A 115,343-nucleotide genomic window follows, 5' to 3' on the forward strand; every position below is an offset into this window, starting at 1 on the left:
CATATTCCCAAATATGCGGTCGCGAACAAAACTGTTATTCACTTCATAAGCCAGGAACCAGGGATTATTATAGTTACCCTTGCTGGTCGTTTTCTGTTGAATACCTTCCTGACCTGGTACCCAGTAATCGCGCAGTTCATTGATGTCGACGTGCGAACCGACTCCGTAAGCCCACTGCATCGGGTTAGTACCCCGCTCGCCGGCCGGCCGGTTGTTGGAATTGCTCCGGCTGAAGTCCAGATTAGTGCTCAGACTCAGTTTGTTATTGACACGTACCGTTGTATTGAGTGCCAACGTATTTTTAAACAGGTCTGAATTGGGGATAATACCCCGGCTGCTCATGTTGGAGTACGACAGCCGATACGTTACTTTCTCCGAATTGTTCGAAATCGATACGCCATTCGTGGTGGTAACGCCCGTACGGAAAAAGTCTTTTACGTTGTTCGGGTGCGAAACGAGTGGCGTTGGAACCGGCTTCCCATCAGCACCAATCGGGCTGTTCCACTGAATAGCTTTATAACCCTTATCCAGTTCAGGACCAATGCCACCAGCCGAACTTTCGTCGATTTGCAGAATGCCGCCCGGATAAGGGTTCGCATCGGGCGTGAAGGGAAGAATACCCGTCGCGAAGTTTTTCGTCATTTTTAGATAACGGTACGGCTGATCGAAAACCGTATTCGACGTAACGGAAACGGTCATTTTCTGCGAGCGTGAACCGCTTTTGGTCGTAATCAGCACGACGCCGTTACCCGCCCGTGAACCATACAGAGCGGCTGCGCTGGGGCCTTTCAGAATCGAAATATTTTCTACGTCCTCAGGATTAATGTCAGAAATGGCGTTTCCGTAGTCAACACGGTTGTCGCTACCGATCTGGCTGACGTTGTTGAGCGAGTTCGCTACGGGTACCCCATCGACCACAAACAAAGGCTGGTTATCGGTATTGAGCGATTTGGCGCCCCGGATGATCATACTAACCGATGAACCCGATGGCCCCGTTGAGCTAATCTGAACGCCTGGTACGCGACCCGCCAGCGAGTTCAGTACGTTCTCCTGCGCCACTCGGCTCAGGTCTTTGCCTTGTACTTCACCAACGGCATAACCCAGCGAACGGGCTTCCCGTTTGATACCGAGCGCCGTCACGACGACTTCGCCAAGCACTTCGTTATTTTCAACCAGTGCTACGTCGATAACTGATTGACTACCAACCGGTATTTCCTGCGTTTTGTGACCTATAAATGAGAAAACCAGCACCGCTTTCTCGTTATTGACAGTGATGGAATATTTCCCGGATTGATCCGTAACCGTTCCTAACTGCGTGCCTTTTATCAGGATGTTGGCGCCAGCGATTGGTTGGCTGTTTGTTGCCAACGTAACAGTTCCGGTGATGGTTTTGGCTGGTTTACCTTTGGCCAGCGCGGGTATAAAGCAGACACTTACCAGTAATGCGACGGTAAATAGGTGCCTTATGATCAACTTAATAGGAGAAATTAAGCTCATACGTGTTCAGCGATAAGTGGTTCAAAAAATCGTTCGAAAAGAATAGTGTAAAATGGATGATACGTACTGAATGAGTCGAATAAGCCGGGTTAGTGGTCAGAATGCTGGTATTATGCCCTCTTCGCGGTACATTCTTCATTATCCATTGAGCGGGTATCCGTCAATCCGTCCAATTCAGATTGGGGACTGTATTGATTTAGCAGTTCGTTAAAATGTGTTTCCAATGCATCTGAATAGGTCTGCAAACTGGTTTCGTTATGCAGCCCCGCTAAAAATTCGTCTAATTCTGCCCTCGACAGCTTATTATTAAGTAGCTGTTCGATTAGATAGCTGCTGCCATGATTCGACATTATCTCTCATCCGTTAACAGTTTTTCCATAGTACTGCCGAAAACTGCTAAAGGACTACTAGCGAATGCGTTAATTTTTTGTGAAGCGGAGAGAAAGGATAATGTAAAATGAAAGAGGTTAGCAGGAAGGTTTATTTCAAGCTGCGTTTTTTGTCATGCTGAGGTACGAATCGGACCGCCGAAGCGGCATCTTAAAGCATCCAAACCAGCGAGAAATGAAACATCAAGATGCCGCTTCGGCGGTCCGATTCGTACCTCAGCATGACAAAAAAGCTAGATAAGGGCAAAGTCGACTTTTTCGCGGAGGAGTTGCTTGGCTTTTACAAGCTGATTTTTAACGGTATTCTTGGAGATCCGTAGCATTTCCGCGATTTCCTGATAGGATTTGCCGTCTTCTACGTTCATGCGTAGAATCAGTTTACGCTTTTCCGAAAGCGAGCTGATGGCAACCTGAAGCAATTGAATGCGGGCTTCCTCATCGTCGGGATGCTCGTTGTTCATGACCTGCATTCGCTCTACGTAGCGTTGCTTCAGGAGTTGACTTTTTTCCAGCTGTTTCAGATGGTCGAACGCCAGATTACGGAGGCAGGTAAACAGATACGAATTGAAATTCAAGCTTGGATTGATGGTCGCTCTACGTTCCCATATCTTAATAAATACGTCGTGCACCATATTTTCGGCGTCTTCGGTATCTTTCAGCAGCGACGTACAGAACTTGAGCGCTGGCGTGCGGTAATGCCGATATAGTTTGGCAAAGGCAACCGGATCGCCTTGAATAACTTGATGAAGAACCGATTCGAGGGTATAGTTAACAGTCATATAAGGAAATGGTAAAGTCGTAGTACGATGGGTATAAGAGTAATCGGCAACGCCTGATTCAACCGTATTGTCAATTACTCATAATTCTTAAAATTGACTGGTTTGATGAAATTTTATTATTTATTCAAGCTGATTGTCCAAATAATAATTGGGAAACACACGCAAAAGGATTTATTGATCATTGTTAACAAATCCTTTATATTATCTTAATATAGCCTAAATAGCCAAATAAAATTTGGATTTCGCTAGCTTATTGAACAAATATAGACGACTTGATTTCAATTAAATTTCGCACTTTGCGTAAAATAACCTTCAATTTGCGCAATGAAGCGTTAGGACAATTTTGTTTGCTTTTTTGATATTAAAAACTTTAACCAGAATTCAGCTAAACATACCGGATGAACGGTAGTTGGTGACAAAACTGCCTTAGGATAAATAAATGAATTGTTACTAATGTGTAGATATATTTTACCTGAAAATGGCCTGAAATTTGACAGAAGTAGAGCAAAATCTCTGCCGTGGTGACAAGAAGATAGTACTTATTATGGCTTTTAAATAGAATTAATTTTAGAATTGATTAGCTGAAAGACTGTATTTGTAGTAACAAATTCTAAACTAATAACATAATAAGCCAAGCGCATTGTAATAAAAGAACGTGAAAAATGGGCAAAATCGGCTTACGCAAAAGATAGTTACTTAATTTGGTCAGTTCATGGTATTGAAACGCGTATTCATGTCATTATCGAATTAAAAAAGCCCTGCTGCCCGTACCCTGTCACGGATTTTGTGTCCTAATACGGCAAATGACCAGAACAGGTTATTCTGCTAACACCGAACAAAGGAGCACGGACATGAAGAAAAATATTTACGTACTACTGCTGTTGATTCTACCGGGGCTCTGTCTGGCTCAGAAAGGACGATTTGCGGTACAATTTAATGTGAAATCCTTGGATTGTAATACGGGGAAGGTTGTGATCCGCGTACAGGTGAAGGCCAACTCGGCGGATAGCACATTCCTGATGGGCGACGCTAACTACCGGTTCGATTATGACTCCCAGATTATTCGCAATCCCCAGATTGTTAGTCAGGAGACTTTCTCGAACCAGGCACCCGCCAGTGATAACCGATACAACCAGCAGAATCTGAACGGGAGCACAGTAGGGCCAACCATTGGAACCGTTTCGCTGAATACCGTGTATGGAGGTAGCGGAACCGGGGCTGGGCTAGTCGGTCCTAACTGGATTACGGTAAGCTGTATTCAGTTCGATATCATCAACACGCAGGCCGTTCCAAATAACTGCTTTGGGTTGCGGTGGCATACAGATACTACGTTCCCGGTTACCGGGATGAATGAGTACATTGCCAATACGCAGTCGCCAAACGGCTACACGCTGCAAAACGTAACATCAGCCAAGGTTTTCGGTAATATTCAGGTTTGTTTACCGCAGTACTGTGCGATACAGGCGGTTAACGATTACTACACAACTCCATTCAATACGCCTGTTTCGGGGAATGCCCTTACAAATGATCTGACGGCTCCTCTGGTTATGACCACTACGCCCGTCACCAACCCAAAACACGGTAGCATCGTTTTAAACGCGAACGGTACGTTCACCTACACACCTACCACGGGCTACACAGGTCGGGACAGTATTCAGTATCGGGTGTGCAAGCAGCTCAATCCTGATCTTTGCGCCAATGCCTGGATTTACATCACCGTTGGCGCTCCAGCTGGTACGGATCTGAGCCTGACCAAAACGGTTAGCAAATCACGGCCTTTCCTCAATGAAGTGATCTCGTATAGTCTTACGGTACAGAACTCGGGCGGTATTGCCGCTACGGGTGTAGAAGTGAAAGACTCATTGCCAGCGGGTGTGCAATACCAAAGTATGTCGGGGCCGGGTACTTATAATCCAGCAACAGGCATCTGGACTGTTGGTACCATTGCCGCCGGGGGAACTGCTACGTTGGTCATTACCGTAAAGGTGATTGCCGAAGGAACCTGGTTCAACGTTGCCGAGGTAAGCAAGGTGAATGAGCAGGATCCTGACTCGACTCCTGGCAACGGAGTCATGACGGAAGACGACATCAGTACTGCCTGTTTTTCGGTGCCAATTCGCATCTGTGCAGGAGACGTATATACAATAGCGTTACCAAATATTTATAGCGGTTTGCAATGGTATAAAGATGGCGTGGCCATACCCGGTGCAACCAGCAGTTCGTACATCGTAACGGGCATTGGTCAGTACACCTACACCGCTACCAACGGAAGTTGTCCACAGCAGGGTTGCTGCCCGGTCATCTTCATCGAAGGCGACTGCTGCAAACCGACCATCTGTGTACCGATTGTGATTACGCAAACACGGAGACGGTGATTCTTGTCCTGCTGGTTTTTTGTCATGCTGACGAAGGAAGCATCTTAAAGCATCATAACTCTCTAATAAAGAAACCTTAAGATCCTTCGTGCCCGCTCCGGCGGCCCGGTCAGGATGACAAAAAACGCAGCGGGCCAAAAGCATAGCACGACCAAACCAATATAACGAAAAAGTCAAAAAGAAGAAAATGATAACTGAACGCCATGCATAACTACGCCTTTTACGTCTACATCGTCACAAATCCAGAGAAGACCACACTCTATACTGGAATGACGAATGATTTAGCCAGACGTTTGAGCGAGCATTATGAAACGTGTGGGCAGTTAGAAACATTCACAGGTAAATATTACTGTTATCTGCTGGTTTACTGGGAGTTTCATCTATATGTACGTAATGCGATTCTGCGTGAGAAGGAAATTAAAGGATGGGTGAGAGAGAAGAAAGTAGCGCTGATCGAGTCCGTAAACCCCGAATGGCGCATCTTAAATGATGAGATTCAAGGGTGACTGATTTTTTTGTCATGCTGAGGCACGAATCGGACCGCCGAAGCGGCATCTTAAGGCTTCTGAATGAGCTAGTTAGGGTGCTTTAAGATGCCGCTTCGGTGGTCCGATTCGTGCCTCAGCATGACAAAGACGCTACGTAACAGAAGTGAGTGTGTGAATTAGGAAGCTTTAACCGGGCCGCCGGAACGGATCCTTCATACCTCAGGATGACAAAAACAAAGCCCAGCAGGGCAAAAACGGAACAATAGAGAGATTTTTTATTTATGGGATGCTAGCGATAACCGGGCTTTTTGAGCCCGGCGATCCTTTTCTTCTCATAAAAACAGGAATAAAGTATGGCGTTTTCACCAACATATCACGCTACGTATCGCCGATGGGTAATCTGGCTTTGGCTGGGACTGCCACTGGTGACCTGGGCGCAGCAACCGGCTGATAGTCTGGCGACTAAGCAGACGGGTGTGGGTGTGTTTGGACCGGCGATGGGTATTCTCGCTGATACGTTGGGCGTTTGGGGTGACGTAGTACTGGATAGCGCCAGCGTGACCGGCAACGGTGTTCTTTCGTTACGTGGACATAGCCCGAATGAGCCAGCGATGCCGCAACGTATTGTGGCACAACGTAGTGAGGTACAGCATCTGCATCTGGCTAGTTCCGGCAAAACGGTGCTGCTGGGCGACTTGCGAATCGGAAAAAGCCTGACGGTGGAACAGGGCGTTTTTGACGTATCGGCGGGGAAACTGGAACAGAGTGCTACGTGCCAAATCCGCCTGTTGCGGGGAGCGCGGTTAAGCAGTCAGCCCACCTGGACGGTACAAAATACAGACCCGAAAACGCGGCTGACGAATACAGAACAATTGGTTGGCCTGAATGCAGACGAGGCAATTAGCCTGTTCGGCTTCCTCGACGAGCCGCAACAAGGATTGAGTTATGAATTGACTGATTACCAATTAATTGAAGCAGAAAACCCTGCGCCACCACCGAAGGCCAGCGTCCTTTAGGGCAGTGTTTTGTCTTTTTTGTCATGCTGAGGAACGAATCGGACCGCCGAAGCGGCATCTTAAAGCATCCAAACTTGAGAGTGAAGACAACTCAAGATGCTTCGTACCTCAGCATGACAAAAATAGCATGACAAAAAAAGGTGCAACGTATATATCAAATTGATTAACAAGATTTTACAAGCATAATTATGAAACTGAACTCTATTTTTTACGCCCTCACCCTCGCGCTACTGACCTCAACGGCCTATGCGCAGGTGAAGATTGGCACCAACCCCGGCACCATCGGGGCAACCAGTAATTTGGAAGTGGAATCGTCTAATGGAACGAAGGTAGTAGTAGACAAAACAAATGGCAACTTAGGCGCTGGTGTTACTGACCCAACGCACTCAATTGATGGCGCTGGTACTGCCCGATTGCGTAATATACCAGTCGGCACAAATAATCAAATTTTAACGACAGACGCGAATGGAATTATTTTTAAACAAAATGCTCCAGCGGCTACATTGCCAGTTGTTTATGGCGTAACAACTGGCGCGGGTGTGAATTTATTGCCGGACGACATCTCACGCTATACAGGAACATACATCATCTTACCCGCAAATTCAAGATATGTGGTATCAGCCACTATGTTGATGACAGCTGGGGCGCAAATAACTGGCATCACGGGTGCATATATAAGAAGTTATTTTTCTGATTCTCCGACAGGTCTTGCCCTTACAGGCGACATAATTAACAATAATTCATTGATAAGCGGTAGTCTTTCAACAGGGCAATTTTACAGCTTGGTAACAGGTAGCGTCATCCTTCAAAACTCGACAAATATCCCTAAAGCCTACTACTATGTTGCCTATTTAGGTAATCCAAGTAGATCAGGTAGTGGTTCCGTTAACCTGCCACCCGCATTTACCATAGCATATTTTGGAGGAAATACTTGGGGTGAAAATCAACTATACGCTGTCCCAATCAACTAAATGAACACGTATTTATCATCGTATAGAACAGTCCTCTAAGTGTAAACTACCATTTGTCTGTTGGATCAAAAACTACTACTCTAGATAATATAGGCCAGTAGAATTATCCACAGCCTCCGCCCACCGGCAACCCGTTCTTTTTGGCGGGCCGTGGATAACCCGAAACAGGGATGGGGGAGGGGCATCCTGATTCCCGGCCCCCTACGATGAGAAGCCTGCGTCTCGCCAGGACGGTTTCCCGGTACGTTGGACGTAGTACGAATGAATGAATTGACTCACAAAGTTTTACGACAAAATAAGTATGAAACTAAACTCTATTTTTTACGCCCTCACCCTCGCGCTACTGACCTCGACGGCCTATGCGCAGGTGAAGATTGGTTCTAACCCCGGCACCATCGGGGCAACCAGTAATTTGGAAGTCGAAGCGGCTAACGGTAATAAAACCAGTGTGAATAAATCCACTGGTCAGGTGACTATTCAGGATGGGACACAAGGAGCTGCCAAAATTTTAACCTCTGACGCAAATGGTGGGGCTTCTTGGCAGACGTTGACTCAACAAAATATTCCGATAGTTGTTTTGATCGGCGCTCAATCAGGTGCATATACCGTAACACCACGAACTGTGATAGGTATAAATGGGTATGGTCAACCTAAGGATCGAATTCCCTTGACAATTCGCCCTGGATCGTATTCTGGATACGATGCTAGTACAAAACAATATACTATTCAGGAATCTGCTTATTACAGAGTTTATGCAGGTTCAAAATTCAAGGGAGCAAGCTCGACAGCCCCTTATTCTGGAACCAGTGTTAGACTATACTTATACCCATTTGGTGTCTTACAGCAATACGATGATATAAACGTTTTTACAGGACCGGTTCTGTCGGTCTTCTGGGAGGGGTTTTTAAACGCCGGGACGGTTCTAAGCGTTGCTGGATATGTTTTTGAAAGTCAAGTTTCAAATGGGAATAGCGCATTGCCCTTGGATAATGTAATTGCTACTGAGGCCTTTATGTCAGTAACTAAATTGTTCTAAATGAATGATTAGGTGCTAGTAATAGTGAAATATTACTCTTCAGGTTATGAACTACTTGAAGAGCCACCACAGGTTGCGCCCACCTGTAAACCGTTCTTTTTGGCGTATCTATTTCCCGTTTATCTAAGCGCACTCAGCTTATGAAACCACGATTCCAAGTCCATCACTCCGCCCCGGCGGATGCAGAACCCTATTCCCTTCGCATTTTCTGGCAAGGGTACTACGTGTCCACTTCACTCAACCTAAGCCAAATACGCTCGCTTTAAAATCACATCCATTTATGAAGAGAACTCTCTACTTAGCTACCCTGCTTTGGTGCTGGGCGCTACTGGTTCAGGCGCAAAGCCAGATTAATGGCACCGTACAGGTCCACCCCGGTGGTCATATGGGTGTTTTTAATAACCTGAACTTCAACACCGGCTACGTGATCACCCCCCGTAATTTACCGGGCGATAACATCTACTTTGCGGTGGGGGCGTCCCACACAGGCGCGTCGGATGCATCCCACGTCAACGGCTATGCCGAAGAAGCGGGTCATGCTACGTTTACGTTTCCGATTGGTAACGGAACCACGTATCGGTCGGCGGGTATTTCGTCGGCCAGTACCGCCGTCAACTACCGGGCGGCCTACTTTTCGGTCAATCCCAGTTCTGCTACGTTGCCCACGGGCGCACCGTTTTCTACGGCCGCGCGGGCTGCTGGCGTCAATGCCGTCAGTACGGTAGAGTATTGGGATATCGACGGGAGTAGCGCAGCGAGTATCACCCTGAGCTGGAATGCCGCCAGCAACCTTACTACGTTAACCGGCGGTAACCCAAACCTGCTCATTATTGTCGGCTGGAATGGTAGCCAGTGGGTAAACCTGGGACGGGCGGGCGGTGTTTCCGGTACGTTAACCAGCACCGGCACCATTACGGCTACCAACGTAACACCGGATACGTACACCGCCTATACATTCGGTAGTAGTGTCTGTCAATTGGCCGTAGCCGCCAGCGCCTTATCGAATACGATTTGTGCGGGCGGCTCCATTTCGCTCAGTACCTCCACAACCGGCGCAGTCGGTTCGTTGACGTATGCATGGACCGGGCCGGGCGGCTATTCCGCCAGCGGTAGCGCCGTAACGATCAGTAATGCCAGTGTATCGGCTTCCGGTACGTACACCGTCGTCGTAACCGACGCGGGCAATGGCTGTAGCGCCACCGCTACCACAAGCGCGGTAACCGTGAGTCCGCAACCCACCATCAGCAGCGTCAGTACGTCGAATCCAACATCCTGCGGCACGCCCACGGGTAGCTTGACACTGAACGGCTTAGCCCCATCAACCGCGTACCTCATTAGTTATAGCTACAACGGCGGAGCGGCTACCACGGCTTCGTTAACGAGTAATGCATCGGGTCAGGTTACCATAGGTAGTCTGGCGGCTGGTAGTTATACGAACATTACGGCCAATAATGGAAGCTGTACCAGTTCGGCCCAAACGGCCAGTTTGAGCGATCCGTCGGCTCCGGCTGCCCCATCCATCACGGCCAATCCAGCAACGTCGGTTATTTGTTTAGGTCAATCCATTACGTTGACGGCCAGCGGATCGGGTACGAGCTTTACCTTCTCGGGGCCAGGAACTATAACTCCATCGGGCTCCTCGGTAATCGTTACCCCAACCAGTGTAGGCAATGCGGTGTATACCGCCACCCAAACCACAGCGGGCTGTACATCGGCGGCTGCTACGTATGCCGTAACGGTCAATTCGCAACCCGTTATTGGCAGCGTAACGCCAACGAATCCATCGTCCTGCGGCACGAACTCAGGAAGCATCACGCTCAACGGCTTAACGCCATCCCTGCAATATACAATCAGTTACAGCCGAAATGGTGGTTCGCCGACCACCGGTACGTTCACGGCCAACGGATCTGGTCAGGTAATCATCAGCGGTTTGTTCGCTGGTACGTACTCAGCGATTACGGCCAGCCAGGGTGCCTGCGCGTCGGCACCATATTCGGCCAGCGTTACGTTGGCTGATCCTACGCCCGCTGCACTGACCGCATCACAAATAACGGGCTTTAGTCCAACCTCCTGCGGCAGCAGCACCGGACGTATCGAAATCACCGGATTGCCGGCCAACGCCAGCGGTATCGTTATCAATTACACCAAAAACGGCGTGGCTACCTCGGCCAACGTATCGACTGACGCCAGCGGGAAAGCCACGATTTCGAGCCTTACGGCAGGTAACTATTCCAATTTTACGTATCAAAGTGGCGGCTGCACGTCAGCGCCTTACACGGGTAACGTAGCACTGACCGATCCGGGTCTTACCCCCCTCACCAGCAGTAACATCAGCAGCCTGAATCCAACCACCTGCGGAGGCACGGATGGGTCGATCACGGTGTCGGGTCTGGCAGCGAATACAGCCATGACGCTGTCGTATCAACGTAACGGCGTCAACGGATCGGCCAACGTAACGACCAACGGATCGGGGCAGGCAGTGATTCCCGGCTTATCGGCTGGTAACTACACCGTTATTGCCTATACGATTGGCGCTTGTACATCGGCTCCTTACAATGGCGCCGTGTCCATCTCCGATCCTGGCCTTGCCCAGTTGACACCAGCGAACGTATCGGGTAAAGCGCCATCGTTCTGCGGAGGAGTCAACGGACGTATCGACATCACCGGATTGGCAGCTAACCAACTGATTACGGTTAACTATAAGAAAGATGGCGTGGCGCAACCCGCTGTCACGGCCATTTCGAACGGTGCGGGTCTGGTGACCATCGCTAATTTAGGACAGGGTGTTTACACGGACATTACGTACACCATCGGAACCTGTACGTCGGCGCCCTACACCGGAAGCATCAACATGATGCAACCTGAGCTGACCGCTCCTCAGTTTACGGGCATCAACCCGGCTATTTGCGGAGCCAGCAACGGACGTATTGAAATCACCGGCTTAGGCAGCAGCCAGTCGATCAACATCAACTATTCGTTCAACGGTACGCCCATCGTGGTAGCCGTAACGACCGATCCGACGGGGAAAGCCATCATTTCGGGTCTGGTTTCCGGCACCTACACCGCCTTCAGCTATTCGCAGGGCGCTTGTACGTCAACCTCCTACCCCGGCCCGATTGTCCTGAGCAATCCCGCCCCAACGATTCTGAATGCATCGAACGTACTGGGCATCAACCCAACACGTTGCGGACAGGCCGATGGTCGGATTGAAATTACAGGGTTAGCCGGTAACGTATCGACCACGATCAACTACCGCCGGAATAGCATCGTACAGGTAGCGAACGTAACAACGGATGCGTCGGGCAAAGCGGTTATCACGGGTTTGACAGCCGCTGTGTACTCTGATTTTACCTACACACAAGGCACCTGTACCTCAGCTCCTTACATCGGACCCGTTACGTTAACCGATCCAACCCCAACGGCGCTGACCGCTGCGAACGTAACACCGTTTAATCCAACCAGTTGCACCGCTACCGACGGACGTATTGAAATTACGGGTCTGGCCTCGAACGTAACGACCACGCTTTCCTACACCAAAGACGGCGTAGCGACAAGCACGACAGTCGTAACGGATGCCAGCGGAAAAGCAACGATCCCCAACTTAGGCGCAGGCAATTACTCGAATTTCAGCTATTCGCAGGGAACCTGTACGTCAGCGCCTTACACGGCTGTGTTGACGATTGGTGCCACGGGTTGCGGACGTATCAGTATGCGCGTATTCCTACAGGGCTCGCTGTTCAACAACGGCGGATCAATAGGTGCCAACAGCCTTCCCCTGATGCGGGATAATCTACGGTCGGGTGGGTATCTGCCCCTGAATGATCCATACCGGACTGCTACGTATACCTCGGCCTTTACCCACGTCAATAACGCTCAATTCCAAACGATTCCCGCGTCGATGACCACCACAACCGGCGACAAAGCCATTGTAGACTGGGTATTCATCGAACTACGTGATAAATCGAATCCGGCCATTGTAAGCTACACCCGTTCGGGTCTGGTGCTACGTGATGGAACGGTCATCGACACCGATGGTCAAAGCAGTCTGAATTTCACCGGCATTCCAGCCGATAATTTCTACGTAGCAGTTCGTCACCGGAATCACCTGGGCGTAATGACGGCACAAACCATCACCATCCCCAGCAGCAGCACGGTCGATTTCATTACGATGACCGATGCCCAACTTTGGAATACGACCGGCTACGACGGCGTTGAGCGGAGCACAATCACCGCCAGTGGTATCAGTGTTCGAGCGTTGTGGGCGGGTAATTCGGTACACAACAACAAGGTCAAATACATCGGTAACGGTACGGATTTGCCCGGCATTCTCTCGAATGTACTCAGCTATCCGGGCAGTGCCGGTGCCTACAACTTCAGCAATGCATTCGGGTATTTCATCGGGGATATCAACATGGATGGCCGGGCACTCTACATCGGTTCGGGTAACGACGGAGCCTTCATCCTGAGTAACGTACTGAACTATCCGCTGAACAGTACGAAAGTGTATAACTACGATCTATTCTTCCAACAAATCCCCTAGGTGCTCACCCAAATAAAAACGATCATGAAAAAAGGACTGTTTAATGTACTACAATTTCTGATGGCCCTTATAGGCTGGGGCGGGTACGAGGTCGTTGCGCAGAATCGAATTGACGTAACCATAAAGTACAACACGACCACGACGCTATACGAGGTGTATGGCCGACCAAACTTCACCGACCCCGCGTTTGGGGTTGGGGCTGGTACGCAGATTTCGATTGTCTTACCGGCCAGCGTCGCTGATAACGCCCTGACGGTTACGTCGGTGAACGGTGGTGCGTGGAGTGATGCCTCGCGTGTGTATGCCCCTGCCGCTGATCCATCCAATGATTTCCACGGAATCGCTACAGCAGGTAACTACGTCTCACTCGTGAGCGGTCAGGAAATTCTGTTTTTCACCTTCGGCGTAACGGGTGTCTGTTTGCCCGGTATTCGACTCTTCGAGAACCTGACAGATCCGTCGTCCAGCGCCCCCGGTTTTAGCGGTGGGGACTACAAAAACTACATCGGTGACGCGCTGAATTTTGGTGATGATGTATACCAAAGCAATTACTACGCCCCCGGCGGCCTGTGCGCGCTGCCGCCAACCATCGCCATCACGACCCCGCCAAACGGAACAACAACGACGAACACAACACCCGTGGTCAGTGGAACCGCTACTCCGCTATCCAGCGTAACGGCTGGCGAAGGTGGCAATATCCTCTGCACAACCACGGCTGATGCTAGCGGAAACTGGTCCTGCTCAGGTAACACCTTCCCAACGGGACCGCATACCGTAACCGCCGTCACCAGCAACGCAGCAGGCGTTTCGCCCACGGCTACAACCAACTTCACGGTAGTAACGGGAACCACATCCCTGACGGGTGGCCCCGGTAGCGTATTCAATGACCTGAATGGCAACTGCGTAGCGGATGCTGGCGAAACCTTAACGGGCTTGCCTGCTACGTTATTCGCCAAGGTGATTAATACGGCATCACCGACCGTAGCGCAACAGGCTGTGGCCGTAGCGCCGAATGGTAGCTTCGCCTTTACTGGATTGGCCAATGGAACATACACTGTCATCATTGACGACAATTCGCTAACGACTGACGTAACGCCCTTAGCGGGTTACCAGAATGCGTCTCGCGGTCCCTGGGTTGCCAATAATGGCGTAGTTACGGCCCCCACGCCGTCGCAGTTCTGCCTGCAATCCAATTGTCCACCGTTCACACTGCCAACGCTGTCAAAATAACCATCAGGCTATTGCTGGGTGGGCTTCTCAGGAACTCACTCCGCTATAGTTTGGTGAGGGTAACCCCTCATCAATTACTATAAACCACCCAAGTTATGACAAGGAAGTATTCTACTGTCTCCTCCCCCCTGCCTGCAAGCGGCCTGGTCAGATATGGGTTTACAACGGTACTGCAAACCATTTGCGTACTGGTTTACCTGTTTCTATCGGCGCATCAGACAGCATCGGCTCAATGTGATAGTCAAGATGGTACTATTACGGTAACGGCCTCTGGTGGTGCTATGAATGGGGCTAATCTGGTTTATGTACTCACTAATCCAGCAGGAACCATCCTGAACTATAGTGTAACCCCAACATTTACAAATGTAGCCCAGGGCAGTTATCAGGTATATGCCGTAGGTTATCAGGGTAGTTCTCTCCCTTTTTCGATAGGGCAGGGCATTAGCTCGATAACAACCGGCAATGCTTGTGTGCAATATTCGTCAACACCGGTAACGTATAATGTCTGTTCGTCAACGAATACCGCTTGCGATACCCAGAACGGAACGATTACATTAACGGCGTCGGGCGCATCGATGGGTACGGCTAATCTGACGTATCTGCTAACTACTGCAAGTGGCGATATTATAACAACCAGCAGTAATCCCACCTTTACTGGCGTTGCGCCGGGTACGTATTACATTTATGCATTGGGCTACACAACAGCTTCTCCGCCGTTCAGTGCTGGGCAGAATATCAGTGTTATTCCGACAAATGATGCCTGCGCCCGACTCACTCAGCCAGTAGGGGTCAAATCTTGCCCACCAACGCCACAGAATCCTCCATTGATCACGGGCAAGCCGCTGGTAACGAACGTGAACACACCGGGTAGCGTGTGTCTGCCGGTAAGTGATCCTGATGGCACTACGTCCTTTACAGTGGCTATCTGTGGTCAGCCTGCTAATGGAACGGTATCCGTACCGGCTACAGTGAATGGCAGTGAGGTATGCGTCAACTATACGCCCCCGGCTAACTTCACGGGCAACGCCGGAACCGCCTGCGTGATTGTGACCGATCCTACAGGTTTGACTAGTGTGGCCTACGTGCCGATCGTGGTCAACCCACTCAGCGGTACAACGGTTAATCCCCAACCACCTGTGGTGACGGTGGTGCCGATTACCACGCCGATCAACACGACGGCCACGGTGTGTCTTCCGGTCAGCAGCCCCAACGGGTACACCAGCTTCACGGCTACCATCTGTGGTCAGCCCGCTAACGGCACGGTTGTGGTAGTGGGCGGTGGTACGAACACAGTGTGCCTCAACTACACGCCCCCGACCAACTTCACGGGTAATGCGGGTGATGTGTGTGTAAAAGTAACCGATCCGGCCGGCTTGACCACCGTAGTGACGGTGCCGATTAAGGTAACGCCCAAGCCCGACCCGAGTGGCCCTAACCCGCCCGAGATCATTGGCGCCCCGATTGTGACCTATGTCAACCAGCCCGGCAGTGTGTGTCTGCCGGTGACTGACCCTGACGGTACGACAAACTTTACGGTGAGTATTTGCGGCCAACCGGTTAATGGTACAGTAACGGTTCCTCTTACGGTCAATGGCAATAGTCTGTGTGTAAATTACACCCCGCCGATGAACTTCACCGGCAATGCAGGTAACTTATGTCTGATTGTGACCGACCCGACGGGCCTAACGGCTCAGGCCTATGTGCCCATCACAGTACTGCCTGCCAATACGACATGTCCAACCATTACGAATGTAGCGGCTACTAATACCAATCCATCGACCTGCGGTGGTGCCGATGGCAGTATCGTAGTCTGTGGCGTAACGGCGGCTACCAGCTATACGATTAACTATAGCAAAAACGGGATAGTCCAAACCAGTTTCATCCAAGCCTCGAATGCGAGTGGCTGTTTATCACTAACCGGTTTAACAGCCGGTACGTATAGTGCTATTCAAGTAGTTAACGCTTCCTGTACGACGGGGTCAAATACGCTCGGCCCAATTAGCTTGTCAGACCCCGGCTCACCCGCTGCTCCCTCACTTACACTGACTGCGGCTTCGGTTACGATTTGCTCAGGGCAGTCCATCACATTGACAGCCGGCGGTGCGGTAGGTGCTACATTCACCTTCTCCGGCCCTGGTTTAGGAACTGTGAGTGGCAATAGCGTAGTGGCTACGCCGGGTAGTGTCGGTGCGGCTATATATTCCGTAAGCCAGAGTGTAGCGGGCTGTACTTCACCGGTAACCAGCGTGTCGATAGTTGTCAACTCACAGCCAGTTATCAGCAGCGTAACGCCAGCTAATCCAACCACTTGTGGTACGACAACGGGTAGCCTGACACTAAATGGCTTAACACCTTCAACTTCGTACACAATTAGTTACAGCTACAACGGTGGAGCACCTATCACAGCTGCGTTAACTAGCAACGCATCGGGCCAGGTTGCTATCAGTGGACTGGCGGCTGGAATTTATACGGGCATTACGGCCAGCAATGGAGGCTGCACCAGCTCAGCGCAAACCGCCAGTTTGAGCGATCCGTCGGCTCCGGCTGCTCCAACCATCACGGCCAATCCGTCGACGCCAGTTATCTGTTTAGGCCAATCCATTACGTTAACGGCTAGCGGGACAGGTACGAGCTTTACCTTCTTGGGGCCTGGAACTATAACCCCGTCTGGTACATCGGTAATCGTTACCCCAAGCAGTGTGGGCAATGCAGTGTATACCGCTACGCAATCAGCGTCGGGCTGTACCTCACCAGCGGCTAGCCTTACTGTTATAGTCAATGCACAACCGGCTATCAGCAGCGTAACAACGGTTAATCCAACGGCCTGCGGTACACCAACCGGTAGCCTGACATTGAACGGTTTAACGCCTTCAACTTCGTATACAGTTAGCTACAACTATAATGGTGGAGGGGCTATCACGGCTACGTTAACCAGCAATGCATCCGGTCAGATTACGATCAGTGGACTGGCTGCGGGTAGTTACATCAATATCACAGCCAGCAATGGAAGCTGTGTCAGTTCCGCGCAAACGGCTAGTCTGAGCGATCCATCGGCTCCGGCTGCGCCCACGCTGACCGCAAATCCGGCTTCATCGGCTATTTGTTTAGGTCAATCGGTTACGTTAACGGCTAGTGGTTCAGGTGGAACCTTCACCTTCTCAGGGCCAGGCCTTTCGTCAACGACGGGCTCACCTGTAACCGCTACGCCAACCAGTGTAGGCACTGCGATTTACACCGTGACGCAAACCGCGTCGGGCTGTACCTCACCAGCAGCTACGTATACTGTGGTGGTTAATGCCCAACCCGCCATTACCAGCGTTACACCCACCAATCCGACTTCGTGCTCGGGCACCAATGGTAGCTTGGCTCTGAATGGCTTGGCCTCGTCGACATCTTACACCATCAGCTACAGCTATAATGGCGGAGCTGCTGTAACCCAGACCGTGGTGACTAATGCCAGTGGTGTAGCTACTCTGACTGGTTTACAAGCTGGTGCTTATACGAATATTACGGCCAGTGCCAATGGTTGTAGCAGTGCCGCCCAAACGGCCACACTGTCGGACCCCGGTGCGCCATTAGCGCCAGTGCTTACCTTTAATCCAGCCTCAGGCAGTTTGTGCCTGGGTCAAAGCCTGACCCTGATAGCTAATGGAGCAACGGGTGCTACGTTTACGTTCTCCGGTCCAGGACTTGGTACACCAAATGGCAATAGTGTAGTGGCTACGCCGAATAGTGTTGGTACGGCAGTGTATACCGTAAGCCAGAACGTATCAGGTTGTACGTCATCAGCTGCGAGCCAAACGGTAATTGTTAATGTGCAACCCGCCATTACCAGCATTACTCCGACTAATCCGAGTTCGTGCGGTACACCAACCGGTAGCCTGACACTGAACGGCTTAACGCCTTCAACTTCGTACACAATTAGTTACAGCTACAACGGTGGAGCACCTATCACGGCTACGTTAACCAGCAACGCATCGGGCCAAGTTGCTATCAGTGGATTGGCGGCTGGAATTTATACGGGCATTACGGCCAGCAATGGAGGCTGTACCAGCTCAGCGCAAACCGCCAGTTTGAGCGATCCGTCGGCTCCGGCTGCTCCAACTATCACGGCCAATCCGTCGACGCCAGTTATCTGTTTAGGCCAATCCATTACGTTAACGGCTAGCGGGACAGGTACGAGCTTTACCTTCTTAGGGCCGGGTACGATAACGCCATCGGGTACCTCGGTAATTGTTACACCAGGCAGCGTCGGGAATGCCGTCTATACGGCTACGCAATCGGCGGCAGGTTGTACGTCACCAGCGGCTAGCCTTACTGTAACGGTTAATGCACAGCCCGCTATCAGCAGCGTAACGCCAACAAATCCGAGTTCATGTTCAGGCACGAATGGTAGCCTGGCCCTTAACGGCCTGACACCATCGGCCTCCTACACGATCAGCTACAGCTATAATGGGGGTGCTGCTATTACGCAAACACTGGTAGCTAATGCCAGTGGTGTAGTCACACTTACTGGTTTACAGGCAGGAGCCTACACGAATATCTCGGCTAGTGCCAATGGTTGTAGCAGTGCTGCCCAAACGGCTACGCTGTCAGACCCTGGTGCGCCTGCGACTCCAACGTTTACATTTAATCCAGCCTCAGGCAGTTTATGCCTGGGTCAAAGTCTGACGCTGACCGCTAGCGGAGCAACCGGCGCTACGTTTACCTTCTCCGGTCCTGGTTTAGGACCTGTGAGTGGAAATAGTGTGGTGGCTACGCCGGGTAATGTAGGTGCTGCTGTATACACCGTAAGCCAGAGTTTATCCGGTTGTACCTCATCGGCGGCTAGCCAGACGGTAGTTGTCAATGCGCAGCCTGTTATCAGCAGCGTAACGCCCTCGAACCCAGCGTCCTGCGGTACGCCAACGGGTAGCTTAACACTAGATGGCTTAACCCCTTCAACGTCCTATCTAATTAGTTACAGCTATAACGGTGGAGCAGCGACTACAGCGGCCTTAACCAGCAATGCATCGGGGCAGATTACCTTGAGCGGACTAGCTGCGGGCGCTTATACGGCCATTACGGCCAGCAATGGTGGTTGTGTTAGTTCGGCACAAACCGCCAGCTTAAGTGATCCATCGGCTCCGGCTGCGCCCACACTGACCGCAAACCCAGCTTCTTCCGCTATTTGCTTAGGTCAATCTGTTACGTTAACGGCGAACGGTGCATCGGGTGCTACGTTTACGTTCTCTGGTCCGGGACTGTCGTCTACCACTGGAACGAACGTAACGGCTACGCCCACTACTATCGGTACGGCAATTTACACCGTAACCCAGACTGCGGCAGGTTGTACATCACCGGCTGCTACGTATACCGTTATTGTTAATGCGCAACCAGGTATCAGCAGCGTAACGCCCACCAACCCGACTTCGTGCTCGGGCACAAATGGTATCCTGGCGCTGAACGGCCTGACTCCGTCGACCTCTTACACAATCAGCTACAGCTACAACGGTGGCGCAGCAATCACCCAAACAGTGGTGACCAACGCCAGTGGTGTAGCTAGCCTGACGGGTTTACGAGCAGGAGCGTATACGAACATCATTGCCAGTGTTAACGCTTGCAGCAGTGCCGCCCAAATAGCTACCCTGTCGGACCCTGGTTCGCCTGCAGCTCCTACGTTTACATTCAATCCGGCTTCGGGTAGCTTATGCTTAGGTCAAAGCCTGACCCTGACAGCCAGTGGTGCAGCGGGTGCTACGTTCACCTTCTCCGGATCTGGTTTAGGGGCTGTGAGTGGAAATAGTGTGGTGGCTACGCCGGGTAATGTAGGCGCTGCTGTATACACCGTAAGCCAGAGTTTATCCGGTTGTACCTCATCGGCGTCCAGCCAGACGGTGATCGTCAACGCCCAGCCTGTCGTCAGTAGCATTACGCCTACCGACCCGAGTTCTTGCGGAACGGCTACAGGAAGTTTACTGCTGAGCGGATTGTCGCCTTCGGCAACATATGTCGTTAGCTACAGCAAAAATGGAGGTTCGCCAATAACTGCTACGTTAACGTCGAATGGCTCAGGACAAATCACGATAAGTGGTTTAAGCGCTGGTAGTTATGCGGCTATTACAGTAGCGCAGGGAATCTGTATGTCTGCACCTTCTTCCGGTACGATCACCCTGACAGACCCAACGCCTTCGCCATTAACAGCTGCACAGGTAACAGGTATCAGTCCTACGTCCTGTGGAAGCCCAACCGGTCGAATTGACATTACAGGTTTACCGGCCAGCACGAGTGGTATTGTCATCGGTTACTCAAAGAATGGAACCCCGACATCGGCAACGGTGAGCACTGACGCCAGCGGTAGAGCCAGTATTATTAACCTGACATCAGGAACCTATACGGCATTCACCGTACAAATTGGGGCCTGTACGTCGGCACCGTATGCCGGGTCGGTTCAGCTAAGCGATCCAGGGCTTATCCCATTGACAGCGGCTAACATTGCCAATACAAATCCAACCAGTTGCGGTAGCAGTGATGCGCAGATCACGCTGTCGGGTCTGCCAGCCTCAACGACCATGACCATCACGTATCAGGTAAATGGAACGGCTGTATCGGCTAACGTAACCAGTAACGCATCGGGTCAGGTTGTTATCCCTAATTTAAAGGCGGGTAATTACAGCGTAATCGCCTATACGATTGGCGCTTGTACATCGGCTCCCTACAACGGAACGGTCGTTATCAATGACCCAGGCGTTACACCGCTGACCGCTGCCAATTTCACGGCCTTTAATCCAACGAGTTGCTCGGCAACCGACGGTCGTATTGAGATTACCGGTTTAGCCTCGAACATCTCAACGGTCATTACATATAAAAAGAACGGGGTTACTGTTAGTACTACTGTTACAAGCGACAACAGTGGAAAAGTAACGATTCCAGATATTGGAGCTGGCACCTATACGGATTTTAATTATGTACAAGGTGCCTGTACCTCAACTCCTTATACAGGATCCGTAATAGTTAACGGAGTTAACTGTAATCTGAATCCGCCATTAATTACAGGCAAGCCGTTAGTGACGAACGTCAACACACCAGGTAGTGTATGCTTACCGGTAAGTGATCCTGACGGTACGACGTCGTTTACAGTGGCTATTTGCAATCAACCTGCCAACGGAACGGCTAGCGTACCAGCTACGGTCAACGGCAGTGAGGTGTGTGTGAATTATACACCCCCAGCTAACTTCACCGGCAACGCCGGTACAGTCTGCGTGATTGTGACCGACCCAACAGGCCTGACTAGTGTGGCGTATGTGCCAGTGGTAGTCAACCCACTCAGTGGCACGGCCACTGACCCTAAACCACCGGTAGTGACGGTCGTTCCGATTACCACCCCTATTAACACCACAGCCACGGTATGTTTACCGGTGACTAGTCCTAATGGCTACACCAGCTTCACGGCTACCATTTGCGGTCAACCCGCCAACGGCACGGTGGTAGTGGTAGGGGGTGGTACTAGCACGGTGTGTCTGAACTATACCCCGCCGACCAACTTTACCGGCAACGCGGGTGATGTGTGTGTGAAGGTGACGGACCCAGCGGGGCTAACCACGGTAGTAACGGTGCCCATAGTGGTAACACCCAAGCCTACTACAGGTGGACCAAATCCGCCGGTGATCATTGGCGCCCCAATTGTAACCTATGTGAATCAGCCGGGTCGCGTATGTTTACCAGTCACTGATCCGGATGGGACTACAGCCTTTACTGCAGCCGCTTGTGGCTTACCCACCAATGGTAGTGTTATTTTCCTCGGTGCATTTGATGGTAACAGCCTGTGTATTGACTATACGCCACCAACTAACTTTAGTGGCTTTGCGGGTACATTGTGTGTGAAGGTGACGGACCCGACAGGTTTAACCAGTGTAGCTTACGTACCAATCACGGTCATTCCAGTCCCGGTGCCAATTCAGCACCCACCACTTGTAGTTGGTCAACCGCTAGTAACGAATATTAATACACCGGGCAGCGTGTGTCTGCCCGTGAGTGACACGGATGGTACTACGTCGTTCATAACTGCTATCTGCGGGCAACCGACGAATGGAACGGCTTCAGTGCCTGCGACGATCAATGGGGACCAGCTATGCGTGAATTACACGCCCCCGGCTTCCTTTACAGGTTATGCCGGAACCGTCTGCGTGATTGTAACTGACCCCACAGGTCTGACCTCAGTAGCGTACGTGCCGGTAGTTGTAAACCCAATTAGTGGTACGACGGTTATTGAACAGCCTCCTGTGGTAACAGTAGTGCCCATTACAACTCCTGTTAACACGACCGCAACGGTTTGCCTGCCGGTGAGTGATCCCAACGGCACTACGTCGTTCACAGCAGCCATTTGTGGTCAGCCGACAAATGGCACCGCCAGCGTACCAGCCAGCTTTACAGGTAATCTGTTATGCCTGAATTATACTCCACCGATGAACTTTACTGGGAATGCAGGCACTGTATGCGTAGTAGTTACCGACCCCACAGGCTTGACAACGACGGTGCAGGTGCCAGTGACGGTAATTCCCAAGCCAACGCCAGAGCCCGGAGTTCAACATCCTCCCGTGGTAATTGGCGCTCCAATTGTGACCAATGTAAACCAGCCAGGTAGTGTATGTATACCGGTTACGGACCCAGATGGTACAACTAACTTCACGGTGAGTATTTGTGGCCAGCCCGTTAGTGGTACAGTTACAGTTCCAATCACGGTGAACGGTAATAGCTTATGCATTAACTACACCCCACCGGCTAACTTTACGGGGAATGCGGGTACAGTGTGCTTAATTGTGACTGATCCAACGGGGCTAACTAGTGTAGCCTACGTACCAGTGACAGTGATTCCGGTTAACGTACCAATCCAGCATCCTCCTGTGGTAGTTGGTCAGCCTTTAGTGACTAATGTCAATACGCCCGGTAGTGTATGTCTGCCAGTAAGTGATCCGGATGGCACGACAGCCTTTACGGTAGCTATCTGTAGTCAACCTGCCTATGGTACAGCTTCAGTACCCGCGACGGTGAACGGCAATAGTCTGTGTGTGAATTATACGCCACCCACTTCCTTTACGGGTTACGCGGGAACGGTATGCGTAATTGTCACCGATCCAACGGGGCTAACCTCAGTAGCCTATGTACCAGTTGTGGTGAATCCGAAGAGTGGCACTACTACCACCGGTCAGCCACCCGTGGTAACAGTTGTACCGATTACGACGCCTATTAATACAACAGTTATAACCTGTCAGGCAGTGACGGACCCTAATGGTACTACATCATTCACTGCTGCTATCTGTGGTCAGCCTGCTAACGGAACTGCTGTAATAGTGAGTACGGGTACTAATAGTGTGTGCATCAAGTATACACCACCGACTAACTTCACAGGCAACGCGGGAAATGTGTGTGTGATTGTCACTGACCCAACGGGATTGACTACGGTAGTGACGGTGCCAGTGACGGTCATTCCAAAGCCGAATCCGGGTAATCCAAATCCGCCAGTGACCATTGGAGCGCCGTTAGTGACTAATCAGAACCAGCCGGGTAGTGTATGTATTCCAGTCACTGATCCTGATGGTACCACTAATTTCACGGTGAGCATCTGTGGTCAACCTGTCAATGGCACGGTTACAGTTCCTCTCACAGTGAACGGTAACAGCCTATGCATCAACTACACCCCACCGGCTAACTTTACGGGGAATGCGGGTAATGTATGCTTAATTGTGACCGACCCGACGGGGCTAACTAGTATAGCCTACGTACCAGTGACGGTAATTCCAGCCAGCCAGACAACGGGTCAACCGCCGGTTATAACAGGACAACCATTGGTGACCATTATTAATCAACCAGGTAGTGTGTGTTTACCAGTGAGTGATCCAGATGGTACTACGTCCTTTACAGTGGCCATCTGTGGTCAACCCACAAATGGAACGGCTAGTGTACCGGCGACGGTAAGTAATGGTAGCGTGTGCGTAAGTTATACACCACCGAATTCATTTACGGGTTATGCAGGTGACATCTGCGTAATAGTGACAGACCCGACTGGCCTGACCAGCACAGTACAGGTACCGGTAATCGTGAGCCCTGTGTGTAGCACGACAGCTTCACCGCAGCATCCGCCTGTTGTCGTCGTTGTACCGATCATTACACCTAAAAACACACCTACTACAGTATGCTTACCGGTGAGTGATCCCAACGGTACTACGTCGTTTACTGCGGCTATCTGTGGTCAGCCTGCTAATGGTACAGCTACGATTGTGAGTACGGGTACAGCGACGGTGTGTATCAAGTATACACCACCCGCTTCCTTTACAGGCTATGCAGGTACAATTTGTGTTGTGGTGACTGATCCCACAGGTCTGACTACCACCGTACAGGTACCGGTAGTAGTAACGCCAGCTTGTGGATGTACAAAGCCGCAACCACCAGTAATAACCAGTGCGCCGATTGTAACCAACGTCAACATGCCGGGTAGCGTATGCTTACCCGTCTCAGACCCTGACGGAACCACCAACTTCACGGTGACGATCTGCGGTCAGCCGACCAATGGTACGGTGACAGTACCTGCTACGTTGAACGGTAACAGTCTGTGCGTCAATTATACACCACCGACCAACTTCACGGGTAACGCAGGTACGTTCTGTGTGATTGTGACAGATCCAACTGGATTGACGGCTGTGGCATACGTACCGATAACGGTGATTCCGAATGTAGTACCGCAACATCCGCCGGTGATTGATCCAGGTTCGATAACGACGCCAATTAATACTACGGCGCAAATCTGTCTACCAGTGAGCGATCCTGACGGTACTACCAGTTATACGATTACGATTTGTGGACAGCCTGCCAATGGTACAGTTACCACGTCAAGTGCGATAGTTGGTAATCAGGTTTGCATTCTGTACACGCCCCCGACCAATTTTACGGGGAATGCGGGTAGTGTCTGTATCAAGATTACCGACCCAACAGGCTTGACGGCTAGTACACAGGTGCCTATAATGGTAACCCCTGTGCAAACTGCCTGCGTAACCCTGAATCTGAAAGTGCTCCTAGAAGGACCTTACAATTCATCGACTGGGCTGATGAATACGACGCTCAACCAGCGAGGACTGCTACCAGGGCAGACGCCAATAGGCAATTTCGCTGTAGCTACACCGCCGGGGCAACCGTACAATGTGGCTCCCTGGAACTACACGGGTACGGAAGTGCAGAATACGTATGCAGCAGATATCGTCGATTGGGTATTGGTATCACTGCGAACAGATTCGTTAACCACGCAATCAGTATTTAAGGCTGCCGGTCTCTTACATAATGATGGTAAGATTACGTTTGTGAAGCCCTGCTTTACGATACCGGCAGGCTCTTACTTCGCTGTAATTGAGCACCGCAACCATATGGGCGTCATGTCTTCACGGAAAGTAAACGTGACCAACAATAGCTTTACGTTCGACTTCACCCAGCAGGATTCGTATGTAATCACAGATCCACCATCGTTTGGTCAGATTTTGATTGATGGTAAATGGATGATGTATGGTGGTGATGGGAAGAAAGATATCTATACAGACAACTTCGATATCAACTTCTTCGATTCATCGCTCTGGAAAGAAGAGAGTGGCATCTTCGACCAGTACCGGTATGGTGACTTCAACATGGACGCTGATGTTAACTTTAGTGATAGCGTTCTGTGGAATAAAAATAACGGTCGTTACTCAAAAGTGCCTCATTGATTATAAGCCCACTCGGCAGTGCAGTCGACCGCCGAGTGGGCTTATTCTATTACAGTTTTATAATCCTTAAAGACAATGATTATGGTACGTTTTTGCCTACTAATCTTACTTGCTTTTGCTTTTGATAAGCATCAGGCGGTTGCGCAGAAAGGCGTATTTGATGTTCGCTTAGGCTTGAAAAAAGTAGACTGCGAGAGACAGAAAGTGCTTGTTGCCGTAGAAATCAAGGCACACGATGGTTCTTCCGAGTTTCTGATGGGCAACGCTAATTTTCGGTTTTTATACGATGCGCGTTTTCTGCAACATCCCGTACTCCTCGAACAGCATAATTTCAGTAGCTACAATGGAGCAGATCTAAATTACAGCCCTCAGTCATTGACAGGCTCTAGTGAACGCCTGGATAAAGGGATTATCTCCTTGAATATTATTCACAGCGGCACCGAACAGACAGGGTCTATGGTTGGCAGCAATGAGTGGACTATGGTGTCGACGATTCAGTTCGATATAGTTCATTCGGGCTTGTCGCAAAGTACCAACCTTGTCTGGAATGATGATAAAACATTCCCAGTGACAGGATTAAGTGAAGTTGTTGCAAAGAAAAATAGCTCAGCTATAGATAGCTACGTAGTGAAAGCGGGTGGGGTTTTTCAAAATCTGACCCTTAATCCATTTACGGAAATTTGTGGAGGTCTTGGTTTGGGCAATACAGACAATCTAATGATTCCGGAAGGTTTTTCGCCTAATGGCGATGGTATTAATGATGTTTTTGTTATCCACAACTTAGGTGCGCTGAAGGCTGACGTAACGATATTCAATATGAACGGACATATCGTTTATACCAACCCAAACTATCAGAATGATTGGGGAGGGCAGTCAGAGCAGGGTACAATACCCGACGGAACGTATTTCTATAGTATACGCTTTAGCGATGGCCGTTCTTTCCGACGATCAATGACGATTACACATTAAAAGCGATGGTGTCTCAGTTTATAAAAAAAAAGGTGTGGGCAGTTGCGTTGCTGGTAATTATGGGGATTACCAGTAGCCAGGTGCGGGCTCAACAGGACAAGATGTTCTCCCAGTACATGTTCAACATGCTGGCGTTGAATCCAGCGTATGCAGGGAGTCGTGATGTGTTGAGCATGTCAGCCTTGTATCGCAATCAGTGGACGGGCGTCCAGGGAGCTCCCCAGACGGCGACGTTCACGATGGACATGCCCCTGAATCAGGAGCGGATCGGCGTCGGACTGCAACTCTACGGAGATAAAGCTGGAGTTATTCAGGAAGCAGGTGCATTTGCTTCATATGCTTTTCGTATGAAGGTTGGAGCCAAGTCAACACTGGGCTTAGGTCTGCAAGCAGGCGCATCAAGCTATCAGGCAAATCTGGCGGATGTGAGAACTGCTCCCGACGGCTCCAGTTTGAACGACCCTGCTTTTGCCAGCAACATTTCGAAGGTGCTGCCCAACTTCGGTACAGGTATCTATCTGAGCAACGACCGGTCATACTTGAGCATCTCGGTGCCACGGCTGATAAAAAACAAGCTGAGTGAGTACAATTCGGGCGATTATCGGTCGGTGCAGCGTCGTCATGCATATCTAGCGGCTGGTTTTGTAGTAGGCTTGAGCCCAAGCATCAAGATGAAGCCTTCGATGTTATTGAAGTATTCCGAGGGGGCACCGTTTGGTTTCGATGGTAATATTAACTTCTGGTTTGCCGATCGCGTCGCTCTGGGGGCTTCGGTCCGACGCAATCAGTTTTCGACTTGGAGTAGAAACACAACCGATGCTATTGTTGGAATGCTCGAGGTGCAGTTAACGGATCAGTTCCGGTTCGGGTATTCGTACGACCGGACAATGAACAATTTTCAGAGTGTAGCACCGAGTTCGCACGAGATCATGATCCGTTACGAATTCGGTTTCGGTAAAAACCATGTCCTGACTCCGCGCTATTTTTAAAAAAGTTTGTCAAAGTAAGTTACTATTAGCCTCTATATCCGTCTAGAGATTTTCTGTTTATTAATCACTTTTGACGTTAGTTTACTAAAGAGTCAATTCAAAATTTCCTAATTCCCATCCGGTAAGCCAGGGCACTGGGCCTGTACTTACTTTCAGGGAAATGGTTTGTCATTCTCTAAAATGAATCGTTTTGATAATAGTTGGTATTACCAGTATGTGTTTTCATGGATTATTAAATTTTTACGTTTAATTCCAACTTATAGAGATCGCCTTTTTTTAAGCTGGGGTATTTGTTCACTCAGTTTAGTGGTCGGTATAACGCAGTTCCTCTTCTTTCTTGGATACGCATTAATTAATTGGTGCTCGTTTCGGCAACTTATTTTTTTACACTGGATGGGTGTAATGACAACTATTTGTTTGCTAACTACCTGGTTATGGGGAATCTGGTATTTTTGCAGACTCGCTATTCTCTATTGGATTAAAGATTGGTTACCCATTTGGATGAATGGCTCAATAATTAGTTGCGGGCTTATAGCAATCGGCGTTTTTAACCTATGCTGGAATAAAACAGTTATACTAGCGAGCGGCCAACTACCGCTTCATCAGTTTCATATTCTGCTACTTATCAGTTTCTGCTTTGGCGTTTTATTACCTACCCTTAACAATCAACGTGTTCCCAATATTTATTTTGCTTGATAATATGAAGAGATTAATTCCTCGTTAGCATGCAGCTTAGCGCATATGAGAATCCAGATGGGTTTTAACTCAATTGAGGAATTTATGAATCTTGATCATTATTACTAAAAAGCCTTAAAATGCCCTCCAGCTTAGAACGAAAAGATACCCCAATGGGGATTTTAAAATTATGAACCCAGAGTGCACTCCGGTCATAACTAGTGATTTTAGCTATATTGATAATAAATGATTTATGTACCCGTAGAAACATATGATTGGGCAATAAATTTGTTAGCATAGCTAATCGTTCGTTAACAACGGATGAATGATTATTTGAATAAACCTTCGAGTATATACCGTATGCTTCAATAAAGTCAATGTTTTGAAAATCAAATCTTTGTACTTTGCGCCCCATTTTTAGGAAAATATAATCCAGGCTAGAAAAACTTGTCGGAGAGGCTTGTATACCTAAAGCACGGTAGATAGCAATTAAAAGTCGCTCAAATGAAAAAGGCTTTAACAAGTAATCAGCAGCCTTTCCAATCTCATAGCTTTCCAATGCAAATTCAGGATATGCACTTGTAATAATAACGGGTGGCAGTTCGATACCCGATTTGAGCAGGAATAAACCTGACTGGGTGGATAGTTTTATGTCGAGTAAAATAAGGTCGACATGTTCAGTTGCCAGCAGTTCAATAGTTGTTTCAATAGTTGGACAAATACCAACTAATTGCAAAAAAGGCAGTTTCGCCAATTGCGCTCTAAGATCTAGCGCATCGGATTCCATGTCATCAACGATGATGTATTTTTGTATCTTCATTTTAAAGGAACTTGCTATTGATAAGGAACAGATTATGCGCCATGACTTATAGAAAATATTAAGTGTAGATTGTTCTGCTACAAACACATGCATTACTAGAAATATTAGCGTATATGCCAAAGGTCTTTCTACATGAGTCAACAGCAGGTTTCTTCATTATTCAATCAAAATATAATAGGATCGAAATACTACCTAGCTGTTAAAGTCTAGTTAGTAAAATAATTTATTAACATCTAGAGGCCAATACATCACTTTAATGGCTTCTTAACGAAAACGAATTTTAGATTAAGCCGAATTTCATTTCTTCTAATCTCAATACAAAATTTTAACCATTTTTTTAAATAAAACCAGAATCATAGCCAGGCTATCACTATTAAAATCGAAATTCATGTATCAGTGATATTACTTAATGTATTTAAAATCAATATTAGTGTGTTTTTGCGGGATTGACTGATGATGCCCTATCTAAAATAATGCTCTGTCAAATTTGGTGTGGTTGCATAAGCCAAGAATGGCGAAGAACCGTAATTAACAAATAAGATAAAATATATATATTATAAACTAATGAATCTAATTTGTAAACTTATTAGGTAACTCTATATTCACTATGTTTAATTCTTTATTGTATTTAATAAACTAGCAGTTTAAGTTAAGTTACTCTGCATGTATCTATATTAGGCAATATAATTGCTTTATTATGTTGTAGTTCTGCTTTCTCACTATCCAGCAGGCTCCTTATCGCATGAGCTTTTCTAATGAATTACCACGTTTAAATAACTGGCCTAGCCAATGGAGTAACAAACCTCAATTTCTTTATGAATTGGTTGCTCTGAATAGTCACGTTATTAAACCACATGTGCTACGTCAAAGCATCCGTAAGTCTATAAAAAGTCAAAATTCCCTCATCGACAGTAATTTGTCTGTCTTTTTCCGCCAAGGTCTGTGTGGTGGCACATGCGCCACGGCTATCCCTGAATTTTGTCAGTTTGCCAACCAGCCTGGCCGGTCGGTCATTCGATTGCAAATCGACGTATCACCAGCACTTTCTCTATCATCACATCAGTGGTATTTAATCATCCATTATTGCCTCTTCTGTTTTAACCTGTCAAATTCAGCAGCTATCGTACTGTTTCCTCCTGATGGTCTATCAGAATTGAATCTGTTTATGATTAGTCCGGTACATTACTCTTGGGAATTCGTTAAGGCTGAAGACCAGAAAGTTATCTATCAGATGATTTGCTTACAGATTGCCATGTGGTACGTTAAATCAAAAACCGGGTATAATTCGATGATAGTTAATGAGGAGAACGTATTACCTTTCAATGCAGAGTCGCCTGCTACGTTCATGACCTGGGCAATTTTCAAGCTACTGACAGTTCGGCGGGTTGAAACAATTCATCAGTTAGCCGAACATCTACAACTTAACTATCAAATTGAATCAGATTATCTACACAATGATTACTCATTCAATCGGTTGCGTTTTCGCCAGAATCACTCAGCATGGATACCTGTTGAGGAGCTTTTACTCCATGCATCTGACCTGAAAATTTGGCTGAATTTCAATCGGTTAACCCGAGGTAATAGTATCGCTAGTCGGATATTGGCTGGAATAGCTAACATGGGGTAATGCATTACAAACTGCTGATAATCTGCTCGGAAAAGCGTCTTTTAGAAGAAAAGCAGAAATTAATGTAGGAGTAAAGTTTTAACCGTGCTGGTTAGCGACAGATGGTAGATTGGGCAGGGGTGATTCTTCGGCGATTGCCAATCGAATCCGAACGAAAGTACCCTTACCTACACGGCTCTGGATCTGTAAATCACCATTTTGTCGCTCCAGCATTTCCCGGCAGATTCGAAGCCCAAGTCCTGTTCCTTTCTCGCCTTGCGTACCGGTACGTATCTCTGGTGCGGTGTTCAAAGCGATTAGCTGTTCTGCCGACATCCCTAACCCAGTATCTCGGATTTGTAATTCGACCCAGTTTTGCTCGATTAGACTTACCAGGCGAATGAAGCCTCCTGCCGGAGTAAACTTAATGGCGTTTACCACTACGTTCCGTACAACAGCCCGGATTTGATGCGGATCGGCCAGGGCCAGATGTGCTACGTTGACTTGGTTGATAACATTGAGTTGTTTCTGTTGGATAAGGTCGCTGGACTGGCTAATCACTTCGTCGGTAACATCGGACAAACGTACTGGTTGTAAAATAGATTGAAATCCCTTAAGCTGGATCATTGACCAGTCAAGAAGATTCGTTAACAGCGTCAGTACATTATCGACTTGCTTGTCCAAACGGTCCATAGCAGGAAATTGATCGACCTGTTGGTTGAGCGTCCTCATCTGACGAAGGCCGTTTTTTAGGCTGGCAACCGGACTACGCAAATCGTGGCTAATGAGTGAGAACAGCTTATCTTTAACTGAATTAGTCTCAGCCAATTGGCTGGCCGTTTGCTGGAGTAATGTTTTCTGTTGGGTCAGGAGGGCGTTACTACGTCTGGATTTTCGCAGCCCGTATACAATCAAGGCAATCACCACAATTAGCAAGCCAATAAAGAGACCTGCTACTAGTTGTGTTCGTCGGGCCAGGGCCAGTTGCTCCTGCTGACGAAGGGCATTGAGCCGGTCTATTTGCGCGTCTTTTTGTAGTAGCTTAATCGTATTTTCCTTGGTTTCAGCATCGAATTGAGCTTCCATCTGGGCTATTTTCTGAATAGTGGCCTCTGTGTATTTCTGCTCTTTCAATTGCTGCTCCTCCTGGTAATTTTGTAAAGCCTGTCTATATTGACCTTGGTCCTCTAAAATGGTACCCAAGCAATTGAGTGAAGCTATAATACGATCTTTGGCCTTACTTTTCCTTGCTAACAATAAGGCATATTGTGCTTCACGATGAGCTTCATGAGGTTTCTGCATTGCTAGATAGGTGAGAGCTAATCCCCGTTTAATGCTACTCATATGAGACAAACTTTTCAAGGATTTGGATTTGGCAAATGCCTGTTGAAACACCTCAATTGCTTTCTGATATTGACCTTGTGTTCGCAAGTTAATCCCTAGATATCCTAATGAGATGGCCACCGATATATCTGGAGTTGGTGCTTGATAAGCATAAAAGAGTGCTTTTCTAAATTGTTGTTCGGCTTCTTTTAGTTTACCTTCTTCTTGTAAAAATTCACCTATGTTTCCATAAGCTAACATCTTATCTTCTGCAGGCCACGAGCGTTTATCCAGAGCTACATATTTTTGCCAATACAGCTTCACCATCGATTTATTTTTCAACCCCTCAAACAGATTCACCATTAACGTATAATTTGCAGCCCGTGTTGGCCCATCTTCGTATTGTTGTAAATACCGTAGATTAGCTCCAATTTGATCCACTGCTTTCGAAAGATCGCCAGCATCTGTATAGATCGCGGCTAAGTAATATTGTAGTTCGGCGGTTCGTTTTGGGTCATGATTTTGCAGGGCATGTTCGACAGACTGCTGACTAAATTGAAGCCCTTTTTTGTATAGGCCCTTATCCCGATAATACCTGGATAGAAGGAAATATAGCTCACTGGCGTATGTGTGCGAAGGTGATTTCGTTAAGAGCTTTAACCCACGTTGCACATAGGGATAAAGACTATCAAATTGCGTTCTTTCGTAATACTGCTGAGCTATCGACAGACAACGTGATAGCCGGGTACTGTCCTGTGTGGCATTGGCTAACTGTTGTTTTAGTGTTTCGACTGTAAACGATCGTTCAGGCTGCGCGAGAAGTATTCCGGTTTGCAAAAGCAAAACCAACGCCAAAAAAATCCGACGCATGCATCGCATAGGTAAACGGAAGAACAAACTAGTAAAGGGTTAGGATTAGTATGGTTTGTCGAATAGGGTTTGAACGCAACCTTTTGGTATAAATGTATTACTAATTTATTGGTTACTCAAATAAATCTATTGGCATACTAGGACAAAAAATATTTATTTTCTTTATGAATAGTCAAATTTAACATTTTGGTTAGTTGTGTAATCTTGTAGAAATAACAGAGCGTGAATATCCGCCGAAAAGTAACATGCTAAATGAACGTAGCATGGCCACTTAAATCAAATTTATCTGTTTTCAAATAGCCCGATAATTGGCTTGTTACGTATAACAACTGACTACGTACCGTATTTCATCTGCTGCTCTTTATTGGTAAACATGCGTCAATCCTATCGTCAATACCTTGCTGTTGTGGCTGCCTGGCTGCTTTGCAGTGCCTGTCGCTGGGGCGATACGGGGACTGATGTTACGTTAGGCGCTAAAGCAACGTATCAGGATAAACCATTCGAACAGGAGTATCATGAACCTTATCCGATCATTGTTGACGGACAGGCGATTGAGGTACGTAGCGTTTCTGTTGATGATCAATTCAACGTATGGGCTGCTACGTCGGTAGGCATGTTCAGGAAAGGGGCCAATCAGCCGAACTGGGTAAACGTACTGCCCGAAAACGGTCCGGCTTTTTCGGTGACCGTCGATGCAAAGGCAGATGCTTGGTTTGCTACGTGGAATGGATTGTATCGTTATAAAAACGGCAAGCCCGAACGTATCGAAGGAGTGAAAGCTCCCATTTCGGTAGTTTGTCCAGCGAAGGAAGGAATCTACACATTAGGCCCCAAAGGCGTTTGGTTGGTTACCAATGAGGTTATTCAGGAAAAGACGTATAACCTGCCCCGTTCAATACGTAATGCCATTTCTGATAACACTGGTGGAATGTGGGTTGCTACGGATGCTGGCCTTTACCACGTAGCAAATGGACAAACGAAGGTCATTCAGAAAAATGATGAACTGCTGAGCGCGTCGGTGAAAGGGCTGGCGATTGATACGCGCCAGAACCTGTGGGCGGCTGGTCTTGGGGGGGTAACGCTGCTGAATCAAGACAAGAAAATCCAGACGTTCACACCTAAAAAAGGAATTCCATCTGTCTATGTCAATTGTGTTGAACGAGCTCCCGATGGAACGATGTGGGTCGGGACAGATGTAGGCGTAGTACGTTACCAGCCCAATGGGAGCCATTCGTTGCGCTTTACCCGTCGTTGGCTGCTGGACGACCGCGTGAACGACATTACGTTCGATGCGCAGGGGACGGCCTGGATTGCTACGGCCAAAGGCGTTAGTGCTATCCGAAAACGTAGCATGACTTTAGCGCAGAAGCAGGATTATTTCTACGACGTAATGATGAAGCGCCACATCCGCGACCCCTGGATTGCTGGTCAGTGCAAACTGAACGTACCAGGCGATACGACTACGTGGGCTCCCGACGATGACGATAACGATGGTGAGTATACGGGCAATTATCTGGCAATGGAAGCTTTCCGGTACGCGGCCACTAAAAGCCCTGATGCCAAAGCGAAGGCCAGAAAAGCGTTTCAGTTTTTAAAATTGCTTCAGGACGTAACGGGAACCGACGGTTTTTTTGCCCGCACGATTGTGCCCGCCGACTGGACCCGTGTTGATGATGCAAACCGAACATTTACACCCAGAGAACGGGCCGATGAGTTGGTAAAAGAACCCCGATTCAAGCCCGTAGAAGTTCGCTGGCGACTGTCGAAAGATGGAAAATGGCGCTGGAAAGGCGATACGAGCAGCGACGAGCTCTGCGGCCACATGATGGGCTATTATTTCTATTACGAGCTCGTTGCCGATGAAGCAGAGAAAGCCATAGTTCGTAAGCACGTAGCACGTATCGTCGATCACCTGATTGCGCATAATTTCACCTTGACCGACATTGATGGCACGCCTACACGCTGGGGAGTCTGGTCGCCGGATAAACTGAACCGCGATCCGGACTGGGCTCCCGACCGAAGCCAGAATTCAATGGAGTTGCTGGCGTTTTTAAAACTGGCGTATCACCTAACGGGGCAAGCGAAATATGAGCAGCAATATCGCCATCTGATTGATAAAGAGGGTTATCTGGACAATATGGCCAACATCAAAAATCAGAATCCGGCATGGTTTATCTACTTCGATGTCATGCTGGCGGCTTATCTGTATCCGATTCTGCTGCGCTGCGAAAAAGATCCGAAACTGCTGGCATTCTACGAAAATCATATCGATCAATGGCTGGAACAACGTAGCGGAGACAAAAATCCATTGATTAATTTTCTCTATTGTTATTCCCGAAATAAACAGGTTGAGTTGCCGGAATCAGTTGATTTTCTGGTTGATGCGCCACTCGATTTGGTGAACTGGACGGTCGATCATACCAAACGGGAAGATGTTCAGATCGTTCGAACGCCTGTACTCGATGAACTTCAAGTAAGTGAGCTACCACCCGCCAGCATCCGAACGGTGGTACGTTGGGACAAAAATCCCTGGGCTGCCGTAAACGGTACGCCCGATATAGAACGCGAACCTGTGTTCTGGCTGCTGCCTTACTGGATGGGTCGCTACCTGAAAATGATTCAATAACCGATTGAAAACAACCTCTTTTATGCGATTACCAATGTTATACAAAACGGTTTGTTTACTCACGTTGACATTTCTCTCAACTATTCCTGTCTGGGCGCAATCCGTTTATCAGGACAAACCGTTTGTCCAGGACTACAGTATCAAATACTACGTTAACAAACCTGATGCAAGTCTTACAGGACTAGCCTGCGACCGGAACGGCGTTATCCAGATGCTTTCAGACGATGGGTTACTACGTCCCTCCGGTGGGCAGTTTTTGGTGCCCGGTATGTTGCTCCCTGACCGAACGTATCGCCCAATCACGGATATGAAACTGGCGGCTGTTGGCGTATATGATCAGCAACTGGTATACCTCGATAACCGGGCAGTGTTGAGCAATGCCTGGGCTGGAAAGTTATTTACCCAACACCAACTACCACAAGCGAAACTGTTTGCGGGCGGAGCCGATTTTGCTTTTCTGGTTTCGGATGGAAAAGCGTTGCATCTGGTGAAAGGCGCCGACGTAGCATGGAAGGGCAATTTGGCTGACGATGAGGCTATTCAGGTTCGATATCAACCCACGAAAGATTTGTTCTGGATATTAGGCAAGAAGTCGTTGTACACACTTTCGGGCAAGGAACACAAACTGACGAAAGTTTTTGAGGGCCCCAATTTCACCTCGTTCGATCTGTCATCTAAAAGCCAGAAAATCATCATTGGTACGTCGGACGGCTATCTGGAAGTTGATCCACTGACGAAAAAACAGATTGGTGCCGTTCATCGAAAATTGCCTGTAACGGATATTACTGCCGTGGCCGAGGTAAACGGAAAATTATGGTTTGGATCGAAGGAAGGCGCTTTTTCGCTACGTCCCGATGGTAAATTTGATTATTACAACGGCGAACGCTGGCTACCCGGCAACCACGTAACGGCGATTATGGCTGGTCCCGAACGTAGCGTATTACTGCTGACTACGGCTGGTTTGACAAAACTTGAGTTCAAATCCATGACGTTGCACGACAAAGCGAAATTGTACGACGCGCAGGTACGTACCCGACACATCCGAAACGGCTTCAACGCATCGCTGGTAGGTATGGAAAAAGGGAACGTAGCGACGGGTTATATGGAAGATTCGGACAACGATGGTTTGTGGACATCGATGTATCTGGCGGGTGAGATTTTCCGGTATGCTGTTACGAAAGATAAAGAAGCCCTGCAAAACTGCCGCGAATCGCTGGATGCGATGGAACGATTATACACCGTAACACCCGTTCCGGGTTTTCCGGCGCGGTCGTTCGAGCGGGCGGGCTATATCGCGAAACTGCACGATACCGAACGCTGGCAACATTCACCGCAACCGAACTGGGACTGGAAATCAACTACGAGCAGCGACGAGGTTATCGGGCACATTTTTGCCTTTGGAGCGATGGCTGAACTGATTGATGATAAGGATATTAAGAGCCGGTCTATTACGTTGATTGATACGTTGATGAGCCACATCATCAGTCACGATTTGTATCTGATTGATTTCGACGGGAAGCCGACTCTGTGGGGCAAGTGGAATCCCGAATACGTAAATGCTTTCCCGATTAACGTGGGCGACCGCAAGCTGAATTCATCCAATATTACAGCGATGCTGCAAACGGCCTATCATTTCACGAAAAAGGAAAAGTATAAAAAGAAGGCGTTTGAGCTGCTACAAAAGCATGGCTATTACGAAAACCTGATGCGTTCCATGAAAATCATTGGTAAAGCGCCGGATAATGCCGATGAGCACAGCAAACATATGTCGGACGGCTGGAACCACTCCGACGACGAGATGTATTTTGTGGGGTATTGGGGACTATATCGTTATGCTTTCAATGATACGTTGAAGGCCAATTTCAAAAAGGCTATCATTGATCATTGGGAAGTCGAACGTCCCGAAAAAGATGGCGCCTGGAATATTTTTACTGCCTTAACTGGCACCAAATCGTTCGATTTAAACGAGGCTGTCTGGTACTTACAGGAGCATCCGCTCGATCTGGTCGACTGGGAAATCAAGAATAGCCATCGCAAAGACATCGAGCCACTACCCGAAAATTTCCGTCGGCAAACCACCAAAGAAGTGCTCCCACCCGACGAACGGCCAATCCAACGCCATAACGCCAATATGTTTGACCTGGACCGCGCTCGTGGCAACGGTACGTCGGAACACAGCGCGGGCGACATCTGGCTATTGCCCTACTGGATGGGCCGCTATCTGGGCGTAATTAGTGCGCCAGTGCGATAATAAAGAGCGAAAGAGTGAATGAGCGGCTGTAATCAACCGTCTAAAATTAATCTGATGAGCATTTTTGTCATTCTGACGCAGGAAGAATCTTAAAGTATCCAAACGTATTTGCTGGGGAACATTAAGGTCCTTCGTGCCTCAGGACGACAAAAAATCGCTAACTATATCTGAAAAATATGTCAGCCAACTTTACTAAGCCTAAAGCAAATTGGCTGTTTTACAGCGCGCTCTTTCTCTCTTTCACACTTTCGTTCTTTGCCTTCGCTCAATCGATTTACAAAGACGCTCCCTACTTACAGGATTATAGCGTCAAATATTATACGACCGATAGTACAATTCAGTTAAAAGCGGTTTGTACAGATCGGAATAACGTAACACAAATACTTTCCTCGAAAGGGTTACTACGTCCATCGGGCGGCCAGTTTCAATATCCCGGTACGTTGGCGGCCGACCGCTCTTACCGCCCAATTACCGACCGGAATCTGGTGGGGTTAGGGCTGGGTGCGCATCAATTTGTTTATCTGGATGACACTGCGATTCTGAGTAATGCCTGGGCTGGAAAACTGTTTAATCGTCATGATTTGCCAAGTGCCCGCCTGTTCTGTTCAGGTGCTGAGGGAACGGCACAACCGTCTACGTTTTTGGTTTCGGATGGGAAAATTCTGCATTTGTTGAAAAGTGATTACGTAGCATGGAAAGGCTCGCTGACTGAGGATTCAGTCAGCGATTTACGATACGAAGCAGCCAGGAATCGTTTCTGGATATTGGGCAAACACTCGCTGAGTTGGCTGGATGTAAAGACAGATAAGCTCCAGACAGTGTTTCAACAACCGGGTTTGACCTGTTTTACCATTGCTTTGAATATGATTTACCTCGGTACGCACGATGGGTATCAGGTTCTCGATGCTACGTCATATAAGCCAATTGGCGCAATTCAGCGAAAGCTCCCTTGCCCGGATATAACTACGATTTCCCACGTTCATGGCAACCTTTGGTTTGGCTCACCGATGGGTGCTTTTATGCTACGTCCCAACGGGAAGTTTAACTACTATTATGGCGAACGGTGGTTGCCGGGAAACACTGTGATTGCTATTGCTGAAGGGCCCGGGAAGACGGTTGACATTCTGACCAACACAGGTTTAGGCGAGCTCCATTTCGAGCCAATGACCTTGCAGCAGAAAGCCCTTATGTACGAGAAACAGGTTCGGCAGCGGCACATTCGGTACGGGTTTAATTGCGACGTAACGGTTATCCAAAACGGCGATTTGTCGACAGCGCAGATGGGCCAGCGTGATAGCGATAATTTGTGGACGTCGATGTATCTGGTTAGCCAGTTGTTTCGCTATAAAGTCACGGGCGATAAAGAAGCACTGGCTAACTGTATGGAGTCGTTTGAGGCCATGGAACGTCTGTTCAGCATTACCAACATGAACGGCTTTTTTGCTCGTGGCTTCGAACGACAGGGCTATCATAAATTTGAAGCCAAAGCCTGGGACGGCGGCCTGACCAACGGGTGGAATCACGCGAAAGATCCACAATGGGATTGGCGCGGAACAACCAGCAGTGATCAGACGGTAGGTCAAATGTTTTCGCTCACGCTACTGGCCGAACTGATGGATGGCGACGTGAAAAAGCGGGCTATTGAGCTGATCGACAGCTTGATGTCAAACATTATCCGAAACGATTGGTATTTGCTGGATGTCGATGGCAAACCGACGCTTTGGGCCAAGTGGAATCCTACCTACGTGAATTCGTTCGATAAGTCAGTCGGTGATCGGAAAATCAATTCGTCCAATATTATCGGATTTCTACAGGCTGCGTATCACTTTACGGGCAAGCCGATTTACAAGCAGAAAGCCTATGAATTGATGCAGAAACACGGCTATCTGGAAAATCTGATGCGGCCTATGAGCGAAATTGGAAAAGCGCCAAAAGGGTCTAGCGACTGGGCCAAAATGCTGTCGGAAGGTTGGAATCATTCGGACGATGAAATGTATTTTCTGGCGTATTGGCCACTCTATCGCTATGCGTTCACCCCTGAACTAAAAGCAAGTTATGGCAAAGCGATCAAAGATCATTGGCAGGCAGAACGTCCAGAGAAAGACGGGCTTTGGAATCTCTGCTACGCCATGACAGGTGCCAAAACCTTCGATCTGCCCGAAACCGTCTGGTATCTCAAAGAATTTCCGCTGGATATGATCGAGTGGCCAATAATGAATAGTCACCGGAAAGACATTGAATTCATTCCCGAAAATTTTCGTGGGCAAACTACTAAAGAAGTCCTTTCGCCCGACGAACGACCGGAGCTGAAGCACAATCGCAATCTCTTCAAGTTAGATCGACCGGGTAAAGTGATCAGCGAACTCAGTGCGGGCGATTCATTCCTGCTGCCGTACTGGATGGGACGCTTTTTGGGAGTAATTAGCGCACCGGTGGGTAAATAAGAATTGATAGCCATTTTTGTCATGCTGAGGCATGAAGCATCTTAAAGATTCATAACTCTCAAGTCAGGATGCTTTAAGATGCTTCATACCTCAGCATGACAAACCCCTCATTTTTAACCTAGTTTTCGAAAGTTTAAGTGGCTGTTTTGTAAAAAGTGCTGAACTTGCAGCCGTCCCATCTGAGCGGACGTTTTAGACGCAACAAGAACATGAAAGACCGTAGATATCCCATCGGGCCGTTTGTTACGCAGGATACGTATTCAGCAGATGAACTGGCTAACCTCATTATCATCATTGAAAATAGTCCTGCTACGTATCGTCAATTAGTTGAAAACCTGTCACCTGATGATTTAGTGAAGACGTATCGGGAAGGTAGCTGGACGGTTCAGCAACTCGTTCACCACGTAGCAGATATTCAGTTGCTGCACTTTTTGCGAATGAAAAAAGCGTTAACTGAGCCTGATTACGAAAACGTTACGTTAATAAATATGAATGGCTGGGTCGATACCGCCGATTCATTAGAAGCGCCAATCGCCGATTCATTGCTGATGTTTGAGTCGATCACCCGCCGTTACGTCTGGCTAGCTAAATCGCTGACGGAAGATCAGTTGGCCATTACGTATTACCATACCGTTCGGCAGCGTTCTTTTACACAAGCGCAGGCGCTGGCGATGTCGGCCTGGCACGTGCAACATCATCTGGCGCATATTAAGTTGGCGCTGGAAATTTTATAAAATTCTCCCACGTTTTTGTCATTCTGACGAAGGAAGAATCTTAACGTATCCTAGCTAATGCGTTTAGGTACGTTAAGATTCTTCCTTCGTCAGAATGACAAAACGCTCGTCTGATAACCATTTTCAAAAGCTTAAACAGCTTCATTTCTATAGCGACAGACTCCAGCCAGCGCGGTAGTCGCGCTTAACAAACTGGTTGGCCAGGTCGTAGTTCGTAATTTTCATGTTTGGCGCGTCGTAATACAACTTTTTCCGTCCGTTGTATTTGTCGACGCTACGTTTGGCCGATGGATTGTCGCGGAGCATCCAGCTACGTAGCGCCAGATTGCCAATCAGAATACTTTCGGTAAACGGAGCTGCATACTCGAATGGCGAACTGGTTTCGCCTTTGCCATAACCTGCAATACAGGCATTTACCCACTGGAGATAGTGATTTTCGTCGGGTACGCGCGGTATGGTTTGGGCAATGTTTAGGGTGTCATTTGCTTTTAGGGGAAGCAGACGCGGATTCGCTCCGTAGCAGTCGGCCATAAGTTTGCCTTTCGAGCCAATAAATAACACCCCACCATCCGAGTTGCCAAAGCTTTCGCCGGGAAGTAATTCTTCGGGCAGTTCGGGCAAAATGCCGCCATCGTACCAGCTTACTTTTATGTCGCCTTTACCGTCTTTACGTGGATAATTGAGGTGGATATTACTCGAGAAAGGCGTCCAGTCGGGATTATCGTCTTGCGGACGTAGCGTAAAGGCCCAGGTTCCAGCCAGACTACATTCTACTGAATTGGGATAATCAATCGGTAAAATGCGGAATACGGGGTCCATAATATGGCAGGCCATATCGCCCAGGGCACCGGTTCCATAAGGCCACCAGCCGCGCCAGTTCCAGGGCAGATAAGCTTCGTTATAAGGCACTTTTTTGGCCGGACCGAGCCATAAATCGAAATCAAGTTCTTTCGGAATGTCAAACGTTTTGTCAGTCGGAACAGCTTGGGGCCATACCGGGCGATTGGTCCAGGTTAGCACCTTATGTACTTCGCCAATAATGCCCGAATCGTAGATTTCTTTCATACGCCGAACCCCGTTGCCAGAGCCGCCCTGATTGCCCATCTGCGTAATGACCTTGTATTTTTTAGCGGCCTGACCCAGAATCCGGGCTTCGTAAATGTCGTGCGTAAGCGGCTTTTGGGTGTAAACGTGTTTGCCTAACTGCATGGCTGCCAACGTAGCAACCGCGTGCGTGTTATCGGGCGTCGAGATGGAACAGGCGTCGATATTTTTGTTTTCCTTGGAAAGCATTTCCCGAAAATCCTTGTAATACGTCGCCTTCGGGAATCGGGTACGCGAGTCAACAGCCTGCCGATCATCGACATCGCACAAGGCCACAATATTTACATTCGGACTGGCGGAAAACGACGCCAGATCACTTTTGCCTTTGCCGCCTGCACCAATGGCCGCAATATTGAGCTTATCGCTTGGCGCAACAAAACCTTTGCCCAATACGTGTCGGGGAACGATAAAAAAGGACGTAGCGGCCAGCGATGAGGTTTTCAGAAAGTCGCGACGGCTGTTTGGGGATGCATTTTTTTCTTGCATAATGCAGTTACGAGGTTAAAAGGGGTGAGAAAAGGGTGTTTTTAAAGAGATATTTTGTCATGCTGACGAAGGAAGCATCTTAAGGTTTCCTTACCTGTGAGTGATGATACGTTAAGATGTTTCCTTCGTCAGCATGACAAAAATGCTACGTTAGGAGGGCCAGTATTCGGCCATTTTTTTGCGGAGGAACGTTACGCTACGTTCCAGTTGGGCCATGCCATCTACGCCGTCTTCAATGCTGATCCAGCCATCGAAACCAACTCGTTTCAGTTCAGTGAAAATGGCGTCGTAGTCGTTCAGTCCTTTGCCGATTTCGCCATGACTGAGCCGTTTGGCGTACCCGGCCGCTCCACCTTCTTCCCGGCGCAAATCGTCGATGGTACCTTCGAGCAAATAACGGTCGCTAGCGTGCATCGTAACCACCCGGTGCGATACGCGATAGAGCAGTTCGAGCGGATCTTCGCCCGCCAGATACGTATTGCTGGGGTCGTAGTTCACACCAAAATTGGGATGGTCGATACGGTCGACTAACTGGCAGAATACGTCCATTTTCTGGGCAAATTCGGGATACGTCCAGAAGTCGTCTTTGTAATGATTTTCGAGGATGAGCGTAATGTTACGTTCCTGCGCATACGGCAAACAGGCTTCAATACATTCGGCGGCCAACGCTACGCCTTCATCAATCGAAAGCTCTGGCCGACGCTGCCCCGACAGCACGCGACAATAGGTCCCGCCAAGAACGTAGGTCATGTCGATCCAGCGTTTTTGTTTCTCAATTTCATTCGCACGAAAATCGGGATTGGGGTGCGTAAAATCGGGCGAGCAGCACATCATCGGAATAACCTTTCCACTGGATTCGACTTCCTGCCGAAATAGCGGCCAGTTAGCTTCGTCGGCCATTTCCAGAAAACCAGCGTACCATTCCAGACCGTTGATATCGAGTTGGCTGGCCAGGTCAATCCATTCCGAAACGCGCATGGTTCCATCTTTACATAACTGCTGCATAAATGCCTTCGGAAAGGCGGCTAGTTGGGGCATAGTTTAATGAGTGAAAGAGTGAATGAGTGAAAGAGCGATTGAGTGAGTGAATGAATGCGTCAGCCACTTTCACTCATTCACTCATTCACTCTTTTTAAAGCTTTGGTAAAAATCTGCCAATCACAGGAAACTGCTCTAGGTCAACGATTTGGCCGCTGATAGGGCCGCTTTCGTCGGCGAGCCAGTAGATGGCTGCGGCTGCAATCTCGTCGGGCAAAAGCATTCGGCCAGCGGGTGATAACGATGGTGGTAACGTAGTGTACCAATTGTCGGCGAAACCTTGCTCACGTTTGCGTTCGAGTTCGCGTTCGGTCAGTACCCAGCCGGGGTTGATCTGATTCACGCGTACGCCGATTTCCCGGTGCAACGTATCACCCAGATTACGGGTCATCGTCACCAACGCTCCTTTCGATACGCTGTAAGCCATCAAACCGTATTCGCCAGACCAGGCATTGACCGAGCCAATGTTGAGCGCACAACCCCGTTGGGCCTGTAGGTGCGGCAAAGCAGCTTTTAGTAGCGCAAACGGCGCTATCGTATTAACATCCAGTACCTTTCGAAATAAAGCCAAATCGGTGGTCTGAATCGTTGACGAAGCCACCAGTGCCGCATTGTTGACAATGGCATCCAGTTTGCCGAACGTAGCAATCGCCAGATCGACCAGATGCTGGGGGGCTTGTTCGTTGGTGATCTCTTCGATGTGCAACACCGACCGATCGGCACCTAAATCGGCAACGAGAGCTTCACCTAAATCGCGTTCAAGGCCGTGAATCACTACGTTGGCACCCTCGGCAACACAGCGTTTGGCAATGGCTTTCCCGATACCCGTACAACTTCCGGTCACGATCACCACTTTATTCTTAAGACGCATGGTTTACAGAGGTTTAAGGACACTTTTCACTACGTCGCCCCGGTGCATTTTTTCAAAAGCTTCGTGCCAGTCGGTAATCGACCAGACTCCACCAATGATGGGTTTTACGTCGAGTTGTCCACTGGCAAGCAAGGAGATAACCCGTTCCCAGATAGGCCAGTTATGGCTGAAACTACCCTGCAACGTAACGTTTTTCTGAACCAGCGGATCGAGCGAGAAATTGAGCGGCTGGGGTCCCCAACCTACTTTAGTAATGTGGCCATTGGGACGTACCAGTTGCATGGCAATTTTGAGCGTAATGCTGGTTCCGGCAGCATCGATCACACAATCGGCCCCCAATCCGTCGACTTTTTTGGCCCATTCCGTAGCGTCGCCAACAATGGCCGTACAACCATATTGTTCCGCGATGCTCAACCGATGGCGGTCGGCTTCCAGTCCAACAACTGCTACGTCGGCACCGCACAGTTTAGCTACTGCCGCACATAAAATGCCAATCGTTCCTGGTCCTAACACAATTACCCGGTCGCCGGGTTTTAGCCGCGAATTTTCAACAACCGCATTGAACGCTACGCAGCAGGGTTCGGTCAGGCAAGCTTGTTCAAACGCAAGTTGGTCGGGTACGTGGTGCAGGCAGCGGGCCGGTACGCGGACGTAGCGTGTCATGGCTCCATTAACACCATAGCCAAAGCCTTTGCGGGTCGGGTCAAGGTTGTAAAGGCCCCGGCGTGTCATGGGGTTTTGCGGGTCGATGACGGCAGCCGTTTCGCTCACCACTCTATCGCCTTCGCGCCACCCCGATACGCGGCTCCCGAGTTCAATAATGTGGCCGCCAAACTCATGCCCTAGCACAACGGGGTAGTTGACGGGCCAGCTATGATCGGCCGTCCATTGGTGGAGATCGCTGCCACAAACGCCGACATTGGCTACCTCCAGCAATACGTCGTCGTCACCGATTTTGGGTCGCTCAATTTCCCGAATTTCAACAGAGCCTTTTTCGGGAGCGTAATTAACAACCGCAGCAGATTTCATAAAAAGTTTGAAAAGAAAGGATTAGGAAAACGAGTTAAAAATGAGCGTTTTGTCATGCTGACGAAGGAAGCATCTTAAGGTTTCCGAAAGAGCAAGTAAGGATGCTTTAAGATGCTTCCTTCGTCAGCATGACAAAAACTTATTGGCCAACCACTACGTCACCATAAGCATGGATTTTTTCGCAGATCAGACGTAGCGATGCTTCCAGATTGCCATCGGCGGTTTTAAACGCGTCGGCGTCGATGGTTAGCGGAGCACCCAGCACAACCAGCGGAGCACCGTATTCGGGACAGCGAATGGCCTGTTCCAGACTAAGCCCGCCCACGGCCTGAACCGGCACACGAACCGCCTGTACTATGTCGCGGAGTTGATCGAGCGGGCTGGGCATCCGGTGACCCTGTGCGGCAATACCCCGCCGTTCGTCGTAGCCGATGTGGTGAATTACGTAGTCGCAACCCAAATCCTCAAGCCATTTGGCACCAGTTACCATGTCGGGGCAAACCATATTATCGCCCATCACTTTCACCCCAAAATCCTGACCAGCTTTCACGACGCATTTGATGGTTTCGGCGTGAGCGCGGGCCATCACCACTACGTGCGTAGCGCCGGCTTTGGCCATCATTTCGGCTTCCAGATAGCCGCCATCCATCGTTTTTAAATCGGCCACAATAGGTACACCCGGAAACGCTTCGCGAAGCTTTCGGACGCCATGAAGCCCCTCGGCCAGAATAAGTGGCGTTCCGGCTTCGAGCCAGTCGACACCAGCCCGCATGGCCAGCGCGGCTGTTTCCAGAGCCTCGTCAATATTGGTCAGGTCAAGCGAAATTTGAACAATCGGTTTCATCGAAAAAGATACGTAGTGGTCGTGTTAAGGATGAATAAACCATCGTGGGCGGCTGCATTTAGCGGAATAGGAAATCTGTTTTTTTGCCTATTCGCTTCTGGAATAATACTACTCGTAACGTAGCGTTTCAGGCTACTCGATTTGCATTAAATTTCGATGAGGGAGTAGCCTGAATGAACCATGCGAACGTAGTATGATTAGTGCCAATAGACTTCCTGATCCCTTGCTTTTCTGATGAGCAATTCGTCCAATTTAAGCCTGCTCCAAAAGCTCAAAAACGGCCAAAACGTTTACGGAACCTGCATGACATCGACTGGGCCAATGTGGCCGAAAGCGGTTAAGCAGATTGGCCTCGACTTCGTCTTTCTGGACACGGAGCATATTCCCCTGAATCGCACCGAACTGGCTCGTCTTTGCCAGCAATTCCGGGCTTATCATATTACCCCCATCGTGCGCATTCCGAGCCCTGACCCGTATCTGGCTTGTCAGGCGATTGACGGTGGAGCGATTGGTATAGTAGCTCCCTATCTCGAATCCGTCGAACAGATTCAGGCGTTGGTGGGCGCGACCAAATATCGCCCGCTGAAAGGTGAAAAATTAGCTAATTATCTGAATGGTAAGGAAACGCTGTCGCCGGAAATGGAGGCCTATATCAAAGCGTACAACGCCGATCACATCAGCATTGCCAACATCGAAAGTGTACCCGCACTGAATCAACTCGATGAATTATTGTCCGTTCCGGGGCTCGACGCCGTATTCATTGGCCCACACGACTTATCGGTAAGCTTAGGTCTGCCCGAACAATACGACCATCCTGATTTTGAAGCGGCTGTGCGAAGCATTATCCACCAGACGCGCCAGAAAGGATTAGCGATTGGTGTACATTTTTCGCTCGAACCCGAACGTCAAATCAAGTGGATACGGGAAGGCGCGAATATCGTGGTACATAGTTTCGACATTGCCCTATTCAGCCAGCGTCTGCGCTATGACCTAACGGTGATTAAAGACGCTATTGGTGATACGTACAATTCAGAATCCGATACGTCTCTAATCGTCTAAGGGATATGGTTGCTGTTAAAACCTTACAAGCTTCTATCTGGCGCAAACCGGCTATGCTGCTGAGCGGCCTTGCGCTGTCGATTGGATGGGGTATTCGTGGCAATTTCGGTCATGAATACGGAGCCGCTTTTTCTGGTTGCCTGTCCGCAATCGTCGTGGCACTCGTATCGGGACGTAGCGACTGGCGGCAACGGGTATTATACTTTGCGTTTTTTGGCGCAATCGGTTGGGGATTTGGCGGTTCGATGTCTTATATGCAGGTGATTGCCTACACACAGAGTGGGCATGGACTGTCGCAATGGTACGGCTACGTAGGGCTGTTTTACATGGGTTTTTTATGGGCGGCACTAGGCGGGGCTGGTACGTCGTTGGCGGCTGTAGCTGAACGAGAACGTTTGGTGCAGTTGTTTAAACCGATTCTTGTGCTGTTTGGGGCCTGGTTCATACAAGATTGGGTTGAGGACCCCATCGCCGAATGGTTGCAGTCGGGTCTTGCTTTCGATAATACATGGTCGCGGCACAAAAATCCACTGTACTGGCTCGATGCTGATTACATGGCCGCCTTATGGGCATTGCTGGCGATGGCGCTTTACGATTTGTATGACCGGGCTGAAAAAAACGGCTGGTTATTACCTGTTTTTGCTGCTGTAGGTGCCTTGGCAGGCTGGGGAATTCAGGCTCTTTTGAACGTAACAGGATTTGATACAAAACTCGCTTCCTGGCTGACGTATCCACTGGGCGACCCGACATACGTAAATCCTGAAACCGGTGCGTTGGCGTTCGATGCACACAATTTTCTCAACAACTGGCCGCAGTGGTTTGGTGATTATCCGCAGCATATTGGCTGGATAATTGGCTTATTATTGGGCGTTACGTGCTACTTTGTGCGATTTGGGAAATTTCGAGATGGAGCTTCGCTGATTGTCTACATGGCGGCTGGCTGGTTACTTTTTTTTCTTGCCATTCCCGTATTGGGTAGCGTCTTAGTTGCCGATTATGGCGGCCTTCGTATGACACCACCACGTAGCGACGACTGGGCGGGAATTACAGGCGTTTTTATCGGCGCTATAGTCTGGTTTCGACATAATAAATTGCTTCCGGTAGCCGTGGCTTCGGTCATCTGCGGCACCATTGGCGGACTCGGTTTTTCGGGAGTTCAGTGGATCAAACAGTTAATGATGGCACCCGGAAATCCGCGTCGATTGATTGGAAACGGCCTTTCTCCTGATAGTGCTGAATTCAAAACCATTACGTCCAACTGGGCCGATTGGCAACATCAGAACTGGCATAGCTTTCTGGAACAGACATACGGATTCATGAATGGCATCGCACTTATAGTGGCCCTGGGTTATCTGGCTACACGTATCCCGATTCACGACGAGCCGCGTGAATCGAAATCCATAACCGGTAAATGGACGTTAGGTGTTGCGGCTGTTTTTGTGTGGCTGGCTCTTCCGTACGTCAATCTGGTCAAAAATGTGGAAGACTGGAGTAAAGGCTTAAACCCCGACGTATGGACGCGCTCTGTAACGCCTGGCTCAACAGAAACCACAACTGCCCTGTGGGATGTTCCTTATGTGGGTAAACTACCCGGCGTTGATTTGCAATTAACGCCAACGGGCTGGTTCAACGTAACGTGGCTACTCGTTTTAGTGCTGTTCATTGTGTTGATACGTCGGCATTTCCGGGAATCGTTTTCCATCATCCCAACAACCTGGTTAGGGCGTGGGCAACTGATTTATCTGGTATTACTCTGGCTGATGGTGGTTGGGAATTTTGAACGCGCTCTGGTCGTATGGCATCCGAGTCGGCTGCTGACGGAATGGGTCATTACGGTCAACGCCATTTTATCCACGTTATTGGTGTTAGTTATTCCGCACGAACGCGAAACGGTTTCGGTTCAGTCGCCCGCATCATTTGCTCCGTTTTATCGACAAGTCTGGATTCGTGCTGTGGCTGCCGTTGCCATTTCAAGTGTATTTTTCGTGGTGACAAACCGACTTATCTACCACTATCCCGTGAATGAAAAAGCGAGTGCTATGATTCACACTCGTTTCGGTCCCGAAGCTGACTGGAAGGCCAAACCCAACCTGAAAAACGCACAGCATAAGTGAGCGTGTATAACGTAAAATGACGTGAACTATGAGATTTCTTTGACTAAAAAGCTGACGCACGGCCCTTCGACAAGCTCAGGGTGACCGCCACTTTGATGCTGTTTACTTAAATGATTCAACTGTCCTGTCACCCTGAGCTTGTCGAAGGGCCGTGCGTCAGTTAGTTTCAACTCAGTCTCTACCAACCAACGTATTATTGCTTCAGAATCTCATAGTTCGCGTTAAAATGGATAATAAGCAATGAAATTTTTTAAACGTAATCTATTCGTTGTGAAATTTTTTGCATTGTTCATTATTCATTTTACATTATACATTTATGGTTACAGTCAGCCTTCTTCCGATTCGATTGATTATTTCCGAAACCAGTTTGTAACACACCCCAAAATGGGCGTTTCGACGCATCGGGGAAATTCGAACGTAGCGCCCGAAAATACATTGGCAACGTATCGGGCAGTATTGCAGATGAAAGCCGATTATATAGAAATTGACGTTCGGACAACGAAAGATGGTAAGCTGATTATTTTGCACGATGGTACGTTGGATCGCACTACGAACGGTTCTGGCCCAGTAAGCGAACGGACGCTCGATGAACTCAAAAAATTATCAGCGGCAAAAGGGGCTGATGATACGTTCCAGACAGAACAAATTCCTACTTTAGACGAAGTTTGCCAACTGGTTGCCGACTGGAACGCGCATCATTCATCAAAAACAAACCTTTATGTCGATTGCAAGGCCGCTGCACCTGAACCTATGGTTGCTATTCTGACAAAATACGGTTTACTGAATGATGCTGTTTTTTATGGTTCAGACAACTATTTAGCCTCTTTGCGGAACGTAGCACCAACGGCCAAACTGATGCCTTCGCTACGTAACACCAGGGAAATGATGGCTAAAATTAATCAGCTTCATCCGTTCGCGTTTGACGTTAGCTGGGCATCGCTTACGGATACGTTAGCAACTCAAATTCATCAACAGGATATTCGCGTTTTTGTGGATTTATTGGGTAACGATGATACGTCGGAAAACTACGCCAAAGCAGCTCGTTTGGGCGTTGATGTTATTCAGACAGATCATCTGTTAAACGTGTATCGAACTTTCTCTACGAATACAACCAGATAAGTATAACTTTCTCATTATGAAACGCTTCCTCGTTACGTTGTTAGGATTGCAACTGGGAATTTCGGCCTGGGCGCAAACGCATAAAGACTACGTACCAACTGTTTATCCTGATCGCCTGATATTAGGCTGGCAGGACAATCCTGCTACGTCGCAATCAGTAAATTGGCGTACGGATTCAACAGTTACGAACGCCGTAGGTGCCATTGCCGAAGCCGATCCATCTCCCGATTTTGTCAGCAAAGCCACTGTCGTTCCAGCCACAACCGAACGTATCGTACTCGACGGAAAAACAAAACTTTACCATTTCGTCCATTTTAAAAATCTGAAACCCGCTACGAAATACACATATCGGGTAGGCGATGGTACGTACTGGAGCGAATGGTTTCAGTTTAAGACGGCGCAGAACGGAGCGGCACCATTTTCGTTTCTGTACTTTGGTGATGCCCAAAATGATATCCGTTCATTATGGTCGCGGGCGATACGTGGCGCCTATTCGACTTTGCCGACTGTAAATTTCATGATTCACGCGGGCGATTTAATTACTACGTCGAATGCCGATTGGCAGTGGGGTGAATGGTTTGAAGCAGGTGGCTGGATTAATGGTATGGTGCCCACTTTGGCGACTCCGGGAAATCATGAATATTTCAGGGATGAACAGGGGAAATCGCGGGTGTCGCGGCATTGGCGACCTTCGTTTGTTCTGCCCGAAAACGGTCCGAAAGGGCTGGAAGAAACAACGTATCAGTTTGACTATCAGGGAACGCGATTTATTTCCTTAAATTCACAAGGTGCCCTGCTCGATTCGGCGGTATTGAATGAACAAGCTAACTGGCTCACGCAGGTATTAAGTAACAATCCGAATCGCTGGACAGTGGTAACGCACCATCATCCAATTTACTCAACGAAACAGGGTCGCGACAATGACGAATGGCGCGCTAAAATGGAGCCGATTTACAAAAAATACAACGTGGATCTGGTGCTTCAGGGCCACGATCATACGTATGGCCGTGGGCTAAATATGCCACTTGGAAAGAGTCGTAAACATCCCGATGGACCAATTTACGTAGTGTCGGTAAGTGGTCCGAAAATGTATGATATTGGATTACAGAACTGGATGGATCGGGCAGCATCCAATACGCAACTTTATCAAATTATCTCGATTGACGGCGATAAACTGTCGTATCAGTCCTACACCGTAACGGGTGAAAAATATGATTCGTTTGAATTGACCAAGAACGGTAAAGGGCAGAACACACTGGTCGATCAATCGCCTGCGTTAGCCCCCGAACGGCTGGAATTACCGGCTGAGTATCAGAAACGATATAAACCTGAAGAGATGGAGCAGTACCGAAATCGATTCCAGGACTATAAAGCACGTAAGGGCATCAAATAAAGAATAATTCATTAGGTATGAAGTGTGATATAGGGTGTATCAACAATCAGCAAATTATATCACACATCACACATAAAAACTCATGCAGAATACTACCAATGCTACGTCGTCAGTTGAGCCGACCATTGCTCAACCCGCTCCTGTTAAACGCTTACTCTCCCTCGATACGTTACGTGGTTTCGACATGTTCTGGATTATGGGCGGTGAAGATATTTTTCATGCGTTGGCGAAAACAACAGGTTGGGCCTGGACCCTTGTTATCGCCGACCAATTCAACCACCCTGATTGGAATGGCTTTCGGGCATACGACCTGATTTTCCCTTTGTTTCTATTCATGGCGGGCGTATCAACGCCATTTTCGATTGGTAGCCGACTAGAGAAAAATGCGAACAAATCGGAAATTGCCCGGAAAATTATTACCCGTGGGCTTATTCTGGTTTTATTGGGAATAATTTACAACAACGGTCTGTTTGTGAAAGCACTTCAGGACACACGTTTCCCGAGCGTGTTGGGTCGGATTGGGTTGGCAGGTATGTTTGCGCAATTGATTTACCTCTACACTCAACCGCGCACGCAGTACATCTGGTTTGTGGGAATTCTGCTGGGTTACTGGGCGATCATGATGTTAGTTCCGGTGCCGGGTTGTGGGGAGGGTTTACTGACAATGGAATGCAATCCGGCCAGCTATATTGATACGTTGTTAGTACCCGGCCGCCTGTATAAAAAGATTCACGACCCTGAAGGTTTGTTCTCAACAATCCCTGCTATTTGTAACGCACTGATGGGCATTTTTGCGGGTACATTCCTGCGGACGCATGGTCGAAGTGGCAATCAGAAAGCCGTTCGATTGCTAGGCATTGGTGCCGGGTTTATCGTGCTGAGTTTGCTTTGGGATTTTGTTTTTCCTATCAATAAAAACCTGTGGACCAGCTCGTTTGTGCTGGTAACAGGCGGCCTGAGTTTGGTGCTTTTAGCTGTCTTCTACTGGATTGTTGACGTAAAGGATATAAAAGGCTGGACGTTTTTTTTCACCGTTATCGGTATGAATTCCATTCTGATTTATCTGGCGGGCGAATTCATTGATTTTGGTTACGCGGCCCGTTTCTTCTTTGAGGGGATTCTTAAATTGGCCTCATCTGAAGCTGTTCTGAAAGTAGGCATGGCCCTGGCACTCATTGCTGTAAAATGGGCTTTTCTGTACTTCATGTACAAAAAGAATTCCTTTCTGCGGGTATAACGTAACACGAAAACCAGCTATCGCTATTTTCCAGCCAGATAGCGATGGCGGTATTCGAGTGGTGTACACCCCTTTATTTGCTTGAATTGACGGGCGATGTTTTTGGTATCATTGAGGCCCAGATCCATCGCAATCTCAAAAACGGCCTGATCGGTCTCCAGCAGTTTCTTGGAAAACTTTTCAATGCGCAGGTTCTGGATGTATTTGTAAATCGGATAACCCACAACCTGCTGAAACCGCATTTCCAGCGATCGTCTGGACAATGGAACCTGCTTCACTACCTCGTCTACCTGTAAATTCTTATCGATATGCTGGTGAATGTATTTCAGTGACGACGCAATGTATTCATCATGCGTGGCGTAAATATCGGTCGATTGGCGGGTAATGACTTGTGTGGGTTCGACCACAATATCATAGAATTCGGTTATTTCCTTACGTATCAGTTTATCCAGCAGTTGCGCAGCGTCGTAGCCACCTTTTTCGGCATCCTGCATAATACTAGATAGGGGAGGGTCTGATAGTTCGCAGAGAGTCTCATCGTTATCGACACCTAACACGGCTACTTCTTCAGGGATTCGAATGCGTGAATGTCGGCAGGTTTCAGTGATGTGCTGCCCCATACGGTCGTCACAGGTTAGAATAGCAATGGGCTTCGGTAAGGACGACAGCCATTTACTCAGCGAGCTGGGTTTGTAGTGCCATAGGTCACTCGAACTATATTCTTCATGTTCGAAATAATGCACCTGGCAACCCGATTGTGCTACCCGCTCATCGAATCCTTCTGCCCGCTCCCGCGACCAAACAATGTGTTTGAATCCATAAAATGCGAAATGCCGGAAGCCCTTCCGTAGAAAATAATCGGCCGCCATCGCTCCCGTTGCCCGATGCGCACCCGTAATGTTTGGAATTTCCGTAAAACGCTCTTTGAAGTCCTGCGCAATCACGGGTATACCCGCCTGAACGATTTTCTCAACGCTGCTTTCGTTGTACAACTGCCCGATGATTCCGTCAGCCTCCCAATCGCGCGCCCAGTTCAGAATACCATCCACCCCCAGCGTTTCCCGGTGAAAAAGCGGCATCTGACAAAACACCCAGGGGCCATGTTCGCGGGCATATTTAGAAATCCCTTTCAACAGGCTACGGCTGTAATCCTCCGCAAAGTCGATAAGTAAAATGATTTTGTGCATAGGATTAAAGAGCGAAAGAGTGAAAGGGTTAATAGTTGGCTCCGCTCTTTCACTCTTTCGCTCCGGTTCGGCGTCCCGATTCACTCTTTAAATTAATTGTTGCATTCATTACTAACGGCTTGGCCCAGAGGCCTATACTGAAAATATAGCCTAATGTAATAAGCATAACCAGCATAGCCCAGCGTAAGCCAAACCATTCGGCCAGGCCTCCGATAATAAGCGGAACGATGGCGCCCCCGACAATACCAGTACACAAGATACCCGAAAAAGTGCCATGATGCTGCGGTATAGAATTAAGCGCCAGCGAAAAAACAATCGACCACATAACTGACGCAAAAAAACCGGTCGCAGGTAGTGCATAAAGTGCCCACTCTTTGGGGCCAAATAATCCCAGTAACAATAAACCAATGGCTCCTACAGTGAAGATCATCAGTACTTTACGACTATCGGCGAGTTTAAGGAGGACCAACCCTAGTACGCAGCCGATGGTCATCAGCCCCCAGAAATAGGCGACGGCCGTAGCACCTTCCGTAGCTGGATCGACGCCGTGATAAAGTTGCAGAAATTTCGAAATCCAGTTGGCAATACCTTGCTCAGTTCCTACGTAAGCAAAAATTCCCGCAAAAAACAGCAGCACCGTTTTGTTACGTAGCAGCTCGGAAAATACGCCCCCTACCTCAATCCGTTCGTCATCTTTCAGTGTTACGTTGGGGAATTTAATTATGGCTACTACTACAATCATCAGTAACGTAGTGAGTGCGAACACCCAATAGAGCGATACCCATTCGAAATGTACCGGTACTACGTTATTTAACCACTGAATCCAGAACGACGTATTGTTGGTATGAATATTTTGAACAAAATAGCTGTAAAGCAACGGACTAAAAAAGGAAGCCGCCCCCGAAAACAATTGTGCCAGTACTGAATTAAACGCGAAATGTTCTTCGCCCCCGGCGACACGTAGCAATGGATTGATTGCCACCTGCAACATCGCCATGCCAACGCCAATTGAAAACAGCGATGCCAGTGCCACCGAAAATTTCGGAATCAGCGCAAAAACCAGTGAGCCCAGAAATGCCAGAACGAACGCGCCGATCAGAACGGGCTTCTCCCGGTATGTTTCGACCAGAATACCGGATGGAATAGAAACACCATAGGCCACAAAAAACGCAAATGGTAGAAATCCTGCCAACCCGATACTCAGGTCAAAACTTTCGACTAAGTCTGGAATTATAGGTCCCAGAATATTAGTTAGAAACGAAATGACGAAGAAAATTAACAGAATCAGGATGACAATCAACGTGTTTTGTCGCATAGGGCTTCGGGCATGGGGCGGAGGCTTTTAGGTTTATTTGAGGGCTTCGTGAACAGCGTTTCCGACGGTGCCACTTGGCGGCAGAATGTGTAGTAAATTCGCGATGGTGGGAGCAATGTCCGCAATCGTAGTGTAACGTAGCGTTTCTCCTTTTGTAACCCCCCAGCCAAACAGCACAAACGGTACGTGCGTATCGTAGTGATAGGGCGAACCGTGATTAGTGCCGGTGCCGCCATTTTCGATCCAGCCGGGTTCAGGAATGAGCTGTATATCGCCACTACGTTTGGCGTGGGTCATATTTTTATACAGTTCAAGTATGTGCGAGTTCAGATTAGACGTACTCATACTTTTCAAATTTAGTACGTCGGCAATTCCCGGCATAGGCAGCAGGGCATCGCGAACAACGGTATGAACAGCATCGACCGTCAGCTTCTTTTTGGCCAGTACCGAACGATTCAAGTACAACTGCGCATTCTCGAAGGCTTCTACGTAATCGTCAGTACCAAAAGCATCTGTCAGAGCTTTGTTGATAGCATCATTCACCTTTTTGCCGCTCAGCAAGCCGGCTGGCAGATTATGCTGTTTCCAGAAGCCCGGTACGTCCATTACGCCGTGATCGGCAGTTAGAAAAACGGTATAATTTCCCTTGCCGGTCCAGCTATCCAGAAACGAAAACAGGTTGGCAAATTCCAGATCGAGACGTAGATAGATATCTTCTTCTTCGACGGAATTTGGGCCAAACGCGTGGCCAATTCGGTCGGGTGTTGAGAAGCTAATTGCCAGGAAATCAGCTGCCTCACCTTTCCCCAGATTCTCGCCTTTAATGGCCGCAATCGCCATATCTTTGGTCATGGTATTTCCGCCCGGCGACGACAGGACAGCACCAAACGCATCGCCCGCCTGTGCCATCAATTCATATGGAAACACGGGTTTGGCGGAGCCTGACAATTTAGCTTCATAGGGTTGGTCATCGGGCGTGCTTTCACTGTATTGATCAATAGGCAAGAGTGTTTTCCAGCCCTGTTTAGCGTATTCAGCAGGGAGTTTACGGGCGTTTAATTCAGAAACCCATTGCGGTAAATCAGGTCGGTAGTACGTACTGGTTACCCAGTTCCCGGTTTTTGAATCGTACCAATACGCGCCTGAAGCAGCATGGCCAGCCGGTAAAATAGAGCCCCGATCTTTGACCGCAATTCCAATGGTTTTTGACCGAAATTGAGTGGCGATACGTAGCTGATCGGTAACTGTACTGACCAGCAGATTTCGGGGAGACATTTTCCCTACGCCGGCGTTTGTACTGCCCACCGTTTTAACCGTACTATCTTCGACGCAGTACACGCCTTTGTGGGAAAATGGATCATACCATTCGTTGCCAATCATGCCGTTAATGGCTGGCAATGAGCCCGTGTACACAGCCGCGTGGCCAGCCGCCGTTACAGTATGGGCGTAATGATAATGATTGTTTCGACAGTTGAAACCTTCGTTCAACATTCGTTTAAAACCACCTTCACTGTATTTATTGTAAAATCGGTAGAGGTAATCGTAACGCATTTGATCGACAACAATACCGACCACTAATTTGGGTTGCGGTAACTTCGTCTTGCGGCCATCCTGCGCCTTAACCAGTAACGGTAGCGCAACGTAGAGAATAGGGAAAAGAAATTTCTTCATAACTAGTAACGATTGAGTCAGACCAACTGCCGAACTAACGCAGCGGCTCCTAATAAGGCAATATTTTCGTTTTCAGACTGAAAAATCTTCAATCGACGTAACGTTACAGGAAAAGCAAAATCAGACATACTTTCAAACATAGTCGATTTGAAAAGTGGGTACGCTTTTGCAATGGAACCGCCCAGAATAATTACCTCTGGGTCGTAGGTATACAACACCACTTTGACGGCGTTGCCGAAATGTTTTCCGAACTCCTTCCACAAACTAAGCGCTTTTTCATCGCCTTGAAGAGCCGCCTGATTGGCTTCTCTGGCTGTTGTTCCGTGGACAACTTCAAAGAAATCGCCAGCGGCATACGACTCGATATTTTTATCGAGGTAGGGCAACAGACCAATTTCGCCAGCACCGCAATTACTCCCGGTATATAATTGATTATCAGCGATAATTCCAGAGCCGAGCCCGGTTCCAATCGCCATTCCTACCGCCGACCGATACCCTTGCGCCATACCAAACTGATGCTCGCCGAGGATAAAACAGTTCACATCATTATTGACGAAAACCGGTATATCAAACTCTTTTTCCAGAATGTCTCGCAGCGCCACTTCTTCCCAGGAGGGAATATTTGCTACGTTATAGACTACGCCCTGCTCAATGTCGACCACCGACGGAACGCCGATACCAATACTGCTGACAGCCGGCTCGATGAACGGTCGAATCAAATCCATCAATTGCGTTAACGTCGCCGAAAGGGAATCTTTCTGTTCCAACACTTTGCTTCTTTGGTGAAGGATAACCCCGTTCCTGACCAGTCCTACCCGCACATTTGTTCCGCCTAAATCAACCCCGATAGTCATGTTGGAAAACTATGTTTGTACGTAATAACTTGATAACCTGTATGGTTATTAACTCTTATAGATTTACCACCGCCGACCGGCTCGACCGACCGGCAGCATCAAAACTTTTTAATTTTACTGTGCCGGAAACCTTCACGGGTTTTGCGTATACCGTTGATTGCGCAGTCGGTTCAGAACCGTCGGTGGTATAACGAATGGCAAGACCCGGTAATTCGACATTTGCCTTTAACAAGCCGTTTTCGATAATAGCGCCGGGCAAAGGTAACCGGTAATTGTATCCGCTATTGATACGTGCCAAACGCGGTAAATCTTTTTGCGCTAACGTATTGGCAAATACGTTCCAGCCTGTATCCATCGCTTTTTCGCGGGCTTCGCGGTTTTCGATGGTTTCCCACGAACGTTCGGGGGCCCAGGCACTTTCGGCAAAACCCAGCAATTTGGGCAAAATGTCGTACTCTGCCATTTCGCGACCTTTCACGGTTTCGCTCCAGAGCTGCGACTCGATTCCCCGGATATTTTTGCGTGCTTCCGGTTTCATACGTTCCAATCCTGTAAACGTAAGGGGTTTCCCCATAGCTGTCCGATACGTTGTCTTGAACATATCGTAGGGCGCAAAAGCCCAGTTATTCCGCGTATCGACGTAGCCAGCCCAATACAAACCCGGCTCCTGTGGGTCGTTGTTATAGGACATATCGAAGTAGAAATTCGATACGTTGCAGAGCACGACTGGATACCCCGCATTCACCAGTCGGTTGCCCAAATCAATATCGAACAGATTGTTCCAGACGTAAGGCACTACGTTCTTGCCCACAAATTCAGGATTCGGTACGTATTTTCCGTCGGCGGTTTTATTCAGGATGGCTTCCTCCCACGCATGGACTTCCAGATTCCGTTTGGCAAGTCGTTCGCGTAATTTTCGGAAGAAATACGTCTGTAAATTTTTCGGATCTTTTATGGTCGGATTCTCTTTCAGAATTTTCGCAGCCTCCGGTGATTTTGTCCAGACGCCTTCGGGCACTTCGTCGCCACCGGCGTGCATGACGTCCATCGGCAAACCAGCTTCTTTGTACATTTTGGTGATTTCGTCTACCACTTTTTCGTAGAAATGATACGTCGATTCACGCCCAACGCTCACTACGTTATCTTTATAACCCTGCGCCGACAGATAGACCGATTTATCGTCAGGATCGATGAGCCGATATTCATTGGCTTCCTGCTCTTTACCTTCCTTCATAAGCCGCTGATAACGAGCTTCCATTGCCTTGATAGCTGCCCGCGCATGGCCCGGTAAATTCAGTTCAGGAATAACCTTGATATGGCGCTCTTTGGCGTATTTCAGAATTTCGATGAAATCGGCTTTGGTATAAAAACCACTACCATGTTTACCTTCAGCGTACGCTTTCGGTCCCGAACCATAGGCAGGATGCAGTACAGGCGTGTCTTTCCCCGACGTATGTTCGCGTTGAGCACCTACCTGCGTTAGCTCGGGTAAACCATCGATTTCGAGCCGCCAGCCCTCGTCTTCAGTGGTGTAAAACAGGAAATGATTGATTTTGTAAAAAGCCAGCAAATCGAGGAGCCGCAAAATGGTTTCTTTCGTCTGGAAATTCCGGCTGACATCCAGATGCAATCCCCGGAAATGGAATCGGGGCGCATCCTCAATCTGCGTATAGGGTAACGTAACGTTTGACGATGGATTCAGATACGTAGCAGTCGGTATCAATGCCAGCAAACTCTGAATACCATAGAAAACACCAGCGGCATCGCTTCCTGTAATCGAAACGCCTTTGCCGTCGATGGTAAGCTGGTACGCTTCCTGACCTATGCCTTTTCCGTTAACTGAACCTGTTTTCAGGGAAATTCCCTTCGCTGCCGATGCTCCCGAAGCGACAGAAAAATCTTTACCTGTCAATGCTTTCAATTTTTGACTCAGCAGTTTAGCTTCGTTTTCAAGCCCTCTGTCTGCATAAATGGATAATGACGCATCGAACGCCAGCGTTCCGGGCAACGTAGTGATTTTAACGGGCGACGGAATGATTTTCTGCAATTGGCTGGCTGGTAACAACGTAGCATTCAGATTGTTGCGATACGTATTTTCGGGACTTGCCAGCGCATACATATCTCCGGGGCCACGTAGCATCTGCTCTTTACGCGTAAAAGGCTTAATAGTGTAGTCGGCGATTTCGGCCATTGATTCTTCCTTGCCCTGCGCATCATACATAACAACGTAGAGGCCCAACGGTGCGTCGGTAACTTTGGTAACGGCTTCGGTACCTTCGTATTTAACCTCGGTCGATGCGCCCGGTTTCAGGCTAAATCCTTTGTTAGGTACCAGTTTATACCAGTCGCCATTGATGTGCTGAACGGTAGCGGATTGTGGATTTTTGGCTGGAAGAATTGGTCGGGGCGACATATTGAAAAACAACGCCCAGTTGGTATCGGTCAATTCCCGGTCGCTGTTGTTTGTCAGGTTGAAACGCGCTTCGAACCCGTCTTTAACCGCGGTGAAATTGCTAACCAGCTCCCACGAAACAGCCAGTTGCTTTCCTGTTTCACTTCCTTCCTTCGCCGTACGCTGACAGCTCACACCAAGAATAAAAAGCAACGACAGAATAACGTAGAAGCCAGCACGCATAAATAGTCAGGTTAAGTAGCCTTAATAGTACGGAAATCAGTACTAAAGATACTATTGCCGGAACTGTGCTTTTTTCACTTTTTAATGACACAACAACCTACCCGACTCATTTCGTTAGATGCGCTACGTGGCTTTACTATTGCAGCCATGATTGTGGCGAATTTCCCGGGAAGTGAAGAATATGTGTATTTTACGTTACGTCATACCAAATGGAATGGTCTGTCTTTCACGGACTTAATTGCCCCGACGTTTCTGTTTATTGTTGGTGTGTCCATTGCGCTGGCGTATGCGAAGAAACTGACAGATGGCAGCCCCAAAGGTGAGCTGTACCGAAAAATCATAATTCGGTCGTTGAAGATTTTCGCGGTGGGTATGTTCCTGAACATGATGCCTGATTTCGATTTTTCGACCGTGCGCTGGACGGGAACACTGCACCGGATTGCCATTGTGTTTCTGGTCTGCGGTATTTTATTCCTGAACACAACCTGGAAACAGCAACTCTGGATTGGCATCATTACGTTGGTCGCCTACTGGTTAGCCATGACCCTAATTCCTACTCCCGATGTAGGCTACGTCATCCTGGAACCTGGTCAAAATCTGGCTGCCTGGCTCGACCGAAAGTTTTTGCCTGGCCGTATGTGGCAGGGCACCTGGGACCCCGAAGGTATTCTTAGTACGTTCCCATCCATCGTAACGACAATCACAGGAATGCTGGCTGGTCGTTTTATGCTTACTAAAACTACGCCTACTGAAAAAGTCTCGTATCTGATGACCGCCGGACTGTTTACGGCAGCTACGGGTTATTTCTGGGGGTTGACATTTCCCGTCAACGAAAATCTCTGGACCAGTTCATTTGTACTCGTTACGTCGGGCTTTGCGGCTATGTTATTGGGGGCTGTTTACTTCCTGGTCGATGTGCTGGGCCATACAAAGGGTACCAAGACCGGCATCATTTTCGGCGCTAATGCTATCACTGTATACGTACTGGCTGACATTTTTGCCTTGTTTTTTTATCGATTTAAGTTCGGTGCCCAATCGCTGAATGAACACGTAGTGGACGGCTTAATTTCGATTGGTGTACAACCTGAATTGGCGAGTTTGCTTTACGCGCTGTTTTTTATCGGCATCAATTTTATTCCGGCCTACCTCCTTTACCAGCGAAAGATTTTCATCAAACTATGATACGTTCCTGTATCCACTTTACAATCGGTTTCTTCCTGTTTCTGACCAACGTATTCGCTGCTTCAATCGACCTGTCGAAAGCACGTATCGTCACTACCGTAACAGATAAAAAAATCCTCGGCCGCACCGTTGAAATTCTCCAGCAGGAAGTTCAGAAACGTACTGGAATTCAGTTGCCTGTTGCTGCTAAATTTTCGAATGATAATCAACCTGTTATTGCACTAGCGCTGGAAAGTAACGTAGCGCAATTGCCTGCTACGTTCCGAACGGCAATTCAAACGCTACCCCAAACGAAGCAAGAAGGTTTTAAGCTGGTAACATTAATCCCAAATAACGTAGTACTAATCGTGGGGTACGATGCACGCGGGCTGCTGTATGGTGTTGGGAAACTGCTACGTAATCTGGAGATGCGGCCGGGCAAAATCAACGTATCGGAAAACCTGTCGATAGCCACTAGTCCACGTTATCCGATTCGCGGTCATCAGCTAGGCTATCGCCCTAAAACCAATGCTTATGATGCTTTTTCGGTAGCGCAATTCGACCAATATATTCGTGAATTGGCGCTGTTTGGCGCCAATAGCATCGAGATAATGCCGCCACGTACCGACGATGATTTCACGAGTCGGCACATGAAATTGCCCGCTATAAAGATGATTCACGAGCAATCGCGGATTTGCGCCGAATATGGGCTGGATGTCTGGATGTGGTATCCGAACATGGGCGAGAATTATACACACCCCGATTCCATTCAGAAAGAATTAGCGGAGCGCCATCAGATTTTTGCCGCCGTTCCGAAACTGGATGCGGTTTTTGTCCCCGGTGGCGACCCTGGCGAACTGGAACCTGACGTATTGTTTGCATGGCTGGAAAAAGAAGCGCAAGTCTTGCGTAAATATCATCCGAAGGCCAAAATCTGGGTTTCTCCGCAGGTATTTCGGCCTGCACAGCCGTGGTTTGATGCTTTCTATAAACACGTAAATCGCGGATACGACTGGTTCGGCGGGGTGGTTTTTGGGCCGTGGGTCAAGGTGCCCGTTGATGAACTTCGGAAACGTATCAATCCGAATATCCCCATTCGGCATTATCCCGATATTACGCACAATTACAGCTCGCAATATCCGGTACCGCATTGGGATCTGGCCTGGGCCATGACGCTCGGTCGGGAGAGTATCAACCCACGCCCGCACGATGAAAAAGCGATTCATAATGCGCTTGATGAATATGGTTCGGGTAGCATCAGCTATTCGGAAGGAACGAATGATGATGTCAATAAATTCGTCTGGAGCGATCAGGACTGGAACCCTGAAACGCCTGTTGTTGAGACGCTACGTGATTACGCCCGGTTATTTATTGGTCCTGATTACATCGAATCCCTAGCGCAGGGAATAGTAGCGTTAGAGCAAAATTGGCGAGGTAACCTGCTCACCAATGACGCTGTCGACCGGACGCTGATGCAGTGGCAGGCAATGGAAAAAACGGCTCCCCGTAACGTACTGCAAAATCCACGTTTTCAAATGGGGCAAATACGGGCGTATTATGATACGTACACCCGCCATCGACTCCAGTACGAAACCGATTTAGAGCGGCAAGCCCGTGAGCGACTGGAGTTTATTGGCCCTAATGGTTCATTAGCAGCTATCCGCGAAGCCAATACGATTCTGGAAAAAGCCTGGCAATCGCCCATCCTGCCAACGTATCGACAAACATGCTTTGCCTTAGCTGACTCACTCTTCAAAAGTATCGGCGCTCAATTGACCATCGAAAAACATGGAGCCATGTCGGGGCGGGGGAATTTTGTGGATAATATTGATATTCCACTTAACGACTCGCCCTGGCTGCAATCGCAACTGGCGCAGATTGAAAAAATAACGAATGAACAGGAACGGCAATTGAAAATTCGGGAGATGTTACACCGTACAGATCCTGGCCCCGGCGGATTTTACGACCATATTGGCTCACCAGAAAGTTGGCATCGTGTTGTTTCGGGTGAGCCTTGGGCGGAAGACCCCGGCAGTTTGCGTTCGCCCAGAACGGGATTTGGCGTGGGGTTGGTAGGTGTCGAATGGGTGGACGAAATCAAAGCAACGGGTTTCAAAGGTCAGATTACGCCCCGCGTCTGGATGAAACAGGCCAAAACGTTGTACGACCAGCCCCTAAAAATCGCCTATTCCGAACTTGATCCGACTGCTACGTATCGCCTTCGAATTGCTTACACCGGACGCTTCCGTTCGCGCATGAAACTCTCCACTGATGATGGGTCAACCATCCACGAATTTATCCAGACAGGCGAACAACCCATTTACGAATTCGACGTACCGAAAGCGGCTTCAGCCGACGGTTCCGTTACGTTCATCTGGACGTGCGGAGAAGGCGAACGCGGGTCGCAGGTAACCGAAATCTGGCTAATCCGGAAACCATAAAAAATCGCTCTGTAGCTGTTTCTAGCTACAGAGCGATTACAGTATCTACCTCGATTACTGATTGGTTTTCTTTATTTCTTCTACGAATTCTACAGATACGCCAACCAATCGGGCCATCTCTGCCGTAGAGAAATTAGTTTCCCGAAGGAGGGTTTTGGTAAACGTAGTATCTTTTTCTTTCGCCTTTTCCAGACCTTCTTTTAGGCCCTCTTTTCTGGCTCTGTCGAGCAAAAATTCTTCGATGCCCATTGGTTTGTTACTTTGTATTATGAAATCAATCTCTTGTTCAAATTTATCATTTGCTGCTGGTTTTCCAACCGAACATAGTAGCGCAGAAAAGTCAGCAAACGCCGAACTTTGCTCTTGGACAAATGGCTATTTAACAAACCTTTTGCTAAGCTTAACTTCAAATCTAGCAGCTCGTCCTTGTGTAGAGATTTGCTTTTCAGCGCCGTTTTTACTGTTAACACAACCAACGCAAAAGGGTTAGGATCTGCCAATAAATCAGCCTCGTTCTGATCACGAATTTTATAAGTGTTGTATTGGTAACGTAGCATCGTGCCGAGACACGCCTGCTCATACTTATCGGGATGATATCGTTTGTGGCCGTCCGTAAAAATAGCGAAAGCAGTAATGGGCTAGCGATACTTGTCGAATATGCGGTAATAGTACTGAAACATCCGTTCGGCAAAATGCGGGTCTTTATAACCCTGTACTTCAATATGAACCAGAATCCACTGCTCTATTGGTTTGCCAGCCTTTTGGGTAAAAACTTTTACCAGTTTATCGACGTAGCGGGGCTGGTACGTGTCCTGTTCGGGTGGGAACAACTGTTCAAGTTCTTTATCGAGGTATCCAAAGCCTTTGTCGAAATCAAACAGGTCGTCGGCGTTTGGGTAAAAGAATCGCAGAAAATCGTCGAATACATCTTCCAGAATGGCTTTCCACAACGTATCATCGCGTTTAATCAGTGCTGAAATACAGCTTTATAGTTTACTGTGCACGTTAGACGCCAAAAAGCCGGATTGGTTTCTATCTAGCCAAAACATAAGCTGAATAATCAAAATGGCTTTTCACATTACGTACTGTCTTTCGCTAACTTGGCCCTAACTATTTAGCCGATATTCCGATTGTCGATGAAACACACATACTGGCTCCTGATTCTTGGTTTTTTGATGAGTTACACTCTGCCCAATGACGTAGCACATACTGTTGAAGACCCCGCCTTTCCAAGTGAGTTAGTCAATTTTACGTCTTATAAAAACAACCCTGTTTTTAATGGAACAGGTACGGCTACCTGGGATGAGATGATTCGCGAGCGAGGCTACATTCTACATGAGGGTGATACGTATCATTTATGGTATACAGGCTATAAAAAAGGCAAAGGTGAGCCAATGAAACTAGGCTATGCTACGTCGACGGACGGACTGAACTGGACGCGCTACGTGGGAAACCCGATTCATACCGAAACCTGGGTCGAAGATATGTCGGTGATTAACGTTGATGGAATGTATTATATGTTCGCTGAGGGCAAGGGCGACATCGCTCATTTACTGACCTCAACAGACCGGATTCACTGGCAGGAACGTGGCCCGCTCGATATTCGCTACGTTAATGGCAAACCACTCAGCGAAGGACCTTTTGGTACGCCCGCTATCTGGAAAGAAAAAGATACATGGTACCTCTTTTACGAACGTAACGACGAAGCTGTCTGGCTGGCAACCTCGAAAGATTTGAAAACCTGGACGAACGTGCAGGATGAGCCGGTCCTGAAAAAAGGGCCTGATGAATATGACAGTCACGCCGTAGCAATGAACCAGATTATTCGCTACAAAGGTCACTACTATGCCTATTACCACGCTTCAGCCTTCAAAGATTGGCGCGAGTGGTCGACCAACGTAGCGGTGTCGGATGATTTGATTCACTGGAAAAAATACCCCGGAAATCCTATTGTTGGCAGCAATTGCTCCAGTAGCATCCTCGTCCCTGATGGTGATACGTATCGTTTATATACCATGCATCCGGCAGTAAATGTGTATTTGCCGAATAAATAAAAAAGTGCAAAAGAGACTATTTAGTTGGGACGTTTCAAAACGATAAGATATGAAACGTCCCAATAAGTATATTCCAAGTACAACCAAAGCAAAAATTAGCGAACTGGATCGCCAATTCGTTTACTACGTTTGGTTTGTATTAGCACGAAAGGAACACAAATCTCGGCTGGACAACCACAAGCTGTTGGAGTAAACAATACCGTTACGTCCGTGTAACACCCCGCCTGATTGTAGACGCGTACCGTATACGCTTGTGCCAACGTAACACTGGCGAGCGTAGAGACAATGATCCCGTTAGCTGGAATGGCTTGTGGTACTCCAGATAAAGAGCCGGTGAAGCTAGACCCCTGCGAATATTGATACGTATAATTGCTCTGAAAACCAGCCAAAACAATCTGTCCGTTGCTTTGTGCTGTGTTTCCCACACAGGTAGCCGGAATAGCCTGAGCCTGGTAGTGCGGAATCGAGTCCTCTTCAATAATAAATGGACAGCAGCTAAAGTCAGAACATTGACCATTTTGGTTGTCGACAACCAGCGAATAAGCTCCCACTGCCGTTACGTTAACTATATTACTCGTAGCGCCCGGAATGGGTTGGCCATCTTTAAACCACTGATAATGACTACGCCCGGTTGGCGCAGTCAGCTTAAACTCAAACACTTCATCGGCACAAATTCGAGCCGGGATAGAGGTACATACAGATACGGTATCGCCGGGAATGAAGGCAGCATTGTGTACTATCCCTGTACTATCAGCAACGCCCTGTAAGGTTAGCGACAGGCTTTGGCCTGCACCAATGGATGAGATAGTCCATGTACTCACCGGATTTCCTTTTGTAAACGTAGTGCCAATTGGCGACGTAGCTGAGTTAGCTACATAGGTGAGTCCTACGCTCATCGAATCCTTAACCACTACGTTGTTGGCCGACGTAGTACCCGTGTTGGTCAGAACGACAGTATACGAAATAATCTCGCCAAGCCGCGCTTTGGATTTGTCAACCATTTTGTGGAGTTCTAATGAAGCCGTAGTACAACTCATTGGTGCTGTGTAGGTGGTTGATGACGTACTGCACGAAGCTAAAGTAGCCGTCACCGTATGGCTGGCTCCGTCTGAAGAAAGTCCATTAAAATGAGCCGTATAAGTAGCCGAATTAACGGCGGACGTGGCGAAGGTGAGGCTTTCGCTCCCGTGGGTAACCGTCAAAATACCTGTAGTCGGGTTTTCAACCGTAACGACTGCGGTTGCTGAGTAAGTGTTTGTTGCCGAGGCACAAAGCCCGGCTGTGACGGATGCTGACAAGTTACAAGGTGTAGCTACATTACAACTGGCTTGAGCTAACGTAGTGCTGACAACGGTATAGCAAGAAGGACCATTATAGAGTACTACGTTGTATGCTGTACCGATACTGCTCGTCGGATTGCTCAGACCCGTAAATGATACGTATGAAGTGGAAACCGGCTGACTACCAGCCGCTGTATACGATGGAATGCCGCTTGTGACCAGAAAAACTTTGTCGGCATTCTGAATAGTACCAATTGTAATGCTGGCATTACTTTGGGCAGTGCCAGCATCACAGGTCGCTAACGTAGTACTGATAACACCAATTGTAGTGGGTGAGCACGTAAAACCTACATCGAGTGTATGATCGATACGTCCGTAAGCACCTGTTGTCAGGCTAATGACTGGTGCTGTAATCCCTGCTACGTTGTCGACCTGGGCATCTGAATCGTTTCGATCGTTAGCTGTCGCTGAAGCGCTATTGGACGTAGTAAGCAAATACTTCCCATTGTTGAGCGTAAGTACGCCGTCTGCAAATTGGCTACCTGTGCCAAACACAAGTTGATAAGGCGTATTGGGTAGCAAACCAGTCGTTGAAACTGTGCCGGTTACCGTGCTGCTGGTTGGCACATTATTGAAATAATATTCTCCATTTGTATTCGTAACGGTTGCCGTAACCAAAGTTCCGCTTCTATAAAGCGAAACGTGTACACCCGGCAAAACGGACTCACACGCTTCCTGAACACCGTCTTTGTTCTCATCCAGCCAGACGCGGTTACCAATTTCAAGCAGTTGTTGCTGATCGCATAGTAGTTCCAGATCACCCAAACCGGCTGCCTTACCAAATGTACCATCACGCGTCCCCGATGTTGGCGACGAATAAAGTGCGAAGGCGTTATTAACCGAGCCATTCGTATTATTCATGTGTCGAATCCCCCCTGAAAAAGGAATAAAGTTGTAGGGGGTATTAATGCCCGTTGGGTCCATAACCCCGGCAACTACCTCACCTGAACCGGGCCGCAAGGCTAATGTCCCTAAACCAATTTCTGCATGATACAGACCGTCTGAGCCAGCACCTGCTCCTGAGTCATCCACGTAAAACTCACCAAAACCCGGTCCCTGATTATTGCTGGGTCGACTACCAACGGAAGGTCCTGCTTTAGCCGCATTTTCTAAAACGAATACGCCTTGTCTAGAAAAAGCCCGTAGAATGTCGCCAGCGACGCGTCCACTATAATCACCACTTCCCGACGGACTATAATTTCGATGCCCCTGCTGTAAACCGGCCCGGTCGCTGAGCGCCAGGATCATGGAGCCGTCCGTGTCAAATTCGATATCTGTCAGGATCGGTTGTGGATGGATCAGGGTAATAGAAGCATTCGAGCCGCTGCTGAATGTTATGGATGTAATCTGACTTGCGAATGAATTAGTCCAGGGAAACCAGCCTGTTATGTTTGCATCTGCCCAATCCGCGTAGCCTTTGGGGTAGGTGAGGGGAAAGTCAAAAATGGGTTGTGTGTTGAACGTATTGGTCGTTGGGTCAAACGAAAATACGCCAGCTCGTAAATTTGATTTGGTACCCGATAACGCATCACAAACTGACCCAACATAGACCTTACCTTTTGAAAACTTGACAGCCCAGGAGCGTTGCGTACCTCCCACGCAGCCTAAACCCGGAATGGCATGAGGGCCGCTTTTGAGGCTTATATCACTGGTATTGAGTGTTATATTGTAAACGCTTAGATCAAGTGCATAGAGCGAATTGTTCTTAATATTCATCAAATAGAGCGTGTTACCATCACTGGACATACTCATACCGCCAATCCCAACGGTCCCGATCAAACTAAACGACTGTGGATCGGCTGAAGGCTGGGCTTTATCACCCACCAGTCCCCGCGCCGTGTTAGAAGGAACGCTACTTGCACCGACATCAATCCCAAAACTGCTCAGGTTAATGTAAGTAGGTATTGACGGACTGTTCTGGTTCGTCAGGTTGGTAATATAGATCGCATCCAATCCTCCCGGACCTAAACCCGCGTGACGTTTCAGGGTAGCCGCGCTAAAAAGTCGCTTCGTGATTTTATTGTAAGCCTGCGCCCATAACGTACCCGTCTGCGATGTGGCCATACTGAACGACCTTGCCGTACTTGTTCCATTTCCCGCTGAATTGTAAGGAATGCCAATCAATCCCTGGCTCGTTCCAGCAGTGCCTGCCACCAGGGGATTTCCACTTGTATATAAAGGTAAAACCAGAAGTGGGTTATCCTGACAATAATCTGTTGGATCACTGACGCCCAAGTTTACATTACAGCTACTTTGAGTAATAAATTGTACCGTTGTGCGGCTATCGATACCTTGCCGTGTAGAACTACCGGCATACATTTCAGGAATTGTTGAAAATTCAACACGTACCGGATACGTCAGAGATGCGCTCGTTGTCCAGACACCATACATATCGGTTGTTGCTGAAACCGGATTGCCGATGCATGGATAGATTGTTATCGTAATCCCAGCTACTCCATTGGTCTCGCCAGCGTCTTTGATGCCGTTCGCATTGTAATCATTATAAACCTGCCCGCCTAAACTTCCTGATGAACATACAGTTGCTAAACAGGATGCTGGCGTGGTATACGATCTTGTTGCTGAGCAAATTGCACTATTTGAGAACTGTGCAGTTACAGTGCCGGTTGCTCCTGTTGCATTTACTTCAAAGGCGATAACCTGGGGCGAAACAATTGTCTGTGATCCAGTTGGAGTCGATGTTCCGCCATTTCCGTACTTAACTGTAATTGCGCCAGGTGTAATCGTTCGGCTCTGCGCTCCTGTAGTTATAACGATATGCCTATTTGTAGGAGCGTTTTGCCAGGCGACTTCAACGCTAACCGTTGCTTTACTGACTCCACTCAGGGAGTAACAGCCTGATGTAGTGACTCTACTAATGGTAAGCGAGCATTGCGCTTTTGTTGAATCAATGGGAAAGATGAATACTACTAGTGTTATGAATAACTTGACTAATAATGCATATTTCTCGTGATGAGCTGTTCCTGAATAAAATGTTTTGACGCAAACAAGTTGAGTTGGTAAAGCGAATTTGTAAACAGAATCTTTACTCTTAGTACAAAATAAAGTGACCATAATCGTGAGATTTGTATGCTAAAAGAGTTACGTAATAGGCTCTTTTATGACAAAGCTCATGCCATCACTTCTGTATATTTATTTACTTAGTATTTTTTATCACAGAAACTGTATATAAATAGCAATTGAGTACACTGAATTGTCAGTTTCACTCAAAAGGATTCCTTTCGTTACAACATACATGCCAAGTGTATACTTATGAAGTATCAAAGTGGATAAAAGTTAAAATGAAAGTGCCAAACAGGGATTCCTGTACTATGGATTAATAATCATACACGTGCTCAATTTTGACCTGCTGCTCCTGGACGTAGCGGATGGTTTTATCCAGTCGGCCAACGGTAGTTACCAGGGCCACGCGCTTTAAGCCGGGTTTAGTGAGGATTGGTTGCGTGAAAACGACCTGAAAATCGGGCAAATTTGGTTGCCAGGATTCTGGCCCAAGTGTAGTAAGTAGCAGAGCCGAATTGTTACCAGCGATCTCTCGGAACGTAACGCCTTGCTGTACCAGCGCCGATGCAGCCGGATTGAACGCTTCGTAACGGGGGAGCAGCAGCAGCGCTGAACCGTCGGGGTATGTTTTTAGCGATTTAGACTTAGCGGGTAACGTAGCAGGAACTTTATCGACAATAACCGCGGTGGTGAGCAAAGCTTCGTCGTAAGCCGCTTTGGTGCCCAGTTTAATCAGGTATCCGTAACCTGCTTTTACCAGTAACTCCGTCAGTAACATGTATTTCCGTTCGCATTTTCGGAAAAAGTGCGGTCCCCAGAAAGATGTTTCACGAAACAGTCGGGGAATGCGGGAAGTGAAATCAAATTCATACCAGGGCAGCTCCCGAATAAAATCGACGTAGTCCTGTGTGAACTGCGCGTTGAATTTGTCTTCGTCAGTTACTACGTCGCCGTTTGGCGGATCTGTCAATCGACCGACTACGGTTTCGTAGAGGGCTTTCAGGGCATATTCGACGGTTGTGCTCACGCCAATCACCCAAATCATTATGTGGTAGCCCGTATTGAACGGAAACGCTTCTTTAATCTGGTCGTACATGATGCCGTAACTCTGCCAGATCTGCCGAACATGACTCATGTATGGGAACGTAGTGGTCGTGTGAATCTGGGCGTAGTCGGCAATTTCGGCGGGACTATGCACCAGAAACCATTCAGGATACGTCAGAAACGTCTGATCGGCGGGGCGAATGTGTTCCTTTGGCGTAACTGGATGTGGATTGCTCACGAGCCAGTCTTTGGGCACAACGCACCCTTTTCCGGCCGGGATGGTCAGGTTATTACGTTTGCCGCGAAAAAACAGGAAAACGGCCAGCACGACCATAATCACGGCCAGAATCGGAAGTCGGAGCATGCGTTACGAATGGTTAATAATTCCACTTTAAGTTGGCGATTCGGAACATAATCTGGCGCGTACCCTGCCCGGCAAATTCAACATCAACAACCATACTTCGGGACGATTTTAGTTGCTTGATAAGCGCCTTTTCCGAATCGAAAAAAATGACGTTAGCGCTACCATTCTCAGCCGCCGAAAATGAATAATTGACAGGCGGACGACCATCGAAACGGATGCGGGCATTTCCACCCTGAAAGCTGCGGTTAAACTGCCCTTTCGACACCTGAATATACACGTGCGTATCGCTTTCCCGTTTGCGCAGGGTCAACGTAGCAACCGAACCACCCGAGTAAGGAAACTCAAATTCAAGCAGTTTCGGCGACGTTATCGACGCTTTATAAACGGTACGTTTTTCTTTATCAACCCGGTTACTATACTGCCACGTATCACTTCCTGCTACGTTATTTTTGACATAAATCTGCGTTTCCGATACGTTACTGACGGGCTGGCTGGTGTTCGTATCCGACGTAACAGCAACTGGGTTTGTGATGGTTGATGTTGTCGGTTTCTTTTTATCAGCACAACCCAAAAAGGCAAGTACGTTTAACAGAAAAACCAAGTTCCTAAAACCCAACGTAGCATTGTTCGACTGACCATTCATCACTTTTTGGTGAACAGGGCCATCGTATTATCCGATGGATCGTTGGCCTGGAGCAGTCGTTTCCCGGCGTCGGTAAACCCTGCTTTTTCAATGATTTTACTCCACTCCTCAATCGGCTTGAAGTCTTTATAATCTTTCTGATCAGTTTCCCAGGTAATATTCAGCCCCAGATTAAAGACCGTATGAACCAGCGATATGAACGTAGCCATGTCAGGGGTTTTAACGTCGTGGTCGCGTAAGATAAACCAGCCGCCAGGACGTAGAATCCGGTGAATGGACGCCAGAAAATCCGGAAGTTTTTCGGGACGAGTATGGTGTAAACCAATAAGACATGTAACCAAATCGACACTAGCGTCAGGAATTTCACTAGGTCTAATCGGATCAAAATCATGCGATTCAATGAACGTACCGAATTTGGTCAACTGACCGCGCTCCATAATATCGGCCGGGCCGTAGGTGGGTGCTACGTCGTTGATAAGGTAAATAGGTCCGCTGACGGGTAGGTGATTCCGTAAATCGCTGATATATCGACCTGTAGAGCCAATTTCGACGTAGCCATTTACCTGCGCTCCGGTGGGCAATAGTTCCAGCATTTGCCGAGACATTTCCTTCTTCTGAACCTTAAGCGCAGGCAATGCATAGGTCAATTCTGACAAAAATGGCTTGATGCTGGAGAGCCTATCCTGGATTTTTTTATAGATGCGTTCGTCTGTGGTTTCGGTTTTGGTTACTTCGCCAATCAGATGATGAAACTTGTCTTCGGGGTATAAGTGAAACACAACCTGGAGGAAGCGGTAGAATGCATCGCGAGGCTTTGTGTTATCGAAAACGGCGTGAAATTCTGAAGTTGCCATGAGGTTGTAAAGGGTTTTAGGGTTGTTGTAGAGACAAGGCATGCCTTGTCTCTACAACTGATAATACGTATCCCAAAATACATTTCGGAACCGGAAATCCGGGTCTAGTTTTTTCTTGATTGCAAACAGTTTTTTCGCGTTCGGATAAGCCTGATGGAACTGTTCCGACGTAGCATGTGGCTGATAAGGAAGGTAATACGCTCCCCCCACCGACACAGCCGTATCAATCAGTTCGCGGGTCCATATAGCAACTTCGTTTTTGGCGACGTTGTTTGTCCGCTGCTTGTAATACACCACAAACGCAAAGACCTCCTCGCGGGCCCAGGCCAGATACGAACCCGCGTCGGGAAGGGCGTGACGTACCGATACGTTGATGACATTGACCCGATATCGATTGAAAATCTCGCTCATTTTTTGGGCAAATTCCTCGAAATGACGTACCGGAACAAAGTACTCCTGCAATACGTACGTGCGGGATGATCGCGAACGGGGTTCGAGTTCGGCTACGTCGTAACCAGCTTCATAATTGCGCCAGTGAACGGGTTTGGACATGTATAGAAGCGGATCGACAATGTGCTCGCGACGCCATCGACCAGACATGGTTTCGGTAAACGCCCACATAAAATACCGCTCCAGCGGATACGATTCCCGCAAAGGCATCAACCGGGTTTTTACAGTCGGTTTCTTCGTCGTTTTTACCCACGTAACAGCCCGCATGTTGGTGAAAGCGGGCGGATACATGTCGCCGTTGTGAAAAACGGCTTCGTTATTATCCCGGACAGAATCGAAGAAATATTGACGATAATCCGAATAAGTTAACTTTTGAAATTGCCGCTCAACGGCAATGTTATCTTCCAGATCCAGTTCGGCAGAAACGATAACGCCAAGCCCATTATACCCACCAATAGCCCCAAAAAAAATGTCTGGATTCTCCGTTCGACTCGCTTTCACCAGCGACCCATCGGCCAGCACCAACTCTATGGAACGTACTGAAAGAATCAGCGGTCCGTGACCCATGTATCGCCCGTGAACATTCACACTCAGTGACCCGCCCACGGTGAAGTTCGCGTAGGTCTGCATGATTTTGATACTCAGGTCATGTTGATCGACGTAGCGTTGGATGTCGCACCAGCGAATGCCCGTTTGCACCTGGATCGTTTTGGCTTCTTTCGAGAACTGAAGCACCTGATTCAGTCCACGCATATCGATATGCAAACTGTTCGGGCTGGCCGTTTGTCCGCCCATGCTGAACCGACCGCCACCGACTGAAATTGGTCCCGTAGTTGTTCGAATACGTTCCTGCAATTCCGCCACCGAAGTCGGACGAAATACATCGGTTACAACGACCGGATTCAGGTGTGTTACGTCGTTGATGATACGTTCCGACGTAGTACCGCCCGGAACCGGCTGCCCGTTGTCGTTCTTCAGATAATCGGCGGCTTCGTTGGGAACGGTGCCGAAGACGTTTTTTTCTTTATCGCCCCGCCGTAATCCAAGTCGATAAATTAACCAGATGGCTCCCACTATTGGAATCAAAACAACTGACAACCAGTAACCTGAGCGGTTAGTGTCGTGTAGTCGTTTAGTGGCCGTTGCTACCAGAGAACCAAGCAGAAGTGGATAGAGAACATACGTAGCACCTTCACCGAACCCATCATATAAAAGCGTGTGAATCACATAAAACGTACTCCAGATAAATACCGAAACGAGCCAGTACGTCGACCGGTTGATACGTCCACGGAGGGTAAACAGAAGATAAGAAAGGGGTAATTTATCTTTCAGACGCATAGGTCTGGCAAATATAGCCGGAAACCAATCAGTTGTCTGATTCACAAGGGAACACCTTACTGAAAGGCAATGCTGAAGTTGGTTAATCCTATTGGTATATGGAAAAACAATGTTGCCAACATCAACTGACTAAAATGCTGGTTTGTTGTGGGAAGACGCTGGGAATTGGGGAACGTAGTAACATTCAGCGCGGTTGACTGCGGTCCAGGACGCGCTTTAAACCACCGCCGATGAAACTTCCTACAAAGGATAGTATCATAGAGCCGTACAGGCTAAAAACTTCTACTTCACTGTCCGAATTATTGGTCGGGTGATCCAGAAAAAAGGTGTAAACAATCCAGATTGTAGCAGCCTGCACAATGGCTAGAAACCAGCCTCTACGCGGCTCCAGAACCCCAACTGCCGTGGCCAGCAACGTAGCAACCAGAAAAGGCAGGTGAGCGGCTATGGCAATCTTGATACAATAAAGAAGTAGCGCACAGCCAATTAGCGTTATTACTACGTTCAGGACAAGTCGACGGTCGAAAAAAGAAGCATTCATGGACTATAAAAAAAGAGTGAATAGTGGAAAATGCACAGCCTCAGCATTTTCCACTATTCACTCTACATTTTTTAGCCCTTACTGGTTCACGTAAACGCTGCCGCTGCTAGCCGATAACGTAACAGGAATGCCACCACCATTGAGTGTGCCTTTGATACGGTTTTTATCGGTGTCTCCACTAAAGTTGTTCAGTGGAATTTTGATGTGGTTTCCGCTCAGATTCAGCGTCAGCCCTTTATCGAGCGGCATTTTTACGTGGATACTACCCGCGCTGGTGCTCAGCCGAACGTATTGCCCGAGTTTCGACAATGATACGTCGACGCCACCGGCGCTGGTGCTGGCATCGATGCTGCCTGCTACGTCGGCCAGCCGAATCGAACCGCCCGATGTACCCGCTTTTACGTCGCCTTCGATGCCTTCGCCGTGTACACTACCGCCACTGGTCTGCGCATCGACGTTACCTTTCAAATCGTTCAGGCGAATGCTGCCTCCCGACGTATGCAGGCGCATAGCTCCCGATGACGATTTGGCTTCAATCGAGCCGCCCGATGTCTGGAGATCAAGCTGCCCCGATGGACCGGCCATACAACGGTCGAGGTGGATGCTACCGCCGGAGGTTTGTCCGTTTACGTCACCTTTGATATCGTTCATGTGCAGACTGCCACCGCTGGTGCGGAATTTCTGATTGCCTGTCAGCGATGCCAGATGGATGCTTCCACCCGATGTACGCAGGTCGGTTGTTACGTTGCGGGGGGTGTAGAATTTAAAACCAATGCTTAGTGATTTTTTCCAGTTGTCGTTGTTACTCCGACGTTTGGCGATGGCTACAATGGTGCTGCCTTCCTGGGTGATGGTGATGTCGTAATCCTTGAGCCGCTCTTCGATTTCTTCTTTGTCGAGTTTGTTGTTCCAGTTGTTGGCTCGCACATACATTTCGACTTTCGCGTTCATGTCGGTGCCGCCTTCGATGGTCAGGCTACCACCCGACGTTTCGGCCCGTACTGAGTTGATGTTGCCCGAGAATGTCTTGGTTTGGTACGGCGTATCACGGTCGTCGTTACCGTTGTTGGCTAGAGCAGTTAACGAGAGGGAGGCTACGCCAAGCAAAGTCAGAAAGAATTGGTTCCGTTTCATACAATGTTGTTTGATATATGGCTGAAAGATGCAATTCGCTTTTCGAAGGTTGCACGACTCTAAAGCGGTTTTCTTTCGACCGATGACTTTATGTGTTCATCAACCAATTGGCAAGTGATGTGCCACTTTAATTAAGTCGTTGATAAGCAAAAGTTTACAGTGCTTCGTGGGGATGTAGGTTGTCCGTCATCGGACACGTATTGTTCACTTGTGGACACGTATTGACGCGCTACGTTCATCGAATGGTAATCTCGACGCGCCGATTTTTACTACGTTCACCCTCGGTTGAATTGCCAGTAATTGGTTGCTTTCCGCCGAACCCTTCAGTTGTGATACGTTGCTCATTGACGCCCCTCCGAGTCAGGTAATTGGCCACTACGCGCGCCCGATTTTCCGACAGTGCTACGTTGAGCCGGGGATCACCGACGTTATCAGTATGGCCTGCTACGTGAATATGCCATTCCGGATTCGCGTTCATTGCCTGAACCACCTGGTTTAACTCATCAGCCGATTCGGGTAGTAATACGTAGCTACTCTGCTCAAACTGGACATTACGTAATATGACTGTCTGACCGGGTTTTAAGGCTAACGTAGCATCGACGGCTGGTTTGGGAGCGGGCGTAGGCACCGCTGTCGACGTATCACGAGTATTTGTTTTCCTGATATGGGCAGGCCTGACAACTGGCTTTTTCAGGTTAGTAATCAGTCGTTTCTGAGGAATCGTCTTTGGTGGTACAGACACTATGAACGTCGTTTTAGGGGTTGCAGGCTTTGGCGATGGGGGCGGAGTGGGTGTTTTCTGGATAAAATACTTTGCGGAAATGAGCTCTCCTGGCGTAGTAAACTTATCGAATAAAAGGCGTTTCGTATCAGGGCGTTGCCAGTAGAGTTGAATTTTCCCGCCCAGCATGTCGTTGAAATAATCCACACGTAAATCATAGGTACGTCCGCCTTCCAGCAGAATGCTACCCGTGTAATTTCCGGAGTCGTTCAACTGCCAGGATTCAACTACTTTTTGGTTCCCTATCCAAACCCGAATGCCATCATCGACACGGGTATAAAACTGATAACGACCTGTTACAGGTGCCAGCAGTTTGCCCGTCCACCGAACGGAATAATACGAGCGAGGAATTCCTCGACCGGGACTTTTAAACTCCCAGTCGAAGCTGATTTGCGGATCGATTCGCGAAAAGACCTTTCGTACAAAATTCATATCCGCGTAGTAATCACCTCTCAACCCCGGTTGCGCGAACGCGTGTCCAGGAGTCAGTCCAAATACCAGTATCCAGAATATAGCTAACCGTTTCATCGGTAACTTTTTATAATAAAGTTGACACGTAGCAAAGGTCGAAGCAAAGGTCGAATGTTTAGTGATATTCAGGCTTTAAGAAACGTTTTCTGTGCGATTGCTTTTCGCTGGATTGATCAAGGCTGCCTTGTGAGTTGTTACTACGTCGAATGATCCTACAAATTGATGTGACTCAAGAGTAGAAGATAATGATGTATAATTTAACGGCAGTGTTACTTAATCGTTATCTCAACCCGCCGATTTTTACTACGTTCCCCTTCCGTCGAATTGTCCGTAACGGGTTGCTTTCCCCCGAAACCCTCTGTTGTGATACGTTCCGCATTGATGCCATACCGGGTGAAATAATTGGCAACCACGCGCGCCCGATTTTCCGATAGTGCTACGTTCAGTCGAGGATCGCCGACGTTATCGGTATGGCCCGCTACATGAATATGCCACTGCGGATTGGCAGTCATGACCCGAACAACTTTGTTCAACTCATCGGCCGATTCGGGCAGCAGTACGTAGCTACTCTGCTCAAACTGAACATTACGTAATACAACTATCTGGCCGGGTTGCAATGCTGAAGGTGCTTCGGTAGGTGGTTTGGGGGCGGGTTTTGGCGCAGATGGTAACGTATCAACAGGAATTAGCGTCCTGTTTGTCACAGGTGTAATCACTGGTTTTTTTAGATTGAGAGCCAGTCTTTTTGATGGAATTGTTTTCGGTGGTATCGAAACTGTAGTAGTCGATTTGGGGGGTGCGGGTTTTGGCGGAAGGGGAGGAGCTGGCGTTTTTTGAGAGAAATACTTCGCTGTAATCAATTCGTCAGGATTACTGAATCGATCCCAAAAAGATCGTTTGGTATCTGGCCTTTGCCAGTACAGACGGATGTTGCCCCACTCGATATCGTTAAAATAATCTACTCGTAAATCGTAATAACGGCCTTCTTCCAGCGTGATACTTCCCGTATAATTCTTGTTACTGTTTAGGCGCCATGATTCAATTACTAGTTTGTTACCAATCCAAACGCGGATACCATCATTGACATGGGCATAAAAACGATACTCACCGCTCACGGGTGCCAGTAGTTTACCTGTCCATCGAACGGAGTATTCTGAACGGGGAATCCTTGGATCAGGACTGGTATATGCCCAGTCGAAACTAATCTGCGGGTCGATTCTGGATAAAACTTTTTGCTCGAAATTCACCCCCGTATAGTAGTCCCCCCGCAATCCAGACTGCGCCAATGTCTGGCCCGTCAACAGCCAGAATAAGACAATTGATATGGTGGTCAATTGATACATTTTGAGCTATTTATGAGTACTAAGAACGGAAAGTATTTGCTTGAAAAACAGCGTTTAAGATACTTTAACGTAACAGACAGTTGACATGAAAATTGCTTGTTACGTTGTCAGGCTTTTTATTCTGTGCGAATACTTTTTGCAGGGTCAGCCATTGCCGCCCGCAGGGATACCCGACCGACCGTCAACAACGTAATACCCGAAACTAATGCCAGCGTAAGCGCAAATACCCACCAGCCGAGATCAATGCGGTAGGCGTAACTTTGCAGCCAGCCATTCATCAGAAACCAGCCAACTGGAGCAGCGAGTACAAAGCCGATAACCAGAAGCCACGTAAACTCACGCCCGAAAAGCCAGATCAGTTGTTGAACACTGGCTCCCAGCACTTTCCGGACGCCGATTTCCTTCTGCCGGGTTTCGGCCATAAACAGCACCAGACCATATAAACCCAGACAGCCGATCAGGATGGCTACCAGCGAGAAAATCTGTGCCAGAGAAAGTAGAATCCGTTCCGTTACATAAAAATTGTCCAGTTGTTCGTCCACAAACGAAGCTTTGAAAACGTATTCCGGAAAGAGTTCATTCCAGGTCTGATCGATGGTAGACATTGTGGCCGTTACGTTGGTGGGGTCGATACGTAGCGCGGCCATATCGTTCTCTTTGTAATAATTCAACAGCACCAGCGGCTGAAGACCGATACGTAGTTCGCCCATATAAAAATCATGCACGACACCAACAACGGTTCGGTCGGCGCCCCAGATATTGAGTCGTTTGCCCAGCACGCTATTGGCAGACGGTACGCCTAATTGCTTCACCATCGTTTCGTTCACAATCACCTCATTATTCGTGGTGTCGTTGTTGCGGAAATTTCGTCCGGTAAGCAGTTTTATGTCAAACACCGACAGGTAATTCATGTCGCCCACCTTCACACGAGTCTGAAATTTCTCAGGCTGTGTGTGGGTGTCGAACGTAAACGGTAACGGCGGGCGATGGGGCGCAGCTGGTGGCTCAACCCCCAACGTAACATCTTCGACACCTGGTATTTGCCCTAATCTGGCACGTAGCGTTTGTTGTTTGATAGGACTATCAGTAGGAACGGGAATGGTAAGAATGGATTTTTTCTGGAATCCCAGATTTGCTACCTGCATATAACCAACCTGGGCCATCATGACAATAACGCCGATACAGAATAATTGCGTGATAAAGAACTGCGTAACCACCAGACTACGACGCACCCGCAAACCGCCTACCTGTTGCGTCGTCATCCGGCCATGCAGCGCCACTACCGGTTTGAAACGAGCCAGCACCAGCGACGGATATAGCCCCGCCAGTAAGATAACCCCGATAATCAGCCCCAAAAACCAAATCAGTGAACGTGGCAGGAAGAGGTCCAGGATTGATAAATCGGCGTTGAGCATGTGGAGGGCGTTGTTGAGCGCCGGTAAACCCAGTTGCGCCAGAAGCATGCCCAGCAGCACAGCCACGAGTGTCAGCAGGCTGGTTTCGGTCATGAACTGCCCAATCAATTGCCAGCGTGTACTGCCCACCGCTTTCCGAACGCCAACTTCCTTTGCCCGTTTTAAGGCATGAGCAGTTGCTACGTTGATGAAGTTGATGCAGGCACCGCCCACCAGAAACAACCCCACCGCGATGAGCACATAAAGAATCATGTAGGGTGACTCGCCCCCGTATTGTGGGTTATGGCTCAGGTCGCGGAGGGGCAATACGTGGAAATCAAGCGCTTTAGCTTCTTCAGTACGTAGGTATTTCTGGCGGATGGCGGGCAATACGTTCGTGAGCTGCGCGAGGGGCGTACCTTCGCGCAACGTAACGAAACAGACGGTTGTTACGTTGTCCCACGATTGCATGGCTTGCTGACCGTTAGTGCCTGATAATGTGGAAAGTGTACTATAGGAAATCAGACATTCGTAACGAAGCTTGGTATTTGACGGCGGATTTTTGATAATTCCCGTTACGGTCAGGTTAACCTGGTTATCGAAACGTAGCACGCGCCCAACTACCTGCGATGTACCAAAATACTTCTGAGCGTATCGTTCGGAAAGCACCACCGTATTGGGAGAGGACAAAGCTATTTTCGGATCGCCCGCTATCCACGTTACGTCGAATACGTCGAAAAACTGAGGTTCTGTGAAGCAGAGCGTGCGCGATTCTTCAAACTTTTTGCTCATACGGCCCTTCCCGTCGGGCACACCCACCACGCGTCGGAAAACATTCTCCAGCCGAACGGCGCTCTCCACAAATGGATAATTCCGACGTAGCACTTCGCCCAATGGCCGAGGGGTAGCATCGGTAGGTGTTACATTCTCGTGGCGAATATCCGTTACGATCCAGTAGGTACGTTTCGCTTTGGAATGGTACTGGTCGAAGCTGAACAAATAGCTGACCAGCAGAAAGATAACGATGCCACAAGCCAGCCCAACAGATAATCCGACAATACTGATAAGGTTAACCCGGCGATACCGCCAGAGATTACGTAGCGCAATTTTGAAGTAGTTCTGGAGCATGGTTTAGGATGAATCGATTTATATTGAGCAAATATATAATTATCTTTTATATAAAAGAATTGAATAGGATATTTCTTCCCTTGACATTTTGAAATGCTATTAGGGCCTGAAAAAGAAGAAGCTCCTGTATCAAAAATGACACAAGAGCTTCTGTTCCTTTCGTAATAGGTAGGGCTACTCCCAAGGCATTGAGCTTGAGTTTAGACAATAAGCCAGCCGCTGTAATGGTAAACCATTACAGCGGCTGGCTTTTCTGTGAAGGTAGCTTTAGCTTGCCATCCGCAATTGACGCTGTATGGCAAGATCTTCCTTCCTGACGAACGTAATGGGTACAAAATCATCGGTCGGTGAGCCGATGTAGTAGAGTGTCCAGTCCTGGTCGTAGCCAGCCAGCATCTGCCGGATGCACTCGACCCGGTCGAAGGTGGGCACTACGCAGTCGCTCCAATAGAACAACTCCACGCGGTAATGGAGGGCCTGTTTTTGCCCGTTGATGGTTACGTCGATTTCGATTTCCTGCTTACCAGGCATCGAAGAAATGGGAATGGCGATGTACGACATAGTTATAGGAAAAGGAAATTGTTAAAACTTATTTTTTGCATGGTACATAGGGCTTTGGGCATAGGGTAAAAAATTAGTTATGACCCTCTACCCCGAGCCCTTTGCTATTCTGACCGCAAACTATCGCTCGGATTCGCCAGCGCGGCTCGGTACGTTCGGAGGCCAATCGTGAGGCTACCGAGCACCAGCAAGACTGCGAAACAAAGGCCAAGCGTTTCAATACCGATGGATACATGATACGCGAAATGGACCAGAAACGCGTACCCTCCCAAATATCCGAGCGGCAAAGCAATGGCACCCGCAATGAGCAATAAACGCACAAAATCGCGGGACAGCAGCCAGATGATCTGACGCACTTCGGCGCCCATAACCTTCCTGATTCCCACTTCTTTGACACGGCTTTGCGTTGTATAAGTTACCATACCCAGTAAGCCCATATAGGCGATGGAAAACGCCAGGCCAATCAGCAATCCCATAAAATCGGTATCGGTGCTATGGGTATGGAGCTCTTCCAGAAAATTGTTATACCATTGCCCGGTAAAGGGTTCGTAAGGGCTAAGTCGTTTCCATACTCGTTGAATGTCAGTCAGTACGGCGGTTTCGGCACCGGCGGCAATACTAACAGTCACGTAGCGAAACTGACTCGGTACGCTACGTAGCATCAATGGCTTGATAGGTATGTGGAACGTAGTAAAGCGAAAATCTTTCACAACGCCTGCAATAGTTACTTCGGTGCTATCATTAAGCCACAACGATTGCCCAACGGCTTCCTGGGGGCTACCCAGACGGAACACTTTAACCGCTTCTTCGTTGATAACCACCAGCCGCCCAGACGTATCGGTAGAAGAAACCGGTAGGTTCTGACCCGCCAGCAGGGTCAGATTCATGGCAGGAATAAACTGATGATTGACCGAAGACATAAAAGAGAGCGAAGAATCCATTTTCGACCGGTTCCGTTTTACCCATCGTAGATTTCCTCCTTGCGAACCCAATAACTCAGAAGAAGTAGCTACCCGCTCAACGCCCGCCAATCGGTTCAGCTCATTGGTTAAACGTTGAACCGGTACGTCATTAGTGGGAATAGTAAGGATACGCTCCCGCCGGAAACCGTAATCGCCCGTAGCCATATAATCCATCTGACGAATCATGGTTAATAGGCTAATCATAGCCACGAGTGAAATGGTAAACTGCGCAACAATCAGTGACTTACGTAACGAAATACCACGTAACGTGCGCAAACCCGTCTGACTACGTAGCACCTGCGCTGGTTCGAAACCCGACAATATCCGGGCTGGAACAATGCCTGCTAATAAGCCAGCTATAATGCTGAACAGAATAAACGTGATCCAGATCGTCCAGTCCCATTTAACACCGCCAATGAGCCATTGCTGCACAAACGGCATCGGTTTGACGAGTTCCAGCATCACGACGGCCAGACCTAGGGCCAGTAATGAAAAGGTCACGGATTCGCCCATAAACTGGCCGATCAATTGCCAGCGTACTGCCCCACTTACTTTGCGAATACCTACTTCGCGGGCACGGCTCAGCGAACGCGCCAGTGTCAGGTTAATGTAGTTGAAAGCCGCCAGCAACAGCGTCACCAGCCCCACGCCGAACTCAGCCAAAAGTCCGGCAATTTGGGGTTCATACGTACCATACATCAGCTCTTCGCGACCGGGTGAAATATGGTTGAGAGGCTGCGTACGGAAGCTATAACCTTTTATCTTTTTGAAGTGTAAATCCTGCGTTGCTCGGCTTACGATTGCAGGTAGCGCTTTATCCAAAGCATCGACAGGCGTGCCTTCTTTCAGCAGTACGTAGGTATGACCGGGAAAATAGTTTTCCCAGGCCGCGTTGGCCGGCTGCGATTGAGAAGACTCCTTCAACGCAATCAGCATATCGAATACCAGGTGCGATTTCGTGACCTGCTTTGCTAAAACGCCCGTTACGGTCAGACTGCCTAATTCTGTGTGCTGTAAAAGCTTCCCGATGGGATTAGCGGTTCCGAAGAATTTTTCGGCGGTTTCGGGAGTTAGAACAACTGTATTTGGTTGCGTGGCGGGTAAACCTTTCGCCAGTTTGAAGCCGAAGATTCGGAAAAATCCCGGATCAACCGCGAACGACATTACGGTCAGTCGTTTGTGATTTCCCAAAAAATCCCCATACGTTCGAACAACGCGAGCGGTTTCATCAACAAAACCATACTGCTGTTTCAGTACGTTTCCGAGCGGCTGGGGCGTAGTGGCAAATGGTGATACGTTGTTTTCTAAACTGACTACGTCGGTCAGAATTCGATACGTTCGGTCGCGGTTGGGGTGGAACGTATCGTAATCGAAAGCCCCTTTGATATGGGCAAGCGCCAGCAGGCAGACGGTTAATCCCGATGCTAGCCCAAATACGTTGATCACTGAAAACAGCTTGTGCTTCCAAAGATTTCTTAGGGCGATATTGAGAAAATTACGTAGCATCGGGTTGCGGCACGGGGTTAGAAGGCATACGGATAAAACCCTGCTTATTATTCCTGATTTGTGTTGTATCTGGGCTACGCTCAAATATTATACCATTGCTTTTAACTACTTGATAATCAAAAAATTATAAAGAAAAAGTGAACGTAATACGTCCGGTTTCGGACGTATTACGTTCACTTGCGGACAAGCGAAAAAATAGGGCGTGAAGGTGGGGTGGAGCAAGGTGCAGGGAGCGTGGAGTAGGGATTCACTCTTCCCCGCAATCCCTGCCATCCACGCGACCCCACTCCCTGCCCGAATCTACCTGGGTAACAAGACAGCGCGTTCGTCGAGGGCTTTGGCGATTTGGTTGGTCATCGACGTAACACGTTGGGCCGTAGTGCGATCGCATTCATTGGTGAGCACGATGATACCCAGATTAAGTTCAGGATAATTGACGCATAAACTGCTGAAACCCGGAATGTTGCCGTCCTGCCAGATGACCCGGTTAGTACCCGATTGAATCATCTGCCAGTTTAGCCCGGCCGAATACGTAGCACCGTCGCTCCACGTTGGCTGGTGCGTCAACCGGACCGGTTTGCTCTGTTCTGCTACGTTCCAGTACACAAATTTTAGCATATCGTCAACGGTCGATTTCAGTGCACCCGCTGCCTGAAGTTCATCGGCATCCGAAGCTGTTACGTTGCCACAGACGTCGTAGCCCTTCGCCTGACGGGCTTGTTCGGCTGGCGTCAGTGAAATTTTGGTACTACTCATGTCCAGCGGTTGTGCAATCTTCTGACGGACAAGCTCTTCGAACGGCATACTGTATACCTTTTCCAGAATATACCCCAGCAACTGAGCACCCGTATTGGAATAGCGGAAACGATGCCCCGGTATGGTATCGAGTTTGACCTGATGCAGTTCGGCGTAAAAATCGCTACGTGGGTTTATCCGTTCCTGCTGCATGGAAATCGCCGAGGCCGACGTATTAGCGTTCGTTGCTACGTCCGGGTGACTAGGCAACAAAAACGGCAGTCCTGATCGGTGATTCAGCAGATGATATAGCCGGATGGGATGGCCTTCATACGCCAGATTCGGATAATTGCCATCGAGGTATTTCCGAACATCGTCGTCCAGATTCAGGCGTTTCTCCACAACTGCCTGAGCCAGTAGCGCACCCGTGAACGTCTTGGTGATCGACGCAATGGCATATAGCGTTTGGCTCGTTGGGAGTTGCGTCCGCCCTTTCTCGACCGTACCGTAATTGTAAACCTGCGTTTGCCCATTCTGGACAATTCCCAGCGAGAGCCCAACCGCCTGTGGTGTTCCCATGAACTGCTGAATGGCCTGATCGACAAGGGAATCAACCCGGTTTTTCAACGAATTATCGGAAGATATTTTTGGCGGCTGGGTTGTCAGCTCAGCCAAAGCATTTGGCTGAGCTGGTTCTACCAACGTAGTGACGAGTAGCAGGGCGAGTGTGAACCAGGCATTCATGGGTAATCAGTGGGTTTGGAAGGGTACAGAATCTGAACTTCGATTCGCCAGTTGGCTGGCTCACCACGTAGTACTGACTGCCAGATGCTATTTGTCTGCGCAGGGTTGCTTACTTCGCTTTCCGGACGTAGATATTGCCGTTCATGTTTTTCATCATGATCTCCCGGCCACCTCCGTTCACTTTGCCCTGTACCCATTCTTCGATAGCGACCCGGTACATACCGTTTTGATTGCTCTTGTTAACTTTCGAAGCCGTTTTATCGACGTCCAGATCGAAATCAGTGAACATATCGCCCCGGTCCGATTTGAGTTTCAGATTCATTTTGCTCGAAGCCGGAAACGTTACGTCGACATTACCGTTCAGGGTCGAGAATGCCATTGGCGCTTCGGCGTTTACACTTTTGAACGTAGCAAGCACGCCACCATTTACGGTGTTGGCAACCGCCGAACCCGATACGTTGGTCAGTTCAATTGAACCGTTTACGTTATTGACTTCCAGCTCACCCGATACGTTATCGACCGTAATCTGGCCGTGATTGACCGTGCTGATACGTAGCGAAAAATTCTGAGGCACTTTGATATTTAGGTCAATCGTTTGATTTATGGAGTTTGACTCAATCGTAATCGTGTTACTTTTCTCGCGGGCGCTCACATCGAACGGGTTACCTGGGCTGATACGTTTCATGCCATTGGATGGCCGATCGTCACTGTCATCGCGTCGACCCCGCCGTGAATTACCCGAAGCCGAAATATCGATGATCACATCTTTGCCTGTGTGTCCCGTTACGTGTATCGAGCCATTAACCAGACCAGCCCGTAACGTACCGGGTTTACCAGGATCGCTGAGCGGAACTACCAGTTGTTCCTTCACCTCGTTCTGGGCGAACAGTGAACCGGTAGAAATCAGGCTTATAATCAGAATTCCAATTGTCAATTTAATCGTTTTCATCAGGATTGTTTTTTAATGTAAATGCTGCCGTTTAGTGTTTCAAATTTGAAAGTCTTGCCGCCACTACCGATGCGAACGGCAGTGTTTTTGTTGAGTCTGTAGGTCATACCGCTGCCCGTTTTCTGTTCGGTTTTTGTCGGCTGCATGGGGAGTGCTTCCGCATTGGGAAAGTCGGTGTAAAATCCTCCGTGCATGCTTTTAAATTGTAGATCTGCCGATAGGTTAGCGGGGTACGTTACCCGAATATCCCCGTTGATGGTGTGATAATAGGAGTTTTCGGGTGGATTGGCGAGGTAAGTGATGTCGACGCCACCATTAACCGTATTGGCGTCTGTAGTGCCTTTCATGTTTGTCAGCGTAATGGCTCCGTTAACATTTCGCGCTTTCACATAGCCACTTACATCTTTCACGACAACTTCGCCCCGATTGACAGTCGACACCACCAGATTCATGTGATTAGGTACTTTTACCGTAAAATCGAGGTTGAAATCGTACTCAATATCGCGGTCGTTATTCCAGTCGTTACGTCGTTGCCGACGAGGACGTGAATCGAATGGCTGAGCGATGTAAACAGTTACGCTATCGCCTTTCTGGTCGAAGCCAAGTTGAAATTCCTTTTTGCCAATTTCCAGATCACCGTTGTTTTTAGCGGTAATGGATTTGTTAACTTCTACGATAATCTTATCGCCTGAATAGCCTTCGACTTTAACAAAGCCGTGGATATTGTAAAGAGCGAATACGTTGTTGGGGCCTTTCGAAACCGTAAATTCTTTACGGATATTCTCTTTGGCTTCCTGAGCATTTGCTGGCAATTGGGCACAAGAGATGGCCACCCCCGCCAGCGCGGAGATTAGTAACAGTCGCATAGGTGTATTGGGATTTACGTTTTAAAATCAGGATAAGTCCCGGATGGTCTGTTCGATTTTACCCTTGACCATGTGGTTTGTATTGTCATCGTGGAGCAATTGCCGAAGTGGTTTGATGGACCGTTTTTCCTGCAATTTTACCATCACATCAGCCAGCGCCGATTGTACCAGGGGCGAATCCTGACGGGTAATCGACTGAACCAACCCTTCCCGAACCGTCGGGTTATCAGCCAGTTTGGCCAGCGCTTCCAGCGTTACCAGCCGGACGTTCACATTTGCATCGTTGTTTAATGTTGTCAGCAGGGCATCAATTACTTTACTATCGACCTGGTTAATTTCTTCGGTATAACTCACCGCCCGAAGCCGCTCCGAAGCCGCCGGATTTTCCAGTAGCGAGAGCATCATCATCTGCCGCATTTCCTGTACCTGCGTCGATAACGTATCGATCTGCTGCTTGTACGCCACGTTAGGCCCAGTAGCGTGATTAAACCAGTAACCCGCAAGAATACCAACTCCCACCAGTGCTACGCTGTAAGCCAGTCGAACGGCCAGTTTCGGCGTAAAGAACTCCCGGAATTTTGTGAGCAGATTATCCAGGGCGCTCTCCGGTTTATCGGCAATTGTTTCTTTATACGTATCAAGCATCGTCTGGAACCGGATGCGGGCCATCGGACTCGGCTCGGGCGTGGGTAACTGACCCATCATTTGCCAAAGCTGCCGTACCGAATCGGCTTCTGCCTGACAGGCTGGGCACTGGGCAAGGTGCGCGTCCATAATAGCTCCTTCAGCATCGGGCAGCTGATTGCTGAGCCATTCGGTCAATTGCTCTTGCGTTTGTTCACAGTTTATAGGCAGTTTTCCCATTTTCAATAGTCAAGTAAATTTTTTTTAACTCATTCATGGCGCGATGCACCCGTACTTTTATGGCACCTTCGGTCGTGTTGAGTACTCGTGCAATTTCTTCGTACTTCAATTCCTGAAACCGGCTCAGTACCAGTACTTCGCGATTTTCTTCACTTAATCTGGCCATCGCCCGGTGAAGGGTCTCCAGTTCCTGTTTTTTCTGAAACTGTTCGTCGGCGGTGGTTCCTCCGCCAATTTTCTCTGCTACATCGGCCAAATCATAATGCTGGGACGAACGCTTGTTTTGCTTGCTGTGATCGACTATTACGTTACGTGCCAGGTGATACATCCAACTTCTGAATTCACCGTCCCCAGTAAACGTATGGCGGTATTTCAACATGCGGTAGAAAACCGTCTGCACCATGTCCTCGCTGGCTTCACGCTGCCCCGTCATGTGAAACAGGAAACCGAAAAGCGGCCGATTGTAACGCTCGAATAACAAACCCATCGTATCGATACGACCGGCTTTTACCTGCAGCATAAGCGCGTTGTCTGTCAGAGCGTTCAAGCGAGAAAGAACTGGTTTAATGGATTTTGGACTGGAAACTTCGGAAGTTAGGGAAGGTTACAGAAAAAAGTGAAAAATTTTTGGCATGGGGCAAAGCACATAGGGTGAAAGGGTAGAGCCGGTTTCACCCTATGTGCTTTGCCCCATGCCAAAAAACAAAAGCTGCCCCAAGTGAGCAGCTTTTGTCTGGTAGAAATTAACGTGTAAATCAACTAACTTAATCTATAATCTTTTCTGGGTTATTGATTGCCCAGCTTAATGCCAAAACTGCGTTCGGTTTCTTTGATGATGGCCTGCTTCTCGCGCTCGCTCTTGCCTGTTACGTTGGCCGTGCGCTCAATGATCAACTCTTCGCCGTCTTTCTCAAATGTATACTGCATCCAGAGACGACCGTTTTCTTTATCTTCCTGCACACGTACCGACGCTGGTGCTACGTCGCTCGGCGAAAAGGTGGGCGACGAATTTGCCTCTGTCGTGAATTCGTAGGAAAAATTGTTTTGCGCCGTTTTATCGGTGCAGGTGCTCTTCTTTTTCGAAATTTCAGGCTGAGGATCGTTGGAGGCAACCATTGTCTGGGCAGCGGTTGCCTGCTCCAGCGAATCAACGATGCGGTATTCCAGTGCTTTTACGGCGCTGGCCTCCATCTCCGCTACGTTGAACGACGCATTGAAATGAACTGAACGACCGACGTCTTCAATATCAACGCGGATACGTAACTGCCGACCATCGGTCGTTACGTGCTTGCTCGACGACCGTTGGGCTATTGCACCAAAGCTAACTGCGATTAGGAGGGCGGTAAATAGCGTTTTCATGAGCTGGCAGAGAGTTACTAAGTTAAGTAAGTAGAATTACTCTTATCTATCATCGTGCCAAGACTGCAACTGTTTGTATATCAGTATGTTTAGTATATATGAAGAAATGGAATGTCCGATTTCGGACAAATTCGGACAAATTTTGTACGCCAGTGGACAGAACTGAATATACACTTAGAAAATATTAGTTGGGTTAGGGCAGGTTTATACCGTAAAATCATAACTAACACGAAAATCGATTCGTAGTGAAAAATACTGGTATATTGTTAGTTAGTTGTATTTAATAATGACCAATCTATTTTGTTGTTTTTGTCAGAACCGCAAATTCGGTACATAATTGTTTAATGTAACCATAATATAATTAGTCGAATACTCTTTTTTGAAAGCAATACCTTTGTTCTAACTATTTTCTCACAAACTATTCTATTTCTATGCTCAGGTTCAATAACTCGAAAGGTATCTATGTTGCCTGTCTGGTAGCAAGTTTAGTAGTCGGTTGTAACTCTACAGACAATCTGACGCCCGCTGTCAATGATTTTTCAGCCAGAGGCTCGGCGAAACTTCAAGCCATCTCGCTAAACGAAGGATTTGAAGTCGGCTCGACCAGCCCCAAAACGGCGTATGACGTAGCACCGACAGGCTCATCGAGTGGCGACAACGTAACACTACAGACAAAATCCTGGAATTTGTACGATGCATTAATTGGTAACTTGAGTGGTGATAAGAAAGCCGGTTCGTGGTCAGCACGCATTCGGAATACGGGTAAAATTACCATGCTGTTCGATGTTACGTCGGGGGCTAGTACGGTGACGGTTAAACACGCTACGTATGGCACCGACGGTCCAAGCCAGTGGGGGCTGTGGTACTCAGGTAATGGTGGTGGTAGCTGGACGCAATCAGGATCGAACGTTACGTCGGGTTCTACGCTTCAGACACAGACCTTTACGCTGAACGTAACGGGTAATGTTCGAATTGAAATCCGGAAACTGACGGGTGGCTCTGATCGTGTCAACTTCGATGACATCGTCATCAACGACAACGGCGGCACCAATCCCCCAACCGGAAAATCATTCCTGTTCGATGCTACTAAGCGTGAGAATGCGGGTAGTGCTGACTGGCAAATCGATGCCGACGGAACGGAGAGTGTCCCCATTTATACTGGTGGAACTACAGTGGAAACGAAGGCGCAACGCGTTCCAACCCCTTCGTATACGGGTATTACGGCCAGTACGTCCGAAACGTATTGGAAAGGCGCTATTTCGGCCTGGGCTGTTGATCTGGTGAAGCGCGGCAATCTGGTCGAATCGCTGCCGAATGGTGCGTCCATTACGTATGGTAACGCATCGAACCCGCAGGATTTGAGTAATTATGCCGTCTACGTAGTGGTAGAGCCAAACCGTTTATTTACAGCAGCGGAGAAAACAGCCATCATGAATTTTGTGTCGAATGGAGGTGGACTGATGATGATTGCCGACCACACCGCACCATCGCTAACAGGTACCGATCCAAATGGTTACACACCCTCCGACCGCGATGGCGACGGCAACGATTCACCCCGCGTCTGGAATGATTTGATGTCGAACAATGGCATCAATAACAACAAGCCATTCGGTTTTGTAGTCGACTACATTGACATCGATGAGCAGCCAACTACGAAAGTTTATACGGGCGCTAATACGAATGCGCAGAAAGTGCTGGGCGGAATAGCTGGCACAGCGTCGAAACTGGCGTTCTATGCTGGCTGCACGGCTACGTTATATCCTGCCAATAATGCTAACGTACAGGGTTTGTTCTGGCGAATGAGCAGTTCGGTGGGCAGCACTACAGGCGTCATGGCACTATTATCGACCTACGGCAACGGACGTATCGTTTTTGTTGGCGACAGCTCTCCCGCCGACGACGGAACGGGCGACACCAACGATAACCTGTTCAACGGTTGGTCGGGCGATGCGCCATCGGGTTACACGTCGCACCCTGCCTTGCACATCAACGCATCGTTGTGGTTAGCGAAGATTCAATAGGATAGGGGTAAGGGCCTGGGGTTGTAGAGACAAGGCATGCCTTGTCTCTACAACTATTCCGAACGTAGCGACTTCACCGGATTCGTCAGTGCCGCTTTGATACTTTGGAAGCTGATTGTGAGCAAAGCAATACCAATTGCCAATAAACCCGCCAGTGCGAATAACCACCAGGGCATGTCGATTTTGTAGGCAAATCCGTTTAGCCAAAGATTCATACAGTAGTAGCCAACGGGAACAGCTAGCAACAGAGCGATAAGTACCAGTTTTAGAAAATCTTTCGATAAGAGTGTTGTCAGGCTCATGACCGATGCGCCCAGCACTTTCCGAATACCGATTTCCTTGATACGCATTTCGGCGGTGAACGTAGCAAGGCCGAACAAACCAAGGCACGAAATCAGAATAGCTATAACCGCAAACGCATTGAACAACGTAGCAGTTCGGGCTTCAGTTTTGTACAATCGGTCGAACGTCTCATCCAGAAACTTATAGTCCAGCGGTCGGCTTGGAATCATATCAGTCCAGATTGACTGAATCGCTTTTAATGCTTCCGCTTCTTTGCCTGGAACAATTTTTACATAAACCCCACTTCGCCAGCCTGGGTTGTTGAACAGGACCAGTGGGGTTATTGCTTCGTGAAGGCTTTTGAAATGAAAATCTTTAACAACTCCAATCAGAACGCCCTTCATACCCTGAAAATGAAACCGTTGACCAACAATGGGTTTGCGTAGATTAAACTTGCGGACAGCGGTTTCGTTGAGCACTACATTTTGCTCATCAGCTGTATTATCTGGTTCAAACCAGCGACCCTGCGCCATTTTCAGATTGAATACTTTCTGATACGTTGGCTCCACCGAAAGCTGGCCGACTGTAGGTTGAAAATCCGCCGGACGACCATCCCAATCAAGACTGCCGCTGTGCGAACTTTTGATTTCGACGATATTCTGGCTGGCAAGGGTTGCGTCGGCAATGCTGGATTGCTCCAAAAGTCTGCTTTTAAAAACCGCCGGATCGACCTTCGGCTTGGCATTCCACGGAATGGTGAGCGCCACAATATGGTCGCGATCATAACCGAGTTTAGTGGTCCGAATGAATCGAATCTGCTGGTAGACAACCAACGTAGCAATCAGGAAAATAATGGAAATCGTAAACTGAACCACCACCAGACTCTTCCGAAAAACGCTGTTACTCGAACCTAATATGTTGAGGCCACGTATCGCGCGAACGGGCTGAAACGACGACAGCAGCAACGCTGGATAAACGCCGGTAAGCACAACAGTGAGCAGGGCTGTTCCGCCTAGTACAAGCCAGATAGAGGGCGCTCCGAAACTAAGCGAAAACGTCTTGTTGGTCAGGTTGTTGAAAACTGGTAGAAACCCATAAACAAGAAGAAGCGCCACGCCCAATGCCACCAGACACATGAGGATCGATTCAAGCATAAACTGTCCAAAGAGCTGCGTGGAACCTGCGCCGATGATTTTTTTGACGCCAACTTCTTTGGCCCGGATACTGGCGCGGGCGGTTGTCAGATTCACGTAATTGATACAGGCCATCAGCAGAATCGCCAGCGCAAGTCCTAAGAAAATGTATACAGTCCGCCGGTCGCCTTGCTCAACGTTGCTGCCGTAGCGGTCAATCGTGTCAAAATGAATGTCGGCCAGTGCTTCCAGCTCCAGCGTTATACTCGTCTCGGGTTTTCCCGTTTTTTCGTCTTTTTTGTCCTGGCGGATTATTTTGGTAATCTTCTGTTCGGCCTTTTTAACATCGGCATCTGGACGTAATACTACGTATGTTTCGTAGTTATAATTGTTCCAGTTGTAATCGTTTTTATACGTCTCTGGTTTCGCCAGATGAGCGGCAAGGGGTACCAGACAATCGTACTGAAAACTGGAATTAACCGGATTGTCTTTCATCACCGCCCGTACTACGTAGTCTAGCGTATCGATACGTATCAATTGGCCAACTGCTCTGGCCGAACCAAATAGTTGAGACGCTTTCGATTCGGTCAGGGCGATACTTCGGATATTTCGGTTAAAATCAGTGAAACTCCCATCGACAACAGTATAATCGAATACCGAAAACCAGTTTTCATCGACACAAGCCGCTTTTTCTATCCGGGTTAGCTGATCACCGATCTTCACAGTTAGATCGGGATAAAAGGGTTTTGTGATCAATGTATGCTGTTCAATTTCAGGTACCTGTTGGAGATTTTTAGCTAATAGGAGAGGGGTTGTTGACCAGTGCCAGGTTTCTTCCTTATTGACCTGATTGTGCGTAATAATCAGCTTGGTACGTTCTGATTTCGCATGATACGTATCAAAACTCGACTCATTCTGTACCCACAGCAAAATAAAAACCGCAGCGGCCATGCCAACCGCCAGACCTGTTACGTTCAACAAACCGAAAACTTTGGTTTTTAAGAGATTACGAATAGCAAATCGAAGCATAGGGGAGGAGGTTTGAGGTAGAAATTAATTGTTTCTCCGCGCATCGCTGCGTAATAACCTAATCGGAACGTAGCGACTTCACTGGGTTCGCCAGCGCGGCTTTTACGCTTTGGAAACTTAACGTAGCGAACGCAATCAAAATGGCTAGTAAACCCGCCAGCACGAACATCCACCACTCCAATTTGACTCGATAAGCAAAATCCTGGAGCCAACGATCAGCCGCCCAATAAATCAACGGACTGGCAATCAGAATAGCCAGCAGGACCAGTTTGAGGAATTCGCGCGAAAGCAGAACAAGGATACTACTTACCGATGCGCCCAACACTTTGCGAACGCCGATTTCTTTCGTTCGACGTTGAGTGGAGAAGGCCACCAGCCCAAACAATCCCAGACAGGAAACCAGTACGGTTAAACCGGCAAAACCATTAAATACCGAGATCATCAAACGATCTTTCCGGTACTGTTCTGCAAACGAATCATCCAGAAATTTGTACTCAAATGGATAAGCCGGGTAGTGCCGTTGCCAGATTGATTTTACAACGTCGAGATTTGCCGGCTTGATACGTACCATCACGTTACTAATCGGGAACGTATTGTAAATCATGACCAGCGGCTCTACCGGATTGTGCAACGATTTGTAATTGAAGTTTTTAACCACGCCAACTACTTCGCCTTTGTGGCCAAATCCATCAATTGTCTGACCAAGCCCGTTTTTCCAGCCCGCCAGCTTCATGAAGGCTTCGTTGACCAAAAAGCCTCCTTTCTGGTCAGATTTCGTACGTGACGATACGTTCCGTCCGGCTTTCAAACGAATATTCAGCAAGGGCAGGAACGTATCGTCGATGAATATGTAATTACACATCACCTCCCGCTTTTTGCCATACGACTGAATATTTGTAGAAGCCATTGCTGTGGGGCCATTCGCTAAACCCGATCCCAACGTAACGGCTCCTACTTCACTACGTTGCCGCAGACTATTGGCCATTGCTGTGGCGCCAGCTCGCGCTACAGAATCATCGGGCAGATAAACGCTGAGCACCTGATCGCGGGTGAAGCCAATGTCGTAGGTTTGCATGTAATCCATCTGCCGGTGAATAACCAACACGCCGGCAATCATGGTAACGGCCAGTACAAATTGAAAAACGATGATTGATCTCCGAAACCAGGGCGCGTGTCCATAGCCGCTCAACGTACCTTTCAATACGGCCACAGGCTGATAACCTGATAGGACAAGTGCAGGATATAACCCGCCTAAAAACGTGACGATCAGCCAAAAACCAATGGCTAGCTGAAGCGATTCCAGCCAGGAAATCTGTAATTGAATAGTCAGTAATTGATTGAAAAACGGGATCGCTAACTGCGTTAACGTAACAGCAAAAAGCAGAGCTAAACCGCTTAACAAAAATGACTCGAACAGAAACTGGCGAACCAACTGACCACGTTTCGCACCGTTAGCTTTGCGGATACCCACTTCTTTCGCACGTTCGGTAGCTTTGGCTGTCAACAGATTGATGTAGTTGAGTAGTGCAATTGCCAGCACAAATGCGGCCAGAAAGGCAAATAAATAACTGTACTGCTTATTCCCTTTTGGTGTGTCCTCTATCATGCCCTGACTATAGTGAACGTCGCGCAATGGCTCTGCCGGAAAACGTATTGAATAGCCTTCAGCGCCCATTTTCTTGAGTTCAGGATTGACATATTTTGCAGCCAGGAAGTCTAGTTTTTTGGCGAAATCTGACAGATTGGGCTCATTCCGAAAAAGTACGAAAGTATACGCCGGAAAATCTTCGGCGAGCCACGCCTGACTTACTGGCGGTTTCTGGCTAAGCAATGCCCGAATCGGTAGATCTGAATTGCTCGGTGGATTCGCAATGACGCCCGTAATCTGATACGTCTCCTTGTTGATTTCTATGGATTTGCCCAGTATATCGGTTCTTCCAAAATATGAACTGGCAAATCGCTCAGTGACCACCGCACTGTTGGGATTAAGCAGTGCTTTTGCCGGGCTGCCCGATAGAAAATTGAAAGCGAACACCGAAAAAACGTCATTGTCGGCGTAGTATACATCGGGTTCACTTATCAACTTGGTTGGCGTCCGGACAGTTGCTGAGGTAATGCGAAAACGAACGGCTGTCTCCACTTCTGGATAATCCCGTTTCAGTACTTCGGCCAGCAACATCGGCGCAGAAGCAATCGACAACGGTGACTCCGGCGTTTTCATGTCGGTCGTTAGTCGGAAAATTCGGTCGGCTTTCGGATGAAACGTATCGTAGCTAAACTCGTGATTCACATATAGAACCATGATGAGACAAGCCGACAAGCCAATTGCCAATCCGCCAATGTTCAGCCCTGTGTAGAGCTTATTACGCCAAAGATTTCTGAATGCGATTTTGAGGTAGTTGAGTAGCATAGGGTTTAGGGCTAAGGGCATAGGGTTCGGACTAGCAGTTTTTTTACCCCACGCCCCCAACCCTATGCCCTATGCTATTTATTCAGAACGTAGTGACTTCACGGGATTCGCCAGCGCGGCTTTCAGGCTTTGGAAACTGACGGTGGCCAGCGCAATAATCATCGCCAATAGACCCGCCAGCGCGAAGACCCACCATGAAATGGGTTGCTTATACGCGAAATCATGCAACCATTGGCTCATGGCGTACCAGGCAATGGGCGTAGCGATGACAATGGCAATAACAACCAGTTTTAGGAAATCCTTAGACAGCAACGTAACGATGCTAATGACCGATGCGCCCAGCACTTTCCGGACACCAATTTCTTTGGTACGTTGTTCGGCGGCAAAAGCGGCCAGTCCAAACAGACCCAGACACGCAATCAGAACGGCCAGAATCGTGAATGTCAACAATACCTCGCCCTGCTTCTGTTCAGCTTTATACTGCTTCGAAAAGTTCTCATCCAGAAAATGGAAATCGAGTGTGCTGGCGGGGTCGAAGGTGCGGTAAACCGACTGGATATAGCCCATTGCTTCACTTGCTTTTTCTGGCTGAATTCGGACATAAACGTTGTCTTTTTCGGCAGGAAGGGGCATTTGCAGCACCAGTGGCTCGATTTTATGCTGAAGCGAATACGTATGAAAATCCTTAACAACGCCCACAACGCGAGCGTCGGCGGTATGTTTCTCGTTATCGATGTAGTACCGTACGCGTTTGCCAACGGGCTGCGTCCAGCCGAGTTGTTTCACCAGCGTTTCATTCACCAATACAGCACTTTGCAGGTCACTTTTGAACGATTCCGAGAAATTACGGCCACCCAACAACTTGATCTGCATGGTGTTAATAAAGTCGGAATCCACGGAGAATTTCTGAACGACCTGTGATGTGGCCGATATAGCTCCGTTTTGTTCAAAAAACATCCCGTTGCCGCCGATATTGTTATTGCCAATTGGGTTGCTGGCTCCCGAAGCTCCCTGAACAACCGGGTTTCGGAGCAGCGCTTCTTTCAGCGCATCGACCCGCTGCCGAACATCTTCGCTGTTGATGTGAAAGGTCAATACCTGTTCTTTATTGAACCCTAAGTCCTTGCTCATCACAAACCGCATCTGTCGGTACACAATGCCCGAGCAGGCAATCAGCGCAATCGTGGCTACAAACTGAAAAACCACAAGCCCCTGCTTAAACACAATACTCCCCGCCTGACTACCAAGCTGTCCCTGCAAAGCCGCCACGGGTCGGAAGCTGGATAATCGCAGGGCCGGATAAAGCCCACTCAGTACGCCAATAACCAGCGAGAACACCAGCACCGTGAGCAACGTAGTAGGCAAACCTCCCAGCGACAGCGATTTGTCGGCAATTTGATTGAAATACGGTAAAGCTACCTTAGCTAGCAGCGCACTGACGAAACCAGCCAGCAACGTCATCAACATCGATTCGGTCAGGAATTGTCCAACCAGTTGCCCCCGATGCGAACCAATAGCTTTTCGCACGCCCACTTCACGAGTACGTTTCAGCGCACGAGCGGTGTACAAATTCACGTAGTTGATGCAGGCAATAATGAGGATAAGAAGGGCAACTACCGCAAAAATGTACACGGTATTGGCATTGCCATTCGCGCTGAGTTCATAATCAAGGTGCGAGTGAAGGTGGATGGACGTAATGGGCTGAAACTCCATCCGATAATCGACACCCTCACCGATCTCCTTTTTTACGTACTTCTGGAAAAAGCCGGGCATTTTGGCCTCAAGCGTTTTGTAATTACTGCCTTCCGTCAGAAGCAGGTACGTATAAAGTTCGAAAGCCTGCCACCCGTTGGTGTAATTCTCCGGAAGGGAACGTAGCGCCCGAAACTGCAAATGCGAGTTGGTTGGTACGTCTTCGATAACGCCCGTAACGGTATTTGGAAAGTGATTACTGAGTTCAATAACCTTCCCAATCGCCTTACTCGCATCACCAAAAAGGGTTGCGGCCAGGCTTTTAGACACAACAATGCTTTGCGGTTTGCTCAGCGCTGTAGCTGGGTCACCATACAGAAAAGGGAAAGTAAATACATCAAATACAGACTTATCGGCGAAGTAAATGTCGTTCACCTCAATTTTCTTGTCCTGAAACGTTAAAACGTCACCTCCTTCGGGATTTAAGCGAACGGCTTTTTCGACTTCTGGATAGTCATTTTTCAGGGCCTGCGCATACGGTGCCGACGTAGGGGCGAGTTTCAGATTGCCACCCGGCCACTGCGCGTAGTGAACAACCCGGACAATACGGTCGGCGTTAGTGTGAAACCGGTCGTAGCTTACCTCATTCAGGACATAGAGCACCATCAGCCAGACAGCTGCCATGCCAATTCCTAAACCTACTACGTTCAATCCGCTGAATAGCTTGTTTTTCCAGAATGTCCGAACCGTGATTTTTATGTGATTGCTAAGCATGACGGGTAACTAGTTGAGGTTAAGAAAGGAGCGCCCGCGAAGGTACGTAACGCTTTCATTCTATAGATACCCAAATGCCATACCAAACCGCTAAATGATTGATTATTAAGGAAATTTAAGAATTATATGAAAGATTATGTCCGCAAACGGACGTAGCAGCCGACCATTTGCGGACAATTATTCTGAACCGCTCCGCCGGGCCGCCGGAGCGGTTCAAACTATTCACTACGTAATGATTTTACAGGATTCACTAACGCGGCTTTTACACTCTGATAAACCACTGTTGCCCAGCAAATAAACAGCGTGAGCAGGCAGGCTGCTATAAAAACCCAGACACCAATGTCAGTTTTGTAGGGGAAGTTTTGCAGCCACGTATACATCGAATACCAGGCAATTGGAATGGCGATAGGGAACGAGAATAGTACTAGTTTCGTGAAGTCTTTCGAAAGCAGCAGCACTACGCTACCAACCGATGCGCCCAGCACTTTGCGAACACCGATCTCTTTGATACGTTGCTCGGTTGTGAACGTAGCGAGACCAAAAAGTCCCAGACAGGCAATCAGAATGGTCATTCCCGAAAAGGCAGTGAAAATTCGACCACGGAGTTCGTCGGCCTTGTACGCCGATTCAAAATCCTGATCCAGAAAACGGTATTCAAAAAGCCGGTCGGGATAAGCATCGTGCCATTTCTGACCGATAAAGGCTACTGTTTTCTCGACGTTTTGGGGCAGGATTTTAATGTGTGTAACCGGAAGCGCCCGACCACATAGCATAATCAGTGGCTCAATAGGGCTATACAGCGATTGCTGATGGAAATCCTTCACAACACCGATAACCTGCGCCGTTGGTGGACCTTGTTCACCATTTTGCGGTAAGCTACCCAGAATTATTTTTTTGCCGAGTGGCTGTTTCCAACCCATCCGGGTTACAACTGCCTGATTGATAATGACCGAATTAAGTGTATCGGCTGGGATTTTCTCGGAGAAGTCACGGCCACTCACGAGTTTCATACCCATCGTTTTCAGGTAGTCGTAATCAACGCGCATAGGCCTGAATCCCATTTCTTTCAACCCGGTATTCGACTCGACCGTGAAAATGACCCGTCCGCCGATGTTGCTGGTAGGAGACGAGGCCGAAGCAACCTGACGAACGTTCGGATTAGCCAGTAGCTCATTTCTGAATGCGTTGTACGCAGCACGAGGTTGTCTGTCCTCATAATTTATTGTTAACACCTGCTCCTGATCATAGCCAAGGTCGTGATTACGCATGAAATTCAATTGCTTATACACAATCCAGGTGCAGATGAGCATCGTCAGCGAAATCGTAAACTGCGCAACGACCAACGCTTTCCGGAAGAAACTTCCGCCTTTCACGTTGAATGCGCCTTTAAGTACGGTAGCCGGTTCGAATGCCGATAAATAGAAGGCGGGATAACTGCCGCTGATGAAGCCTGTAAAGACAATTATAGCCAGCGCAATCAGCAGAAACTGAGGACGTAGTAACTCCCGAAATTCAATTTCTTTACCCGAAACGGTATTGAAAAAAGGCAGCAGCGCAACGACCAGAATCAAACTAGCAGCCAGCGCTATGACCGTCATCAACACAGATTCGGTCAGAAACTGCGCCATCAACCGACTACGTAGCGAACCCATTACTTTTCGAAGCCCAACTTCTTTCGCTCGTTTAGCTGATCGGGCAGTCGCCAGATTCATATAGTTGATGCTGGCAATTAGCAACATAAAAAAAGCCACCGCGCTAAACGTGTACACGTACCCAATATTGCCGTTCGATTCGCCTTCCATACTCGAGTAGAGATGGATACGTGTCAGCGGTTGTAATTCGTAGGTGACTTTAATGCCCATTCGCTTGAAAATGGGGCCGATGTATTTATCGTACACCTCCGGAAATTTGCTTTCGAGAACTTTCGTGTCGAAGTTTTCGGGCAAAACCAGATACGAGTAGAGGTAAAAACCGCCGAAGTTACCAGCCTGGCTACGTTCGTTTTGGCCGATGGACATTAGCCCGTTAAACGTGAGATGGGAATTCTTCGGGACGTCTTCCAGCACCGCCGTTACTTTATAGAACGTAGTATCATTGGTTTGCAGCGATTGCCCAACTGCGCTCTTTGAACCGAAGAATTTCTGTGCCGCTTTCTGCGTCAGTACTACGCTGCCGGGTTGTGCCAGTGCCGTTTTAGGATCGCCTTCGATAAATTTATAGCTGAACACATCGAACACGGTGGAGTCGGCGGCATAGATATCCTCTTCGTAAAACCGCTTTTCGCCCTGCCGAAACATCACCCGACCATACGGGAAAAGCCGAACATAATTTTTAACGAACGGATAATCTTTCTTTAACGTCGGAGCTATGGCAGGTTGCGTACTGCTCCAGCGATTCACTTTATCCGGCTCGGTGATGTGAGAAACGATTCGATAAATCTGGGAGCCATTTGCATGATAGCGATCGTAACTCAATTCATCCGTTACGTAGAGCAACAGAAGCAATCCACAGGTAACGCCGATTGTCAGCCCCAGAATGTTAATTAAACTGTAGAATTTGTCTTTGCGCAGATTTCGCCAGGCAATTTTTAGATAGTTAAGCAGCATATAGGTAGGGGTTTAGGGCATAGAGGTAAGGGCATAGGGTAACACATCGTCAGTTTACCCTATACCCTTACCTCTATTATCCGCTCTAAAACCGGCGCAAATGCCTTGCCAGAACGTAGCGGGGCTTTTCTGAGAATACCGAAGCCATTTTTGATAAATGTACCTCTGAGTAAATGTCCGATACTGGACAATCACTGTCCCCAGTCGGACGGCCATTTCAACGCAAAAATCCCGTAGTCTGACGGAATCCATCGAACTACGGGATTTACTACGTATCAAAACTAACGTATTTGTGCTGATACGATCCGTTTAATTTGGAATCATGCCGTGCGGGTCGATCACAAATTTCTTGGCGGCCCCCTTGTCAAAATCCTGATACCCTTTTGGAGCCTGATTCAAACTAATGACCTCTACGTTAACAGCTTTTGCAATCTGGATTTTGTCGTACAAAATGGCATTCATCAACTGCCGATGGTATTTCATTACCGGGCACTGACCCGTATAAAATGCATGAGATTTTGCCCAGCCCAAACCAATTCGGATGTTCAGACTTCCTTCCTTGGCTGCGTCGGTACGTGCGCCGGGATCGCCCGTTACGTATAAGCCTGGAATCCCGATAGCACCCCCGGCGCGGGTTATGCTCATGGCGGCATTCAGTACGGTAGCCGGATGCTCGGTGCCTGATTCAGAGCCATGTCCTCTGGCTTCAAAACCCACGCAGTCGACCGCCGAATCGACCTCGGGCGTACCGACGATGGCGGCAATCTGGTCGGCCAGTGGCGTGTCTTTTCGCAGATCAACCACCTCGCAGCCGAAGCTTTTCGCCTGCTCCAGCCGTTCAGGAATCATGTCGCCCACGATAACGACAGCCGCACCCAGCAAATGACAGGAAGCCGCGCTGGCCAGACCAACGGGGCCAGCCCCGGCGATGTACACAATAGATCCTGGTCCAACACCAGCCGAAACGGCACCATGATAACCCGTCGGGAAAATGTCGGAGAGGAGTGTCAGGTCGCGGATTTTGGCCATCGCCTGATCTTTATCCGGAAATTTCAGCAGGTTAAAATCAGCGTAAGGCACCATTACGTACTCGGCCTGTCCGCCAACCCAGCCACCCATATCTACGTACCCATAAGCTGCGCCGGGACGGGACGGATTGACATTTAGGCAAATACCCGTTTGTCCTACCTTGCAGTTCCGACAGCGTCCACAGGCAATGTTGAATGGCACTGATACCAAATCGCCAACCTTGATGAACTCAACGTCACGCCCGGCTTCAATAACCAGTCCCGTAATTTCGTGCCCTAATACCAGCCCGGCCGGAGCCGTTGTTCGGCCACGTACCATGTGCTGGTCGCTGCCGCAGATGTTCGTCGAAACGATTTGCAGAATAACCCCATGATGACACTGCCGGTCGCCCAGTGCCAGTTTAGGATACTCAATTGACTGTACTTCAACTACACCGGGTTCGATGTAGGCTACACCATGGTTTTGACACATAAGAATAGGGTTTAGAAGTTATTGAGAGTAAGGCCGTAACGTATCGAATTTACTTTGCTACGTTGCAGGGTAGGAGCGCGGAGCAGGGATGGCTGGCTAGCTCAGGGCGTCAACACCAGCTTGGGCAACGGTATGGTCGTTATCGACGGTACTGCCCGAAACGCCAATGGCTCCGATGATTTCGCCGGAATTATTTTTGATGGGAATGCCACCCGGAAATGTGATGAGCCCACCGTTGGAGTGCTCAATATTATAGAGTGGGCCTCCGGGTTGTGATAGTTTCCCGATTTCGCCCGTGGGCATGTCGAAATAGCGGGCGGTTCGGGCTTTTTTCTGGGAAATATCAAGCGAGCCCAGCCAGGCACCATCCATTCGGACAAAAGCGGTGAGGTTTGCGCCTGAATCAACTACAGCGATATTCATCAGCGTACCAATTTCTGTGGCTTTCGCTTTAGCGGCCTGTACGGCTTTCTCAGCCTGTTCGAGGGTGATAGACATAATGCAAATTGTTGAGTTGTAGAATTAAATAAATGAAGCTTCAGCGTATCGGCGGTAAACCCATCGATATGCTGAAGCTTGCCTTTGTTCTATACTACCAACAGATACTGCAATTGTTCAGAATTTAGTGCGGTATTCGACTGCACCAAATTCTGATTTTCCTCATGCCCTTTATCCTAAACCCTAATCTTGTAGGGGTTTTCGTTTTGTCGCGTAGCGACCTAACAACAAGTGCTGTTTGGTCGCTACGCGACGGAAGGTGAATCTTACAAGACTAGGGTAGGAGCTATTCACTACGTAGTGATTTTACGGGATTCATTAACGCGGCTTTGATACTTTGGAAACTCACTGTTACCAGGGCAATACCAACGGCCAGCAGGCCCGCCAGCACGAACATCCACCACTCTAGCTCAATTTTGTAGGCAAATCCCTGTAACCAGCCCCTGGTCGCGTACCAGGCGATGGGCGAAGCAATGACGATGGCAACCAACACCAGTTTCAGGAAATCGCCGGAAAGCAACGTAACGATGCTGCCGACCGACGCGCCCAGCACTTTTCGGATGCCAATTTCCTTGTTACGTTGCTCGGCGGTGAAGGCGGCCAGCCCGAACAGACCCAGACACGCAATGAAAATGGCTAAGCCCGCAAATACGTTGGTCAACGTACCAACAATACTTTCACTTTTATACAGAGCCTGAAAATCAGTATCGACGAACGAATACGTAAAGGGGTATTTTGGGTTGAACTTGCGATATAGAGCTTCAACACTAGCCAGCGCCTGCTTCGTCTGACCGGGTGCTGTTCGAATCAGAATGTTGTCGTAATTCCAGGTTTCGGCAAGTCGGATAATGAGCGGCCTGACTGCTACGTGTAACGAATTGAAATGGTAATCTTCGAGCACACCGACAATCTTTCCAGCTGTTCTGCCAAATGTGAGCGGTTGCCCAACGGGGTCTTTATAACCGATACGTTTCGCAGCGGCTTCGTTGATGAGGTAATTTGCCGAATCCATACCGAAACTCGGTGAAAAATCGCGTCCACGGAGGATCTTGATTTTCATGGTTTTCGTGAAATCGTACCCTACCCACGTATTGTTGAATTGAATGGCCGACGTCGGGTCTTTCCCAACCCAATGGACGCCATCGGTCGTATTGCCGTTCTCCAGCGGATTGGTCTGAATGTGTGTTACGTTCTGAATACCGGGCAGTTGAAGAAGCTCCTGTTTGAATGTGCGGTAGTTCTGAGCCAGCCCCCCTTCGCCGGAAATTTTAATCAGATTTTCGCGGTCATAACCCAGGTTTTTGTTTTGTATGTATTGAAGCTGGCGGTATACGACGATCGTACCAACAAGCAGTAGCATTGTCAGCACAAACTGAAATACGACCAGTCCACGTCGGAATACCTGTGTTCCTGCACTAAAACGTAGCGTTCCTTTCAGCACACGTATCGGGCTGAGCGACGACAGAAAAAGGGCCGGATAGCTACCTGCCAGCGCGCTGGTTAACACGAGTAGTCCCAGCAGTAGCATCCAGAAAAGCGGATTGTTTAGCGGCAGGATAAGTTGTTTTTCGGTCAGTAGATTAAAACTAGGCAGCAGCATATTGACTAGCACAAGTGCCAGACAGAGTGCCAGCAACGTAACGAGCAACGCTTCGCCCATAAACTGCCAGATAAGCGATGCACGATTTGCACCCACCACCTTACGCACTCCCACTTCGCGCGCCCGTCTGAATGAACGCGCGGTGGCCAGGTTCATGAAATTTATGCCTGCAATTAGCAGCAAAAACGCAGCTACTACGACAAACAAACGAACGTAGTCGATACGTCCCCCGTCGCGGTGACCATTGCTAAAATTGGAATACAGATACGCTTCGGTTTCGGGTTGCAGAAACAACTGAATGTTGAAATGGGCGTCGATGTCTTTGTTACGTCCCTTCAGAAATGTCAGGAGTTTCGCGTTGACTTTAGCGGGATCGGCATCGGGACGGAGTTGTAAGCGCGTGCCGGGTCCACCATTTTCCCATTGTTGAAGCCAGGGCTCACGTTCAAGATATAAAGGCCAGTTCAGCAGAAATTCGTATTTGTCGGGAGCGTTGGCAGGTAAGTTTTCAAATACCGCCGTTACCTGAAAATCAAGATAATTATCAAACCGAACCGACTTGCCAACGGCCTTTTGATACGTACCAAAAAGTGCATCGGCCAATCTTCGTGAGATAGCCAGGTTGTTGGGCGAACGTAGAGCAGTAGCACGCGTTCCGGCTAACAGCGGAGTGTCGTACATGGTTAACCAATCGGCTCCTACGTAATTCCCCGTTTGCTTCACTACGTTGTTGCCAACGCTAAACAGATGCTGTTCAGGTGATGAAAAACCCGCTGCATACACGACTTCTGGGATCTGTTTTTTGAGTTCCTCAGCCAGTACGCCCGGTGTGTCTTCATCGGTCACGATACGTCCATCCGCGATTTCATGCTCCATCACCCGATACAGATAAGGCGCGTTCGGGTACTGCGTCCCTATGGTCAACTCGTCCTGAATCCAAAGCAGAATCAGCAGGCTCGAAGCCAGTCCGAGGGCAAGCCCCAGTACATTGATGGCTGAGAACGTTTTGTTTTGAATGAAATTCCGCCAGGCGATTTTGAAGTGATTACGTAGCATAGGACTTTGGGGTTAAGAAAGGGTGGCACGTAGCAGGGATAGCAGTGGCAGGGATGGCAGGGAACGCGGAGCAACAATCCCTGCTCCCCGCCATCCCTGCTATTCAAAACGTAGTGACCTGTTGGAGAAACGACGTAGTGGCTTTGGTAAAGACGGCTTTATCCAGGGCTAAAATGGGGTTTGCCGGAATGCACTGGCGAATAATCCGAAGTCGCTTGTTAATATCGCGAAGTTCTTTCCGATACCGTTCATAACTGGTAGGGTCGCTTGATTTAAGCGATTGATCAGCCAGAAAATGCTGACTGATAGCGTCTCGTCGGGTGCACATCTGGTGATAGACTTGTTCGAGTGTTTTAGCGTTCATGGTCGTATTTGTGTTTAAGAGGTAAGGGAAAGAGCATGGAGTAGAGGGTTGGGGCAGGTTTTACCTTTGCCTAAAGCCCTATGCTCCATGCTAGTTACTTCGCCGGAATGCCGATTGATTTTTCAATATCTTCAATCATTGTCTCCCGTTCTTCCTGCGATTTATTCGGAGCGTCAATTGTGCGTTCATAAGTAACCTCGTCACCATCTTTCTTAAAGCGGTAGCGCAGGTACAATTTTCCAGATTCGGAATTGTACCGTACTACTTTTGTAAACGGTTTTTCTCCACCTGCTGTAACTGTCATTGCCTGATTATCAGAACTATTGATCGATACGGTCGAGCCGTCGCTACTGCTACTGATTGAAACTGACTCACTGTGTCGAGGGGCTCTGGGTGCGCGTGGCGCTCGGGGTGCTCTGGGCGCTCGTGGTGGCTCAGGCATACTTACGTTTAGCGAATCCAGAACCCGTTCAGTGAGCGCCGTTCGCTCTTCCTTTGTCAAATTCGTTACGTCAAATGTGCGGTCATAATCGACGTCCTTACCGTCGACAGTACCGTTTACCTGAATCGATAAGGAGTTGCCATCATGGCGTATACTACGGCTGACGGAGTTGTGATGCTGAGCAATGGCGAATGAACTGGTCAGTACGAGGGCACTAAGGAGGAGTGTTTTCATGTCTATAGTTATGTTTATTCTGACCGTAAGGACGTAACAGGATTGCGTAACGCTGCTTTGATGCTCTGAAAACTTACAGTAATGAGGCTAATTCCAATCACCAGCAATGCCGCCAGCACGAACAGACTCCAGGATAGGTCGATACGATACGTAAAACCTTCCAGCCATTTCGTAGTACCCCACCAGGCCAGGGGTGAAGCAATCAGTACGGCAATCAGAATAAGAACCAGGAAATCTTTGGAGAGCAACGTAACGATATTGCTCACCGACGCACCCAGTACTTTCCGCACACCGATTTCCTTGGTTCGGCGTTCGGCGGAGAACGTAACGAGGCCAAACAGCCCAAGGCAGCTAATCAGGACGGCGATACCCGTAGCCAGATTAATCAGCTTGCCGAGGTTTCGTTCATTTGAGTAGAGTTCGACTATCGCTTCGTCGAAAAACTTAGCTTCGAAAGGCTCGCCCGGATACGTAGTGGCCCAGAGTTTTTTGATTTGTGCCAGTGTCTGATCGAACGTAGCGGCTCCGCTACGTCTGAACCGTACATTAAACATATGGAGATTGCCTTTTTGGGACATCAGCGCCGTTGGCTGAATGGTATTGTGGAGCGAACGGTGGTTAAAATCACGAATGATACCAACAATAGGTTTTTTGCCCAGCAAATGACCAATCGCCCTGGCGGGTTGTTGAAAACCCATGTAGCGGGCAAGCGTTTCGTTGATTACGTATTCCCGGGTGGTGTCGTTCTCGATCAGATTACGTCCGGCCAGTAGTTTCAGGCCATACAACGCGACGAAATTGGTATCGACCTGTTTGCGATAGACATTGACTTCTGACTTGCCTTTTTTGCCCGTAAACTCCAACGTAGAGGTAGACCAACTGCCCGAAAGTGGCGTTTGATTTGCCATACTGACCCGTTCAACGCCCGATAGTTTGCGAATACGTTCGGCCAGCGTAAAACGAACGTCATTATGATCGCTGTTGAAAAAAGAACTCATTGGGGTAGAGAAGGTCACGATGGCTTCGCGCTGAAAACCCTGATCCGAATTAATCATGTACCGAATTTGCTGCCCTACCAGCAGCGCCCCGATAATAAACATCTGCGCTATCGTAAACTGCCCCACAATGAGCCCTTTCCGTAACGTAGCAATACCAGCTGCCTGCCCCGTCTGATTTCGTAACGTAGCAACGGGCGAAAGTCGGGCGAGTAACGTACCGGGATAAAAGCCAGCCAATAGCGCCGTGATGAACGACGTAGCGAGCAGAAACAAATACAGTGTTGGGTTAGTAAGATCGAGGGTTACGCCTTTCGGAACAATTTCGCCCAGGTAGGTTAAAGCGCCATTAGCCAGCAGGAGCGATGCACTGGCTGCTAAAATCGTGAGCAGTAAGGTTTCGCCTAAAAACTGTACTATCAATTGCTTCCGTTCGCTGCCCAGCGATTTACGTATGCCAATTTCCTTGGCCCGCCGGGTCGATTGAGCCGTGGCCAGATTGATGAAGTTGATACAGGCCAATAGTAGTAAAAAGCCACCGACCAGACCCAGTATTAATAAGGTTGGCCGATGCGCTACGTGCTGCCCACCCGCAAAATCAGCATTGAAATGAACGTCGCTGAGGGGTTGTAACAATAACCAGCGATCACCTGTTTTTTCGCCGGCAGGTACGTTTGCATCCGCCAGCTTAGTAATCTGATCGCCAAGCCGTTTCGGATCGGTGCCGGGAGCCAGTTTAAGCAGACACTGCGACGAAGAATTCGTGTTATTCCATTGATCGATTCCTAGATTATCCCGGCGTTTTTTACTGGTTGTTTGAGTCGCCAGCGATACAAAGGCTTGAAAATCGAAGTTGCTGGGTTCAGCAAGGTCACTTAGCAATCCCGAAACGGTCAGCATAAGGGTATCTTTATACTGCCTTCCAATCAGCCGACGGCCCACAATAGCTGGACTGGCTTCGCCAAAATACTTCCGGGCCTGTTTTTCAGTCAGGACAATTTGATCGGGTTTGGAGAGTGCGGTTTCAGGATTTCCGGCGATCCATTGCCGCGGTAAAATGTCGAAAAACGCCCCGTTTGTGCTGACAAACTCGTCCTTTTCATCTTTGGAAGCTCGAAACTGAATTGGTTCTTTACCCGGACACGGTATTTCAACGATTTGAAAGCTGCCACTGTGAAAAGGCGCAACCGTTTTTACACCCGTCAATTTTGCCCGTACGGCGTCTGGAATGGGAGCCGCCAAACCAGGGTTATGATAGAATTCATCCCCAAACTTAAATTTCGACACCAGCCGATAAACATGCTCACTATCCGGTACTCGCTTGTCGAAATGGAGTTCATACTGCACAATCAGGTAAATAACCAGACACGAAGCAATACCAACCGATAAACCTGTTACGTTAAGCAGCGTCGTCAGTCGATTCCGGCTGAGGCTGCGCAGAGCGATTTTGAGATAGTTACGTAGCATAGGGCAGAGGTTTTTTTATGTAGAGACAAGGCATGCCTTATCTCCTGACCGGATGGTTTTCATTGCCTTGGTTTATTGCTGACGCACAGGAGACAAGAGATGTCTTGTCTCTACATTATTCGGAACGTAACGATTTAACCGGATTCATCAACGCAGCTTTGATACTTTGGAAACTCACCGTAAGTAGGGCAATACTCAATACAGTTAGACCAACCAAACCGAAAATCCAGCCAGTAAGCTCTATTCGATATACAAACGTATCGAGCCAGAAACGAGCAGCATACCAGCCGATAGGCGCACCAATCACGAAAGCTAATGCAATCAGTTTTAGGAAATTGACAGATAGTGCTTGAGTAACCTCCAGTAAACTGGCGCCCAGTACTTTCCGAATGCCGATTTCCTTAATTCGCTGTTCGATGGTTAAGGAAACCAGACCGAATAAACCTAACCCGGCGATCAGAATGGCCAGCAACGTAGCATAGGTAATGAGCTGTTTCCAACGGGCGTCGTCGGCGTAATCCTCTAAACGGTCGTCTTCCATAAAATGATAGGAAAACGGTTGGTAGGGAATCAATCGTTTAAAGGTGCGCTCAATCGTTTGTAGCCCTGTTTGCGCCTGGCTGGGCGTTAGTTTGACGTATAACTGATTCATTTGCTCGGGCTTGCCAAGCTGAAACAAAACAGGCTCCGGTTTGTCGCGTAGCGAGCGGTACTGATAGTCGCGAACTACGCCAACTATGGTTAGATCAGAGCGAGTATTGTCATCCGTTTGCCGTTGAATGATCTGTCCGACAGCCGATCGATTCGCTGCCAGAAATTGCCTGGCAAACGTTTCATTGACCAGAATGTTGGATACACTATCTGTAGGATTAGCAGCACTTAGTCCTCTGCCCTCCAGAATAGGAATATTTACAAAGTTTAGATATTGGTCGTCAATCCACTCATTTCCTGATTTGACCGGTTTATTATGAACGTAATACGTACCGGCCCGATGCCCCCCCGACTTTCGGGCAACCGACTCAATACCGATTTGTTGCCGGAGCGTCTGCTTTACCAATTCGCCCTGTTGTTCACGGCCCCAGGGGACGTAGACTCGTACACGGTTGGCGCGTTCGTATCCCACATTTGCCGTTTGAATGTACTCGAATTGTTCATGCAGCACGACCGCTCCAATCATTAGAATGATAGCAATTGAGAACTGAAACACAAGCAGGCCCTTTCCTATTTGATTACTTCCGGCTAATCGAAGGCGACTGGATAGAACCTGCGTAGGGTTAAAACGAGATAGCACTCGTGCAGGATAAAAACCTGCCAGTAAGGTAACCAGTACGACTAAGCCAGTAAATAAACCAAGAGTTTGCGGATTAGTGAGATACGTTATTTCTAATATTTTATTGGTTAGAGATGAAAACTTAGGAAGTAGGAGATAGACCAATCCGATTGCTGGAATTAAAGCTAATAGTGTGAGTAGAAACGTTTCGCTCACAAACTGCCCGATGAGTTGCCAACGGGTGCTGCCCGTTACTTTACGAACACCGATCTCTTTCGTTCGACGTAACGACCGGGCCAGTGTCAGGTTAACAAAGTTTATACTGGCGAGCAACAGAATCAGCCCGGCAATACCACTCAGTATGTACGAGTACACTGACGATGAACCACGTTGCAGTCCATTGCCCATGTCGTAACGGGCATCAAGATGCATAGCCGTAAACGGTTGCAGATGATACGTCAGGGTAAATGAGTTATGTTCTTTACGAAGTTGAGAGAGTTGCTGGCTGGCATATTTTTCAAACACCGTTGCCAGTTTTCGTTCCGACCTAGCGAGATTGGCGTCGGGACGTAGTAGCAAAAATGTATTCAGAAATCCATCCGACCAGTCCTGCTCGTGCCAGTCTTTGCGGTCGGGTGGGAGCGAGGCTACAAAAGGACGTAGTACGTCGAATCGAATGCTTGAGTTGACGGGTGGCGTTTTAACAACACCAGTTATACGATACTTTTCGAAACTACCTCCTGCGTCGATAGTCAGAAGCTGATTTAATACGTCTGTTGTAGCAAAATAATTACGGGCCATCTCTTCGGTAATAACAACGCTCCTTGGATCGTTCAGGAGAGTATTAGGATTGCCAGCCAGTAACTCGAAACTAAACAGGCGTAAAAAGGAAGGATCGACATACATCACCTGCTTATACGCTACGTCTTCTTTCTGGCGAATCAGCATCTCATAACCTTGTACCCGGCAAAATTCAGTTACTTCTGGCAACTCAGCCGCAAAGGCTGGCCCCTGAGGAAGACCCGTTGCGCTTGTTAAGACCTCGTTGCCATCCGGAGTGATTGTGTTCAATACGACCCGATACAGTTGATCACGTCTCGTATGAAAGCGGTCATACGAAACCTCATCCTGCACAAAAAGCAGAATAAACATGACTGCGGCCAGGCCAGCACTCAGACCAACGATGTTGATCGTACTGATTGCGCGATTACGAATCAGGTTTCGCCAGGTGATTTTTAGATAGTTGGTTAGCATAAGCTTTTGTAGAGACAGGGCATGCCCTGTCTCATGACCGGATGGTTGTTGACCTTGATGGTATTAATGATACGTTATTATTGCTGACGCCAATTAGACAGGGCATGCCCTGTCTCTACAATTATTCAGAACGTAGTGACTTCACCGGATTCATCAACGCAGCTTTGATACTTTGGAAACTCACTGTCAGTAGGGCAATACCGACAGCTAACAGAGCCGCCAGAACAAACATCCACCATTGGATATCGATTTTATAGGCAAATTCCCGCAACCACCGGCTCATGACGTACCATGCAACCGGACTCGCCAGAACAATGGCGATGGCCACCAGCCGGAGAAAATCTTTGGAGAGCAACGTAACGATACTACCGACCGAGGCACCCAGTACCTTGCGAACGCCGATTTCTTTGGTACGTTGTTCGGCCGTGAACGTAGCAAGCCCAAACAAACCCAGACAGGCCACAAAAATCGTCAGCCCCGCAAATAGTCCCAGAATACGGCCAGTCTTTTGCTCGGCCAGATACGTATCGTTGAACCGTTTGTCGAGGAACGAATACATAAAGGGTGCATCCGTGGTAAGTTTTTTCCATTCTTTCTCCAGGGACGTCAGCAGACCAGACATATCTGTAGTTTTCGCCTTGATAATCACTGCTCCAGAGTTCTGACCGAGCGTCATCACCAGCGGAGAAATCGACTCGTGCAGCGACCGGAAATGGAAATCTTTCACAACGCCAATAACTTTGTATGTTTTCCTTGTTCCTTCATTCTCGGCATGACCAATGGGTTTGCCAATGGCATTATTCTGCCAACCAAGCGTTCGGGCGGCTGTTTCGTTGATTATCGCACTCGACGAATCGGTGCTATATTCTTTAGAAAAATTTCGTCCAAGCGCCATCTGCATCCCTAAAGTCGGGATGTAGTCGTAATCAACATTGTACCGAATTCCCTTCACAAACTGTGTCGGATTGCTTTCCGGATACATCATGTAATTGTTGTTATAGCTTGGCCCCGCTGGCAGATATCCCGACATACTGACGTTCACCACACGAGTATCCTGCATAATCTGGTTGCGGAAAACCTCTTCATTTTTGGCCAGTTGCCACGTATCGGGCAATACCAAAACCTGTTCTTTGGAATAGCCCAACTTCTTGTTTTGAATGTAATTCAACTGCTGATAAACAACGGTAGTCCCAACCATCAGGATGATGGAAATGAAAAACTGAACCACAACCAGACCACTACGTAGTCCGATACTTTTCCGATCGCCCGTAAATTTGGCGCCTTTCAATACGGCGATTGGCTTGAACGAAGACAGGAAAAAAGCGGGGTAACTTCCGGCCAGAATACCCACGAATACG

Annotated in this window: 72 protein-coding genes (2 of these 72 only partly in view); 24 read left to right on the top strand and 48 right to left on the bottom strand. The window is 48.4% G+C overall.

What is annotated here, in order from left to right:
- The 3 genes from IC229_RS00840 to IC229_RS00850 form a co-directional block, all read right to left on the bottom strand.
- Window positions 1-1,497: the start of a SusC/RagA family TonB-linked outer membrane protein gene (locus tag IC229_RS00840; RefSeq protein ID WP_223833792.1), read on the bottom strand. 1,905 nt of this gene lie to the left of the window's left edge; 1,497 of the gene's 3,402 nt are visible here — the first part of the coding sequence; its start codon is at window positions 1,495-1,497; its stop codon lies beyond the left edge, outside the window.
- On the bottom strand, window positions 1,475-1,636 hold the full coding sequence (locus IC229_RS00845; protein ID WP_190885023.1) for a hypothetical protein: 162 nt from the start codon (window positions 1,634-1,636) through the stop codon (window positions 1,475-1,477). Before IC229_RS00845 ends, IC229_RS00840 begins: the two co-directional genes overlap by 23 nt.
- 483 nt (window positions 1,637-2,119) lie before the next feature.
- On the bottom strand, window positions 2,120-2,665 hold the full coding sequence (locus tag IC229_RS00850; RefSeq protein ID WP_190885024.1) for an RNA polymerase sigma factor: 546 nt from the start codon (window positions 2,663-2,665) through the stop codon (window positions 2,120-2,122).
- Window positions 2,666-3,516: 851 nt separating this feature from the next.
- On the opposite strand from IC229_RS00850, the gene IC229_RS00855 reads away from it, so the two are divergent.
- The 10 genes from IC229_RS00855 to IC229_RS00900 all read left to right on the top strand — a co-directional run bounded on the left by IC229_RS00855 (window position 3,517) and on the right by IC229_RS00900 (window position 28,005).
- Window positions 3,517-5,040 (top strand): DUF11 domain-containing protein, encoded by a 1,524-nt coding sequence (locus IC229_RS00855; RefSeq protein ID WP_190885025.1) that lies wholly within the window; start codon window positions 3,517-3,519, stop codon window positions 5,038-5,040.
- 203 nt (window positions 5,041-5,243) lie between these two features.
- Window positions 5,244-5,546: a GIY-YIG nuclease family protein gene (locus IC229_RS00860; protein WP_190885026.1), complete on the top strand. Its 303-nt coding sequence runs from the start codon at window positions 5,244-5,246 to the stop codon at window positions 5,544-5,546.
- A 335-nt stretch (window positions 5,547-5,881) separates the two neighbouring features.
- Complete coding sequence (locus IC229_RS00865; RefSeq protein WP_190885027.1) at window positions 5,882-6,544, top strand: hypothetical protein; 663 nt, start codon at window positions 5,882-5,884, stop codon at window positions 6,542-6,544.
- 188 nt (window positions 6,545-6,732) lie between these two features.
- A complete protein-coding gene (locus tag IC229_RS00870; RefSeq protein WP_190885028.1) occupies window positions 6,733-7,515 on the top strand; it encodes a hypothetical protein in 783 nt (260 codons plus the stop codon).
- Between the two features lie 301 nt (window positions 7,516-7,816).
- Window positions 7,817-8,551, top strand: a complete 735-nt coding sequence (locus IC229_RS00875) for a hypothetical protein (protein ID WP_190885029.1) — start codon at window positions 7,817-7,819, stop codon at window positions 8,549-8,551.
- A gap of 280 nt (window positions 8,552-8,831) precedes the next feature.
- Window positions 8,832-13,091 (top strand): beta strand repeat-containing protein, encoded by a 4,260-nt coding sequence (locus IC229_RS00880; RefSeq protein WP_190885030.1) that lies wholly within the window; start codon window positions 8,832-8,834, stop codon window positions 13,089-13,091.
- A 24-nt stretch (window positions 13,092-13,115) separates the two neighbouring features.
- Window positions 13,116-14,321, top strand: coding sequence for a hypothetical protein (locus IC229_RS00885; protein WP_190885031.1), 1,206 nt, complete (start codon window positions 13,116-13,118; stop codon window positions 14,319-14,321).
- A gap of 95 nt (window positions 14,322-14,416) precedes the next feature.
- Window positions 14,417-26,047, top strand: coding sequence for an Ig-like domain-containing protein (locus IC229_RS00890; protein ID WP_190885032.1), 11,631 nt, complete (start codon window positions 14,417-14,419; stop codon window positions 26,045-26,047).
- Between the two features lie 81 nt (window positions 26,048-26,128).
- Window positions 26,129-27,016: a gliding motility-associated C-terminal domain-containing protein gene (locus IC229_RS00895; RefSeq protein ID WP_190885033.1), complete on the top strand. Its 888-nt coding sequence runs from the start codon at window positions 26,129-26,131 to the stop codon at window positions 27,014-27,016.
- A gap of 5 nt (window positions 27,017-27,021) precedes the next feature.
- Window positions 27,022-28,005, top strand: a complete 984-nt coding sequence (locus tag IC229_RS00900) for a PorP/SprF family type IX secretion system membrane protein (protein ID WP_190885034.1) — start codon at window positions 27,022-27,024, stop codon at window positions 28,003-28,005.
- A 778-nt stretch (window positions 28,006-28,783) separates the two neighbouring features.
- Here the strand turns inward: IC229_RS00900 and IC229_RS00905 are convergent.
- Window positions 28,784-29,500 carry a LytR/AlgR family response regulator transcription factor gene (locus IC229_RS00905; RefSeq protein WP_190885035.1) on the bottom strand — a complete coding sequence of 239 codons (717 nt, stop codon included), beginning with the start codon at window positions 29,498-29,500 and terminating at the stop codon, window positions 28,784-28,786.
- 916 nt (window positions 29,501-30,416) lie between these two features.
- Here IC229_RS00905 and IC229_RS00910 point away from each other — a divergent pair.
- A complete protein-coding gene (locus IC229_RS00910) occupies window positions 30,417-31,127 on the top strand; it encodes a hypothetical protein (protein ID WP_190885036.1) in 711 nt (236 codons plus the stop codon).
- 78 nt (window positions 31,128-31,205) lie between these two features.
- Here the strand turns inward: IC229_RS00910 and IC229_RS00915 are convergent, their stop codons facing one another.
- Window positions 31,206-33,299 (bottom strand): ATP-binding protein, encoded by a 2,094-nt coding sequence (locus IC229_RS00915; RefSeq protein WP_190885037.1) that lies wholly within the window; start codon window positions 33,297-33,299, stop codon window positions 31,206-31,208.
- Window positions 33,300-33,672: 373 nt separating this feature from the next.
- Between IC229_RS00915 and IC229_RS00920 the strand changes: the two genes are divergently transcribed.
- The 4 genes from IC229_RS00920 to IC229_RS00935 all read left to right on the top strand — a co-directional run bounded on the left by IC229_RS00920 (window position 33,673) and on the right by IC229_RS00935 (window position 41,354).
- The gene (locus tag IC229_RS00920; RefSeq protein ID WP_190885038.1) at window positions 33,673-35,925 is read left to right on the top strand and encodes a ligand-binding sensor domain-containing protein; all 2,253 of its coding nucleotides are present in this window, start codon (window positions 33,673-33,675) and stop codon (window positions 35,923-35,925) included.
- Between the two features lie 22 nt (window positions 35,926-35,947).
- Entirely contained in the window at window positions 35,948-38,176 is a 2,229-nt protein-coding gene (locus IC229_RS00925) for a hypothetical protein (RefSeq protein ID WP_190885039.1), read from the top strand.
- A gap of 176 nt (window positions 38,177-38,352) precedes the next feature.
- The gene (locus tag IC229_RS00930; protein ID WP_190885040.1) at window positions 38,353-40,620 is read left to right on the top strand and encodes a hypothetical protein; all 2,268 of its coding nucleotides are present in this window, start codon (window positions 38,353-38,355) and stop codon (window positions 40,618-40,620) included.
- Between the two features lie 209 nt (window positions 40,621-40,829).
- A complete protein-coding gene (locus IC229_RS00935; protein ID WP_190885041.1) occupies window positions 40,830-41,354 on the top strand; it encodes a DinB family protein in 525 nt (174 codons plus the stop codon).
- Between the two features lie 147 nt (window positions 41,355-41,501).
- On the opposite strand, the gene IC229_RS00940 is transcribed toward IC229_RS00935, so the two are convergent.
- The 5 genes from IC229_RS00940 to IC229_RS00960 all read right to left on the bottom strand — a co-directional run bounded on the left by IC229_RS00940 (window position 41,502) and on the right by IC229_RS00960 (window position 46,726).
- Window positions 41,502-42,944, bottom strand: a complete 1,443-nt coding sequence (locus IC229_RS00940; RefSeq protein ID WP_190885042.1) for a Gfo/Idh/MocA family protein — start codon at window positions 42,942-42,944, stop codon at window positions 41,502-41,504.
- Between the two features lie 150 nt (window positions 42,945-43,094).
- On the bottom strand, window positions 43,095-43,982 hold the full coding sequence (locus IC229_RS00945) for a sugar phosphate isomerase/epimerase family protein (protein WP_190885043.1): 888 nt from the start codon (window positions 43,980-43,982) through the stop codon (window positions 43,095-43,097).
- A 94-nt stretch (window positions 43,983-44,076) separates the two neighbouring features.
- Window positions 44,077-44,853, bottom strand: a complete 777-nt coding sequence (locus IC229_RS00950) for an SDR family NAD(P)-dependent oxidoreductase (protein WP_190885044.1) — start codon at window positions 44,851-44,853, stop codon at window positions 44,077-44,079.
- A gap of 3 nt (window positions 44,854-44,856) precedes the next feature.
- A complete protein-coding gene (locus IC229_RS00955; protein ID WP_190885045.1) occupies window positions 44,857-45,882 on the bottom strand; it encodes a zinc-binding dehydrogenase in 1,026 nt (341 codons plus the stop codon).
- Between the two features lie 139 nt (window positions 45,883-46,021).
- Window positions 46,022-46,726 carry an orotidine 5'-phosphate decarboxylase / HUMPS family protein gene (locus tag IC229_RS00960; protein ID WP_190885046.1) on the bottom strand — a complete coding sequence of 235 codons (705 nt, stop codon included), beginning with the start codon at window positions 46,724-46,726 and terminating at the stop codon, window positions 46,022-46,024.
- A gap of 234 nt (window positions 46,727-46,960) precedes the next feature.
- Here IC229_RS00960 and IC229_RS00965 point away from each other — a divergent pair, with 234 nt between their 5' ends.
- The 5 genes from IC229_RS00965 to IC229_RS00985 all read left to right on the top strand — a co-directional run bounded on the left by IC229_RS00965 (window position 46,961) and on the right by IC229_RS00985 (window position 53,648).
- Window positions 46,961-47,785 (top strand): HpcH/HpaI aldolase family protein, encoded by an 825-nt coding sequence (locus tag IC229_RS00965; RefSeq protein WP_190885047.1) that lies wholly within the window; start codon window positions 46,961-46,963, stop codon window positions 47,783-47,785.
- A gap of 5 nt (window positions 47,786-47,790) precedes the next feature.
- Window positions 47,791-49,899, top strand: coding sequence for a hypothetical protein (locus IC229_RS00970; RefSeq protein ID WP_190885048.1), 2,109 nt, complete (start codon window positions 47,791-47,793; stop codon window positions 49,897-49,899).
- 270 nt (window positions 49,900-50,169) lie between these two features.
- On the top strand, window positions 50,170-51,018 hold the full coding sequence (locus tag IC229_RS00975; protein ID WP_317171497.1) for a glycerophosphodiester phosphodiesterase family protein: 849 nt from the start codon (window positions 50,170-50,172) through the stop codon (window positions 51,016-51,018).
- Window positions 51,019-51,034: 16 nt separating this feature from the next.
- Complete coding sequence (locus IC229_RS00980) at window positions 51,035-52,411, top strand: purple acid phosphatase family protein (protein WP_190885050.1); 1,377 nt, start codon at window positions 51,035-51,037, stop codon at window positions 52,409-52,411.
- Between the two features lie 82 nt (window positions 52,412-52,493).
- Entirely contained in the window at window positions 52,494-53,648 is a 1,155-nt protein-coding gene (locus IC229_RS00985) for an acyltransferase family protein (RefSeq protein ID WP_190885051.1), read from the top strand.
- Window positions 53,649-53,671: 23 nt separating this feature from the next.
- Here IC229_RS00985 and IC229_RS00990 read toward each other — a convergent pair whose 3' ends face one another.
- Genes IC229_RS00990 through IC229_RS01010 form a run of 5 tightly spaced genes read right to left on the bottom strand, consistent with a single transcriptional unit; the run spans window position 53,672 to window position 61,310 of the window.
- On the bottom strand, window positions 53,672-54,835 hold the full coding sequence (locus IC229_RS00990) for an AraC family transcriptional regulator (RefSeq protein ID WP_190885052.1): 1,164 nt from the start codon (window positions 54,833-54,835) through the stop codon (window positions 53,672-53,674).
- A gap of 49 nt (window positions 54,836-54,884) precedes the next feature.
- Window positions 54,885-56,150: an MFS transporter gene (locus IC229_RS00995; protein ID WP_190885053.1), complete on the bottom strand. Its 1,266-nt coding sequence runs from the start codon at window positions 56,148-56,150 to the stop codon at window positions 54,885-54,887.
- 33 nt (window positions 56,151-56,183) lie between these two features.
- Complete coding sequence (gene pafA, locus IC229_RS01000; RefSeq protein ID WP_190885054.1) at window positions 56,184-57,821, bottom strand: alkaline phosphatase PafA; 1,638 nt, start codon at window positions 57,819-57,821, stop codon at window positions 56,184-56,186.
- A gap of 17 nt (window positions 57,822-57,838) precedes the next feature.
- Window positions 57,839-58,675: an ROK family protein gene (locus tag IC229_RS01005; RefSeq protein WP_190885055.1), complete on the bottom strand. Its 837-nt coding sequence runs from the start codon at window positions 58,673-58,675 to the stop codon at window positions 57,839-57,841.
- 55 nt (window positions 58,676-58,730) lie between these two features.
- Window positions 58,731-61,310: a family 20 glycosylhydrolase gene (locus IC229_RS01010; RefSeq protein ID WP_190885056.1), complete on the bottom strand. Its 2,580-nt coding sequence runs from the start codon at window positions 61,308-61,310 to the stop codon at window positions 58,731-58,733.
- Between the two features lie 84 nt (window positions 61,311-61,394).
- Between IC229_RS01010 and IC229_RS01015 the strand changes: the two genes are divergently transcribed.
- The gene (locus IC229_RS01015; protein WP_190885057.1) at window positions 61,395-62,492 is read left to right on the top strand and encodes an acyltransferase family protein; all 1,098 of its coding nucleotides are present in this window, start codon (window positions 61,395-61,397) and stop codon (window positions 62,490-62,492) included.
- The gene (locus tag IC229_RS01020; RefSeq protein WP_190885058.1) at window positions 62,489-64,912 is read left to right on the top strand and encodes a type 1 glutamine amidotransferase family protein; all 2,424 of its coding nucleotides are present in this window, start codon (window positions 62,489-62,491) and stop codon (window positions 64,910-64,912) included. The genes IC229_RS01015 and IC229_RS01020 overlap by 4 nt, the downstream gene beginning before the upstream one ends.
- Window positions 64,913-64,966: 54 nt before the next feature.
- On the opposite strand, the gene IC229_RS35225 is transcribed toward IC229_RS01020, so the two are convergent.
- The 3 genes from IC229_RS35225 to IC229_RS35235 form a co-directional block, all read right to left on the bottom strand.
- Complete coding sequence (locus IC229_RS35225) at window positions 64,967-65,161, bottom strand: hypothetical protein (RefSeq protein ID WP_223833793.1); 195 nt, start codon at window positions 65,159-65,161, stop codon at window positions 64,967-64,969.
- Between the two features lie 17 nt (window positions 65,162-65,178).
- Window positions 65,179-65,469, bottom strand: a complete 291-nt coding sequence (locus IC229_RS35230) for a hypothetical protein (protein WP_223833794.1) — start codon at window positions 65,467-65,469, stop codon at window positions 65,179-65,181.
- Window positions 65,470-65,550: 81 nt separating this feature from the next.
- Window positions 65,551-65,862, bottom strand: a complete 312-nt coding sequence (locus IC229_RS35235) for an RpnC/YadD family protein (protein ID WP_223833795.1) — start codon at window positions 65,860-65,862, stop codon at window positions 65,551-65,553.
- A 186-nt stretch (window positions 65,863-66,048) separates the two neighbouring features.
- Here IC229_RS35235 and IC229_RS01030 point away from each other — a divergent pair, with 186 nt between their 5' ends.
- Window positions 66,049-66,966 (top strand): glycoside hydrolase family protein, encoded by a 918-nt coding sequence (locus tag IC229_RS01030; RefSeq protein ID WP_190885059.1) that lies wholly within the window; start codon window positions 66,049-66,051, stop codon window positions 66,964-66,966.
- A 95-nt stretch (window positions 66,967-67,061) separates the two neighbouring features.
- Here IC229_RS01030 and IC229_RS01035 read toward each other — a convergent pair whose 3' ends face one another.
- From IC229_RS01035 to IC229_RS01115, 18 genes are all read right to left on the bottom strand, one after another.
- Window positions 67,062-71,378 carry an SdrD B-like domain-containing protein gene (locus tag IC229_RS01035; protein ID WP_190885060.1) on the bottom strand — a complete coding sequence of 1,439 codons (4,317 nt, stop codon included), beginning with the start codon at window positions 71,376-71,378 and terminating at the stop codon, window positions 67,062-67,064.
- Between the two features lie 262 nt (window positions 71,379-71,640).
- The gene (locus IC229_RS01040; protein ID WP_190885061.1) at window positions 71,641-72,735 is read right to left on the bottom strand and encodes a hypothetical protein; all 1,095 of its coding nucleotides are present in this window, start codon (window positions 72,733-72,735) and stop codon (window positions 71,641-71,643) included.
- 13 nt (window positions 72,736-72,748) lie between these two features.
- The gene (locus tag IC229_RS01045) at window positions 72,749-73,378 is read right to left on the bottom strand and encodes a hypothetical protein (RefSeq protein ID WP_190885062.1); all 630 of its coding nucleotides are present in this window, start codon (window positions 73,376-73,378) and stop codon (window positions 72,749-72,751) included.
- Complete coding sequence (locus tag IC229_RS35240; RefSeq protein ID WP_223833796.1) at window positions 73,378-74,232, bottom strand: class I SAM-dependent methyltransferase; 855 nt, start codon at window positions 74,230-74,232, stop codon at window positions 73,378-73,380. Before IC229_RS35240 ends, IC229_RS01045 begins: the two co-directional genes overlap by 1 nt.
- A gap of 51 nt (window positions 74,233-74,283) precedes the next feature.
- A complete protein-coding gene (locus IC229_RS01050) occupies window positions 74,284-76,065 on the bottom strand; it encodes an FAD-binding protein (RefSeq protein WP_317171498.1) in 1,782 nt (593 codons plus the stop codon).
- 139 nt (window positions 76,066-76,204) lie between these two features.
- Complete coding sequence (locus IC229_RS01055) at window positions 76,205-76,561, bottom strand: hypothetical protein (protein WP_190885063.1); 357 nt, start codon at window positions 76,559-76,561, stop codon at window positions 76,205-76,207.
- 78 nt (window positions 76,562-76,639) lie between these two features.
- A complete protein-coding gene (locus IC229_RS01060; RefSeq protein ID WP_190885064.1) occupies window positions 76,640-77,695 on the bottom strand; it encodes a DUF4097 family beta strand repeat-containing protein in 1,056 nt (351 codons plus the stop codon).
- A gap of 235 nt (window positions 77,696-77,930) precedes the next feature.
- On the bottom strand, window positions 77,931-79,004 hold the full coding sequence (locus tag IC229_RS01065) for a PA14 domain-containing protein (protein WP_190885065.1): 1,074 nt from the start codon (window positions 79,002-79,004) through the stop codon (window positions 77,931-77,933).
- Window positions 79,005-79,216: 212 nt separating this feature from the next.
- A complete protein-coding gene (locus IC229_RS01070) occupies window positions 79,217-80,290 on the bottom strand; it encodes a PA14 domain-containing protein (protein WP_190885066.1) in 1,074 nt (357 codons plus the stop codon).
- 116 nt (window positions 80,291-80,406) lie between these two features.
- On the bottom strand, window positions 80,407-82,812 hold the full coding sequence (locus IC229_RS01075; RefSeq protein WP_190885067.1) for an ABC transporter permease: 2,406 nt from the start codon (window positions 82,810-82,812) through the stop codon (window positions 80,407-80,409).
- Window positions 82,813-83,079: 267 nt separating this feature from the next.
- Window positions 83,080-83,373 carry a hypothetical protein gene (locus IC229_RS01080; RefSeq protein ID WP_190885068.1) on the bottom strand — a complete coding sequence of 98 codons (294 nt, stop codon included), beginning with the start codon at window positions 83,371-83,373 and terminating at the stop codon, window positions 83,080-83,082.
- A 104-nt stretch (window positions 83,374-83,477) separates the two neighbouring features.
- The gene (locus IC229_RS01085; protein WP_190885069.1) at window positions 83,478-85,841 is read right to left on the bottom strand and encodes an ABC transporter permease; all 2,364 of its coding nucleotides are present in this window, start codon (window positions 85,839-85,841) and stop codon (window positions 83,478-83,480) included.
- Window positions 85,842-86,141: 300 nt separating this feature from the next.
- Window positions 86,142-87,320, bottom strand: a complete 1,179-nt coding sequence (locus IC229_RS01090) for a serine hydrolase domain-containing protein (RefSeq protein ID WP_190885070.1) — start codon at window positions 87,318-87,320, stop codon at window positions 86,142-86,144.
- Window positions 87,321-87,429: 109 nt separating this feature from the next.
- Window positions 87,430-88,269, bottom strand: coding sequence for a DUF4097 family beta strand repeat-containing protein (locus IC229_RS01095; RefSeq protein ID WP_190885071.1), 840 nt, complete (start codon window positions 88,267-88,269; stop codon window positions 87,430-87,432).
- Window positions 88,269-89,135 (bottom strand): DUF4097 family beta strand repeat-containing protein, encoded by an 867-nt coding sequence (locus IC229_RS01100; protein WP_190885072.1) that lies wholly within the window; start codon window positions 89,133-89,135, stop codon window positions 88,269-88,271. The genes IC229_RS01095 and IC229_RS01100 overlap by 1 nt, the downstream gene beginning before the upstream one ends.
- 27 nt (window positions 89,136-89,162) lie before the next feature.
- Window positions 89,163-89,999, bottom strand: a complete 837-nt coding sequence (locus IC229_RS01105) for a HEAT repeat domain-containing protein (protein ID WP_190885073.1) — start codon at window positions 89,997-89,999, stop codon at window positions 89,163-89,165.
- Window positions 89,974-90,519, bottom strand: a complete 546-nt coding sequence (locus IC229_RS01110) for an RNA polymerase sigma factor (RefSeq protein WP_190885315.1) — start codon at window positions 90,517-90,519, stop codon at window positions 89,974-89,976. The genes IC229_RS01105 and IC229_RS01110 overlap by 26 nt, the downstream gene beginning before the upstream one ends.
- 266 nt (window positions 90,520-90,785) lie before the next feature.
- Window positions 90,786-91,358 (bottom strand): hypothetical protein, encoded by a 573-nt coding sequence (locus IC229_RS01115; RefSeq protein WP_190885074.1) that lies wholly within the window; start codon window positions 91,356-91,358, stop codon window positions 90,786-90,788.
- 431 nt (window positions 91,359-91,789) lie between these two features.
- On the opposite strand from IC229_RS01115, the gene IC229_RS01120 reads away from it, so the two are divergent.
- Window positions 91,790-93,379, top strand: coding sequence for a hydrolase (locus tag IC229_RS01120; protein WP_190885075.1), 1,590 nt, complete (start codon window positions 91,790-91,792; stop codon window positions 93,377-93,379).
- 53 nt (window positions 93,380-93,432) lie between these two features.
- Here the strand turns inward: IC229_RS01120 and IC229_RS01125 are convergent, their stop codons facing one another.
- The 12 genes from IC229_RS01125 to IC229_RS01180 form a co-directional block, all read right to left on the bottom strand.
- The gene (locus IC229_RS01125; RefSeq protein WP_190885076.1) at window positions 93,433-95,823 is read right to left on the bottom strand and encodes an ABC transporter permease; all 2,391 of its coding nucleotides are present in this window, start codon (window positions 95,821-95,823) and stop codon (window positions 93,433-93,435) included.
- Between the two features lie 58 nt (window positions 95,824-95,881).
- Window positions 95,882-98,233: an ABC transporter permease gene (locus IC229_RS01130; RefSeq protein ID WP_190885077.1), complete on the bottom strand. Its 2,352-nt coding sequence runs from the start codon at window positions 98,231-98,233 to the stop codon at window positions 95,882-95,884.
- Window positions 98,234-98,311: 78 nt separating this feature from the next.
- A complete protein-coding gene (locus tag IC229_RS01135; RefSeq protein WP_190885078.1) occupies window positions 98,312-100,699 on the bottom strand; it encodes an ABC transporter permease in 2,388 nt (795 codons plus the stop codon).
- Between the two features lie 218 nt (window positions 100,700-100,917).
- Window positions 100,918-103,305: an ABC transporter permease gene (locus tag IC229_RS01140; protein ID WP_190885079.1), complete on the bottom strand. Its 2,388-nt coding sequence runs from the start codon at window positions 103,303-103,305 to the stop codon at window positions 100,918-100,920.
- 309 nt (window positions 103,306-103,614) lie between these two features.
- Window positions 103,615-104,805, bottom strand: a complete 1,191-nt coding sequence (gene fdhA / locus IC229_RS01145; RefSeq protein ID WP_190885080.1) for a formaldehyde dehydrogenase, glutathione-independent — start codon at window positions 104,803-104,805, stop codon at window positions 103,615-103,617.
- A gap of 96 nt (window positions 104,806-104,901) precedes the next feature.
- A complete protein-coding gene (locus IC229_RS01150) occupies window positions 104,902-105,303 on the bottom strand; it encodes a GlcG/HbpS family heme-binding protein (RefSeq protein WP_190885081.1) in 402 nt (133 codons plus the stop codon).
- A gap of 286 nt (window positions 105,304-105,589) precedes the next feature.
- A complete protein-coding gene (locus tag IC229_RS01155) occupies window positions 105,590-107,959 on the bottom strand; it encodes an ABC transporter permease (protein ID WP_190885082.1) in 2,370 nt (789 codons plus the stop codon).
- A 103-nt stretch (window positions 107,960-108,062) separates the two neighbouring features.
- A complete protein-coding gene (locus IC229_RS01160; protein ID WP_190885083.1) occupies window positions 108,063-108,323 on the bottom strand; it encodes a hypothetical protein in 261 nt (86 codons plus the stop codon).
- Window positions 108,324-108,417: 94 nt separating this feature from the next.
- Window positions 108,418-108,999 (bottom strand): hypothetical protein, encoded by a 582-nt coding sequence (locus IC229_RS01165; protein ID WP_190885084.1) that lies wholly within the window; start codon window positions 108,997-108,999, stop codon window positions 108,418-108,420.
- Between the two features lie 14 nt (window positions 109,000-109,013).
- Window positions 109,014-111,461, bottom strand: coding sequence for an FtsX-like permease family protein (locus tag IC229_RS01170; protein ID WP_190885085.1), 2,448 nt, complete (start codon window positions 111,459-111,461; stop codon window positions 109,014-109,016).
- 115 nt (window positions 111,462-111,576) lie between these two features.
- Entirely contained in the window at window positions 111,577-113,985 is a 2,409-nt protein-coding gene (locus tag IC229_RS01175; RefSeq protein ID WP_190885086.1) for an ABC transporter permease, read from the bottom strand.
- Window positions 113,986-114,106: 121 nt separating this feature from the next.
- Window positions 114,107-115,343, bottom strand: partial view of an ABC transporter permease gene (locus IC229_RS01180; RefSeq protein WP_190885087.1) — the 3' portion only. Its footprint extends 1,187 nt past the window's final position; only the last 1,237 of its 2,424 coding nucleotides appear in the window; its start codon lies beyond the right edge, outside the window — the gene reads right to left on this strand; it ends in the stop codon at window positions 114,107-114,109.

It is taken from the genome of Spirosoma profusum, assembly GCF_014699005.1.
GTDB lineage: Bacteria > Bacteroidota > Bacteroidia > Cytophagales > Spirosomataceae > Spirosoma > Spirosoma profusum.

Bases quoted from the DNA above. Each gene is read 5' to 3' on its own strand.
- IC229_RS00895 (WP_190885033.1), top strand. From the start codon at position 26,129: ATGGTACGTTTTTGCCTACTAATCTTACTTGCTTTTGCTTTTGATAAG.
- IC229_RS01035 (WP_190885060.1), bottom strand. From the start codon at position 71,378: ATGGTCACTTTATTTTGTACTAAGAGTAAAGATTCTGTTTACAAATTC.
- IC229_RS01140 (WP_190885079.1), bottom strand. From the start codon at position 103,305: ATGCTGCTTAACTATCTAAAAATTGCCTGGCGAAATCTGCGCAAAGAC.
- IC229_RS00940 (WP_190885042.1), bottom strand. From the start codon at position 42,944: ATGCAAGAAAAAAATGCATCCCCAAACAGCCGTCGCGACTTTCTGAAA.
- IC229_RS01020 (WP_190885058.1), top strand. From the start codon at position 62,489: ATGATACGTTCCTGTATCCACTTTACAATCGGTTTCTTCCTGTTTCTG.
- IC229_RS01120 (WP_190885075.1), top strand. From the start codon at position 91,790: ATGCTCAGGTTCAATAACTCGAAAGGTATCTATGTTGCCTGTCTGGTA.
- IC229_RS01090 (WP_190885070.1), bottom strand. From the start codon at position 87,320: ATGAATGCCTGGTTCACACTCGCCCTGCTACTCGTCACTACGTTGGTA.
- IC229_RS00920 (WP_190885038.1), top strand. From the start codon at position 33,673: ATGCGTCAATCCTATCGTCAATACCTTGCTGTTGTGGCTGCCTGGCTG.
- IC229_RS00930 (WP_190885040.1), top strand. From the start codon at position 38,353: ATGTCAGCCAACTTTACTAAGCCTAAAGCAAATTGGCTGTTTTACAGC.
- IC229_RS01080 (WP_190885068.1), bottom strand. From the start codon at position 83,373: ATGTCGTACATCGCCATTCCCATTTCTTCGATGCCTGGTAAGCAGGAA.
- IC229_RS00890 (WP_190885032.1), top strand. From the start codon at position 14,417: ATGACAAGGAAGTATTCTACTGTCTCCTCCCCCCTGCCTGCAAGCGGC.
- IC229_RS01150 (WP_190885081.1), bottom strand. From the start codon at position 105,303: ATGTCTATCACCCTCGAACAGGCTGAGAAAGCCGTACAGGCCGCTAAA.
- IC229_RS01065 (WP_190885065.1), bottom strand. From the start codon at position 79,004: ATGAAACGGTTAGCTATATTCTGGATACTGGTATTTGGACTGACTCCT.
- IC229_RS01155 (WP_190885082.1), bottom strand. From the start codon at position 107,959: ATGCTACGTAATCACTTCAAAATCGCCTGGCGGAATTTCATTCAAAAC.
- IC229_RS01030 (WP_190885059.1), top strand. From the start codon at position 66,049: ATGAAACACACATACTGGCTCCTGATTCTTGGTTTTTTGATGAGTTAC.
- pafA (WP_190885054.1), bottom strand. From the start codon at position 57,821: ATGAAGAAATTTCTTTTCCCTATTCTCTACGTTGCGCTACCGTTACTG.
- IC229_RS01060 (WP_190885064.1), bottom strand. From the start codon at position 77,695: ATGAAACGGAACCAATTCTTTCTGACTTTGCTTGGCGTAGCCTCCCTC.
- IC229_RS01095 (WP_190885071.1), bottom strand. From the start codon at position 88,269: ATGAAAACGATTAAATTGACAATTGGAATTCTGATTATAAGCCTGATT.
- IC229_RS00915 (WP_190885037.1), bottom strand. From the start codon at position 33,299: ATGCGTCGGATTTTTTTGGCGTTGGTTTTGCTTTTGCAAACCGGAATA.
- IC229_RS01130 (WP_190885077.1), bottom strand. From the start codon at position 98,233: ATGCTACTCAACTACCTCAAAATCGCATTCAGAAATCTTTGGCGTAAT.
- IC229_RS00995 (WP_190885053.1), bottom strand. From the start codon at position 56,150: ATGCGACAAAACACGTTGATTGTCATCCTGATTCTGTTAATTTTCTTC.
- IC229_RS00905 (WP_190885035.1), bottom strand. From the start codon at position 29,500: ATGAAGATACAAAAATACATCATCGTTGATGACATGGAATCCGATGCG.
- IC229_RS00990 (WP_190885052.1), bottom strand. From the start codon at position 54,835: ATGCACAAAATCATTTTACTTATCGACTTTGCGGAGGATTACAGCCGT.
- IC229_RS00955 (WP_190885045.1), bottom strand. From the start codon at position 45,882: ATGAAATCTGCTGCGGTTGTTAATTACGCTCCCGAAAAAGGCTCTGTT.
- IC229_RS00935 (WP_190885041.1), top strand. From the start codon at position 40,830: ATGAAAGACCGTAGATATCCCATCGGGCCGTTTGTTACGCAGGATACG.
- IC229_RS01110 (WP_190885315.1), bottom strand. From the start codon at position 90,519: ATGCTGCAGGTAAAAGCCGGTCGTATCGATACGATGGGTTTGTTATTC.
- IC229_RS35230 (WP_223833794.1), bottom strand. From the start codon at position 65,469: ATGCTACGTTACCAATACAACACTTATAAAATTCGTGATCAGAACGAG.
- IC229_RS01135 (WP_190885078.1), bottom strand. From the start codon at position 100,699: ATGCTTAGCAATCACATAAAAATCACGGTTCGGACATTCTGGAAAAAC.
- IC229_RS00945 (WP_190885043.1), bottom strand. From the start codon at position 43,982: ATGCCCCAACTAGCCGCCTTTCCGAAGGCATTTATGCAGCAGTTATGT.
- IC229_RS00985 (WP_190885051.1), top strand. From the start codon at position 52,494: ATGCAGAATACTACCAATGCTACGTCGTCAGTTGAGCCGACCATTGCT.
- IC229_RS01175 (WP_190885086.1), bottom strand. From the start codon at position 113,985: ATGCTAACCAACTATCTAAAAATCACCTGGCGAAACCTGATTCGTAAT.
- IC229_RS01040 (WP_190885061.1), bottom strand. From the start codon at position 72,735: ATGCTCCGACTTCCGATTCTGGCCGTGATTATGGTCGTGCTGGCCGTT.
- IC229_RS01165 (WP_190885084.1), bottom strand. From the start codon at position 108,999: ATGAAAACACTCCTCCTTAGTGCCCTCGTACTGACCAGTTCATTCGCC.
- IC229_RS01160 (WP_190885083.1), bottom strand. From the start codon at position 108,323: ATGAACGCTAAAACACTCGAACAAGTCTATCACCAGATGTGCACCCGA.
- IC229_RS01170 (WP_190885085.1), bottom strand. From the start codon at position 111,461: ATGCTACGTAACTATCTCAAAATCGCTCTGCGCAGCCTCAGCCGGAAT.
- IC229_RS01045 (WP_190885062.1), bottom strand. From the start codon at position 73,378: ATGAATGGTCAGTCGAACAATGCTACGTTGGGTTTTAGGAACTTGGTT.
- IC229_RS35225 (WP_223833793.1), bottom strand. From the start codon at position 65,161: ATGGGCATCGAAGAATTTTTGCTCGACAGAGCCAGAAAAGAGGGCCTA.
- IC229_RS00865 (WP_190885027.1), top strand. From the start codon at position 5,882: ATGGCGTTTTCACCAACATATCACGCTACGTATCGCCGATGGGTAATC.
- IC229_RS00880 (WP_190885030.1), top strand. From the start codon at position 8,832: ATGAAGAGAACTCTCTACTTAGCTACCCTGCTTTGGTGCTGGGCGCTA.
- IC229_RS00845 (WP_190885023.1), bottom strand. From the start codon at position 1,636: ATGAAGAATGTACCGCGAAGAGGGCATAATACCAGCATTCTGACCACT.
- IC229_RS01125 (WP_190885076.1), bottom strand. From the start codon at position 95,823: ATGCTTCGATTTGCTATTCGTAATCTCTTAAAAACCAAAGTTTTCGGT.
- IC229_RS00925 (WP_190885039.1), top strand. From the start codon at position 35,948: ATGCGATTACCAATGTTATACAAAACGGTTTGTTTACTCACGTTGACA.
- IC229_RS01055 (WP_190885063.1), bottom strand. From the start codon at position 76,561: ATGAATGCTTCTTTTTTCGACCGTCGACTTGTCCTGAACGTAGTAATA.
- IC229_RS00870 (WP_190885028.1), top strand. From the start codon at position 6,733: ATGAAACTGAACTCTATTTTTTACGCCCTCACCCTCGCGCTACTGACC.
- fdhA (WP_190885080.1), bottom strand. From the start codon at position 104,805: ATGTGTCAAAACCATGGTGTAGCCTACATCGAACCCGGTGTAGTTGAA.
- IC229_RS01070 (WP_190885066.1), bottom strand. From the start codon at position 80,290: ATGTATCAATTGACCACCATATCAATTGTCTTATTCTGGCTGTTGACG.
- IC229_RS00860 (WP_190885026.1), top strand. From the start codon at position 5,244: ATGCATAACTACGCCTTTTACGTCTACATCGTCACAAATCCAGAGAAG.
- IC229_RS01005 (WP_190885055.1), bottom strand. From the start codon at position 58,675: ATGACTATCGGGGTTGATTTAGGCGGAACAAATGTGCGGGTAGGACTG.
- IC229_RS01075 (WP_190885067.1), bottom strand. From the start codon at position 82,812: ATGCTCCAGAACTACTTCAAAATTGCGCTACGTAATCTCTGGCGGTAT.
- IC229_RS00875 (WP_190885029.1), top strand. From the start codon at position 7,817: ATGAAACTAAACTCTATTTTTTACGCCCTCACCCTCGCGCTACTGACC.
- IC229_RS00965 (WP_190885047.1), top strand. From the start codon at position 46,961: ATGAGCAATTCGTCCAATTTAAGCCTGCTCCAAAAGCTCAAAAACGGC.
- IC229_RS00970 (WP_190885048.1), top strand. From the start codon at position 47,791: ATGGTTGCTGTTAAAACCTTACAAGCTTCTATCTGGCGCAAACCGGCT.
- IC229_RS00885 (WP_190885031.1), top strand. From the start codon at position 13,116: ATGAAAAAAGGACTGTTTAATGTACTACAATTTCTGATGGCCCTTATA.
- IC229_RS00980 (WP_190885050.1), top strand. From the start codon at position 51,035: ATGAAACGCTTCCTCGTTACGTTGTTAGGATTGCAACTGGGAATTTCG.
- IC229_RS00950 (WP_190885044.1), bottom strand. From the start codon at position 44,853: ATGCGTCTTAAGAATAAAGTGGTGATCGTGACCGGAAGTTGTACGGGT.
- IC229_RS01015 (WP_190885057.1), top strand. From the start codon at position 61,395: ATGACACAACAACCTACCCGACTCATTTCGTTAGATGCGCTACGTGGC.
- IC229_RS00960 (WP_190885046.1), bottom strand. From the start codon at position 46,726: ATGAAACCGATTGTTCAAATTTCGCTTGACCTGACCAATATTGACGAG.
- IC229_RS00855 (WP_190885025.1), top strand. From the start codon at position 3,517: ATGAAGAAAAATATTTACGTACTACTGCTGTTGATTCTACCGGGGCTC.
- IC229_RS01105 (WP_190885073.1), bottom strand. From the start codon at position 89,999: ATGGGAAAACTGCCTATAAACTGTGAACAAACGCAAGAGCAATTGACC.
- IC229_RS35240 (WP_223833796.1), bottom strand. From the start codon at position 74,232: ATGGCAACTTCAGAATTTCACGCCGTTTTCGATAACACAAAGCCTCGC.
- IC229_RS01085 (WP_190885069.1), bottom strand. From the start codon at position 85,841: ATGCTACGTAATTTTCTCAATATCGCCCTAAGAAATCTTTGGAAGCAC.
- IC229_RS01115 (WP_190885074.1), bottom strand. From the start codon at position 91,358: ATGAAAACGCTATTTACCGCCCTCCTAATCGCAGTTAGCTTTGGTGCA.
- IC229_RS01010 (WP_190885056.1), bottom strand. From the start codon at position 61,310: ATGCGTGCTGGCTTCTACGTTATTCTGTCGTTGCTTTTTATTCTTGGT.
- IC229_RS00900 (WP_190885034.1), top strand. From the start codon at position 27,022: ATGGTGTCTCAGTTTATAAAAAAAAAGGTGTGGGCAGTTGCGTTGCTG.
- IC229_RS00850 (WP_190885024.1), bottom strand. From the start codon at position 2,665: ATGACTGTTAACTATACCCTCGAATCGGTTCTTCATCAAGTTATTCAA.
- IC229_RS01100 (WP_190885072.1), bottom strand. From the start codon at position 89,135: ATGCGACTGTTACTAATCTCCGCGCTGGCGGGGGTGGCCATCTCTTGT.